Raw genomic sequence first — 115,343 nt, forward strand, 5'->3', positions numbered from 1 at the left:
GATCTGGTCGTAAACCATACTTCCGATGAACACAACTGGTTTATTGAAAGCAGGAAATCCAAAGATAATCCTTACAGGGATTACTATATCTGGAGAGAGCCGGTGAATGGAAAAGAACCGAATAACTGGGGAAGTGCGTTCGGAGGACCTGCATGGGAGTATGATCCTCAGACAGAGATGTATTATCTTCACCTGTTTTCAAGAAAACAGCCGGATCTGAACTGGGAAAATGAAAAGGTTCGTCAGGAAGTTTACGATATGATGAATTTCTGGTGTGAAAAAGGAATCGACGGTTTCCGAATGGACGTGATCAGCATGATCTCCAAGGATCAGTCATATCCGGATGGAGAAATGAATGGAGGATTATACGGTGATTTTGGTCCTTACTGCGTCCATGGCCCGAGGATCCATGAGTTTCTTCAGGAAATGAACAGAGAGGTTTTATCCCGATACGATGTGATGACAGTTGGAGAAACCTCCGGTGTGACTATCGAAGAGGCACAGAAATATGCAGGTGAGGACAGGAATGAGCTGAACATGGTGTTTCAGTTTGAGCATGTAGAGGATCAGGGATCAGACCATGGTAAATGGACTACCGAGAAATACGATTTCCAGGAATTTAAAAAGGTTATGATCAAATGGCAGGAAGAGCTTGCGGGAAAAGCATGGAACAGTCTGTTTCTTGGAAATCATGACCAGCCAAGAAGTGTTTCCAGATTTGGAAATGATAATCCGGCATACAGGGAAACTTCAGCCAAGATGCTGGCAACCTGTCTTCATATGATGCAGGGAACTCCTTATGTTTATCAGGGAGAAGAGCTTGGAATGACCAATGCTTATTTTACAGAGCTTAAGGATTATCGTGATATCGAGAGTATTCAGTATTTCCATGAATATACAGAAGCAGGTATTTATACACCGGAATATATGATGAAGTGCCTGATGCTGAGAGGACGTGACAATGCCAGAACACCAATGCAGTGGGAGGATTCTCATCAGGCCGGCTTTACGGAGGGAACGCCATGGATCAGGGTAAACTCTAATTATAAGGAGATCAATGCGAAGCAGCAGCTTTCAGATCCGAATTCTATTTTCCATTATTATCAGAAGCTGATCCGTTTAAGAAAAGAAAAACCAGTGATCGTTTACGGTGTTTTTGAGGCACTTTACAGAGATCATGATCAGATTTTTGCATATACCAGAACTCTTGAGGGAGAGAAGCTTCTCACAGTCTGCAATTTCAGTGAGCATGTGGCAGAAATGGAAATTCCGGAAGAATTTCAGAAAAATGCAGAATGTCTGATCACAAATCTTGGAAGAAAGGATTTTGGAAAGAAAGTGGTCCTGAAACCTTATGAGGCATTTGTTCTTTACAGAAATCTGTAACAGGAGAGGGAAAAATGATAAAAAAATATGTATATGGAGAGCCCTTTGAGACTGAGGCACTGACAGAAAACATTGAGACAGCAGAAGGAAAGCCAGGATATGGAGAAATCTGTGCAGAAGATGGATTTTCTTTTACTTATATCATGGATGAAGAGGATATCGTCTACGGATTGGGAGAATCCAACCGCGGTATCAATAAGAGAGGATTCATTTACACCAGTAACTGTACCGATGATCCGGAGCATACAGAGGATAAATATTCCCTGTACGGTGCACATAATCTTATCATTGTGTCCGGAAAAGAAACCTTTGGAATGTTTTTTGACTATCCGGCAGCGATCACCTTTGACATTGGCTATACCAGAATGGATACCATGAAGGTAACCTGCGAAAATGCAGACCTGAAGCTTTATGTGATCGAAGGGGAGAGTCCCTATGATATTGTAAAGCAGTTCCGTCATGTGATCGGAAGAAGCTATATCCCGCCGAAATTTGCCTTTGGATTTGGCCAGAGCAGATGGGGCTATACTACAAAAGAGGATTTCCGGAAGGTTGCAGCTGGATATCGTGAAAATCATATTCCTATTGATATGATCTATATGGATATTGATTATATGCAGTCTTATAAGGACTTTACATTAAGTGAAGAGAATTTTCAGGATTTTCCGGAATTCGTAAAGGAACTGAAGGATCAGGATATCCGTCTGATTCCGATCATCGATGCCGGCGTCAAGGTAGAGCCGGGATACGATGTTTATGAGGAGGGTGTCAAAAACCGCTACTTCTGCCAGAGAGAGGATGGCAGTGATTTTGTAGCTGCTGTATGGCCGGGGGATACTCATTTTCCGGATGTATTGAACAAAGATGCCAGAAAATGGTTCGGTGACAAATACCGTTTCCTGATCGAGAAGGGAATCGACGGTTTCTGGAACGATATGAATGAGCCGGCGATCTTCTATTCCACAGAGGGAATGAAAGAGGTCAAAGAGCTTGCAGGAGAATTTGCAAAAGATACGGAAGGAAAGATCCATATCTGGAAGATGCAGAGTGCACTTCGCAATGTTGCAAACAATCCGGAAGATTATCGGAGATTTTACCATAATGTGGATGGCAGAAAGATCCGCCATGACAAAGTACATAACCTGTTTGGCTACAATATGACCAGAGCAGCAGGGGAGGCTTTTGAACGGATCGATCCGGAAAAACGTTTTCTGATGTTCTCCAGATCATCCTATATTGGTATGCATCGTTATGGTGGGATCTGGACCGGCGATAATAAATCCTGGTGGGCTCATATCCTTTTGAACCTGAAGATGATGCCATCTCTGAATATGTGTGGTTTCCTGTATGCAGGAGCAGATCTGGGTGGATTTGGCGCTGATACAACAAGAGAACTGCTGCTTCGTTTCCTGGCACTTGGAGTATTCACACCGCTGATGCGTGATCATACAGCGATCGGTACCAGAGAGCAGGAATGCTACCAGTTTGAAAATGTGGAAGATTTCCGTCATGTGATCGGTGTAAGATATCGTCTTATTCCGTATCTTTACAGTGAATATATGAAGGCGGCTCTGAACGATGATATGTATTTCCGGCCGTTGGGCTTTGTTTATCCGGAGGATAAGATTGCTGTACATGTGGAAGACCAGCTGCTTCTTGGAAATGAGATCATGATCGCTCCGGTTTATGAACAGAACGCAAGAGGCCGTTATGTATATCTTCCAGAGGAGATGAAGTTTGTGAAATTCCTTCCGGATGGAACCATTGCAGAGGAGATCCTTGAAAAGGGTGTTCATTATGTAGAGGTGGCACTGAATGAGATTCCGTTGTTTATCCGGAAGGGAAAATGTATTCCGGTTGCAGAAGCAGCGGAATGTGTGGCAGCTCTGGATACAAAAAATATGCAGCTTCTCGGATATGAAGGTGCGGAGTATACCTTATATGAGGACGATGGGGTCCATAAGGATTACGACAGAGAAGAAAATTACCGTGTTCTGAAAAAATAAAGTCAGCAAAATGAAATATAAATTTCTGTGTTACATCATTTACGTTAAACAGTATAAAGAATACAGGATGTGAACAGTTGATAAACAGAAAAGCCGTAAGTATATGTGAAAGTTTCTTAAACATATATCTTACGGCTTTTGCTATTGCTGCTTTACATAAAATGTTTTATGTAAAGTAATTCGCATTCTGTTTAAATAACACTTCAGAAAGATTTGTTTATGCTTCTTCCTCAATCTGGATAACATTTTTCAGTACAGAGCAGCATGCCATGTCACCGATAACATTGACACAGGTGGCGCCCATATCACAGAGGGTATTGATGCTGATATAAACACCAAGAACTCCGGCAGGAAGTCCGGCCATAGTTGCCAGTGCTGCGAAAGATGCGATAGCACCACCGGGAACACCTGGAGTACCAACGGAAAGCAGTACGTTTGCAAGAAGGATAATGATCATAAGAGGAATACTTACATGGATCCCGCAGGCGTTTGCAAAGAACATGATCATAAAGGACATCAGGATAGATACAGCATCCATATTAACGGTAGCACCAAGAGGAATGGCGATGCTGGTGATCTGGTTGGATACGCCCATTTCTTCTTCCATACACTGCTTGCTTAATGGAATGGTTGCGGAGCTTGAGCAGGTTCCGAAGGCGTTCAGTGCTGCTGGCAGGATCGCTTTCAGGAATTTCAGCGGACTTTGTTTGCCGATCAGCTTTACAGAGAGACCGTACACTACAATAGCGAAGCCAAAGAATGCCACATACAGAATGACAAGCTGTGTTGCAAGGGAAATGATCGTTTCAGTTCCGTTGGCTTCCACAACCGGTACGATGGTACAGAAAACACCGATGGGTGTAAAGTACATGACGGTTGTGATGATTTTCAGGCATACTTCATTGACGGAATCAATCAGATTCAGGAATGGAGTTCCTTTTTCACCGACTGCAATCAGTGTGAAACCGATGATCAGGGCAAACACCAGAACCTGGAGCATGTTTCCGTCAGCAAATGCGGCGATTGGGTTGGAAGGGATCAGGTTTTTCAGGGTGTCAAGGATACTGCTCATTTCTGTAGCCTGGATATCTGCTGTTGCCATCTCAAATTTGACTCCCTTTCCGAGATGGATCAGTCTCGGGATGATCAGTCCGCACAGGCTGGCAAGTGCCGTTGTGCAGAGAAAATAGATCATGGATGCTGCAGTGATCTTGCCGGTAGTACGTGCGTTTCCGATGGAACAGATTCCAATGACAATGGAACAGAAGACCATGGGAAAGATCATCATGTTCAGGGCGTTCATGTAGATACTTCCGATCAGACTGGTCACAGTGAGGACAGGTTCAAACCGTCCGGCTAGGAAAAGTCCTGTGAGGATACCCAGGATCAGTCCTGTAAAGATCGCACCGGTAATATGCTTCCGGTACCAGGAATAAAAAGATTTCATTTATGCGTTCCCTCCTAAGATAAATATGTATGGTATGTATAATATAGGAAAATACATGCAGGAAATTATATCATGTGAAAAAAGAAGCGTCAACTAAACCAGGCCAGGATTGCAGGTTCATGTATATTTTGATGGAAAAGGGCTGTTTTTGGATTTTTGTTTGACAAATACATCATAAGTAGTTAAAATTAATAGCAGTGTGTGAAAGCATTAAAGTATTAATACTGAGTAATTTGTCAGGAGGAATAAAAAAATGGCTGCACCTTATAACCATAGAGCCATCGAAGCGAAATGGCGCACAAACTGGGAGAAAAAGCCGGTAAATGTCAATGATGGCAAGAAACCGAAATACTACTGTCTGGATATGTTCCCGTATCCGTCCGGAAACGGTCTTCATGTAGGACACTGGAGAGGCTATGTGATCTCTGATGTATGGAGCCGCTATAAAATGCTCCAGGGTTATTACCTGATCCATCCGATGGGATGGGACGCTTTTGGTCTCCCGGCTGAGAACTATGCCATCAAGATGGGTGTTCATCCGGCAGTATCTACAGCAGCAAACATCAAAAATATCAAACGTCAGATCAACGATATCGCAGCGATCTATGACTGGGATATGGAGGTTAACACAACAGATCCGGAATTCTATAAATGGACACAGTGGATCTTTGTAAAAATGTTCAAAGAGGGGCTTGCATATGAGAAGGAGTTCCCGATCAACTGGTGCCCTTCCTGTAAGACAGGTCTTGCAAATGAAGAGGTTGTAAACGGATGCTGCGAGCGTTGTGGCACTCCGGTTACCAAAAAGAACCTCCGTCAGTGGATGCTCCGCATCACAAAATATGCAGACAGACTTTTAAGTGATCTGGATAAACTGGACTGGCCGGAGAAGGTTAAAAAGATGCAGACAGACTGGATCGGCAAATCCTACGGCGCAGAGGTCGATTTCCCGGTTGAGGGAAGAGAAGAGAAGATCACGGTCTATACAACAAGACCGGATACTCTTCATGGAGCAACATTCATGGTACTTGCACCGGAGCATGCTCTTGCAAAATCTCTTGCAACAGACGAGACAAGAGAGGCTGTAGAGAAATATATCTTTGATGCTTCCATGAAATCCAATGTAGACCGTCTTCAGGATAAAGAGAAGACCGGTGTGTTCACAGGTACTTATGCGATCAATCCGCTGAACGGCGAGAAGCTTCCAATCTGGCTTTCTGACTATGTACTTGCTGATTATGGTACAGGTGCTATCATGTGTGTACCTGCTCATGATGACCGTGACTTTGAGTTCGCAAAGAAATTCGATATTCCGATCATCCAGGTTATCGCAAAAGATGGTAAAGAAATTCAGAATATGACAGAAGCTTACACAGAGGCTTCCGGAACCATGATCAACTCCGGTGAGTGGAACGGAATGGAATCTTCCGTACTGAAGAAGGAAGCACCGCATATCATCGAGAAGCTGGGTATCGGACGTAAGACTGTCAACTACAAACTGAGAGACTGGGTATTTTCCCGCCAGCGTTACTGGGGTGAGCCGATCCCGATCGTACACTGCCCGAAATGCGGTGCGGTACCGGTACCGGAGGATCAGCTTCCGTTAAGACTTCCGGAGGTAGAAAGCTACCAGCCGACAGGAACCGGAGAGTCACCGCTTGCAGCTATTGACGAGTGGGTAAATACCACATGCCCATGCTGTGGTGCTCCTGCAAAACGTGAGACAAACACCATGCCTCAGTGGGCAGGATCTTCCTGGTATTTCCTCCGTTATGTAGATAATAAGAATAATAAAGAACTGGTTTCCAAAGAGAAAGCTGATAAATATCTGCCGGTAGATATGTATATCGGTGGTGTAGAGCATGCTGTTCTTCATCTTCTGTACTCCAGATTCTACACCAAGTTCCTGTATGATATCGGAGCTATTGATTTCGATGAGCCGTTTGTCAAGCTGTTCAACCAGGGTATGATCACAGGTAAAAACGGAATCAAGATGAGTAAATCCAAAGGAAATGTTATTTCACCGGATGATCTTGTAAATGATTACGGATGTGATTCCTTACGTATGTATGAGCTGTTCGTAGGACCGCCGGAACTGGATGCAGAATGGGATGACAGAGGAATCGATGGTGTATCCAGATTCCTGAAACGTTTCTGGAATCTGGCTCTTGACAGCATTGAGAAAGATATCCCGGCTACCAAAGAGATGGAGAAGACCCGTCATAAGATGGTATACGATATCACCAGCAGACTTGAGGCCTTCAGCCTGAATACCGTAGTGTCCGGATTTATGGAATACACAAACAAGCTGATCGCTATCGCAAAGCAGAACGACGGCGCTGTTGACAAAGAAACCATCGAGACAGTTACCATTCTTCTTGCGCCATTTGTTCCTCATATTGCAGAGGAGATCTGGGAGAAGCTTGGTCATGAGGATTCCGTTTTCCATGCACAGTGGCCGGCTCACGATGAGGAGCTTATGAAGGATGATGAGATCGAGGTTCCGGTTCAGATCAACGGCAAGACCAAGGCTGTTATCAGTATTCCGGCAGAAATCTCCAAAGAAGATGCGATTGCCGAAGGAAAGAAGGCAGTTGCAGATAAGATTTCCGGAAATATCATCAAAGAGATTTACGTACCGAAGAAGATCATCAATATCGTAGTAAAGTAATAAGATAAATCAAAAACACCCGAAGCAGGGCGGAAGATATTTCTGCCTTTGCCAGGGTGTTTTTTATATGGATAAACATCGTGAAGTAAGTATGCACAAAAATAACTAATGTTATTTAGAATAAATGCCAATAATATTTAGGCATTTTAACAGATTTGCCTAGTTTTTGGTCATGCCAATTATATTGTCTATTGTTATTCAAATGGAAAAAACGTACAGTAACACCATGAGTCAGGCAAAGATAGTAAGAAAGCTTTGGTACTCGAAATGCAGTGTGACGGAATGAAGATGTCCGTTTAGCTAGATTGCATATTTACATTGAGAGAAATAAGGAGAGATAGTATGAGCGCAATGAACACACTTAAGAAATTCGGACTTGAACAGGCATTCAATTATGTTTATAAAGATCCGGATAAGAATTTTATCAAGATCATGGACTGGGCAGATAAATTTTCCGGTGGTGGATTTCCTACACAGAGAGCAATGATCCGCGCAGCCATTTCTAATCCGGAACATCCGTATTATCCGTTTATTCATAGATTGGTAACTGATATTGATCCGCATGTTATGAAAACTCTGGTTGCAAACTTCTTTATCAATGCAAATCTTGCAGGCTGGAAGAAACAGGATGAATGCCGTGAGAAATATGGCTGTAATATCCCGTGGGCAATCCTTCTTGACCCAACAAGTGCATGTAACCTGCACTGTACAGGATGCTGGGCAGCAGAGTATGGAAACAAGCTGAACCTCACCTACGATGAGATCGATGACATCATCCGCCAGGGTAAGGAGCTTGGCGTTTATATGTATATTTACACAGGCGGAGAGCCACTTGTAAGAAAAAAGGATCTGATCCGTCTTTGCGAGAAACATAATGACTGTATCTTCCTTTCCTTCACAAATGCAACACTGATCGATGAGGATTTTGCAAATGATATGCTTCGGGTAGGAAACTTTGTTCCTGCAATTTCACTGGAAGGATTTGAGACTGCAACAGATGGCAGAAGAGGAAATGGTGTATACCAGAAGGTTATCAAGGCCATCAATCTTCTCAGAGAGAAGAAGCTTGTATTTGGTATCTCTGCATGTTATACGAGTGCAAATTTCGAGTCTATCACATCAGAGGCATTTTACGACAGCCTGATCGATCTTGGAGCGTACTTTATCTGGTATTTCCATTATATGCCGGTTGGAAATGATGCAGCACCGGAGCTGCTTCCTACTCCTGCACAGAGAAGAGAAACCTATGAGCGTATCCGTAAATACCGTGCAACAAAGCCGTTGTTTGCCATGGATTTCCAGAATGATGCAGAGTTTGTGGGAGGATGTATTGCAGGCGGCCGTCGCTATCTGCATATCAATGCAAACGGCGATATCGATCCATGTGTGTTTATCCATTATTCTGATTCCAATATCCGCGAGAAAACACTTCTGGAAGCACTGCAGTCTCCGATGATGATGGCATATCATGACGGACAGCCGTTTAATGACAATATGTACCGTCCATGCCCGATGCTTGAAAATCCGCAGAAGCTGAGAGAAATGGTAGAAAAATCCGGAGCACATTCCACAGATCTTCAGTCACCGGAGAGTGCAGAGCATCTCTGTGCGAAATGTGACCGGTATGCTGAAAACTGGAAGCCGGTAGCAGAGGAAATGTGGAAGGAAGACCAGGAGAGAAAGGCAGCGAAGAAAGGCTGCTGATCCTGAAACTTAAAAAAGCAGAACTTATGAAAGAGCACGGTACCGGAAACAGGTGCCGGTGCTCTTTTTTTGAAAACGGAGGGATCAGACCATGAAAAAAATGATTGATAACATCAGAAAATATCTGCCGGCGGTGCTCCTTCTTGTGCTTCTCCTTTTCTGTATCCGTTATAGAGAGGATCTGTCTGTGGAAAGGATCTTAAGCTATACACCGGAGGAACCTGTTAAGGCTGCATTACTTATGCTTGGGCTTTATGCAGTGAAAAGTGTCTCTTTTATATTTCCAATTGCGATCCTGCAGCTTGCTGTAGGGCATCTGTTTTCTACAGGAACAGCACTTCTGGTGAACTTTCTGGGAAGAGCAGTCACATTGGCACTTCCATATTGGATGGGACGCTTCTCAGGTGCATCCATGGTGGAAAGTCTTACAGCTAAATATCCGAAACTGAAAACAGTAGTAGATTACCAGAACGGAAATTGCCTGTATATTTCATTTTTTATGCGGACATTGAACTTTTTACCGGGAGATGCTGTGAGTCTGTTTCTCGGAGCTGAAAAGATTCCATTTGGAACCTATATGGCAGGTGGCGTGCTTGGAACGCTGCCGGGAGTTATTCTCGCTACAATATTTGGAGCAAATATCAAAAATCCGAAGTCTCCGGCATTCTGGCTCTCCGCAGTGCTTCTTGTGATGATCAGTGTATTCTCGATCCTGATACACAGGCATATTTCACGGAAGAAAAAATAACAGGGCTTTCTCTTCCTGCTTTTACTGAGAGGAAAAATGTAGTATAATGCAGACAGTAAAGAAAAGAAGGGAAGGAACATGGGGATCGATCATAACAAAAGATTAAAGGAACATTTATATTATTACAGTGCAAGAATCAGCCGGGATATCTCAAATCTGATCAAGTGGCTGGTTTTTGCTGTCATTACAGGATATATCGTAGGTGCTGCCAGCACACTGTTTTCTTTTACGTTGAAGGCAGTGACCAGTTACCGGAAGGCGCATGAATGGATTTTTCTTTTGCTGCCATTATCCGGACTTGTCATTGTATTTTTGTATGAGAAGCTTGGAAAAGAGGATGGAGGGACCAATCAGGTTCTTTCTACCGTGCGTTCCAGAGATGATGTGCCAATCCTTTCTGCGCCTCTGATCTTTATCACAACGGCGCTGACTCATCTTGCCGGTGGTTCTGCGGGACGTGAGGGAGCAGCGATCCAGCTTGGAGGAAGTATTGCCAACCAGCTTGGAAGATGGATCCATCTGGACGAGGAGGACCGTCATGTAATTGTTATGTGCGGCATGAGCGCGGCGTTTTCCGCATTGTTTGGAACACCGATGGCAGCGGCAGTTTTTGCGCTGGAAGTGGTCAGTGTGGGCGTGATGTATTATGCAGCACTGATGCCGTGTATGATCGCGTCATTGATTGCTTCCGGATTTGCAGCCGGAATGGGAGTCACACCTGAAAGTTTTCATGTGACGGATATTCCGGCACTGACTGTGGAAACTGGCCTGAAAATGGGAGTGATCGCTCTGGGCTGTGCAATTGTCAGCATTATGTTCTGTATTGCGCTGAATGGTGCAGCAGGACTTTATGGCAGATGGTTTAAGAATAAATATGTCAGGGTTGCAGTGGGCGCCTGCCTGGTCATTGTTGTCACCTTTATTCTGAGAACAGATGAATATATGGGCGCTGGTGCGGAGCTTATTGAAAAAGCGGTGGAAAACGGACAGGCGGATACTTTCGCCTTTTTCTGGAAAATGCTGCTTACAGCACTGACTATGCGCGCAGGATTCCGCGGGGGAGAGATCGTACCTTCTTTCTGCATTGGAGCTACCTTTGGCTGTGTGATGGGTAATCTTATGGGAATTTCTCCGTCGATCTGTGCAGCCTGCGGAATGGCAGCAGTTTTCTGCGGTGTGACCAACTGTCCGATCACTTCGATCCTGATCGCTTTTGAAATGTTTGGCTTTAAGGGAGTATCCTTCTATCTGATCGCAGTATCTATCAGCTATGCAGCATCGGGATATTATGGCCTTTACAAGGATCAGACCATTGTGTACTCCAAATATAAAGCAAAATATGTGAACCGACATACCAGATTCTGATATAGAACGAAATGTGAAGGGGTGTGTATACTGGCATAATATCTTATGGAATACCGCATGGACATGGCTGGAAAATATCTGGACATCTGCGGAAATCTGATGTAATATATTAAACGTTAGTATTTACAGAAAGGCAGATTTTAAGGTATGGAAGAGAAGATTCTTGATTTTATCATGGAGTATGCACAGGAGAATGAGGGAGTCCCGTTTCAGGTGATCGAGGAGAATTTTAATATCGTTATGGATGATAAGCTGAAAGATATCATCAGTGATGCGATCTGGGACAGAGACAATGTTTCTGATGTGATCATGGAAAGTGAGCGTTATGTGATCACCTGTTTTGAAGATTAATACAGGACTATCTGTGACCGTTACGGTAATGGAATTAAGAAATCTGATATGAGGAGAATGCATATAGGGCATTCTCCTTTTTTCGTCAATCTGTCAAAAGAATCCAAAAGAATCTAAAAGAATCTAAAAGAATTGAAGTTCCCTAAAAAGAATGATATCCTAAAGAAAAACAGATGGGGTGGTTGAAATGAACAGCAAATATGAGATCAGCACAAAAGAAAACCGGGAATTTCTGAAAGCATCCTGTGAGGAGCTTTTGAATTTCGGGCATCGGTTTCCTTCACCGAATGGAGGTTCCTATTATCTGGGGGACGACGGAACACCATGGAAGGACAGAAACCGGGAAACCTGGATCACCTGTCGTATGGCGCATGTATACAGTCTGGGTCTGATGCTTGGCCATGAGGGAAGCGAAGAGCTTGCGGATGCGGCATTGAAAGGTCTGAAGGGAGAGCTTCACGATGAAAAAAACGGTGGCTGGTATGCAGGTGTAACACCGGAAGGAGATATTGTGCCCAATAAACAGTGTTATGCCCATGCATTTGTGATCCTGGCTGCATCTTCCGCACTGACAGCCGGAAGGCCCGGGGCGAAAGAGCTCCTTGAAGAGGCATTGGCTGTTTATGACCGACATTTCTGGAATGAAGAGGAGGGGCTGGCCTGCGATACCTGGAATACGGAATTTACCGTGCTGGATGATTACCGGGGATTAAATGCCAATATGCATACGGTAGAGGCTTTTCTGGCAGCAGGAGATGTCACCGGGGATAAAAAATATCACATTCGTGCAGGCAGGATCATTGATCATGTGATCCAGTGGGCAGAAGATAACTCCTGGAGGATCCCGGAACATTTTACGAAGGAATGGGTGGCAGATCTTGACTGCAACCGTGACCGTCCGGATGATCCGTTCAAGCCATACGGCGCAACACCGGGACATGGAATCGAATGGGCAAGGCTGATCACACAGTGGACGCTTGCAAACTGTGGAGAAGAGAAAGAAAAACTGGAAAAATATCTTCAGGCAGCAGAGAAACTTTACACAACAGCAATAAAAGACGGCTGGAACGCAGATGGTGCACCGGGAATTGTATACACGACAGATTGGAATGGCAAACCGGTGGTACATGACCGTATGCACTGGACTCTTGCGGAAGCGATCAATACCTCTGCAGTTCTTTATCAGGTGACCGGTAAGCAGAAATATGCGAAAGATTATGCTGCGTTTATGAAGTACCTGGATGAAGTGGTCATGGATCACGAAAACGGCTCCTGGTTTCATCAGCTGGATGAGCAGAATCATCTGAAAGGAACCGTATGGCCCGGAAAATCCGATCTGTACCATGCACTGCAGTCTACACTGATCCCATATCATAAAGCAGATACGTCTATTGCACCGGCAGTGAAGAAAAAACTGGAGATCTGAACAAAATCGTTTTGCGATTTTTGTTCGTGAGCATGTAACGAAGCGGAGTGCGAATGTTCAATAAAAAAACTTCCTGTGTTTACAGAAAAATTTCTCAGGACAGATACTTGCAGAGATACAGGTATCCGGTCTTGAAGAAATAAGAAAACACAGGAAGGTTTTTTGTTGAATAGTTATTACTCCGTAACCTCTTTCAGATCCGAAATATCCGGAGAAGCCATGAGAGAATAATTGGTGTAATAAACAACGAAACCGGGTTTCGCACCGGCAGGTTTTTTCACATGCTTTTTCTGGATATAATCGATTTCTACCTTGGGAGCAGAGTGTCCTTTGGAGTACCAGGCTGCCAGGCGGCCTGCTTCTTCGAAGGTACGGTCCGGAAGTTCACCGTCTTTGGTGCGGACGATCACATGGGAACCAGCCATTTTCTTTGCATGGAACCACCAGTCATTTCCGGTTGCGAACTTGAAAGTCAGCTCATCATTCTGGAAATTGTTTTTTCCCACATAGATATCAAAACCGTCACTGGATATGTAGTGGAGCGGTTTGGATTTCGGCTGGGCTTTCTGGCCTTTTTTGTTTGTGTAGTGACGTTTGATATAGCCGTACTCAGTGAGCTCTTCCTTGATCTGGGAAAGGTCACTTTCAGATCTGGCGATATCCAGAGCATTGGAGATAGATTCCAGATGAGAGATCTCACTTTCCGTATCTGTGATCTGTTCTGTGACGGCTTCCTCTGTACGCTTTAGCTTTCCGTATTTATCAAAATATTTCTTGGAATTCTGTGCCGGAGTCAGTGTCGGGTCAAGAGGGATAGTGATCTCCTCATTGGTGTAATAGTTCAGTGCCGTAAAGGATCTGCAGCCTTCCTCAAGCCCGTATCCGTAGGTGTTGATCAGTTCACCGTAGACCTTGAATTTATCTTTTTTTGCAGTATCATTCAGCTGCTTTTTCTGGATGTTGTATTTTTTTCGGTTACGTTCCAGAGCGGTCTGTACTACACGGCGAAGATCGGAGGATTTCTGGTGGATACGTGTCAGCAGACTTTTGGTAGCGTAATAGGTCTCCAGCATAACAGAGACACTGTCAAAGATTTCGCTGCGGTATTCACTGCCAAACTGTTGATAAGGAAAGACACCGTATTCCACAGGCTCCTCTCCGCGGTAGACAATATTTGGGGTGAACGCTCTGTTCCGAATCTGTTCCATAAGGCGGAGAAAGGTATGATAAAGATGGGTGCAGGCTGCCTCATCCAGAGACTGCGATGCATCGCTTCCGTCAATGGATGCACGGTAGCAGATCTCCTCAGCCATTACCGGGCTCATACCTGTAAGTGAAGTGTAAAGCGCCTTGGAAATATTCACAGGCTTTTTACAGATGTGCTGTGTGAACTCCTCCTCGGAAACAGTCAGCGGATTTTCTTTATCCCTAGTATTGGGAATGAAATATTCTCTTCCGGGAAGAACCTCACGGACAGAGCTCATATGGGAAGAGACATGCTTGATGCTGTCCAGGATCATGCCTTTTTCGTCACAGAAGATGATGTTGCTGTGCTTGCCCATCAGCTCCATGATCAGACGCTTTCTGCAGGGATCCCCCAGCTCATTAAGATGCTCCAGCTCAAATTCCACCACACGCTCCATTCCAGGCTGCTTCACATCAAGGATACGGGCGCTTCCGATGTGCTTTCTGAGAAGCATGCAGAAGTTCGGTGCAGTTAAAGGACTGATACGGTTCTTATCTGTAAAATAGATCAGAGGAAGGGATGCGCTTGCACTTAAGAGAAGACGTTTCTGTCCATTTGCGCCCTTTCCTGTGATCAAAAGTTCATCGTTTTCCGGCTGGGCGATCTTGTTGATACGTCCGCCTTTTAAATTATCATCGATTTCTGCCACGAGAGCAGAAACTGTAATTCCGTCAAATGCCATGATTTTACCTCCATTTCAACATCAATCATTATAACAGTAAAAAAAGAGTTTGACTAGGGTTTTGGAATGAACTATAATAAATCCGTATGCAATCAGTTACTGTATTTATCAGCAGCTGATAAACTTAAGAGGCAGTATTGGAGGATAACATGATAAAAAGTATGACCGGCTTTGGCAGGGCAGAAGCAGTTTCCAGAGAGCGTAAGGTTTCTGTTGAACTGAAATCCGTCAATCACAGATATCTGGATCTGAACATCAAAATGCCGAAAAGACTCAGCTATTTTGAGGGAGAGATCCGAAATGTGATGAAGACTTATATCCGCCGCGGTAAAGTCGATGTGTTCATCACCTATGAAGACTATACAATGGGCGGAATGGCTCTGAAATACAATGCAGAGCTGGCAAAGGAATATCTGGGCTATCTGAACCAGATGAGTGAGGAACTGGGGATCGAAAATGATATCCGTGTTTCCACACTTTCCAGATATCCGGATGTGTTTACAATGGAAGAGCAGGCTCCGGATGAGGAAGAGCTCTGGAATTTTCTGGAGGGTCCGCTTCATGAGGCCTGCCGGAAATTTGTGGAGACCCGCCAGCGTGAGGGTGCTAATCTGAAACAGGATCTTCTTGGGAAGCTGGACGGACTGGAAGCAAAGGTCGATGTAGTGGAAAAACGTTCTCCGGAAGTAGTGAAGGCTTATCGGGAGAAACTGGAAGCCAAGATGCACGAGCTACTTGAAGATAACCAGATCGATGATTCCAGGATCGCCGCAGAGGTGATACTTTTTTCAGATAAGATCTGCAATGATGAGGAGACGGTACGTCTTCGAAGCCACATCCACGGAATGAGAAAGATCCTGGATGAGAACGAGGGCGTGGGACGTAAGATGGATTTCATGGCACAGGAGATGAACCGTGAGGCGAACACTATCCTGTCTAAATCCAATGATCTTATTGTATCCAACGCGGCCATCGATCTGAAGACAGAGATCGAGAAGATCCGTGAGCAGATCCAGAATATCGAGTAACCGGGCAGGAAACAGGCTGTACACAGGCAGAAAGGGAGAGCGTAAATGGCGAAACTTATTAATGTAGGCTTTGGAAATGTTGTCAATTCACGCAAGATCGTGGCTGTGGTAAGTCCGGATGCCGCTCCTGTAAAGCGCATGATACAGAGTGTCAAGGGGACCCGAACTCTGATCGATGCCACACAGGGAAGAAAAACAAAAGCAGTGATTGTTACTTCCGATGATTATCTTGTCCTTTCCGCTCTGCAGCCGGAAACTATTGCCAGGAGATTTTCGGAAGCATATGGAGAGGAAATGAGGGAGGAAGGAAATGAGTAAGGGAATTTTAGTTGTTGTTTCGGGCTTTTCCGGTTCCGGAAAAGGTACTGTCATGAAACGGCTGATGGAAAAATATGACAATTATGCATTATCTGTTTCTGTTACTACCAGAAATCCAAGACCGGGTGAGAAGGACGGAGAGGCTTATTTCTTCCGCACAAAAGAAGAATTTGAACAGCTGATCCGGGAAGACGGACTGATCGAGTATGCACAGTATGTGGAGAATTATTATGGCACACCCCGCAAATATGTAGAGGAGCAGCTTTCCGCAGGGAAAGATGTGATCCTTGAGATCGAGATCCAGGGTGCCATGAAGATCCGTGAGAAGTTTCCGGATACACTGCTGGTATTTGTATGTCCGCCATCTATGGAGGAGCTTAAGAACCGTCTGGTAGGTCGCGGAACAGAGACTCTGGATGTGATCAACGGGCGTCTCAGAAGAGCGGTTGAAGAATCCAGAGGAATGGATAAATATGATTATCTCCTGATCAATGATGATCTGGAGGAATGTGTTGATACACTTCATGAGACCATCCGGTGTGAGCGCATGCGTACATCCAGGAATCATGATTTTGTATCCAGGATCCAGAAAGAAGCGGAAGCTTTTTTATAAATACCAATTAACAAGTTAAATACGGCCCTGCCGTTACAGAAGGGAGAAAAGATATGATACATCCATCTTATTCAGAATTAATTGAGGCTATCAACACAAACAACGAGGACGACGATGAGGCTCTCGTGCTGAACAGCCGTTATTCTCTTGTACTTGCAGCAAGCAAACGTGCCCGCCAGCTGATCGCAGGAGCAGAGCCGCTTGTACCGGGTGCAGCAGGAAAGAAACCGCTTTCCGTTGCCATTGATGAGCTTTACAAGGGCAAAGTAAAGATCCTTCCCGGACAGGAGGAAGAGGAAGAGCTGGAGGCTCTTGAAGCTGAGAAGGAGGCTCTTGAGGCAGCAGAGGGCGAGACCGCAGAAGGCACTGAGACTGCAGAAGCAGCTCAGACAGAAGCGGAGTAATTTTATGAAAATATTATTCATCTCTCTTGGCTGTGACAAGAACCTGGCGGATTCTGAGGAAATGCTGGGACTTCTTACAGCCGGAGGTCATGAGATCACAGACGATGAAACACAGGCAGATGCAATCGTGATCAATACCTGCTGTTTTATCAAGGATGCCAAGGAAGAGAGTGTGGAAACCATTCTTGAAATGGCAGAATACAAAAAAACAGGAAGCTGCCATGCTCTGATCGTTACCGGCTGTATGGCACAGCGATACCAGAAAGAGATCATTGAGGAGGTTCCGGAGGTCGATGCTGTTCTTGGAACTACATCCTACGGCGACATCGTAAAGGCTCTGGAGGAAGCAGTAGCCGGAAATCATTTCGAAGAATTCCGTGATATTGATTATCTGCCGGATACAGGAAGCAAACGTGTCCTTACAACAGGTGGACATTTCGGCTACCTGAAGATCGCGGAAGGCTGCGACAAGCACTGTACCTACTGCATCATCCCGAAGCTCAGAGGTAAATTTCGAAGCGTCCCAATGGAGCGCCTCATTGCCCAGGCAGAGGATATGGCTGAACAGGGAGTGAAAGAGCTGATCCTGGTAGCACAGGAGACCACCGTTTATGGAAAGGATCTTTACGGCAAAAAATCTCTTCACATTCTTTTAAAGAAGCTCTGTGAGATCAGAGGTATCCGTTGGATCCGCATCCTTTACTGTTATCCGGAGGAGATTTACGATGAACTGATCGAAACCATTCGTGATGAGAAGAAGATCTGTCATTATCTGGATATTCCGATCCAGCACGCATCGGACCGAATTCTTAAAAGAATGGGCCGCCGTACTTCCAAACAGGAACTGATCGATATTGTCGGAAAGCTCCGTAAGGAGATTCCGGATATCGTACTGCGTACAACTCTGATCACCGGATTTCCGGGTGAGACGGAGGAAGACCATGAAGAACTGAAGGAGTTCGTAGATGAGATGGAATTTGACCGTCTCGGTGTCTTCACTTACTCTCCGGAGGAGAATACCCCGGCAGCAGAGATGGCAGACCAGGTTCCGGAAGAAGTGAAGGAAGAACGCAGAGACGAGCTGATGGAGCTTCAGCAGGAGATTTCTTATGACAGAGGCCAGGACCGTATCGGACAGGAACTTCTTGTTATGATCGAAGGAAAAGTTGCAGATGAAAGTGCCTATATCGGACGTACCTACGGGGATGCACCGAAGGTTGACGGATACATTTTCGTTCAGACAGGCGAACTGCTTATGACAGGTGATTTTGCAAAGGTACGTGTGACAGGTGCGCTTGAGTATGATTTGATAGGAGTGCTGAGCGATGAATACACCGAATAAACTTACAGTTGCAAGAATGATACTTGTACCATTTCTTGTAGTTTTCTTACTGACAGGCTGGGGAGGAGAAGCAAACCGTTGGATCTGTCTTGCGATTTTTGTCGCAGCAAGTGTGACAGACTGGTTTGACGGTCATCTTGCCAGAAAATATAACCTGATAACCAATTTTGGAAAATTTATGGATCCGCTGGCAGACAAGCTTTTGGTATGCTCTGCCATGATCTGCATGATCGAGGTTGACAAGCTTCCGGCATGGGTTGTGATCATTATCATCGGACGGGAATTTATCATCAGTGGTTTCCGTCTGATCGCAGCGGAGAACGGAATTGTCATTGCCGCAAACTACTGGGGAAAATTCAAAACCGTTTCCCAGATGATCATGATCATACTTCTGATGCTGGATTTCGGAGGTGTTTTTGCAGTGCTGACACAGATATTTATCTGGCTGTCCGTTGCACTGACCATTATCTCCCTGCTGACTTATATCATGCAGAACAGAAAGGTCCTTTCCATGCAGGAGTAGGGATCAGAGTATACGAAAGGAGTTTCTTTTCATGATCACAGAACTGATATCCGTAGGAACCGAGATCCTTCTAGGAAATATCGTAAATACCAACAGCGCCTATCTTTCTGAAAAATGCGCCCTGCTTGGGTTAAGTGTTTACTATCAGGATGTAGTAGGTGATAATGAAGGCCGTATGCGTGACGTGATCCGTACTGCACTGGATCGTTCCGATGTTGTGATCCTCACAGGAGGTCTTGGACCAACAGAGGATGATATCACCAAGGAAGTAACTGCGGATCTGATGGGAATGCCTCTTAAGGAAGATTCCCACTCAAGGAAACTGATCGATAAATATTTGAAGGAATATGAGAAAAACAATCCTCAGAGACGTATCACGAAGAACAACTATAAACAGGCCATGGTTCCTGAGGGAGCCATTGTTCTTGACAATCATAACGGAACTGCTCCGGGATTGATCCTTGAGAAAAAAGGAAAAACCGCGATCCTTCTTCCGGGTCCTCCCAATGAGCTGAAGCCCATGTTCGAGGAGTATGTTGTCCCGTATCTGCAGAAAAACCAACCGGAGATCATTGTGTCCCAGATGGTAAAGATCAGCGGGATCGGTGAGAGTCAGGTAGCAGAGGAAATCCAGGATCTGATCGAAAGCCAGACCAATCCTACCATTGCACCTTATGCAAAAACCGGTGAAGTGCATCTTCGTGTGACAGCAAGCGCAGAGAATGAAAAGGCCTGCAGAAAGCTGATCAAACCGGTTGTCAAGGAGCTAAAGAAGCGTTTTGGAGAGAATGTTTTCGCCACAGATGAGAGCAAGACACTGGAGGAAGCGGTGATCGATCTTCTGAAAGAGAAAGATCTGAAGCTTTCCCTGGCGGAATCGCTTACCGGCGGTATGATCGCCCAGCGCATTGTCAATGTATCTGGTGCGTCTGAGGTGTTTGGCTATGGCTTTGTGACTTACAGTAACAAGGCCAAGCATAAATGTCTGGGAGTGAAGAAGCGTACTCTGAAGGAGCAGGGGGCAGTTTCCGCCAAATGTGCCAGAGAAATGGCAAAGGGCGCCTGCAAAGCATCCGGAGCAGACATCAGTATTTCCGTGACGGGTCTGGCAGGACCGGGAGGCGGAACAAAGGAAACTCCGGTTGGTACTGTATTTATGGGCTGCTGCTATAAGGGCAAGGCTATTGCCAAAGAGTTCCACTTTACAGGAAACCGCATACGGATCCGCGAGCAGACTACAGCGCATGCACTGGCGATGTTACGTGACTGTATCATTATGAGCAGATAGCGAATGCCTTGATCTGCCTGCTATTACGGATCAACCATGATATTTTTTATATAACAGGACTGATTTTTAAACAGATGAAACTTTTGATTTCAAGTATCTGTATCAAAAATCAGTCCTGTTTTATTTTTGTTTCCTGACAATAAGCCCCGGTATGGGCGATGAAAGAATATAAACGATTATATTTACAAGGATACTATCATAAGTGCTAGTGTTTTTATAAGGGATTTCCTCTAAAATATGATTAAAGCAATATATGACGTAAATATACGTTTTACCGGAAAGGGGGAAATCAGAATGAAAAAGAAAAAAAATCTGTTGTGTTTTGTGCTGCTGATCAGCCTTATTTTTACGATGGCATTTGGAAGTGTGACGGTCAGCGCCGCACCAAAACTGAACAGAACAAAAGTAACTCTTTTAAAAGGTGAGAAGACAACACTTAAGGTTACCGGAACCAGGCGGAAGGTTGCCTGGAGATCTTCCAAAAAGAGCGTTGCGACCGTAAACAGCAAAGGTCAGGTGGTTGCCAAAAATAAAGGTTCCGCAACGATCTATGCAAAGGTAAGCAAAAAAACATATAAATGTGTTGTAAAGGTAGAAACACCGAAGCTCAGCAGGACATCGCTGACATTAACAGAAAAGAAATCCAGTGCCATTAAATTGACAGGAACAACTGTGAAGGTGAAATATTCTTCTTCCAATCCGAAGATCGCACGTGTGGATTCCAAAGGAAAGATCACCGCAGTGAGAAAAGGAACAGCAGTGATCACAGCGAAGGCAAATACGAAGAAATTCAATTGTAAGGTTACAGTAAAAGCAGCGCAGAAACCGAAGCCGAAGCCGACACCTACACCGGTGCCGAAACCATCTTTAAGTGCCACCACCTTAAATATGAATAAAGGTGATGTGAGACAGCTTCAGGTAAAGAATTATAAAGAGATTCTTGTATGGACCAGTGATGATACATCTGTTGCAACTGTAGACAGTAAAGGCAAAGTAACGGCAGTGAATGTGGGAACAACAAAGATCCAGGTCCGGGATAAGAGTACCTGGCGAGGTAGCTGTACTGTCCACGTGACACAGACAGTAAAGAAACAGGTGGAGCCGGTTCTTACAAAAGGAACTAAATCTGCAAAAAAAGAGATCACCAATGATAAAGGACAGAAGGAAGTCATTAATGTAACGATAAATACCTATACTTACACCTTTACCACGATCCCGACCAATGCAGAGGAGCTGAAACAGTATGATATCACAACGGCAGACGGACGCTATAAGACCATGGCTCTTCTGATCCTTGCATATCGTACCTGGACACCGACCAATCCGACGGACTGCGAGGAGATGATTTCTTATCTCAACAATAAAGAGATGACTCAGTATTACAAAAACTTTTTGAGAGATCGTATGAAAGCGGATAACGGATATAAATATCTTGGTAATTCTTACCTGAACGGAGCAACTCCAGCCAACAATTATACTCCGTCTAAACCGATTTCCATTACGTTAAGACAGGACACACTTCCGGGTAAGGGAAATTCCATCAGTGAAGATATCCCGTATTTTGAACCGACCCAGACCACTCCTGCGATCTACAGATCATTTACTGATTTTGCAGGTAGCGACAGTTCCAGATGGATCTGTACATATAAGCACTCCAAAACCGGAAAATGGTATATCTGGGATCAGTCCTGGCATGATCTTCTTACCAGGATCAAACAGCCGGCAGGAAACTATGAATATTGATCGAATGTGAATGTACCGCTATTCAATCCCATTCTAAAAAAGGAACCGACAGCGTAAAAACTGTCGGTTCCTTTTTGGCATACATAATAGAATATCTCATCGGTGCAGCGCAAACTTTTCAATGGCGCGTGCTACACCGTCTTCGTCATTGGAAGCAGTAATATAATCGGCTGCTTCTTTTACCTGGGGCTGTGCATTGGCCATGGCTACGCCAAAACCGACTTCCCGGAGAAGATGGACATCGTTGTCACCGTCTCCGCATGCCATAATGGATTCCCTTGGGATTCCCAGCATTTCGCCAAGAGCAACAAGAACGGTTCCTTTGTTGACACCGGCGGCGTTGATCTCAATATTGTAGCTTAAGGAGCCTACAAGCTCCAGCTCCTTAAGTTCACTTAATTCCTTCCAGGCGGCGGCACGTTCCTCCATGTCTGCAAAAAGCGCCTGGACTTTATCCATGCTTCTGTTTTCTTTTGTAATGACATCCTGGATGTCCGGAACCGCGATACGGGTAGTACGGACATAATTCCACATATTAGGGTCGTGATGGTATTTTCCTACATTATCAAGCTTGGCAGCGTCTGCATATCCCTGGCCGTCAAAATAGATCTCACTTAAAGTATCATATTTTTCAAAGATACGGAGAGCTTTTTTGGCACTTTCCATGGGAAGAAGCTGCTCGATAAGAAGTTTATTATGGTCTGTATCAAGGACTCTGGCTCCGTTGGAGGTGAGAGCATAGTGAATTCCCGGAAAATTTCTCAGTTCCGCGGGAATGCCGGTATATGGCCGGCCGGTAGCCATCAGAACAAGGATACCTGCATCAATAGCTTTCCTGAGAACGCGCCTGGTATTTTCTGTGAGTTCTTTTTTTGTATTCAGAAGAGTTCCGTCCAGATCAAGACCGATCATTTTTATCTGCTGCATATTTAAGATTTCCTTTCCCGGTTAAGGTCACATATACAGAAAAACCGTCCCGAAAAAACATTTTCCGGGACGGTACCTATCTGTTTATCAGATATCAAGAAGATCACTGTAAACTTTCAGTGCTCCGTCTGTATCATGAGCGAGAACACGTTTTGCAAGAACCTTACCAAGCTGTACACCCTCCTGGTCAAAGCTGTTCAGGTTCCATACAAAGCCCTGGAACATGATCTTGTTCTCAAAGTGTGCAAGAAGCGCACCCAGAGACTTCGGTGTAAGTTCCTCACCAATAATGATACTGGAAGGACGTCCGCCCTTGAAGTTTTTGTTCAGGTTCTCATCTTCTTTTCCACATGCAAAAGCAACGATCTGTGCTGCAACGTTTGCACAGAGCTTCTGCTGGCTTGTGCTGTTCTCGATATCAACATCAACACCAAGCTGGCTCTTCTTAAAGCCGATGAACTGAAGCGGAACAATATTGGTTCCCTGATGCAGAAGCTGGTAGAAGGAGTGCTGTCCGTTGGTTCCTGGCTCACCAAAGATCACCGGTCCGGTCACATAATCCACCGGCTCACCAAAGCGGTTTACAGATTTACCGTTAGACTCCATATCACACTGCTGAAGATGAGCAGGGAAGCGGCTTAATGCCTGTGAGTATGGTAAAACTGCAGTAGAAGGATATCCCTGTACATTTCTCTCGTAAACGCCGATCAGGGCATCCAGCATATCCGGGTTCTCAAGAATGTTCTTATTTGTTGCAAGCTTATCCTCCTCGGCAGCTCCGTCAAGGATGTCTGCGAATACTTCCGGTCCGAATGCAAGGGAAAGGATCGCTCCGCCTACGCCGGAAACGGAAGAGTAACGTCCGCCGATATAGTCGTCCATGAAAATAGCGGTAAGGTACTCATCACTCTTTGCAAGAGGAGAGGTCTCACTGGTTACAGCAAGCATATGTCTGGACGGGTTCAGGCCCGCTTTTGTAAGGGCGTCTTTTACGAATGCCTCATTTGTCAGAGTTTCAAGTGTTGTACCGGATTTGGATACAACGATGAAAAGAGAGTGAGCAAGATCTACAGATGCAAGAACAGCAGCTGCATCATCCGGGTCAACGTTGCTGATGAATTTTGCTTCCATCTTGAAGGTGTTGTTTGCCTTTGCCCAGTTCTCAAGTGCGATATATAATGCACGCGGTCCCAGGTCACTTCCGCCGATACCGATCTGTACAACCGTAGTGAATTTCTCACCGGCTTCATTTGTGATCTCGCCTGCATGTACTTTGTTTGCAAAATCTGCAGCTTTCTTCTGCTGAGCTACATAGAATTCTCGCTTGTCCACACCGTCAACAACAACAGGCTCGCCAAGCTGTGTACGTGCAAGATGATGAAGGACCATACGTTTCTCGCCTGTGTTGATCACTGCGCCGTTATATAATTCCTGGAATTTTTCGATCAGTTCTGCCTCATCAGCCAGTTTGGAAAGTGCGTCAAGAACGGTCTCGTCCACTTCCTTAGCTGCGTAATTGTAAGCCAGACCTGCTGCCATCGGTACGCTGTACTTCTTTACACGTTCTGCACCCTGCTCGCCGGACATTGCTTCTGCAATGTTCACGTGATCTTTCAGACCGTTAAGTTTGCTGTAAGAAGCAAGAGTGTCCAGATTTTTCCATGTTGCCATAATCATATTCCTCCTTTAATGACTGTGATCAGAGATATCACCATAAATCCTTCGGATATCTTTTTCACAATTGTCTACAGCCAATTATACTGAAAAAAGCTCTGGATTTCAACGGAAGGAACGATTTAATTGGTGAAAATCTTGTTAAATAAGGTAAAAAATATCAGAGATAACAGGATCGTGACGGAAATATGAAGAAGTTTCCGTCAGCAGCAGGACAGGAATGGGGAAATATGATATGATAGAAAACAGATCACCCGGAGAAAAAAGCCGGGAATATAATAAGTGATGAAGGGAATTGTTTTATGGAGGAAATGAAGAAAAAAGGAAATGTGATCGCACTGCTGCCTATCGGTGTTTTTCTGGTCCTGTATCTGGGACTGGGGATTTTGTTTGAGTATGTGATGAAGATCCCTATGGGATTTTATAATGTACCGATCGTTGTGGCTTTTCTGTCTGCGATCCTGGTGGCATGTGTTCAGAACAGAACGATCAGCTTTGACAGAAAGCTGGAGCTTATGGCAAAAGGAGTAGGAGATAAAAATATCATCACCATGCTTCTGATCTTTCTGACCGCAGGCTCTTTTGTGGGTGTTGTGGGGCGCAGCAGTGCAGAAAGTGTGGCCTACTGTATGCTTTCTCTGATACCGGCACGTTTTTCCGTTGCGGTATTGTTTGTAGTTGCCTGCTTCGTATCTGTGGCTATGGGAACTTCCGTTGGGACGATCACGCTTCTTACCCCTATTGCGGTAGCGGTTTCCAAAGCTTCCGGTTTTGATATGGCATTTTGTGTGGCATCGGTGATGGGAGGAGCCATGTTTGGTGACAACCTTTCTTTTATTTCTGATACCACGATCGCAGCCTGCAACGGTCAGGGCTGTCAGATGAAAGATAAATTCCGGGAAAATTTCTGGATCGCATTTCCGGCAGCTGTTGTTACACTGATCCTGATCCTTATCCTGTCTTTTCAGACAGAGATCCAGGGAAGAGTGGTACAGGATTATCATCTTATACAGATCTTTCCATATGTTCTGGTGCTGATCGGCGGGATCATCGGCATCAATGTATTTGTGGTACTTCTGATCGGAATTATCTCCGGCGCATTTATCATGCTTCTTGGAGGACATATCACACCGGTGGAGCTTCTGACCAATATCGGATCCGGTGTTTCCGGAATGTTCGAGACCTGTATGGTGGCTATCCTTGTAGCAGCCATGTGTGCGCTGATCCGGGAGCATGGAGGCTTTGAAGCACTACTTTCCGGAATACAGAGAGTTTTTAAAGGGAAAAAAGGCGGACTTCTTGGTATGGGACTTCTGGTTGGAACTATGGATATCGCAACAGCCAATAATACGGTGGCAATTGTTATGGCCAACCCCATTGCAAAGGAAATGGCGCTGGAATATAAGATCACTTCCAGAAAGACAGCTTCTATCCTGGATACATTTTCCTGTATTTTCCAGGGGGTGATCCCATATGGAGCCCAGATGCTGGTTGCCATTTCTGCGGCAAAGGAACTGGGATTTGAGCTTTCTGCTTTTCAGATCATGCCGAAACTGTTTTACCCCATGCTTCTGCTAGTGAGTTCTCTGATCGCGATCTTTGGTATAAAAGGCGGGGATGATAAATGAATCAGGAAGAGATGATCCGGGATGTCCGGAAAAGACTGTTTGAAATGCAGGATACAGGATATCGGGATTTTCATGCAAGGCTGGTTCCGACTGTGGAGAAAGAAAAGATCATCGGTATCCGGACACCGATACTCCGGAAATTTGCAAAAGAATTTGGAAAAACAGAAAGATCCGAAATGTTCCTGAAGGTTCTTCCTCATCAGTATTATGAGGAAAATAATCTCCATGGCCTGCTGATCGAGCAGATCAGAGATTATGATAAATGTCTGGGAGAACTGGAGTGTTTTCTTCCGCATATTGATAACTGGGCGACCTGTGATCTGCTGGCGCTCCATATGATGAAAAAACACCGTGATATATTTATCCGGGAGATTTATCGCTGGATGGAGTCGGATAAGCCGTATATCATCCGGTTCGGGATCAGTATGCTGATGCGCCATTATCTGGACGAAGGATTTAAACCGGAATATGCTGAGAAAGTGGCATCCATCCGCTCGGAAGAATATTATGTAAATATGATGCGAGCCTGGTATTTTGCTACAGCGCTGGCAAAACAGTATGAGAAGATCCTTCCATTCCTGGAAGAGCAGAGAATGGATATCTGGACTCATAACAAGACGATCCAGAAATCCATTGAAAGCTACCGGATCACACAAGAGCAGAAGGATTATCTCAGGACACTGCGGATAAAGAAATAAACAGCAGGTAAGGGTTGGAATATGAAGGCAATATCGATCTATGCACTTACAAGAAATCAGAATATGGAATGTGTCCAGAAGCTGGAACGCCAGCTTTCCGGCAGAGATTTTTTTCTCAGGATCAAAGAGTGGGAACTGGAAAGTATGAAAGCACTGGTGAAGCAACTGGAACTGCATATGGAGGAAGTGTATAAGCTGCGCTTTTTCTATTCGTTTCAGATCCCGAAGCTTGGAAAGGAGTTCGATCTTCTTCAGATCAAAGATGACCAGATCGTGAATATTGAACTGAAAAGCGGCATTGTGTCGGACGAGGCTATCCGGAGACAGCTGATCCAGAACCGGTATTATCTGTCTGTTTTTGGAAAACCGATCCTGTCGTATACCTATATCAGCAGTGAAGATCATCTGGTGAGACTGACCAATCATGATCACATTGTGGAGGGGGACTGGAAACAGCTATGTATTGCATTGGGGAAAGAAAGCCCGGACTATGAGGGAGATATCGCGGATCTGTTTCAGGCAGAGCTTTATCTGATCTCTCCGCTGACAGAACCGGAGCGTTTTCTCAAAAAAGAGTATTTCCTTACTTCCCAGCAGAGAGATATTGAACGGCAGATTCTGAAGAGAATACGTGGAGAAAGAGGAGGATATTTCTGGTTCAGCGGACTTCCAGGAACCGGAAAAACATTGTTGCTTTATGATATTGCGATGAAGTTGTCCGTGCGCCAGAGAGTCTGTATCATTCACTGTGGAGAGGCGGGAAAAGAATGGAAGATTCTTCATGAACGTCTGCGGCGGATAGATTTTCTGGCAGATACTCAGCTGGACGGAACGACGGATCTTGGCTGTTACAGCAGCATTCTGGTAGATGAAGCACATCTTCTGTCCCTGGAAAAATTATCGGTTCTGCTTACATGGAGTGAGCACAGGCCGGTGATCTTTTCCAGTGATTCCGAGGATGTGATCTCACCGGAAGAGATGGATCGTAGCATTGTGGAAAGCCTGGGAAATCTGCCGGAGATCCAGAAATTCCATCTGACAAACCGGATCCGTACCAATGCGGAACTTTCCTCTTTTATCCAGAACATGATGCACCTGCCGGAAAAAAGAAGCCCCAGATGGTATCCGCATATTGCAGTGGTGTATGCCAATAATGACCGCGAGGTGGAAAATTTTCTGAATGATTTTGCGGGACAGGGATATCAGCAGCGGATGCCAGAGGGTTCTGGACAGCTTGGTATCCAGGCAGTGAGAGATGCGGAGAAGATCGTTGTATTGCTGGATGAACAGTATTATTACGACGAAAAAGGATATTTAAGATCCAGGTGCTCCGCGGAAAAATATTCCAGTGTACGAAAACTTTTTCATCTTTTGAATCAGGCGAAAGAGAGCCTGGCTCTGGTGGTGAGAGAGAATATGGCGTTATATGAAGTGATGATGGAGATTTTGCAGATGCACAGAAACAGATAAAAACAAAAGATTAAAGACAATGGAGAGGAAGACAGAGAGATGGAAGTTTTGGAGATTGTTTTGCCTGTACTGGCGATGATCATTCTTGGAATCCTGTGCAGAAAATGGAAACTTTTAGATCAGAGTGGTGTCAATAACATGAAAACACTGGTAACAAATATTATGCTTCCTGTGGCAATTTTTCATGCACTGGCAACAGCAGAGTACAGTGGAAAGATCGGAATTCTGGTTCTGATCATGTTTGTGATGCTCTTGATTTCATTTGGGGCAGGATTCTGGATGAAAAGATTTATGGACGAGCCATATAAGAAATATCTTCCGTTTCTGGTCTGTATCTATGAAGGTGGAATGATGGCTTACCCGTTGTATACAAGTCTTTGTGGCAGCGAAAATCTTTCACAGATTGCAGTGCTGGATATTGCGGGACTTCTTTTTGGATTCAGTGTGTATATGGGAATGCTGGGACAGACGGAAAACGGGGAAAAGATCAATGCAAAAAGCCTGTTTTACAGTGCATTGCGAACCCCTGCTTTTATAGGAACGGTTCTTGGAATTATTGCAGGACTGACACGAATGATCACCCGGCTTCTGGACAGTCCTTTTGGCAATTGTTATCTCAGTGTGGAGAATATTCTGACAACGGCCATTACGCCGATTATTCTTATTGTAGTTGGGTACAGTATGGAACTTGCGCCGGAACTTATCAGCCCCTGCCTCAAAACCATATTGCTGAGAGTCCTTTTGCAGGCAGTGATGATTGCGGGAGTTCTCATGGCAGTAAAATATTTGGTAGGAGGTTCCAGGCTTCTGAACCTGGCGGTTATTACATATATGTCCTCGCCTGCTACATTCAGTATGCAGACTTTTCTGAGAAAGAAAGAGAGCAGTGCCTATGCATCCACAACAAATTCTCTGTATTGTGTGGTCTCAATCCTGGTTTATATCACACTGGCAGTGGCAGGATGATGGAACTGAAAGAAGGGATCAAATGACGACAACGACATTATGTTATATAGAAAACGATGATAAATTCCTGATGCTTCACAGAGTAAAAAAACAGGATGATATGAATGAGGGCAAATGGATCGGCGTTGGCGGGCATGTGGAAAGTCAGGAAACTCCGGAAGAATGCCTTGTTCGTGAGGTGAAAGAGGAAACAGGGCTGACACTTACCTCCTATAAGTTCCGTGGCCTGGTGACATTTATAAACAGTGAATGCGAATCAGAACTTATGTGTGTGTTCACGGCCGATGAATATGCAGGAGAACTGATTGAATGTGATGAGGGAGAACTTTGCTGGGTTGACAAAGCCATGGTGCCGAATCTTCCGGCATGGGAGGGGGATCAGGTATTTCTTGATCTGCTCCTTTCAGGAGAAAAACGCTTTTTTTCTGTAAAATTGCAGTATGAAGGTGACAGACTTGTAGAGAAGAAAATTCATTTGTATTAATAGTAGATTGTTTCATAGCTGGAGGGGAAATCATGTTTAATAAAATGATTGCACAGCAAACCGCAAAAAAAGAAAAACTTCTTGATAATTTTCTGAAAAAACATGAAGCGGAATATCCGTTTCCGGAAGATGTGGAACTCATTTGTGACATTGACTATATGGGAGATGGAAAGCCCTGTCATTTCATGGATATTTACCGTCCCCGAAATTATGAAGGAAAACTTCCAGTCATGTTTAACCTGCACGGAGGCGGTTTTCTCCTTGGAAAAAAAGAAGAGGGATTTTTCTTCCCTCCTATATTTACGGGAAACACTGGAAAAAGAGTTCGTTTTATCCATATATAAATGAGACGTGCTCTGATGCAGACAACCGAATTATTAAGACAAAAGATGCTCTCTGTTTTTCCGGTTCCGGTCAGTTCTTATTGCATTATTGATAGTTTTCCGCTTGCAGTTTGCAAATTCGGACGTGCACGATACTGCAAAACATTTCGCAGCCAGGGTGCTGATTACGGAAAGTGCCCTTCTAAAAAGGAAACTTACTTCGGCTATAAAGTGCATGCCCTGGTCACGTTAGAAGGTTACATTACTGCATTTGAGATTACGCCGGCATCCACAGATGACCGTGAAGGATTACGAGATCTGGTGGATAATTGTTCAAATATTACAATTTTAGCAGATAAAGGATATGTTGGCGAAAAACTCATGCAGGAAATGCAGGAACAAACGATCTGTCTTTTTGCACTCAAGCGTTCCAACAGTAAAGAAAACTGGCCAAAATCGGTGCGTCAACTGATCTTCAAATTGAGAAGACGGGTAGAAACTGTCTTTTCACAGTTAAGCGGTCAGTTAAATGCTGAAAGAGTACTTGCCAAAAGCTTTCAGGGCTTATGCACCCGTTTGGTTAATAAAGTATTAGCATACAACCTCTGCATTGCATTAAACAGTATTTTCGGTGAAACCTGCGAACTTGGAAAAATCAAAGAACTGATATTCTAAAAAATTTGTTTATCAAAAAACAGGGATTTTTTGCGGCTTTTACAAGTTTTTAAACATTTTATTTGAAATAGCACAATAGGTTAAATTATAATATCTGAAATACTGGTTGGTCTGTATTGTAAAAAACAGATAGATATTTGTGTATAATGAAATAAATATGGAAGATGGGCAGGTCTGCTTTTGGGCTTACCTATTTATAAAATACAAATTCCAAATGTCAAGATCAACGCTGTTGAAGCATATATATGAAGTTCTGAATCCAAAGGCAATTATCAAACAGGCTTCCATATTAGGAAAGCTTTATACAGATTCTCAAAGGCACGATTTGATGGAAAACGTTCATGATATCCGAACACCAATGAATGCGCTTCTGGGATATAATGAGCTGATGAAAAAGATCGTAAATCTTGGAGATACCGATAAATTTTCTCTTCCTCAGTTGCTTGAGTTGTGAAGTCTGAATGAGAAAGCGGAAATGAAGTCTAAAAAGACTCCGCCTAACAGAGCTAAGAATGATAACGCTACTGTTTTTACTTCAGTGTAGAGAGTTGGAACACTTTCATTGCTATTTGTGCCGTCTGCCGAAGGCGGCGGAATGGAGATTAAAATGAATTTAAATGAATTTTTGAAAGAAGAAGCCTTTTCAAAATATAATGTTGGAATAGAAAAAATTAAAGATGATTTTATTGAATCCGGATATGAAAAATTTTTGTGGAGGCAAACACTGAAAGAGTGGGATGATGCAAAAAAGACAATATTAGAAGAGAATTCGTATAAATATGTTGTTAATAAATATGTACAGAGCTTTTTAGAGCAGTTTAATAATATTGATGATTCAGATGTTGCTTTTATTTATCCAGAGTCATATACACCTAATTATTTTATGATACAAGCATTAATAAAAAAAGAAGCTAAAAAGGATTATGTAATAGAAAATTTATTACCGGATGATGATACAATTAATCATTTGGCTATTTTTTGTCGCGATAAAAAAGAAACAATAGAATTAATGAATCACTTAGTTTATTCAGCAGTATTGGGAGAGAACTTCGGTGGATATAAATTGCTGGGAGTTCATTTATGCTATTATTTGGAATGCTGTGGAAATGATTCTTACGCATATACTATGAGAGTTCCTAATAGTTTAATGCATTATCAGGGTTATGTTACAAGAAAGGACACAAATCCATATATAATATATGCTACTCGAAAGAATATAGAAGGATTAGTGCAAAAGGGCTTTTTTAGATCAGAATTTGAATTGTATTTGAATTTAAAAAATACATTAATGCCTTTTTTACAAGCTATGTATCTTAAGGCACAGAATGCAGGGGATAAGAATTATGACTGGAAAACAGCAAAGAGCATTTTAAAGGGAGAATTAATTGAAAATGGAATCATAATATCTAAATGGAAACATGAACAATCTCTTTTTTTATTAGTAAAGAAAACTTATTCAGATGCTATATTTCAATATAGACCGGAATGGCTTTCTCCCCAAAGTTTGGATATTTATATTCCCAAATTAAATGTTGGAATAGAATATCAGGGAATACAACATTATACGGATGTAGATTTTTTTGGAGGAAAGAAAGCATTGGAGCATAGAAAAGTTCTCGATGAGAAAAAACGCAAAATATGTCAAGATAAGGGGGTCATTTTGGTTGAATGGAAATACAACTTTAACATTACAAACAAAAATTTACAGACTTTATTGCGGGATGCCTTGAGATCAGTATAAAAATGTATGAGTCTAATGTATTGACCGAAGCCGCAGAATAAAGCAATACATGATATTATAGAGTAGAATAAAGAAGATATCTATTCCAAGTAGCCTTTATAACAATTATAAAGAGAGTTCCTTGTAACTATCAGGAAATCTGATAGTTAGTTCTTCAGCAGAAAGTATATGTTTAATAATAGTACCGGAGTTACAGCCAGATTTGATTTGCGTTTGTTGGCAACTTTTTACGATAAGAAAGAATAACAATTACTTAATTAAGTACAACGATTAGAAATCAACAGTGTAACCTATGATAAAAACATTAGTGGTTGATGATGCAGGACTTAAAGAAAATATATTTTTTGATAATAAAATAAAAGGCAGGAAAAAGTATGATTACAGGAAGTTTTATAATGATATCAGAGGGCGAAATTAAAGAGCGTCGAAAAAAGAGAGAAACTGAATTGCGAAAGATGGTCTATGAAGAATATGAAAATTTTAAGATATATATTAGCTTTTACGAATTGCCGGAAATTAAAAAAATAACTTTTATGAATATGCGTGGATGTGATGCGGCAGTATCTCCAATTTTCAGTAGTGAACTTGAAATAAGGATTAATGAAAAATATTTAAAGGCCAAATGTCCTATGGAGTATTTAAAAGTTATTTTATTTCATGAATTCACGCATATTTGGGATCGAATAGTAAAATATGCAGATTTACGAGCAGCGAAACTGACAGAGTATCATGCAGTGCAAGTTGCATTTGCAAAAAATCTCAACCAAAAGCGTATTGATAAATGGGATAAGTTTTCTGAGAATCAATTTGTTTCGTATAATGATAAACGTGTATCTGCAAAAGAATATCTGCAAGTTTGGTGTGACCATTATTCCTATGACATGGAGTACCATTATTATAATGAATCAGATGACCGTACAAACCAGTTTATGTATGATTTGTGTCAATGGATGGGGTATAGTATTATATTTGAAAAATATTGTATTGAATGGAATGGAACACGTAAAATTAAAGGATTTATCCCAAAAGATATGGAAGATTTAATCGAGCAATTTTATATAAGCCTTAGAGATGATTTTGGAAAGGAACAAATCGTTAGTAACTATAATCAAATAAAGAACAAATTTAATGAACTGAATCATATTCAGTTTATTGGAAATGAAAATTACTTTCTGATAGAAAGAACTAAGGGGATAAGTGCGGAGAAAAGTTTCAAAGAACATTGCATAGCGATAGAAAAAATATATAATGATATGAAAAAAAAGCATTCCCCACAATTTTTAACAAACCAACCATATTTAAATAAAAGTTTTGTTTTGCAATATTTTAGAAAAATGTATCAAGATATGCTTTCTGTTATTGATACGCCGTTTCTTTTCAAAAAATATATGGAGCATTATTCTTTGATATGCCTGGATGATATTACAAAAATGAAAAGTTTCTTGGAATCAGAAATCAGACCAATATTTGAATCAAAAAGTTATTTTGAGATTGTTATAAAAAAAATAGAATTGCTGAATGAAGTTGAGATATGTACAGCCCCAAATGGGAAATCCTACTATAGGATTTTTAATGTTCAGAATTTTATTGAAAGCATAGGATTTACGCCGGCGTTTCTGGCAGCGTTACTTATGGGAATTGCTGATGCAGGATATGAAATAAAATTTTCAAATGTAATGATAATTTCTAAAGTTGTTTAAAAATTATACGCAAAAATAATAGAATAAGGGTATGGGGCATATCAATAAGTTCTCTACTCTTTTATTGTATTTAGAGAACATTAACACAAAAGCACTTGTTTGTATATCGTTTGCTTGGCTTGTTTACAATTGATAAGAATTGAGTGAATTCCAAGCCCAGAGCCGCTTTGTGGGGAGTAAGTCGGCTTTGCATTTGTGAGATTTCTTGTATTCTACATAATTGCCAATCATTTTCCTAATAGTTGGATAGTATGGACTTGCTGACCGGAATATTCATTCATCTATTCTTATCGAGGTAGAACTACTGGCAACGTATTACAGAATCATACGAAAGAAATGACTACTGAGGAGTTAGATATGGATTGCAAAAGATACATGATCTGTTTATGGTAAAATGTAAAATATCTTTACGATAAGGAAATAACACACAAAGGAAAAAACAAGAAATGCAAGAACACACAAGAACTCCCGTATTTCAGGAAAAAAATGGCACCTGGAGACATCTCACTAAAACTGTGAATTCCCTCATCTGCACTATTGAATATGGCAGCAGTGCCGGTTTTTCATCAAAGGAAGACGCCCTAGAGAGTTACCAGCAGTCCATGGATGCTTACCAGGATCAAATATCCAGGTTAAAAAAATCCCGGAACATGCCGTTTACTTTTTCGGAATACCTGAATTACTGGCTCAGAGATGTCTATACACCGATTTTTAACAGTTCCAGTGCCCAGTTGCGTAATCGATGGGTGATAGAACTGATCATACTGCCGCATCTTCACAAAGATATCCTCCTTGACTGCATCAGTACCGGTTATATTAATAAAGTTCTGGGAGACTGTCAAAAAGTCTGTACCAATGGAGGATATTACGCTTACCGGCTTCTTCATACGGCTCTGCGTTTCGCTTACTATAATTCCTATATTCCGGATATTAACTTTCAGGAGATCAGACATTATCCGGAGCCTGTGAGAAATGTAACGTTTTATTCCAACGAACAGCTTCGCAGATTTCTGGACGTAGCTTCACATTCCAGCAGTTATCTGGAGATTCAGCTGGCACTTTTCTGTGGCTTGAAAAAAGGAGAAATTCTTGGGCTTAGATATTCAGATTTCCATAAAAAAGAATGTACAGTAAAAATACAGCGTATATATACCATACAGCGTAATACAGAAGATGGCTATCAGTTCAAAAAGCTTTCCGGAACCAGACAAAACCGTACCTTAAAAATCCCTTCTTTTATTTTCCAGGAACTTGCCATACGCAGAAAAAAGAACCTTTCTATCCTGGAAAAATATCCATCCGAAACCAAATATAAATCCAGCATCTGTCTTGGCCCGGCTGCAAAGACAAAATCCGACAACACACTTGGGGTTTCTTTAAAACAGATCGCAATAGAAGCCGGCCTCCCTGTAGTCTGTATGGGTGACCTCCGCTATATGTTTGCCCGTTTTCTTATGGAACAGGGATTCTCCCTGGAGACAATTTCTGCCATTCTCGGTCATACAAAACTAAATACGACTTTGGCATTTTGTAGTATATTCCCATGTGAGGAACCCGAAATAGGCATAGTCATCGGAAACACCTTGGATCCTGTTTTTGAATCCGGAACAGAGCGGTGAGAAGGAGAAATCTATTTATGCAAAAGAAAAAATATCCATTGTTTCCAGCCGTAAAAGAACCCTTTTTCTATGGAAATATTATTTCTGGACGATCACTGGGAGATGTGGTTTACCTGGCATCCAGGAAAAAATACTGTTTCCGTCTTCAACTGGTTTTTGAATCCGGTGATGTTAGGACGGTACAGAGAACCTCATCTGACAAGCAGACGGCCCGTATGGAAAGGGATCTTGCACTGATGCACATTGCCAGGGGAACTTTCATCCCTTTTTCTTATACAGTCAGGGAATTCTACGAATACTGGTTTTATCATCATATGATCGGAGAAAAACGAATTTCCTATAATACCTATACTTCTTATCGCAGCATCTTGAATAATCATATCCTTCCCGTGATCGGACACCAAAAACTTGATTGTCTGCAGAGAAAAGACCTGATCCGGGCATTACGGAAGATTCCTTCAAGAAATGTACAGCGTACCGCCATCGGAATGATATCAGGGTCTCTGCGCTATGCACAGGAACGGAGTTATTTTCCAGTAAACATATACAGCGGTCTCAATTATGAATTAAAGAAATCCGGTCTTTTTCAAAAAGAAACGAAAACAGAAGCAAACGTATATACAGTAGAACAGGATGCGCATCTTTTACATCTCTGCCGGAAACAGGAACCACAGATCTATCTTCCTATGCTTCTTGCCGTTACTGCCGGTCTCAGAGTATCGGAGGCGATCGGACTGAAATATGAAGATATTGATTTTCTTAATAAAAAACTTACCGTGACACGTCAGCTCGGAAGAAGTCTGTATCCGGAAAACTCTCATATAGAGCGGCCAGCATTGTCGCAGGAAATCCAGCTGAAAACAGCGAGGAGCCACCGGCAGGTAGAACTGGCAGACTTTGTCCTTGACGAGATTCTGCTGGAACGGCAGCGGTATGAAAAACGCAAAGCAGAAGATCCAGGCTTTCAGAATCTGGGATATATCTGCTGCCAGAAAGATGGACGCTGCTATAATCGCAGATTTTATACAGATGCTTATAATCGGATTCTGCAACAATGTGAATTTCCAAGACTTGAATGGAGAAAATTCCGTAATACCTATGCGACAATTCTGTCTGATTATCAGGTCCATATCAAAACAATTTCTCAGTGTCTGGGACATTACAGCCCGGATTTCACCAAGAAAGTTTACGTGTTTGTAAAAGAGCCGGACGTTTATGACATTTCTCACGCAATCGGGGAATATGTTTCTACGAACCGTCTTCTACCTGTTCCCCGTAGCTGGAAAGAAACAGATGTCTACCTGCTCCCAGGAGATTCCGTCTACAGGGAATATTTTTTGAATAATTTTTATTCCATTTAAAACATCACTGGTAATATAAATTTCATAGTGGAAAGTTCTCCCTGCGGTTCCGCAATCTGCTGACACAGGGTCAGCATCCGGCTGGGGTTTGTATAACCAAAGAGCTCCATGATCCTTTTAATATGCTTTTCTTCTTTTATAAGACTGGCAAGATACATATAGCGAAGATCTCCCATTGTGATACCAGGCAGGCCTGCAGCCTGCGTAATCTTTTTCAATCTGGTGTTTAATGCTGGAAGTGTCTTTGTCTTTCCGTATGGTCCAAGACAAAGAACATCTTTTTCAGCCAGGCCTGGATATTTTTTATGGATGCGCTCATTCTGAGATTTTCTGCATTTAATTTCATCAAAAAGGAAATCTGGCACAGGTAGGGTGCGGTAGTTACTTTCACCACGGAGCTTTCTGTTACTGTATTTTTCTTGTCCTGCTTTTGATTCATAATGCTCATTGGTACTATAATTTCTGATATGCATCCCAGTTACGGTAACAGTACCTGCTCTCAGATCAAAACTGTCATACTTAAGGTTCAGGATTTCCCCGGCTTTCAGTCCGCAGTAAAGTGCCAGGGCAAATTCAAGATAATGGGAAGCCGTATCATTTTTTGCAGCTGACAGGAAACAGGAAAGCTGTTCCGGCGTATAAAGGATCAATTCTTTCTCAATTGCAGAATAATTTTTCAAATCCAGGAAAAGCCACAGATTTCCAATTTTGTTTCCAAGCCCATTTGTTATGAGAATACGGAGAAAACGGTGTAAAGAAGCTGCCGTATTTTCGCTTTTTATGCTCACACGTTCCAAAAGTGCATTCAGGAATATCGCATATGTCTTTTCCACGGGCAGCCCCATAGCTGGAAGATTCGGCTCAATAACACTAAAAATCATCTAGCGGTAGTAAGCATCTGTACTGCTGCTGGTTGAAGTGGGAAGGTAATTGTTGTAGTACCAGTATTCCAGGTAATCTTCCAAAGTGATGCCTTCTTTCTTTTCGGTTGTTTCTTTCATGTCTTTTTTCTTTTCTGTCATCAGCCATTACAGGCCGTTTTTTGGTCAGTTATAAGCGGATTTAATTTCTGCTTTTAACTCTTACATTACTGATATGTATGATTTGCATTCTATTATCCCTCCATTTTTATCAATTTTTGACAAAATGAAAAAATTTTTTACTTAGAATATTCCGAAATGAAAAAAGACAAATTTTAGCACTTTGGAAAAAGCAAACGATTTCCCTTGAATTTATGAAATGACCTGTATTATAATAAGATAATTAACGGCATATGCTAAAATAAAAACATAAGTGACCATGTGCCATTTTTTGAGTCAAAACGGCCTGGAAAATGCATACTATTTTTCAAGTTTATTCAGAAAAAAGGATACGGTATGCCACCATCAGGAAAATCTCTGTTTTGGCAGAAAGTAACAATTGTTGAAAGGAAAAGAATGAGAAAATTAGCACTTAGTGATGAAATTTTAATGAAGGTTGACAAAGCTGCCCGTTATATCGGCGGTGAAGTCAACTCCGTAATGAAAGATAAAAATGCAGTAGATATCCGTTTCGCAATGTGCTTCCCGGATGTCTACGAGATCGGAATGTCAAACCTGGGCATGATGATCCTCTATAACATGTTCAACCAGCGCGAGGACGTATGGTGTGAGCGGCTCTTTTCCCCATGGCCGGATCTGGATAAGGTGATGAGGGAGGAGAAGATCCCGTTGTTTGCACTGGAATCCCAGGAGCCTATCCGGGATTTTGATTTTCTTGGAATTACGATCGGGTACGAGATGTGTTATACCAACATCCTCCAGGTACTGGATCTCAGTGGTATCCCGCTGAAAAGTGCAGACCGTGGTGAGGATTTTCCTATTGTGATCGGTGGCGGTGCCTGTGCGTATAATCCGGAGCCGCTGGCACCTTTTTTTGATATGTTTTATATCGGAGAAGGTGAAACGGTTTATGATGCACTTTTTGATGCGTACAAGGCAAATAAAAAGGCTGGTGGCAGCAGGAAGGATTTTCTTCTGGCAGCAGCTAAGATCCCTGGAATTTATGTTCCATCTCTTTATGAAGTTACCTATAAAGAAGACGGCACGATCGCATCCTTTGCACCGACGGCGGATGGTGTTCCTGAGAAGGTCCAGAAACAGCTGATCATTGATATGGAAAAGGAATATCGTGCTGTGGAGGCACCGGTCGTTCCTCACATTAAGGCAACACAGGATCGTGTAACTCTTGAGATCCAGAGAGGATGCATTCGAGGCTGTCGTTTCTGCCAGGCAGGTATGATCTATCGTCCGACCCGTGAACGTGATGTGGAAACTCTGAAAGAATCGGCGCGTATTATGCTGAAAAATACAGGTCATGAGGAGATTTCCCTCAGTTCTTTAAGTTCCAGTGACTATTCCCAGCTGAAAGAACTGGTGAATTTCCTGATCGAGGAATTCCACGGAAAAGCAATCAACATTTCCCTGCCATCTCTTCGAATTGATGCTTTTGCGCTGGATGTTATGAGTAAAGTGCAGGATGTAAAGAAAAGCAGCCTGACTTTTGCTCCGGAGGCCGGTTCTCAGCGACTTCGTGACGTTATCAACAAAGGTCTGACAGAGGAAGTGATCCTTCATGGTGCGGGCGAAGCATTCAAGGGTGGCTGGAATCAGGTGAAGCTTTACTTTATGCTCGGTCTTCCCACAGAAACAGAAGACGATATGAAGGGAATTGCTCATCTGGCACAGAAGATCGCAGAGACCTATTATGAGGTAGTTCCGAAAGAACAGCGTAAAGGTAAGGTACAGATCAACGTCAGCACATCTTTCTTTGTGCCGAAGCCGTTTACCCCATTTCAGTGGGCACCAATGTATACAGAGCAGGATTTTGTGGAAAAAGCCAAGGTGGTTAAAAATGAAGTCCGCGCCCAGCTGAATCAGAGAAGTATCCGTTATAACTGGCATGAACCGGATGTAACAGCTCTGGAAGGATTTCTCGCACGCGGGGACAGACGATGCGCGGATGTGATCCTGAAGGCTTATGAAAAAGGTGCCCTTTACGATGCCTGGACAGAAAATTTTGATTATGATATCTGGAAGGAAGCTATGGCTGAATGCGGAGTGGATATGACATTCTACACACTTCGTGAAAGAAGCCTGGATGAGATCCTTCCATGGGATTTCATTGATACCGGTGTCAGCCGCAGATTCCTGGAGCGTGAATGGCAGCGTGCAAAAGAGGGTGTTGTGACGGAAAACTGCCGTCAGAAATGTTCCGCATGTGGAGCTATGAAATTTAAAGGAGGTGTCTGCCTTGAAGGTAAGAATTAAATTCAGCAAAGAGGGTCCTATGAAGTTTGTGGGACATCTGGATACCATGCGTTATTTCCAGAAAGCGCTTCGTCGTGCAGAGCTCCCGGTAGCGTTTTCCGGTGGATACAGCCCGCATATGATCATGTCTTTTGCGGTTCCACTTGGAGTGGGGATGGAGAGTCTCGGAGATTATTTTGACCTGGAAATGGCAGAAGATATGCCTACTGCAGAGATCGCAGCCCGTCTGGAGGAACAGATGGCAGAGGGGATGCATATCGTTAGCGTCCGCAAGGTAGAGGATGGAAAAGCGGGTAAAGCGATGGCACTGGTGGCAGCAGCAGATTATCTTGTGGAGTTCCGTCCGGGCAAAGAGCCTTCTATTGACTGGAAAAGCCGTGTGAAAGAATTTCTGGCACAGCCGGAGATCAAAGTGACCAAGCAGACCAAGCGCAGCGAAAAGGAGATCGATCTTCGTCCGAATATCTATAAAATGGAAGTAAGAGAGAATGGGTTCTTTTATATGCTGGCATCTGCAAGCTCTAATTATACGAAGCCGGAGATGGTAACAAACACATTTTTCCACTGGATTGGAGAAGAACTTCCGGAATTTGCCTTCACAGTGAAACGTCTGGAAATGTATGCCGATAAAGGAGAAAATGCAAGCCCACGTTTTGTGACTCTGGAATCATTAGGTGAGGAAATTGAGTAAACTGATCATAACAAGAATGGAGATCCATAGTGTGCCCTGTACAGTAGCGGCCCTTTCGGAGGAGGAACGGATCGTTGAGATCCGACTGGAATCCGATCAGGAAAAATCTATTCTTGGAAATATATATACCGGACAGGTCGAAAATATCGCATCCAATATCCAGGCGGCTTTTGTGCAGATCGAGCCTGGAAAGAGATGCTACTATTCTCTTGCAGAGGCACAGAGAGCTGTTTTTTCCGCAGGAAGAAAAGGAAACGGACCATTGCGGCCTGGAGATGAGCTCCTGGTACAGGTGAGCAGGGATGCCATGAAGGGAAAACTTCCGGCACTGACATCCAATCTGAATTTTACGGGAAGATATCTTGTTCTCACTACAGGAGATAAAAAGTTTGGTCTGTCTTCCAAGCTGGCACTGGAAGATCGCCATCGCCTCAGCGGATGGCTGAAAGAGGAAGCAGAGCGTCCGGATAAGGAATTCGGTATCATTGTCCGGACCAATGCCGCAGACGCTTCCAAAGAAGAGATTCTGAAGGAACTGGAGTGGCTGAAGGGCCGCTACCATAAAGCCGTAGTTCAGGGACGGAACCGTACCTGTTTCAGTCTTGTACTGGAGACAGAACCATTTTATGTGGCTGCTGTAAGGGATGCTTATGGTCGTGACTTGGATGAGATCATTACCGATGTGCCGAAAATCAGAGAAATGATCCTGGGATATCTGGAAGAGATCAGCCCGGAGCTTAAAGAAAAGCTTCGTTTTTATCAGGACAAACTTCTTCCGCTTTATAAGCTGTATCGCGTGGAAACCGCACTGGATGCGATCCAGAAAGAAAAAGTATGGCTGAACAGCGGCGGATTTCTGGTGATCCAGCAGACGGAGGCCTTTGTATCCATTGATGTAAACAGTGGAAAATATACCGGAAAGAAGAAAATGGAAGAAACCTTCCGCAAGATCAATCTGGAAGCGGCTGCGGAGATCGGTCGGCAGTTACGGCTGCGTAATCTTTCAGGTATTATCCTGATCGATTTTATCAACATGGAAAATCCGGATCACAGAGATGAACTCTTTCATGTTTTACAGAAGCTTCTCAGAAAGGATCCGATAAAGAGCAGGGCCATTGATATCACACCATTGCATATCCTGGAAATGACCAGAAAGAAAGTAAGACGTCCGGTGATCGAGGACATTCGGGAGCTTACAAAAAAATAATAAAAATATCAAAAAAACTATTGACATAACAGTATGTCACTGTTATGATAATCGAGTATGCCGCACAAAGAGGTTAAAGAGCTTCAGTTTCAGAACAGAAGCCACCGAATTTGGCGAGTAAATAATTAGGAGGTGCCACAGATGTACGCAATTATTGCAACAGGTGGTAAACAGTACAAGGTTGCCGAGGGTGACGTAATTAAAGTTGAAAAGCTCGGTGTAGAAGCTGGTGAAACCGTAACATTTGACAACGTGATCGCAGTCAGCAATGACGGATTAAAGGTTGGCGAGGATGTAAAAGATGCCAGTGTTACCGCTTCTGTAGTTGAAAACGGTAAGAATCGCAAGGTCATCGTTTACAAATACAAACGCAAAACTGGATATCACAAGAAAAACGGACACAGACAGCAGTACACCAAAGTTAAGATCGAAAAGATTAACGGTTAATCTGGTGTCATCATGATTACAATTAAAGTCAGAAAGAAAAACGGATCTTACGAAGAATTTATTTCGAAGGGACATGCCGGTTATGCAGAAGCTGGACAGGATATTGTTTGTGCTGCGGTATCTGCACTGATCATTACCACGGTGAATTCTCTTGAAAAATTCACAGATGATAAATTTGATGTGCAGGAAAAGGATGGATTTGTTTCCATTCATTTCAGAAATGATCTTTCTGAACGGGGGATGCTCCTTATGGATTCCTTACTTCTCGGTCTGACGGAAATTGCTGGTAGTTATAACAATCGATATTTGACAGTAAAAGTCAAGGAGGTGTAACAACAATGATGAAGATGAACCTTCAGTTATTCGCACATAAAAAGGGAGTTGGTTCTACAAAGAACGGTCGTGATTCCGAGTCTAAGAGATTAGGTGCGAAAAGAGCAGACGGACAGTTTGTAAAAGCCGGAAACATTCTTTACAGACAGCGCGGAACCAAGATTCACCCAGGTGAAAACGTAGGCTGCGGTAAAGACTATACTTTATTTGCACTTACAGACGGAGTCGTAAGATTCACAAGAAAAGGTCGCGATAAGAAACAGGTTTCTATCGTTCCTGTAGACGCAGAGTAATGAAATAGGTAAAAGGCTTCAAATCGATCCGGTTTGGAGCCTTTTTTTGGAATAGAGGTGTAATATGTTTGCAGATAGAGCAAGGATCATTATCCGCTCCGGTAAAGGCGGCGACGGACATGTAAGCTTCCGACGTGAGCTGTATGTACCTAATGGCGGGCCGGATGGCGGCGATGGTGGCCGTGGCGGTGATGTGATTTTTGAGATCGACGAGGGCCAGAATACTCTCGGAGACTACAGACACAGAAGAAAATATAAAGCTGAGGATGGCCAGGAAGGCGGTAAAAAACGCTGCCATGGTGCAGACGGTAAGGATGTGGTCCTGAAGGTTCCGGAAGGTACGGTGATCATGGATGCGGAATCCGGCAAGGTCATCGCGGATATGTCCGGTGAGAATCGCAGACAGGTCGTATTAAAAGGCGGTCGTGGTGGAAAAGGCAATCAGCACTATGCAACAGCTACCATGCAGGTACCGAAATATGCCCAGCCTGGACAGCCGGCTCAGGAACTTGAGGTTCTCCTTGAGCTTAAAGTGATCGCAGATGTTGGTCTGGTAGGATTTCCGAATGTTGGTAAATCTACTTTCCTTTCCCGTGTGACAAATGCACAGCCGAAGATCGCCAACTATCATTTTACAACATTGAGCCCTAATCTTGGCGTTGTAGATACAGATAACGGCGGCTTTGTTATCGCTGATATCCCGGGACTGATCGAGGGTGCATCAGAAGGTGTGGGACTTGGACATGAATTCCTCCGTCATATTGAGCGTACACGAGTTATCATCCACATTGTAGATGCCGCTTCCGTAGAAGGTCGTGATCCAGTGGAGGATATCCACAAGATCAATAAAGAACTGGAGGCCTACAATCCGGAAATTGCAGCAAGACCGCAGGTGATCGCAGCCAACAAGATTGACTGTATTTTTGATGATGGCGAAGAAAGCCCTATTGATCAACTGAAAGCAGAATTTGAGCCACAGGGTATTTCGGTTTATCCAATCTCAGCCGTTACCGGGCAGGGTGTCAGAGAACTCCTTTTCCATGTGAAAGAGCTTCTGGATAAGAGCCCGATGAAACCGGTAGTGTTTGAACAGGAATTCTTCCCGGAAGATGTTCTTGTAAATGAAAATCTTCCGTTTACTGTGGAGCGCAGCGAGGAAGATCCGGAAGTATTCCTTGTGGAAGGTCCTAAGATTGAAAAAATGCTTGGCTATACAAATCTGGATTCTGAGAAGGGATTTGCCTTCTTCCAGAAATTCCTGAAAGAGGGCGGTATCCTGGAGGAACTGGAAAAAGCCGGTATCCAGGAAGGCGATACGGTTCGTATGTATGGCTTTGATTTTGATTATTATAAATAAGAGGTATGACAATGACAAGTAAGCAGAGAGCATATTTAAAAGGCCTTGCCATGACAATGGATCCGATCCTTCAGCTTGGCAAGGGTGGTCTTACTCCTGAAAATACCGCTGCTGTTGAGGAAGCTCTTGCAGCAAGAGAGCTGATCAAGATCAGCGTTCTTCAGAACTGTCTGGAGGATCCACGTGAAATGGCACAGGTTCTTGCAGAGAGAACAAGATCTCAGGTAGTACAGGTGATCGGTAAAAAGATCGTTCTCTACAGAGAAGGTAAAAAGGACAAGAAAAAAATCATTCTTCCGTAATCTCGGGAGGTTATAAATGAGCAAAGCAACAAAAAAAATAGGAATCATGGGTGGTACTTTTGATCCCATTCATATGGGGCATTTGATCCTGGGAGAAAAAGCCTATGAACAGCTTGAGCTTGATAAAGTTTTGTTCATGCCCTGCGGAAATCCACCTCATAAACGGAACCGTAAGGGCAGAGCGACTGATGAACAGCGTGCGGAAATGGTCCGTCTTGCCATAGAGGATAATCCTCACTTTGAGCTGTCTCTGATCGAGATGCATGAGGAAGGCTATACGTATACTTACCGGACTCTGGAACAGCTGAATAAAGCGAATCCGGACACAGAGTATTATTTTATCATCGGTGCAGATTCGCTTTTTAATTTTGATACCTGGATGGAACCGGAACGCATTTGTCAGGAAGCAGTACTGGTAGTGGCAACCAGAGATCATACTCCATTGAAGGAACTTGATCAGCAGATGCAACTTCTGTCACAGAAGTATAACGGGAATTTTATTCGACTGGATACCATGAATATTGATGTTTCCAGTGAGCTGCTCCGTTCCTGGCATGAAAGCGGGCAGAGTCTCCGCTATTATGTTCCCAAGCCTGTGATTTCCTATATTGAGAAAAACGATATCTATAAAGGAAATGATTCAGATGGGAAAATATGATTTTATCAAGATAAAAAAGAAACTTTCCAAATATCTGGATGAGGCCAGATTTGAGCATACAATGGGGGTTATGTACACTTGTGCTGCGCTTGCCATGGTTTATGATTATGATCTGGAGGATGCACAGGCTGCAGGACTTCTTCATGACAGTGCAAAGTGTATTCCTAATAAAAAGAAACTGAAGCTGTGCAGCCAGCATGATATTCCGGTATCAGATTTTGAAAAGGATCATCCGTTTCTTCTTCATGCCAAACTGGGGGCTTATGTGGCCAGCAGTAAATATGATATTAAAGACGAAGAGATCCTGACAGCGATCACTTATCATACAACAGGAAGACCGGGAATGAGCCTTCTTGAGAAGATCGTATATATTTCAGACTATATTGAACCAATGCGTGACAAAGCTCCGAATCTTGCGAAGGTGCGAAAGATTGCTTTTGAAGATCTGGATGAGTGTATGTATGAGATTTTAAAGGATACACTGGAATATCTGGAGGAAAATCCCAAGGAAATCGACAGTACGACTAGGGATGCTTATGTTTATTATAAAGAACTCCATGACAGAAAAATGCAGGATGCAGCCAACAGACAGGAGGATTAAAATTCTATGAGTATCGAAAAAGAGATGGTCCGGATCGCCTGCAAGGCACTGGATGATAAAAAAGCAAAGGATATCAAGATTATTGATATCCATGAGGTTTCCGTGATCGCAGATTATTTTGTGATTGCAAGTGCTTCCAACCAGAATCAGGTACAGGCAATGGTTGACAATGCAGATGAAATGCTTGGCCGTGCCGGATATGAAGCAAAACAGATCGAGGGAACCAGAAACTCCAGCTGGGTCCTCATGGATTACGGTGATATGATCATCCATATCTTTGATGAGGAAAACAGACTTTTCTACGATCTTGAGAGGATTTGGAGAGACGGCAAGATTCTTGATGCGGAAGAATTTCTTGGTGAGAATGAGTAAAATTTGTTATATTAGTTTACTGTAAAAATATTATGTGAACTAAATAAGAAGAAATCAAAAAGCAGAAGTTTTCTGTTGAAAAAGAAAAGAGAGATATCTTTGTGGGGCTGTACAGCTACCTTAAAGATATCTCTCTTTTTAAATCACATTACATTGGGTGGGATCTGTTGTTTATATTTTCATGAAAAGAAACGAAATACACCAAATACTTTGCCGAGGATCTGCAGATTACCGGTGATGATGATCGGTTCCATATTGTCGTTCTCCGGCTGAAGTCGATAATAACCATTTTCTTTGTAGAAAGTCTTAACTGTTGCAGAATCATCGATCAGAGCAACTACCATGTCGCCGTTTTCTGCTGTTGCCTGCTGCTTTACAAGAACCTGATCTCCATCAAAAATACCTGCATTGATCATACTGTCGCCTTTGACAGTCAGCATGAAACTTTGTTCATTGGGCATATATTCAGCCGGGATCGGAAAGTAAGCATCGATATTTTCCACTGCCAGGATCGGCTGTCCGGCAGCAACAGTGCCTACAAGAGGAACATTGACAACCTCGCGGCGGACCAGATTGAAATTATCATCAATGATCTCGATCGCACGGGGCTTGGTGGCATCTCTGCGGATATATCCGTTTTTTTCCAGAGCTTCCAGATGGGAGTGAACGGAAGATGTGGATTTCAGGTTTACTGCTTCACAGATTTCACGGACGGAGGGCGGAAAACCTCTGTTAAGGATCTCATTTTTCATATAATCCAGTATTTCCTGCTGCTTTTTACTGATTCTGCCATATGTCATGTGTACTTACCTCCCTGGGTTGATTTTATCTGCTGTCGACCATAATATGACAGCATCACGAAATTATATTTTGAATAGTATAACATACTTTTGAAAAAATGGCAAACGGATATTCGGAAAGTATGTTCGCACGTTTTAAAGCTTGTATTCATTTAAATAAAATGTTACAATAAAACGAACTTTAAGAGATGAACGATGTAAAGGAGGCATTCATTTGCCGGATAATAAAGTACATTCCGGAAAAACTCCGGGATTCTTAGCAAAGCTTCGTAAAATTTTTGGTCTGAACATTGGAACTGTAATGTTCGGAGCAATTTTTATCTATATGATCTTTAGTGTGATTCTTTATCTTACAGCTTCTCATATGGAATCTTATCAGGTTCCCTCCGGTCCGTTATCCATGAATGAGACATACACAGGGCTGGCGATCATGACAGAGAACGTAGTGCAGGCAGATGCGGGCGGTTACGTTACATATTACGCAAGGGAAGGTACCAAGATCAATGCCAACGGTGCTGTCTACAGCCTGAACAGTTCAAGATCTGCAGACAATGTAACCTCTCTGAGCAGAGAGGAACTGGCGGATATACGCAGTAATATGCAAAGCTTTTCCAAAGGATTTGATCCCAGCAAATTCAACAGTGCCTATAGTTTTAAATATCAGCTCAATGGAAGCATCCTTCAGTATGCTTCAGACAGTTCGGGAGCTTCTTCTGCAAGCACGACGTCTGAAGATGGAGAGGAAGCCACAGTTACAACTATAGTTTCCAGTGATCCAAATATCCGCCGTGCGCAGACAGACGGGATCATCCTGTATTCTACAGATGGCTACGAAACCAAAACCGTTGATAATGTCACAGCTGCTGATTTTGATCAGAATTCCTATCAGGAAACGGATCTGAAAACAGATGGACAGATAAAGGCCGGAGATGATATTTATACGATCATTACAGATGAACTCTGGAGTCTTTTGATCCCTTTAAGTGAGAAGCAGGCTGCTAATCTGAAGGAGCGTACATCGATCCGCGTCAAGTTCCTGAAAGATGATCTGACGCAGACAGGAGACTTTTCAATCATGGAGATCGATGGGGCTAAATACGGTAAGATTGATTTTAATAAGGGACTGATCCGATATGCGTCAGACCGGTTTCTGGAAATAGAACTTGTCACGAACAATGTGACAGGTTTAAAGATCCCGTTATCTTCTATCGTAACGAAGGAGTTTTATGCAATACCTTCCAAATATCTTACGACGGATGATGAAACACAGCAATCCGGATTTATGCTTTCCGGCAGAAATAAAAAAGGCGACAGTACGACAACCTTTGTCAGTGCCGGTATTTATGGCCGTGATGAGATCACAGACAAAGAAACACAGGAAACAAGCTATATTTATTACGTAGACAAGAATAAATTTAAAGAAGGCGATGCTCTTGTTGAGCCGGATAGTGGAGAGAAGTTTATCATCGGAGATACAGAAGTTCTGGAGGGAGTTTTCTGTGTCAATCAGGGATATGCGGTATTCCGCCGGATCGAGATCCTGGATGAAAATGAGGAATATGCGGTTGTATCAAAGGAAACCTATAATGGGCTTGTCCGATATGACCGTATTGTGAAAAATGCAGATAAAGTAAGTGAACAGGATATACTTTACTAATTAAAGGAGGATTTATATCATGGTAGCGGAAAATTTGGCACAGGTGCAGAAAAATATTAATGAATCCTGCAATAAAATTAACAGAGATCCGAATGAAGTCACACTGATCGCAGTAAGCAAAACCAAACCGGTGGAGATGCTGAAGGAGGCTTATGATGCCGGAGCACGTGTCTTTGGAGAGAACAAAGTGCAGGAGATCGTGGATAAATATGATCAGATGCCTTCAGATGTCAAATGGCATATGATCGGACATCTTCAGCGTAATAAAGTAAAATATATTGTGGATAAAGTTGCAATGATCCATTCTGTAGATTCGCTTCGCCTGGCCGAGACGATTGAAAAAGAAGCAGCGAAAAAAGCGGTTATTGTTCCGATCCTTATAGAAGTAAATGTAGCGCAGGAAGAAAGTAAATTTGGTCTGAAACCGGAAGAAGTTTTACCGCTTATAGAACAGATCGCAGATTTTTCACACATTCGGATAAAGGGGCTCATGACAATTGCTCCCTATGTTGATAATGCAGAGGAAAATCGCGAAATTTTCCGTGAACTTAAGAAATTAAGTGTTGACATTGCTGCTAAAAACATTAATAATGTTACTATGAGTGTTCTGAGTATGGGAATGACCGGAGATTACATGGTTGCCGTGCAGGAGGGCGCTACGATGGTGCGTGTAGGCACTGGTATTTTTGGTGCAAGAAATTACGCATTATAAGACTAATAAGATTGGAGATTTAAAATGGGCGTTTTAGACAAGTTTTTAGATGCCATCAAACTGAACGACGATTATGACGATGACGAATTGTTAGATGATAGCCTTCTTGAGGATGAGGACGATTATGATGACGATTTCCTCGATGAAGATGATGATATGGAAGAGAAACCAAAGAAGAAATTTTTTGAGAAATTTTCCAAGAAAAAAAATGACGAGGAAGAGGATTTTCTGGAGGATGAGCCGGAAGATGAAACGGTTAAGGCACCTGTTGCTAAGTCATCTGCAAAGACAGCTGCAGCCAAGGCCCCGGCAAGGCAGGAACGTATTTCCAGACCGGCACCTTCTTCCAAGATTACCCCAATGCGTACAAGCAAGCGTTCTTCCCAGGCTGCAAATATGGAAGTTTGTGTGATCAAGCCTACAACCATGGAGGAAGCAAGAGAAATTGCGGATACACTGGTCGATAATTCTACCGTGATCCTGAATCTTGAAGGAATCGATGTGGAGCTTGCACAGAGGATCATCGATTTTACTTCCGGTGCATGTTATTCACTTGGAGGAAGCCTTCAGCAGGTATCCAGCTATATTTTTGTACTTGGACCATATAATGTAGATATTACAGGTGATCTTCAGAATATCCTTGGCGGTTCTGTGCCGTCTGTTAGAGTGGGTTATTAACCTCATGGATAAAGAAGAACTTTTTGTTAAGAGAATCCGTGAACTGGCAAATCTGGCCTATCAGAGAGATATTACCACATTTACGGATTTTCTTAATTTAAATGAACGGAATATTTTAAACAGTCAGAATTTTCATAAGCTGGGTGTTACAGCGGAAGGTTTTGGCGGATATGAGAATGCAGAGCGTCAGATGGTAGCCTTTCACCCTGATGCTCTTGCTTTTACATGGGATTATCCCATTGATTGTATCCGGCTTGAGCCAAAAGCAGTGAAATTTTCAGAAGATCTGACACATCGGGATTATTTGGGAGCGATCCTGAATCTTGGCGTTGACAGGAGTGTTGTTGGGGATATTCTTATAGAAGATCATACTGCGAGTTTTTTCTGTCTGCGTCAGATGACAGATTTTTTTCTGGAGAATCTGTGTCGTGTAAGACATACCACAGTTGTGGCGTCGAAGATAGAAGATCCGGGTGATCTTCCGAGGCCGGAACTGAAACCAGTTAGTGGAACCTGTGCGTCCGTACGCCTGGATTCTCTGATCGCATTGGCTTTTGGGACTTCCAGAAGCAGTATTGTGCATTGTATTGAAGAAGGGCTTGTTTTTGTAAATGGAAAACTGATCACATCCAATGGTTATGAGCCCAAAGAGGGAGACATCATATCCGTTCGGAAAAAGGGACGTTTTATTTATGATGGAGTATCCCGTCAGACAAAAAAAGGACGTCTTGGGGTACGGATTCTGCTTTATATCTGAACAGCTAGGAGGAAAACGCAATGACAGCATCAAAATTACTTGTAAAACGAGAAGGTGATTTTCATTATCCCATCTGTTTTGAAGAAGATTTTTCTAATCTGGCACAGGTTATGAAGGAAGAAGGACTTGTTGACAGAAAAATCTGCATTGTAACAGATTCTAATGTGGGACCACTGTATGAAGAATCTGTAAAACAGGTTTTAAGTGAGGTAAGTTCCGATATTTCTGTGTTCACCTTTGAGGCAGGAGAAAAAAACAAAAACCTTAATACCGTTTCGGCATTGTATCAGGCCCTGATCCAAAATGGTCTTGACCGAAAAAGTCTGCTTGTTGCATTAGGCGGTGGTGTGGTAGGAGACCTTACCGGATTTGGCGCGGCAACTTATCTCAGGGGGATTGACTTCATTCAGGTACCGACAACACTGCTTGCACAGGTAGACAGCAGCGTTGGCGGAAAAACCGGCGTAGATTTTCAGCAGTACAAAAACATGGTAGGAGCTTTTCACCAGCCACGTCTTGTATATATGAATCTAAGCACTCTTTCTTCGCTTCCGGCAGAACAGTTTGCCTGCGGAATGGGTGAGATTTTAAAAACAGGATTGATCTGTGATGGAGATTTTTTCCGCTATGTATGCTGTGAGCAGAAAGGGATCAAAAAGCTGGATATGGAACAGATTGCCAGAATGGTACGCAGATGCTGTGAGATCAAAGCAGGCGTTGTGGAGCGTGATCCTAAGGAACAGGGAGAGCGTGCGCTTCTTAACCTGGGACATACTGTGGGGCATGCAGTAGAAAAACTTAAGAATTTCACCCTGCTCCACGGACAGTGTGTGGGAGTCGGACTGGTGGCAGCGGCATATCTTTCCATGAAACGAGGACTTCTGACCAAAGAGGAATATCAGGAAATCTGCCAGGGATGTTCGGATTACGATCTTCCGGTGCATGTAGATGGTCTTATCCCGGAAGAAGTTCTTTCCGCAACAAAGAAAGACAAAAAAATGGAACAGGGACATATCAGGTTTATCCTGATGGATGGTATCGGAAAAAGCTTTATCGACAAAACAGTTACCGATGAAGAAATGCTTTCCTGTATTCAGGAGATAACTCTATGATCAGTCGTGTTAACCATCATCAGAAAATGTCTTTTAGTAAGTGTATGTCGGGGGACATTTTTTTGCTGATCTTACTCGTGGCTGCGGATCAGGGAGCAAAATGGCTGTCATATCTGTATCTGAAAGGACAACCATCGGTTTCGCTGATTCCTGGCGTACTTGAACTTCATTATCTCTATCCGGAAAACAGGGGAATTGCGTTTGGAATGTTTCAGGGAAGTGTACTCTTTTTTGCCATTGTGAGTGTACTGTTTCTGGGAGTGATCCTCTATGCATGGATCCGTATTCCGAAAGAGCGGTTTTATCTGCCGTTGCTCACCATTGCTACAGTACTTGCAGCTGGTGCACTGGGAAATTTTATCGATCGTTTTTTCAGAGGGTATGTGATCGATTTTATCTATTTCTCCCTGATCGATTTTCCGGTATTTAATCTTGCGGATGTTTATGTGGTTGTAAGTGGAATTTTTCTGATCCTGTTTGTATGCACGAAATACAGAGATGATGATTTTGCGTTTCTGAATATCAAACAGTGATCCGGGCAGAGATATAATGCATTTATCTGTTCTTGTAGGAGATATAAATGGAAATATATGATTATACAGTAGAAAAAGAAGAATCAGGTATACGAATCGACCGCTATCTTGCTGAGAAAGACAGCGGTCTTTCCAGGTCTTTCCTTCAGAAACTTCTGAAAGAAGGACAGATTACCGTGGGAGAGAAGGCTGCCAAATCTAATTATAAGGTCCGTGAAAATGACAGGATCCATCTGGAGATCCCGGATTCCAGTGAGCCGGATATCGTTCCGGAGGATATTCCGTTGGATATTCTTTACGAGGATGAAGATGTACTGATCGTTAATAAGCCCAAAGGGATGGTTGTACATCCTGCAGCCGGGCATTATCAGGGAACACTGGTCAATGCTGTTATGGCACATTGTGGTGACAGCCTTTCCGGTATTAACGGAGTGATGCGGCCTGGAATTGTCCACAGAATTGATAAGGATACCACCGGGGCACTGTTGGTATGCAAAAATGATATTGCTCACCGGGATCTGGCAGAACAGCTGAAATGTCACAGTATCCGCAGACGCTACCGGGCAGTTGTGCAGGGAAATCTGAAAGAGGATGAGGGAACCATAGAGGGACCTATTGGACGACATCCGACAGATCGTAAAAAAATGGCCATCAATCATAAAAATGGTAAAGATGCAATAACACATTACAAAGTGCTGGAACGTTTTGGCGAGGCCACGTATGTGGAATGTCGTCTTGAAACAGGTCGTACCCACCAGATCCGTGTGCACATGGCCAGTATCGGACATCCGCTTCTTGGGGACACGGTGTATGGTTCATCCAGAAATCCCTATCATCTGGAGGGACAGGCACTTCATGCAATGATCCTTGGATTTGTTCATCCACGTACCGGGGAATATATGGAATTTACAGCCCCACTTCCGGAATATTTTGTTAAATTGCTGACAAAATTGCGAAAATAGCTGGAAAACTTGTGGAATATAGTGTATAATAACTATATTAAAGAGGAAGCGGAGTTAATATTTGCAAATTCGCTGAATCTGAGCAGAAAGGATGTGGCTGTTATGAGTAACAATACAACAAGTTCTATTATTACTATCGGTCGTAAATATGGCAGCGCCGGAAGACAGATCGGCCAGGAAGTTGCTAAATATTTTGGAATCAAATGCTATGATAAAGAGCTGCTGGAGCACGCAGCCAATGACAGTGGGATCTGCAAGGAGCTGTTTGAGCATCATGATGAGAAGCCAACAAACAGTTTTCTTTATTCTCTTGTAATGGATACTTATTCATTTGGGTATTCCTCAGCCGGATTTACAGACATGCCTATGAACCATAAGATTTTTCTTGCACAGTTTGAGGCAATCAAGAAGCTGGCTTCAGAAGGTCCCTGTGTAATGGTCGGCAGATGTGCGGATTATGCACTTGCAGATAATCCGGATTGTTTCAGTGTATTTGTTCATGCAAACCTTGACTGGCGTATCAACCGTATTGCTCAGAAATACAATAAAAATGCCAAAGAGGCCAAGGACATGATCAACAAAACAGACAAAAGCCGTTCCAGCTACTATAATTATTATACCAACAAGAAATGGGGATCTGCGGACAGCTATAATCTTTGTCTGGATAGCAGCAAGCTTGGCATTGATGGAACTGCGAAGGCAATTATCGAAGCCATTCACATTTATGACAGCCTGAAAAAATAAACATCAGATTTTTAGGCACCCTGCCATTTTATGGCGGGGTGTTTTCTGTATCAGCGCGATACCCTGAAGTCGGAATTTATCTTTGCAGGTTATTATTGGAAAATAATGTTTATGTTTTTTTTAGACACAAACCAGAGATGCTATGTTATAATCACTTGGTGGAGGAAATTACTATGAAAATTCGTTGGAACCATCGCTATGTGCAGTTAGGTGTGACTGCATTTCTGGTTATTGCTGCCAGTATTTTATTTTATTACGGGATTTTCCATATGAAATCTCTGATCACCGGAATTAAAACATTTTTCGGTATTATGGCGCCGATCATTTACGGAGCTGCCATAGCATATCTGCTAACCCCCATTGTTAATTTTTTGGAGCGGAAGATCATTTTTCCGATTTTTGAAAAAAGGAATAAAACACTTCAGAAAAAGGGGAGGAAAGTAGTACGCTGGATCTGTGTGATCCTTTCTGTATTTCTTATGTTTCTGGTCATTTATGCCCTTGTCATGATGATCCTTCCTCAATTGATTCGAAGCATCATGAATATTATCTACAGTTTTCCTCATTATGTAAGTGTAGTGGAAAACTGGTTAAATTCCGTCGTGGAAAAGGGATGGAAATTGAATCCGGATATGATCAGCCAGATCAATCAGTATTCCAGCAGATTACAGGAGTATCTGACAAATACGATCCTTCCCCAGATGCAGTTTATGATGAAAAATATATCCGCAAGCTTTCTGGATCTTCTTGTTTTTCTGAAGAATTTCCTTATTGGAGCGATCGTATCTCTTTATATACTGGCGGATAAAGAGGGATTTGTTGCCAAGGCAAAAATGGCTGTTTATGCAGTTCTTCCAACCAAATGGGCAACCTTTCTTGTTCATTCCATGCGTTTTACGCATAAAACCTTTGGTGGATTTATCAGCGGAAAGATCCTGGATTCCGCAATTATCGGTGTATTATGTTATGTTGGAACATCGATCATCGGAACCCCATATGCGATTCTGGTCAGTGTGATCGTTGGAGTTACAAATGTTATTCCGTTTTTCGGGCCATATTTGGGAGCAGTTCCGTGTTTTCTTCTTATTTTGCTGGTAGATCCCATTCAGAGCTTGTATTTCCTGATCTTTATTCTGATCCTTCAGCAGTTTGACGGAAATATCCTTGGACCAAAGATCCTGGGTGAGTCGACCGGACTGTCCAGCTTTATGGTTATTGTTGCAATCATGGTCGGTGGTGGTTTATTTGGAGTTCCGGGAATGATCGTTGGAGTTCCGGTATTTGCTGTGCTGAATGCTGCCGTATGGAAGCTGATCGGACGTAGTCTTGATGAAAAAGATATGTCTGCAGATGCTGAGTTTTATAGAGATATTGATTGTGTAGACCCCGTTTCCGGAAAGGTCCTGCCAATGCCGGTGAAAAAATCCGTATCAAAAGCACAGGAAGTTACAGTAAAAGCGGAAAAAAACAGAATCTGGTCCGGGGCTTGGGATGAAATTAAACGAATGTTTACATTTTTAGTTAAATTTATTCAGGCGAAATATATAGGCTTTCGATTGAAGCAGAAAAACAGACGGAGACGGAGGAAGAACAGGTTATGAAATTTGTAATTCAGCGTGTAAATCATGCAGAAGTCAAAGTAGACGGAGAAATTGTCGGAAAAATCGGAAAAGGGTTTCTTGTTCTGATCGGCGTTGGCCGTGAGGACACCAAAGAGGATGCAGACTGGTATCTGAAAAAGCTTCTGGGACTTCGTATTTTTGAGGATGAAAATGGAAAGACCAATTTGTCTCTGTCAGATGTAAACGGGGAATTGCTTTTGGTTTCACAGTTTACCTTATATGCAAACTGCCGTAAGGGAAACCGTCCAAGCTTTATAGAAGCCGGTGCACCGGATGAAGCAAATAAATTATATGAATATATTATTTCGGAAGCCGGTAAACAGGTTCCGGTTGTGGAACACGGAATTTTTGGTGCAGATATGAAAGTATCTTTGGAAAATGACGGGCCGTTTACCGTTATTTTTGATGAAAACCTCAGAGGGTAACGACAAATAATAATAAAAAGTGCTTCCATAAGGAGGCACTTTATTTACTTGAAAATTTATCAAAAACAGGCAATTTTGCAGGAAGTAGCTGTTTATGCTACCCATCTATTTGAAAAACTCGGGTTTGTCGTATAGATATAGATGAGTGTAAAACCACTTCTTTTAACAGGTGTTTCAGGTATTTCCTGCAAATTTATATATTAAGGAGTTTTTATGGATAACAAAATTACTTACCACGAACAAAATGACATTGACAATACTTTAAAACTCCGTGAGGTTTTAAAAACGCTTCCGCCATTTTGCAGGGATTATTTCCGGGCTATTGATGCAACGACTACAACCAAGACCAGAATTTCCTATGCATATGACATTCGTATATTTTTCCAGTTTTTACTGGAGCAAAATCCAATGTTCAAAGACAAAACCATGTCGGATTTCACAGTTGATGTTCTGGATCAGGTCAAGGCTGTTGATCTTGAGGAATATGAAGAATTTCTCAAAGTTTATAAATCCGCGGACTCTTCCAAAACGGAAACAAATGGTGAACGTGGCGTCAAACGTAAAATTTCTGCTTTAAGAAGTTTTTATGCTTACTATTATAAACATGAAATGATCACCACCAACCCGTCTGTTCTGATCGATGTGCCCAAGATCCATGATAAGAATATTATTCGTCTGGATACAGATGAGGTTGCCATGCTGCTGGATTATATTGAGCATTGCGGAGATACGCTGACCGGGCAGAAACGGATGTACCATGAAAAAACGAAGGACAGAGATCTTGCTATTGTTACTCTCCTTCTTGGTACCGGGATCCGAGTATCGGAATGTGTCGGACTGGATGTTGAGGATGTAGACTTCAAAAACAATGGAATCAAAGTTACCCGAAAAGGCGGAAATGAAATGGTTGTATACTTTGGTCCTGAAGTAGAAAAAGCATTGAAGAAATATCTGGAAGTCAGGGAGAATATTACGCCTCTGGCAGGCCATGAGCACGCTCTCTTCTATTCTACCCAACGCCGCCGGATCGGTGTTCAGGCTATCGAGAATCTGGTTAAAAAATATGCCAGGGAGATCACAACTACAAAAAAGATCACCCCGCATAAGCTTCGCAGCACCTATGGTACTGCCCTGTACCAGGAAACCGGTGATATTTACCTTGTAGCGGATGTTTTGGGTCATAAGGATGTCAATACTACTAAGAAGCATTATGCGGCTCTGGATGATGCCAGACGGCGTCAGGCGGCCAAGGCAGTACGTCTTCGCGAGGACTGATGAATAATGGGACTGAGGAGCAACTGATTCGTTTGGCATACAGTGCATATAAATATAGAGGTAGTTGGTTCACATAATATAAATTATGTAAATCAACTGCCTCTACATATTTAATCAGATCAAGAAAATCTCAAATTCCCTGTAGGGTTCAAAAAAACTTTAAGCAGTGGTTGTGGACATCTGTATTATATCTATGACCCAAAATCAAAATCCGTACTTAACTTATTTGTCAAAATCTGTCTCGAATACACCCTCCGGAGTACGCATGGTAAGAACACCCAGATTAAATTCACTGTCCATAATTGAGATATGATATTCAAAGATCACATCATCATCAAATTTGGAAAGCAGCACATAGCTTCCATTCTCTTTCCCATCGATCTGATCACAGATGTCGTCGTAAACGTCCTCTCCGGAAATCTTTCGCGGGTATCCGCTTGCTTTGATCTTCTCTTCGATCGCTTTATATAATTCTTCCATACTTTATCCCATATCCTTTCTGATATTAATTTGCTGATAAACCAGATATGTTTTTATCATACCAGATTTATCAGCAAAAATCAGCAAATATTTGGTTGTTTCTGATAAAGTTTCAGATAGGAGTACAGTTATATAATATAAAACTGTGTAGCCGAAGAATTTATTTTTTCTCGTAAAGGAATTCTTCCGGCAGAGTTACTTTGAAATCTTTTGCAAGAGCACGGAAGTCATTCGGTGTGATGGTCTGCAGTTTCTGAGGAGCCATGGATAAGATCTTAACCAGGATCTCTGCGGATTTTTCAACGGTATGAAGAAGTCCGAAGGTCAGATCAAAATCCTCGCCTGAGCAGAACATACCATGATGCGCCCAGATAACCACATCATATTTTTTCATCAGTTCAGCGGTTTTGACAGCGATATCTCTTCCGCCTGGAACCATCCATCCGATAACTCCCACACCATTCGGAAATACTACCGGACACTCTGTTGCAGATTCCCAGAGTTCACGGGTGAATACTTTGTCATCCAGAGGAAGAACAAAGGTAAGTGCAATGGTATTGGTAGTATGTGCATGATAAATAACACGATGTCTTCCGTTGGTAAGTTTTTTCTTTACTTCATGGTTCATCAGATGAGTTGGAAGCTCACTGGTCGGACGACCGCCTTCCACAAGACCCCAGCGGATACGGTAGTTGGTTCCTGTTTCGTCAAGCTCGATGATCGCAAGACATACTTCCGGGTCAACGATGATATTACGGAAGTATTTTCCACTTCCTGTTACCAGGAAAAACTCTCCGGCCAGTCCCGGAACCTCAACACCGATAGGGGTCCATTCTCCGGGGGCGTTCAGTCGTGGACGGATCATCTCTACTTCTTCTGCTTTCAGACGATAGCTTAAGTTTCCGCCGTTTCTCTCGTGCCATCCCTGCTGATATCCATCGTCTGCCATTTTGATAAAGCCCTGTACGAATTTAGATTCAAGAATTTTCATAATATATTCCCTCCGTGTTTAAATGTGGTTTGTTGTTGTGTTTGCGATTGCTTTAATATGCCTTCTTGTTGTTTGTGACTTCATTATATGCCCGATTGTGTGGATTTGTAAAGGGCTTTTTTGAAAAAATATAAATAAATCCACATATAAAATACGAAAAATCTTGTAAACATTCAATAAACCACATGAAAATAAACACAAAACAACAAAAAACACAATTGGTCAATAGTAATGACATGTACATTGAATGTGGTTTGTTGTTGCTTTGTGATGTGGGATTTATAGTATGGTAGATAAACTTGGAACGCCGAAGAATTGTAAGAAAAGAAAAAACAGGAACATTTCCGTATTCTGTACCTTTGATACTCACCCGAAAATATTCCTGCTGGTTTAAAGAAGATTTTTATTTAATTTTTGCTGAAGCATACTGAGATAAGAAGTCTGTACAGTGTCCGACATGTGATATCCCAATATGGCAAGCAGATCTTCCATTTTGGATAAAATTTCTTTCCGCTCACTTTCCTGCTCTGCGATCACCTCAAGCTCCAGAAAGTCTCCAAGCCCCTCTACATGATCCAGACAGGCGGTAAATCTGCCACATTTCATATACTTTCGCATTTTCATGACCGACGCTACCGGAGAAAAATCCAGATGGATGAGAATATTTTTAAGCACTTCTGCATCGGATACTTCTGTTTCCAGTTCCATTCGGGACATGGAGATTTTATCCAGTTTGGGCCCCTTAAAATTAATCTGAGTCTTAGAAATACCGGATCTGCAGTCTGTGCTTGTTCGGATACGCAGTGCTTCATCACGTTTTTTTACATCATGATAGACACTGTTAAAATAGGTATCTTCTTCCTGGATCTGTGCTGTCTCCTGAAATCCCTGCTCTGTCAGAAATTTCAGGGTTTCCTTAAGATTCTTTAATGGAAGCTTGATCTCAATTTCAAACTGGGCCATGTGATTACTTTAGAATTTCTGCTTTTTTGTTCAGAAGTGCTTCGCAGGCTGCACATGCTGGGCAGTCACAGTATTTTGCACCGGAAGCTTTGATCTCCTCAGCATGAGCCAGGATCTTTTTTGCGTCATCTGCGCCAAATACCTGTGCGCCCATGTCAGAACCTGCAAAAGAGATCAGTCCGTCGATGGGCATGATATCTGCTTCCAGCTCTTTTACGTAAGCAGTTGCCGCATCTGCTTCTTTCTCAGTTCCTGCCGCATCCAGATAATTCTGTGCCGCTTCTTTTACTTCTTTGCATGCAGATGATGCCTGAAGAAGATCCTGTGTTAATTCTTTAATTGTTTTTGCCATGATAATTTCTCCCTTCTGATCATAGCACTCCCAGAAATTACTGCATCAAGTTCAGCTGTGCAGAACATGAATGGTTGGAAGTGCTATAATAACAGATAAAATCTGCCTGTTATGTATTGATAACAATATCATACCACAACCCTGGATTATTTGCAGAAAATATTGAGACGTTTTTTATAAAGGCATGCAGGAACATCCGATTCCCAGTCCGTCCGGGCCAATATGGCAGGAAAGTCCAAGGGAAAGATCATCACACATCACATCCATTCCCGGAAAGCTTTCCCGGATCTGTGAGATCCAGTCTGCGGTAACTTCCGCAGTGCTGCTGGAGGCAGCCATAAGATATACTTTTCCGGCATCATATTCTTTTTTGAAAGTTGTTTCCAATTCTCTGTGCATAGCATCGATCATGGCTTTTCTTGATTTTTTCATGCCTCTGCATTTCTGGAAAACATCCAGTTTACCGGTTCCAAATTTCATAACCGGTTTGATATTGAGAAGATTTGCGGCCAGTGCTGTGGTGGTATTGATACGGCCTCCCTTTTTCAGATATTCCAGTGTGCTTAATCCGACATAGATCACGGTTTTTTCGCGGGATGCTTCCAGAATATCCTTGATCTGCGGTGCTGTATATCCATCTTCCACCAGGTCTATCGCATCCAGAATGGAACGGTGAAGGGGTGTGGAAACACGCCCGTTATCTACCACAAACACTTTGTTTTCGTATTTTGGTTCCTGAGACAAGGCGGCAGCAGTCATGCAGGAACCGCTTAAACTACTGCTCAACGGAATGTAGAGGATCTGATCATAAGATAAAAGCATTTCGTCCCACATTTCCATAACTTCCTGTGGGGAAGGCTGTGAAGTTGAAACATCTGCTCCTTCACGCAGCTTCTCATAAAATCCTGTTCTGGAAAAATCCAGGTCTTCATGAAACAGTTCTCCATTCAGATAAAAAGGCATGGGAAGGACATGAATATCCAGTCCCTCTGCTTCTTGTTTTAAAATGCCACTGTGGCTGTCAGCCATGATTCCAATTTTTTTCATTTTCCATTTATCTCCTGCGTAATTTATGAATGTGTTTCGCAACGCGGTTCTTTTTTGTAAAGAGCTACACTTTCCCGGAAGCGTTTTTTGTTCAGCTCCCGCATCTGGGAAACCTCGTTTTTCTTTACGAAACCATGACTTTCCATAAAGGTTCTTTGATCCAGCTGGTCCATATATATGGAATAATCCGTATCCTTCTCTGTTGAAATCTGTTTGAGAAGCCCGGTACCGATTCCGTTTCTGCGGTAATCTTTGCTTACATAAAGAAAGAGGATATTTCCGGGAGTCGGTTTCTCCGGGGAAACAGTCAATTGTTTTTTCATATCCTGAAGTTTGTTAAAATGCTCCAGATTCTTCCGGCCTTCCTTAGTAAACTTCAGGCGCAGGAAATGATAGCCTTTTTTCAAACGGAAAACCGGGGCAAAATGGCCATGAAGTTCTTTACCGGTAATGAGCACCCCAACTACCTGATCACGGTAGGTTGCCACGGTAACGCTATCTCTGTATATCATATAGGTGTAAAAGAAAAGTCTGGTCAGACGTTTTTCGGTATGTGTTTCCTCAAACTCCCAGCGGTCTTTATAATTTCTTCGGATAAATTCCCGGATCATTGAAAAATCTTCCTTTTCTGCTTTCCGGTAGGCAGGTGCTTTTTTTAATAACATAGTCCATATCTCCTGTATTTTTTCATAAATAACTATCCTATACTTTAAAAGATGATCTGCAACTTAACATCAACTGTTTCTCAACAATTGTTGAAGTTTATGAAAAAGTTTATATAAATAAAAAACAACGGAAGAACCTCATGAAAAATAAGGTGTCCGCTGTTTTTGGGTTTTATGGATATGTGTAAAATATTTGTTTTACAGTATAACAGTAAAACGACAGCCGCTTCCGGGAATATTTTCCACGGAAACAGTTCCCTTACACAGGTTCAGGATCTGTTTTACAAGGGCAAGTCCAAGACCGTTTCCCTCCTGTTTATGGGAACTGTCGCCCTGGTAAAATTTGTCAAAGATATGTTTCATGGAGTATTCACTGATCTGGGGGCCTTCGTTTTCTATGGAAAAACGGATCTTTTCTCCTTCCGGCATCATCCGGATATAGATCGTACCACCACAGGGACTGAATTTGATAGCATTGGAAAGCAGATTGTCCCATACATGACAGATGAGATTTTCGTTTCCAAGATACTCCACATCCATCATGTCCACATCAAATTCAATTTCTTTTTCTGACCATTTCGGTTCCATCATAACAATGGATTGTCGGATCTGCTCATCCAGACGGTACCAGTTCTGACGGGTCTGGATCGACTGGTGTTCGATTTTGGACAGTAGCAGGATATTTCCTGCCAGGTGGGAAAGCCTTCTGGTGTTAAAGAGGATTTTGCTGATGTACTGCTCCTGCTCTTCTGATATAGGTATGTCACCATCCTGCAGCAGAGTTGCATAACCCTCAATGGCACTGATGGGAGTTTTGAATTCGTGGGAAACATTGGAAACAAAGTCTGTCTGCAGAATCTCCGTTGCTTCCAGTTCCTGGACCATCAGGTTGAAATTAGAATAAATATCCCGGATTTCCTTCATTTGCTTTTCCGTTTCCAGTCGGACGGAAAAATCACCTTCAGCAACCTGTTGCATGGCTTTTTTCAGCTTTAGTACAGGACCGAAATACCGGATACTGAGGAAGTTGTTAAGGACACCCCCTGCGGTCACGCTGGCCAGGATGATCCATACGATGTTCGGAACGTCTGAAATATGCAGCACATCCATAACAAGCCAGGATATCAGAGATACACAGGCGAGCTCCGACATGATCATAAAGATAAAACGTAAACGAATGCTTAAATTTATGAAGGGTTTCTTTTTCATGCCTTTATCACCTTATATCCAACTCCACGGATCGTCATGATCTTAAAATCCGGATTATCGCGAAAGCGTTCCCGAAGCCTTCCAATGTGGACATCTACTGTGTGGGCATCGCTTGCGGAATCATATCCCCAGATATCATCCATAAGCTGTTGCCGGGTAAAGATTTTTCCCGGAAAAGAAACCATCTTATATAAGAGCATGAATTCTTTCTGAGGAAGTACCATACTTTCCGAGGAGGTGGAGACCGTCAGGGAATCGCACTCCAAAATGGTATCTCCGATTCGCTGTTTCCGCTCATTGATCATCTGTGCTCTGCGGAGAAGTGCACCTACCCGCAAAACCAGTTCATTGATATTGACCGGTTTCACCATATAATCATCGGTACCGGACAGAAATCCCATACGCATATCATCAAAAGCATCTTTGGCAGTGACCATAAGTACAGGAATGGAATCTCCGGCATCTCTGAGTGAGCGGACCAGTTCATAGCCATCCATGTTGGGCATCATTATGTCCGAAATAATCAGATCGTAATAATCTTTTTCCAGGGCATCCAGCGCTTCCTGCCCGTCAGAGACCCCTTTTACTGTATAACCGTTTTTTAAGAGGACATGCCGGAAAAGCTGGCGGAGTTCCAGGTCATCTTCCGCAATGAGAATTTTAAACATTTTTACATCCCTATTCCTTGATCTTTTCAATGTCCATGTTTTCAAGCAGGATACAGCTTAAAACAATGGATATGATAAATACAACAGCAACTACATTTTGCGCAAAAACGGACTGTATGATCGACGGGAAAATATCCCAGACCCCGCTCTCACTTGCTGTGGTGAATCCGATTCCGACAGCAAGTGAAAGAGATAGGCGGCAGCAGTCCGATGTGAAACAAACTACTATTATAAGAAAAATTACGGAATAATCATAACATAGATTCGTTGTGGAAACCAGACGGATTTTGATGAATAAATGTAATAATAGATGAATTAGGTCATATTATGAATATTTATACACGAAAAAAAGAAATACCCTCTTGCATTTTCGGAACTTTTACTGTAGAATTATTAACCAGGTAAACACAAATGTATGCCATACCCGAACACTGATTACAAAGATGTAACCAATCTTAACTGTATCAGTGTTTTTTAATATACAATGGGGAAACGAGGAAAAAGATTATGGAAAAAAAGCATGAAATGATGAGTCTGGAGGACTCCGAACAGCTGAAAGGCAGAATGAAATTCTTTGAAAAGGAACTGGTAGAGAATCATCACATCGATCCCAACCTTTATGTGGAATACGATGTAAAAAGAGGACTTCGTGATTCCGCAGGTAAAGGTGTTCTCACAGGTCTTACTGAGATTTCCGATGTTACCGGCTATAAGCTGGTCAATGGCAGACGTATTCCTGCAGACGGTGCATTGTATTACCGGGGAATCGATGTGCAGGATATCGTAAACGGACTGAAGGACAGACGTTTTGGTTTTGAGGAGACGATCTATCTTCTGATTTTCGGTAAGCTTCCCAGCAAGGAAGAGCTTTCCAGATTTCTTGAGCTTCTTTCTGACATGGAGGATCTGGGAGGACGTTTTGTCCGTGACGTTGTCATGAAGGGAACCAATGCCAATATTATGAATGCTATGGAGCGCTGCGTACTTGCTCTCTATACATATGATGATAACCCGGAAGATATTTCTGTGGAGAATGTACTCCGCCAGTCTCTGGAACTGATCGCTAAGCTTCCTGAAATCGCGGTTTACTCCTATCACGCATACCGTCATTTCCGTAAAGACGAGACACTTTTTATCCGCAATCCGCAGAAGGGGCTTTCACTTGCCGAGAATATCCTTCTGATGCTTCGTCCGGACGGCAATTATACAGAGCTTGAGGCTAAGGTCCTTGATATCGCACTTGTACTTCATGCAGAGCACGGCGGTGGTAATAACTCTACTTTTACCACACATGTAGTAACATCTTCCGGAACAGACAGCTACTCTTCTACCTCTGCATCCATCGGTTCACTGAAGGGACCGCGTCATGGTGGCGCCAACCTGAAGGTCCAGAACATGTTTACAGATCTGAAGGCCAATGTAAAGGACTGGGAAAGTGATGAGGAGATCACAGCATATCTGCAGAAAATACTGAATAAAGAAGCATTTGATCATGCAGGTCTGATCTATGGTATGGGACATGCAGTTTATACACTCTCCGATCCGCGAGAAGTGATCCTGAAACGTTTTGCACAGGCTCTTGCAGAGGAAAAAGGAATGATAGATGAATTTAAGCTCTATGATAAGGTTGAGGGTATTGCCGGAAAACTGGTCATGGAACACAGAAAGCTGTTCAAAAATGTTTGCGCAAATGTTGACTTCTACAGTGGCTTCGTTTACTCAATGCTTGGTATTCCGGAAGAACTTTTTACTCCGATCTTTGCCATCGCACGTATGCCTGGCTGGAGTGCACATCGTCTGGAAGAGCTGATCAGTGCCAATAAGATCATCCGTCCTGCTTATAAGTATGTGGGGCATCATGCAGATTTTGTACCTTTTGATGAGAGATAATAAACAGAATGATAAAAGCAGTGGGGATTTCTGACCTATTTAAGTTGGAAATCTCTGCTGTTTTTTTGTTCTCCTAAATTACAGAAAAACAGGATCATAACTATACATAATATATATTATGTAAAATAAATATCTGTTTTCACAAAAAAACAAGGCTCACCGCATAAGATATGATCGGATTGCCTTGTTTTTTATGGAATCTTACTTTATTATTCTTTTCCTATCGGAAGCTCTTCAGCCAGTTTACAAGAGAATCATGCCAGATGTTGTCGTATACGGTCTTTTTCATTTGGTCATCTACGGGTCCGTTTCCTGCCATTTTTGCAAGGATAGCAGCCTGAAGTTCGCCTACTGTCATTTCTTCTGGTGTTTTGTGCGGATTTGGCGCAGTGACCGTTTCCGTTTCCTGTGGATTGGAGGATTCTGCTTCAGGAGTTGACGGAACATCCGCTGGGTTTGCTGTATTGTCAGAAGCTTTATCTGTATTTTCAGCGTTTGAAACTTCTTTTTCCGGGGCAGCTTCTGTTACAGTGTTGTTTTCAGCCGCCTGCTCCTCTTCTGCCCCAGATGCAGCGTTTTCATTCTCTTTTGCTGCGGCAGTTTCCGGAACATTAGTCTGAACCGGCTTATATTCCGGCATATCTCCTGCAGGAAGCCAGATCTCACCGCTGTTTGCTGCAACACGGACACGGATCCGTCCGCCCTGTGCGGAAACCTTCTGACCTGTGAGGGCACCTACGTATTCCGGAGCACTTCCTGTTGGAAGGTTCATCTCTGAATCACTGTCATCATTATTCACAGTAACGATCACTCGTATGCCTTCCAGATCTCTTGCAAAGGCAAACTGACGGTTTGTAAGAGCCAGTTCTGCGTAGGAACCGTAGCTTAATGCAGGAGTTCCCTGGCGGACCTTTCCGAGGGCTGCGATCAGTGCAGTACATGGGTTCTTTGTTGCAGCATCCGCATAATCGTTAAGATCAAGTGCCGGACGTAAGCTGGCATCGGAAAATTTTTCTTTTTTTCCGTCAATACCGAATTCTGAGCCGTAATAAATGCTTGGAACGCCAGGTAAAGTATAAAGAAGTACATGTACAGGAGCAAAATGTGCTTTGTTCTGCAATTTGGTATGAATTCGCTCTACGTCATGGTTGTCCACGAAATTGTAGAGGTCCAGATCTCCCATATTCTGAAGATATTTTACTGTATGAGCAATTTCAAAATAGTTGTGGTCATTATGTCCGCTGTAAAGTGCCTTGTGAAGGGCATAGTTGGTTACACTGTGAAGAGTCTGTCCGTTTACCCAGCGGCTGTAATCTCCGTGAATGACCTCTCCCATAAGCCAGAAGTCTTTCTTAACCTCATCTGCGGTATGACGTAGAATACGCATGAAATCAAAATCCAGAACATCAGCGGCATCCAGGCGGATTCCATCAATATCAAATTCGGAAACCCAGAAACGGATCACATCACAGATATAGTTCTGTACTTCCGGATTGCGCTGGTTCAGCTTTACAAGAAGATTGTATCCACCCCAGTTTTCATAGGAAAAACCGTCATTATATTCGGTATTTCCGCCGAAATTTACATTGCAGTACCAGTTAACGTAAGGGGAATGCTCACGGTTTTTCTGGATATCCTTAAAAGCGAAGAAATCACGGCCTGTATGGTTAAATACACCATCAAAGATCACGCGGATGCCTTTTTCATGGCAGGCTTTTACAAAATTGGTGAGATCTTTATTAGTTCCAAGACGGGAATCCAGTTTTTTGTAATCGGTTGTCTCATAGCCATGTCCGACACTTTCAAAAAGCGGCCCTATATATAAGGCAGTACATCCGATCTCTTTGATGTGGTCAATCCACGGCAGCAGTGTGTTCAGTCGATGTACAGGAGTTCCGTAATCATTTTCTTTTGGAGCGCCTGTAAGTCCAAGTGGATAAATATGGTAGAAGATTGCTTCGTTGTACCAGCTCATAATATTACACCTCTGTTCTAAAAATTTGCAATTTCCTGATAATTAGAGAAATTACACAAATATCTTCTCTATAATACCAGATTCCTATAATATAATCCAGAATAAATCAGCCAGTTTTTCAGCGAAAAATCCGGCATATTGCTAATTGCCGGATCTTACCTGATGGACATATGTTTATTCGTCAAATTCTGCAGTAACTATAAAGCCGCGTGGCGTATGCTCAATGCTTTTGATGATCCCCTCTTTGGATCTGATGCGGTCTGCGTTTCTGTAGCAGCCAGACATGGCTACTGCAGGCTCAATGATATAGCTGTAGTTTGTGGCAGAGAGAAATTCGGAGATCTTTACTTTATCTCCCACCTGTATCAGCCCCTGTCTTTCCATTTTAAATTTTTCTTCTCGCATAAACATGCCTTCTTTCTGTATAAATACGCAATGTGAATATATCTGTAAATACAATTAATTACATGTTTAAGATCTTTAAGAACCGGATGGGATCCGTACCAGAAGCTTCTGTCCGTCTTTTTCTACTGCTGTAAGAACGGGAATATGTTTTTTTCGCAGAGCATGAACGATGGGATACAGGGAAAACATGGCATTATCTGCAAAAACTGCTTCCGGTTTGTAGCGGAGGATTTCTTTAATCCTGTCTTTTATAAAGCTTTTCCATTCTGTCTTTTCCATGGAGAGTTCTCCGTAGATTCCGTTCAGAGTCAGCTCCGGTAATTGGGGAACCGGCAGATGTACGATCCTGGCAGAAGAAAGATCCGGAAGCTTTTGAAGCAGCATGTCTGTTTCTTTATTTCCGCCAAGGCTTACGATCACAGCTTCTTCATGGAAGGCGGCAAGACTGCTCCTGCAGGCAAGAACAGAATCCTCAAGGGTTCCGCAGGTCATGAGAAATCCTCCTTTATGACAAAAGGCTGCACTTTTAAGACCGGTTACCAAAGATAACTCTTCGCCTTCCAGGCCAAGCCAGGAAGAAGGAAAACTGCATTTGTAATTCATGGAATATTCTTTTTTCTGTGGCTGGATACAGTAACCGCCCCGGTTGGACGGAAAGATCACAAAAGCAATGTTGGTTTCCGAAAGGCGTTTTTGGCAGGGAATAAATTCCGGAAGTATAAGGATATTGGTATTTTCTGCCGGGGTATCGCCCGAAGCGAGGGAAGCAGCATGTTCTGTAAGAACTTCTTCCACCCGTCTGTCTGCACGTTCATTTCCAAGGTAACGCTCGAATTTATTTTCCAGGATCATGCCTGCCACACTGACTGCCTGGAAAAAGGCTTCGTCATTACTGCTTTTGGAATCCCATCCCGGATTAAAATTGCCGATCAGTGTGGCAAGTTCATTTTTTTCACCGGTATTATCATTGATATCCAGAGGCTGGACAAAGGATTCATCGAATTTTAGTGCCAGCTCCTCACCTAGGATTTCCGGTCCAAGCTTTTCCCAGAGAAGGCCGAAGGCCGCATATGGGACGCCATTATCGCGGATACGGCTGTCTTTCTGATGATGATCATACTGTCCTCTGCCAATATCAAAAACAAGACCTTCATAGTTTTCAGGAACCTGGTTTCCACGTGTGATGGTGATCTCGGGATTCAGATATAAAAGCAGAGCGGCAGAAAAAACATCGTCTGCGTGAAATTTCCCGCTGTGGGTGAATGCGGATGCATTTTTTTGTTTGATTTTTTCCAGTAAATGATTCATATGAAACGCTCCTGTGTGTTTATTCTGCTCTTCAGTATACCACAGAAATGAAGAATAAACAAAGTTTCCTACAGTTAAAAAGGGATCCGTCCTGAGGACAGATCCCTTTAAAAATTTACGTTCTTTTATGCTTTATGTACAAAATAGGACGTTCATATTCAATTTTATTATAATGCGCAGATAATTTTATCCTGATATGCTTCCGGAACTTCTTCTTTATCCAGAGACATACTGATAATAAAGGAAACTTTGAAGGTCTCACCGATGGCACTTAACTGATCCAGTGTTTCGGTTGCATCCTTTCCTTCAAGCTTGGCTGTTGTAAGGAAGCTGTCCAGATATACCTGCTCCAGATCATGATCCTGAGAGAGGATACCACAGATAAATCCTACAAACTCGTCCGCATTTTTAACCGGAAATCCGGAAACATCGATAAGGCGGACCTTGTTGTTCAGCTCATACATGTGCTTGGTGCTCTTGTCTAAGTAAACAATACTGCCGTTGGCGTCCTTAACAGCTCCGTTTACTTTGTCTAATAGTACTTTTGTTTTTCCTTTGCCTTTCTTTCCTACGATCAGTTCAACCATCCTGTTTTCCTCCTTAGACACATATAATAATTTTGAATAAAATTGCTATTGATATGTTTCAAATTATAGTGCATTGTGAATAAAATTGCAAGGGCTTTTTGAAAAAAACTGGTAATTTTAATCAAGCTTTACTGCTCTCTTTCATTTTCCATTTGTGCTTTTGCTTTCCTTCCGATCCGGGCAGTGCTGTTCATGATACTGGCCCGGGTAACCTTGTCGTTTCCGTACTTCAGACGGATGGAATCCAGTGCTGCATCCAGTTTCTGCTGGCGTTCCTTCTTGTGAGTATCCTCAAAAAAGGACAGTTGTTCAAAGGAATCATCCGTAAGACCGGTCAATGATACTCCCAAGAGCCGGAGTGGCTGTCTCATCCAGGACTCCTGAAAGAGGTTTTGGGCATTTCTGTAAATCTCTTCTGTGATATCGGTGGCATTTGGCAGTTTAGTCTGATGAGATTTGTTTCGAAAATCCAGGGTACGGAAGGTTACAGAAATGCAGGTGCATTTTTTCTTTTTGCGGCGCATGCGGGCGGCCAGAATATCGCATTGTTCCAGCAGGATCGGAAGTGCCTGCTCCAGTGAGACCAGATCATCGTTAAATGTAGTTTCCAGACTGAATCCTTTTGCTTCATCAGGTTTTGCTTTCACAGGGGAGTCATCCAATCCACAGGCATATTGATATAACTGCTGTCCTGCTTTTTCGCCGAGAAGTGCCTGTATCTTTGCTTTTTTTTCATGAGCCAGATCTCCGATGGTTCTGATCCCTGCGTCCTGCAGTTTTTTTTCAGAGGATCTGCCAAGAAAAAGAAGCTCTCTCACTGGAAGAGGCCACATTTTTACAGGGATTTCTTCCGGAAATAAAGTATGCACCTTATCTGGCTTTTCGAAATCAGAGGCCATTTTTGCAAGAAGTTTATTGGTGGAGATGCCGATATTTACGGTAAATCCGAGTTCTGCACGGATCTTATCCTTCAGCTCATGGGCAGTTGCCACCGGATCCGGGTAAATATAGGAGGTTCCGGTCATATCCAGAAAAACCTCATCAATGGAAAAGGATTCCATTACCGGTGCATAGGATCCACAGATTTTTTTGAAGGCTCTGGAACATTTATCGTATAATTCAAAGTCAGATGGAACGGCCACAAGATTCGGACATTTGCGAAAAGCCATAGCCATAGGCTCTCCTGTCTGGATTCCGTATTTTTTTGCAGGAATGGACTTGGCGACAACGATGCCGGTACGTTTACTGGGGTCTCCGCCAATACAGGAAGGGATGTCTCTCAGATCCGGAAGTCCCATCTTTACTCTTTTTGCTGCTTCCCAGGAAAGAAAAGCACTGTTTACATCAACATGAAAAATCAATCGTTCCATATAGGGTTCTTCTTTCAATTGTATAAAGTGTGTCTGTTATATCTATTTACAGATTTTTGCAGACAGCTGATCAAAAAGGTTCCGATATTCCTCTTCTACCTGTGAAAAAGGGTATTGCCGGTATTGGATCGGAACATGGACAACCGGTTTTGGAGTGTCCGGTGTTTCATTCAGAAGATATTTCAGGTCATACCAGAGCAGGTCATTGTCGATCTCCTTCAGCTTCTGCTCTTCTATGGCAGAAAGTCCGGATCCCAGATATTTCTGATAGATAATATTTAAAAGAGCTTCCTCCTGTTTCCGATACGCAGGAAGACTTTTCTTAAATGGTCTTGGAACATCGGACATATAACATTCGCTGGCATCGTGAAGAAGGGACGCCAGTATAAGACGGCCGGAATAGCCACGTGCTTCGGCTTCTTTGGCACAGAGGATGCAGTGCTGCCCTACAGAGAAAAAAGTCCTTACATGACCATTTCCGCGGCATAGAAGAGAAAGTGCGTGTGCAATGTCCTCAATGCAGATCAGCTCTTCGTCCGGATGTGTCGGATCAAAATGTTTTCCAGTGTATGTGGTAATGCAGTCGCCCATAAAATGTTACGCCTTTCTTTAAGCTTATGAATAAATATGATTATTTATTATAAACACCCAGAGAAAGTGTGTCTATATGATCGCGAAATAAATTTCGGGAACTGTTACAGAAAAACAAAAGAAATACATGGCTGTTTTACAAATATGAGTGATTCTGTGCTATAATACAAAAAAACGACAGGGAGATCATCAGCGATGAAACATATGGAAGAAATGAAGATTGCCGGATTAGCCATGGCATTATGTATCGTGATGCTGGGAATCTATATCGTCGTCCCAAAGGATGGAACGGTTTCTCATCTTACTGCTATTCCGGATAATAATGCGGCGGAGCCTGTTACAGATTCTACATCAGAGGGAACCGCTGATGCGGATTTTCCAATCTATACAGAGGACAGCTACAGCAGTGAGCCCGAGAGTTCTGACGATACTGGGGACGGAGATTCCTATACGGAAGAGCCGACTTATGATCCAGGTGATAATTCTTACGACGGCAATACGGATAGTGAAGCCAATGGAGCAGATACCTCGGATACTTCAGATACATCTTCAGATGGAACCGGTGAAGACGCAGGCAATTATGAAGATCCGGACAGTGGCTCCGGTGAAGTGGTCGATGACAATGATTACAGTGGTACTTCGGATACGGATCTTGATAGCAGTGAGACCGAAGATACCGGCAGTGATGGCACCAATGATACAGTAGAAATTAACTGAATGAATAAAAAAGCAGATCTGCGAAATAAAATTTCAAACAGATCTGCTTTTTTGTTTTTTGTATGGAATCCTGTCAGTTGATGTTCTGGAGCAAGGATGTCATTTCCTGATAAAGAACATCCTTTGAGGACGCACCCATGACGATGGAAATAAATGGCTTCCCATAAGCATTCTGGCTTAAAAGTGCCAGACAGTTACCGGCTTTATCGGTTGTTCCTGTTTTTCCTCCAAGGATAGTGACATCCTTAGGAGTTGCTGCCTCTCCGGTAAGATAATGATCTGTAGCGGGTAAGGTAGCACTTGCATCGGAACCATCGGAATGCTTATAGCTAACTGTATAAGATGCCATTTGTGTGATGTCTGTAAACTCCGGATAATTCAAGGCTTCTTTCAGCATCAGATAAATGTCATAAGGCGTTGTATAATGATTTTCGTCCTGAAGACCATGGGGATTGGTAAAGTGAGTTCCTGTACAGCCAAGTTCTGCAGCAAAGCTGTTCATCATCTCTACAAATTTATCTGTTGATCCACCTATATGTTCCGCAATGGCAGATGCTGCATCATTGGCAGAATAAACAAGAAGACAATGAAGAAGCTGATCCATGGTAACCTGATCTCCCGCCTGGAAACCAGCTACCTGAGAACCGGATTCCAGGGTAACATTCTCCTGTGAGATCGTTACTGTATCGTCCATGTTTCCATATTTCAGTGCAAGCATAGCTGTCATGATCTTTGTGATGCTGGCAGGATAAACCTTGTTGTAGGCACCTTTTGCATAGAGTACCTTTTTATCACTGAGATTCAGAAGCACACCGGACTGGCTGTCATCCAGACTGACAGAATCCAGAGCAACATCTTTTGTAACAACACAGAGATCATGGGCGAAACCTGCCGCGCGCTGCTCTTCTTTGGAAGTCAGAGTATTATCAAACTCGGAGAATGTATTGAAAGAATTTGCAGGAGTGGAAAAATCTCCGCCCTTCAGCATGTAAACACCAAAACCGCCAGCTGTGCATAGTACGATCAGCAGAAGAAGGAGAAAAATGGTGTTGCGAATCCTTTTGCGACGCATCCGTTTCATCCGGGTATTTTGAGCTTTACGTCTGGCAGAAACAGTTCCGTCAGACGGCGTGGAAGTTCTTTTTGTCCCCTTGGAAGCTGTATGTGCAGCCCGGGAAGCCTGACCTCTGGAAGGATTGCCAGAACGTACATGATTTTTTACAGGTTCTTTACGTGTCATAAGTATTCCTCTTTCCGAAAGTAGGTATCTGATTTCTGACCTTTTTTCTGTAATTCTTTATTATATGCACTGCTCTGCAGTCCTACATTGAGAACAAGTCCCATACCCATAAACAGACTGATCAGAGAAGTAAGACCATAGCTTACAAAAGGAAGCGGAGTACCTGTGTTTGGTGCAAGGCCGGTAGCAACACAGATGTTGATGAAGCTCTGTATGGAAACGATGCTTCCAACACCGCAGCATATGATCTTACCGGCAAGATCCTTGGCCCGCAGGCTCATACGGATACATTCAAAGGTGATCAGAAACAGCAGCAGTACGATCAGAGTACAGCCGATAAATCCGTACTGCTCTCCAGCCACCGCAAAAATAAAGTCGGTCTGATTCTCAGAAACAAAGTTTCCATCATTTACGGATGTAACACTGGTGTCATTACTGAAAGCACGTCCCACAAGCTCTCCGGAGGCGATGGCTGTTTTTGAGTTGTTCTGCTGTTCAATATCATCTGCGTATTCTTCGTTCTCTGGATACAGGAATGACATGATACGGTTTCTCTGGTAATCCTGTATCAGTTTCTGATCCGGCTGCACGATAATGGACAGAAAGATGATGGCCAGAGGAATCGCGATCAAGGCTACACCTCCGATGATCTTATAACTAAGTCCTGCGATGTAGATCAGAATACAGAACAGGACTGTTACGGTGATGGTGTTTTTCATATCCGGCTGTACATAGATCAGCATCAGTGGGATGACCAGAAGGACAGCTGATTGTATCAGAGTCTTTAAGGTATTCAGATCTTCCTCATGATCCATAAAAAATTTGGCAAAAAACAGGATAATGATGATCTTTGAAAGCTCGGTAGGCTGGAAACGGATAAAACCTAAATCCACCCATCTGGCAGCACCATTGGCGCTGGATCCGAAGAACCGGACAGCCAGAAGCATAACGATATTAAATCCATACATGATCCATTGAAAATTCAGCAGCCAGGAATAATCCATCAGTGAAAGGATCAGCATAAAGACCACACCGATGATCACACCCAGAAGCTGACGTGTGCGAAGGTAGTCGGCAGCTGTTCCTACAAGCTGAATTCCAATAAAGCTGATCGCCAGGAGAAAGATCACCAGTCGAAAATTGTAAAACCGCAGCTTATACTGTTTAATCATAAATTATGCATCTCTTTTCTTAAGTACGGGTATGACTGCATGCAGAACAGGTGGTTCCTGTGTGATCTGTATGGTCACCCCTGGTTCATCAATTACAACGTATTTTTTTACGGCATGTATCAGATCGTTCCGTAAAAGCTTCATCATCTGTGGAGAACAGTCTATGCGTTCCGATACAAGAAGAAGCTTCATCCTGTCGCGTGCATAGCCTGCAGAGTGGTTTTTCCCGGAGAAAAATCCCATAATCATTCCTCCCGTGATGAAAAATGTCAGACAGCAAAGCGTCTGTTATTTTCGAAAAATGCTGCCAAGACGGTGGAATACACCATTTTTTCGACGCACAGTAACATAAGGGACCTCTTCGCCCATAAGCCTCCGGCAGATATTGCGATACTCTTCTTCTGCCTGGGAATTTTTTCCGGATAAAGGTTCTCCCTGATTTGTGGAGATCACGATCTGTTCATCATCCAGGATCGCACCGATCAGATCTACAGCCAGGATTTCCAACACATCTTCTACGGACATCATATCACCTCTGGCGATCATTTCCGGTCGAAGCCGGTTGATGATCAGGCGGATATCACGGAGCCCTCCGGACTCCAGCAACCCGATGATACGGTCTGCATCCCGGATCGCGGAAACTTCCGGTGTGGTCACGACCAGTGCACGGTCCGCTCCGGCTACTGCATTTTTGAATCCCTGTTCAATTCCTGCCGGACAATCCAGAAGGACATAATCGAATTCTTCCCGGAGATCATCGGTAAGCTTGATCATCTGTTCCGGAGATACGGCAGTTTTGTCCTTGGTCTGGGCAGACGGAAGAAGATACAGTTCTGAATGCCGACGATCCCGGATCAGTGCCTGTTTCAGGCGGCAGCTCCCATTGATCACATCAACCAGATTATAAACAATACGGTTCTCCAGTCCCATGACAACATCCAGATTTCGGAGTCCGATATCGGTATCTACAACTGCAACCTTTTTTCCCATGGCAGCCAGTCCGGTCCCGATATTTGCCACGGTGGTGGTTTTTCCAACACCGCCTTTTCCAGATGTAATGACAATGACTTCACTCATGTTTTTTGATTCCTCCTATAAAATGTTCCACACTTCTGGTATCCTCATAAAGTTTGTTTAGTCATTCGATACATTACTGGTATCGCTTGCTGCATAGCCAGTGAGAATGGTGCTTTCATCTGCAAGTCCGAAAATGTATTTAAAGATATCATTAGCTGCAAGGCAGGCATTACCGGATGCATATCCGTTTGCGATTCGTACAGATATTGCGTACTTGGGATCAGAAACAGGCGCATATCCGATAAAAAGTGCATTGTTCGGATGATAATAGTCAATCTCGGCAGTACCGGTTTTTCCTGCTACTTCAACTCCAAGTCTGTTAAACTGATCATGAGTCTGCACTACACGATACATACCGTCATGGATGGCATCCCAGATATTGCTGGAAAGATCCAACTGTCCAGCTGTTTTGGAAGGATATTCCTTTATAAGTTTTCCTTTGGAATCCGTCACACGGTCCAGAAGGGAAAGCTTGTAGATCGTACCGGAAGTGGCGATCGTTGACGCATAGCGTGCAAGCTGGCTGGTCGTAAACGTATTGGTACCCTGTCCAATATAGGAAGGAACCGCGTTTTTGTCAGAAACCTGCGGAGAAGCCTCGGAAATTTCAATGCCGGTTTTCTGATCCAATCCCATGAGGGAAGCATATTTCTGAAGCATTCCAAGACTTCTGGCTTCAGAAAAATTACCTTCGGAATCTTTACCAAGTTCGAAACCGATCGTAGTGAAAAATACGTTACAGGACTGCTCAATGGCCTCACGGATATCAAGAGAACCGTGGCCCTGTTTATTCCAGCAGTTGATCGGAGGTGTTACAAGGTCAAAGCTTCCTGTACATTCAATATATGTGCCATCATCTATTACACCCTCGGACATGCCGGCAACAGTAGATAAGATCTTTAAGGTAGATCCTGGAGCCGTCTTCTGCTGTGTTGCCTTGTTGAAGAACGGGCTGGAAAGATCTGTGGAAAGCTTTGCATAATAATCGGTGTCCATATTGTTGGTCAGACGATTATTATCATATCCCGGATAGGAAACACATGCGAGAACATTTCCGGTTGTAGTATCTGTGATCACCGCAGATGCAGAGCACGGAGCCAACGCAAGCTGGGCCGGTGTGATCTCAAGATTTGCGATCTTGCGATACATGAAGGTGTAGGCATCAAGACCACCGGAGGCCATTGTCTGATACAGTTCGTCTTCTTTTGAAAGAACGCCCTGTTCATAGAGAACAAGACACAGATCTTCTCCACTGATGGTGTCTTCCTGAAGCATATATTTATACAGAAGCTTTGAAAAGCCTGTATCTGTCTTCAGGTAATCAATGATATAGGCGGTAAGAGCCTGATAGATCTCTTCAGAATCCAGATATTCTCCGGAGGTTGAGATCTGGGAAATATCGATCCAGTTCTGACTGGCAGCATAGTTCAGATAATCCTTCAGACTGATACTCTGGTCATTTTTCCAGGCTTTGTATGTTTCATCTGCGGTATCAATGGAATCACTTTTCAGTACCTTCAGGGTATTGGTAAGAAGATCATCACAGATATAGGTAAGATATTCCTGCATCTGCGTATCTTCATCCTTATAGGCTGGAGGATTGTCACCTGTCAGCCTGTTACTTATTGTATCAAAAACCTGTTGCTGTTTTTGCTGAAATTTGGCGTATAAATTTTTTTCTGTATCGGAAGCATCTGCATCGCTGAATTTATTGATATCGATCACACTGTTTGCGATCAGTGCATTGTATACATCATAGATTGGGATGGTGATCTTACTTGCATCTTTCTCTGCTTCATAATCAAAGCTTTTATTTGGTGTCAGTTTAGAGAGGACAATACCGGCAACACGCTGTTCCAGGATCTGGTAAATACTCTTCTGCCAGTCGGAATCAATGGTCAGATAAACATCGTTTCCGGCCACAGGATCAACAGTTTTGGAATTGTCAATATCAAGGACTTTACCAAGATTATCAACTGTGACCGTTTCTTCTCCATCTTTTCCCTGAAGTTCAAGCTCCATATACTGTTCGATCCCGGCTTTTCCAACAACCGCATCATTGGAATAATCAGGATTATCCTTACGAAGGGTTTCCAGTTCTTCAGAAGAGGCCTGGCCTGTGTAACCGAGGATCGGCGCCATACTCTCATCGTCCACATATTTTCTGGTGGAATCTTCTACAATGTCAATACCCTGGAGAGCGGCCTGATTTTCTTTTATGGCTGCCACAGATTTTTCACTGACATTTGTTGCAATGGTCACCGGCATATATTTCTTGAAACTGTTGGTGTTCAGCTGATAGCGCATGATAGCAATTTCGAGGATTTCCTGTTTGGTAAGCTCTTCCGGAAGAGAATGTGCGGCAAGTTCTTCCGGGGTGTAGGCATCTTTTCCGTAAAGAACGATAGAAAATCCGTTGCTTCCGGTAAGATGATCCATGATCTGGGCTGCGGTTGCGTTTTTCTGTTCATCACTGAGATCATCAATCTGTGCTTCTCCGTAAATATCCGCACGGAAACGGTTAAGAGTAAATCCTTCATCTACATCAAAAGCATAGTCGCCATGATCATTGACGGTAATATGAAAATTATCAGATAAGCTGTCCCCGTTTTTGGAAAGGATCTGTAATACCTGGTAGGCGATACCGTTCAGAGTCAGATTCTTTTCTCTGGTGCTGTTGTATGTACCGCTATCTTCGAATGTGACAGAATATGCAAGTACATTGGAGGCGACAACTGTGCCGTTACGGTCATAAATATTACCACGGGTGCTTTTGATCACGCGTGTTTTGGTGGTACGTGTCTGAAATTTACTGATGTAATCCTCTCCCTGTATGATCTGCAGACTGAAAAGCTGCCGGACCAGGACAGATGACAGAAAAATAAATACGATCACAAGAACTGTAGTACGTTTCAGACGGATTTTTTTGATGATTTTTTTTATTTTAATTCCCAAATAGACTCACTTTCTTTCCTTACAGTATCCATTAAGTGGTAGTTGATCCAGTAAAATACCCGGTATACGATGATGGTGAGAAAAACCGTATATACAATCTCGGGGATAATGATCCTGTATATGTAGGTCCAGAATCCAAGACGGCCTCTGAGCAGAAACTGGAGGCCATACACAGCCAGATTATAAAGAAGATCTGTTCCTGCTACAAGAAAAAGCGGAACTTTCAGATCATCATCATAAAAACTGCGGAATGCATAGCCGCTGATAAAACCTATATACATATAGATCAGTGCATAAAATCCAAACAATGATCCATAAAAGAGATCGACAAAAAGCCCGGAAAAAAATCCAGTCCACAGACCGACTTTTCTTCCACGCATAAGTCCCATGGATACACACAGGATCAAAAGCAGATTTGGAGTGATGGATCCAATGGAAATACGGTCCATTACTGTGCACTGAAGGAGAAAACAGACAATGATAGTGATAAATAATATAATCCTATTTTTCATTGGACGCATCCTCCGATTTGTCTATCGCGTCCTGTTTATTGGTGGTGATCACAAATACATCTTTCAGATGACCGAAATCAACCGGTGTAACGATCGTACCTGTTTTTGTCAGGTTATTGGGATCCTGCTGGATCTCACTGACATAACCAATAAACAGTCCTTCCACATATTTTTCACTGATGTTCGAGGTGACAATACGTTCTCCGACTGTTACCTTGTTATCCTGATCGTAAAGCTGCTCAAAGCTTAATTTGCCTTCATCGATCAGTTTCAGATCTCCAGTGACAACGCAGTTGTCGGAAGTACTGACTGCCATGGCACTGACATTGCTGCTGTCATCGATGATGGAACGGACAGTAGCCCAGGAAGGTCCCACTTCTGTAACGATACCCACAAGACCCTTTCCGGCGATCACGTTGTTATCAACCCGGATCCCGTTATTACTGCCTTTGTTGATCATAAAGGTATCATACCAGTTTCCGGGATCTTTGGAGATTATCCTTGCGGCAACCTTGGGATAGTCGGTATATTCCTGATCAAGATCGTAAAGTTCCTTCAGGCGTGTGAGCTCTGTCTGGTCCTGAATCAGGATGTTATTCTGTTCCGTAAGACTGTTGATCTGACTTTTCAGCTCTTCGTTTTCCTGAAGCACGTCCTGTTTATCACGAAGATTGTTTTTTACATTTCCAAATATATCGCTGACACCGGCGATCCCCTTTTCAAAGGGAACGATAAGAAAACCGGCTGCTTCCTGAAGTGGTGCGGAAGAGGTTCCGGAGGCTGCTGTAGCTACGATGCAGCTTCCACAGAAAAATGTCATGATTACCAGAAGATGTTTACTTTTTAAATTAAAATGAAAACGCACTTTTTTTCGGATGTTTTTCATTATATATGCCCCTTTACAGTTTTTTCTGCTTTACCGGCTGGGCCCATTTGCGCAGGTTTCTGTCGCGGATGATCTTTTCCAGGCCGTATGCTGCAGAAGTTTCATACAGATCAGAAAGATTAAAAGCAAATCCTGTATAGCTAGCCAGATAGTTATCTATATAAGGAAGCCGTGTACTGCCGCCGGTCAGATAAATGCCCTCTTTTGCGATATGATAAGCGATCTGTGGCGGGGTACGTTCCAGAAAAGATTTCATTTCTGCTGCGATCTGGTTCACACAGTTGGCGATCCCTTCATTGACAACGTAGGCAGAAATAACTTCTTCTCGTGGAAGTCCAGAAATACTGTCGATCCCGACTACTTTTCGGGCTTCTTTTTTCTGATCATTCAGTCTTCCCATAACTACTTTCAGACGTTTTGCAGTTCGTGTTCCAATCTGAAGATTATAATGTTTTCGGATCTCGCTGCAGATAGATTCGTTCATCTGTCTGCCTCCGATGGGGATCTTACGGCTGATGATGATCTTGCCGTCGGTTATGATGGAAAACTCTGTACTCTGTGCACCGATGTTTACGATCATGCTGCCCTGATTCTTTTCAGGGTCGATTCCCATGGCAATGGCATCTGCAATAGGGGACTCCACCATAAAAACACGGTTTTTCCGCAGCCAGTGACCATTGACCAGATGATAGTATGCCCTCTTTTCGATAGCAGTCATATCAAGTGGTACGGAGAAATACATGTCTGCTCCGAGACCGGATGTATGATCGATTTTTTTTATCATGCTGTAAAGGACGATCTCCTGCAATTCCAGATTTGCCAGCATACCGAAAGCCATAGGAGAATTTACGGAAATATCTGCAGGTGATTTTTCAAACATTTCATAAGCTTCGTTCCCTATGGCAAGGATCCGGCGTCCTCTGTAGGCTACCATGTTCTTTTCTATGTAACTTTTGTTTCTGAAAAATGAATAGACTTTTACAGAGCTGCTTCCAAGGTCTACTCCGTAATTATTTCTAAAAAGCATAAATCTGTCCCTTCACTTAAGTATATTCATCAAAAATCCCTTTTTCGCGGAAACTGACATACCTGTGATCACCGATGATGATATGATCCAGAAGATGGATGCCGAGGAGTTCACCACAATGATAGATCCGTTCCGTAACATCCAGATCAGCCTGGCTGGGGGAGGGATCGCCTCCTGGATGATTGTGGACCAGGATCAGGTTCACCGCCCGATACTTTACAGCTTCTACAAAGACTTCTCTTGGTGTGATCAGTGTGGCATTGACTGTACCGCGGCTTAAAAGCTGTTCCCCCGACAAATGGTTATGTCCGTCCAGCATCATGCAGTAAAGCAATTCCTGCTCTTCATGCCGGAGCCGCTCCATATAATATTTCGCAATGGTTACCGGATGGTGAAAAGACAATTCCGGTTTTGCAGCTGCGGTTGCCATACGCTTGGAAAGTTCCCCGATACATTTCAGCTGTATGGCTTTTACCTTACCGATCCCATGGATCTTCATCAGTTCCTGCATGGAAATATGAAACAGTCCAAGCAGGCCACTGTATCCGGTCTGTTTCGATAAATTTAGGATTTTATCTGCCAGAGTCAGGGAACTGGATCCCTGTACGCCACAGCGCAGGATCACGGCAAGAAGCTCTCGATCGCTTAAGGACTGTTCTCCTTCCCGCAGACATTTTTCATACGGACGCTGATAATCTGGCATTTCCATTATAGTATCTTTCATATGATTTCCCTTTTCGCTCTCGAAGAAGGGGATGCAAAATTGCAGAAGTTATTTTAGCATAAAAAAGCAGGGATGTACACTCTATCCCGGAAATTTCCACTTTTTTCACATTTTGTTTACAGGCAGGGCATAAACAGAAGCGACTGCTTCTGCCACCTTGATCCCGTCCATCGCTGCGGATGTAATGCCTCCGGCGTAACCGGCGCCCTCTCCGCAGGGGTAGATCCCTTCTATATTGGAAGTGAGCTTTTTCGGTTCCCGAACGATCCGTACAGGAGAAGAGGTACGGCTTTCTACTCCTTCCAGCAATGCATCCGGTCGGTCAAAACCGGAAAGCTTTTTTCCAAAAGCATGGATTCCTGCTTCAATGGAATCGCCGATCTCTTTCGGGAAAATACTGCGGACATCGGTAAGTGTATAAGCTCCTTTGATACAGGGAATCACATCTCCAAGCCTGGTACTTTTCTGATGGGTACAGTAATCTTTGAAAAGCTGTACCGGAATTTTTCCTTTTCCGGCTTCCCAGGCAGCGCGCTCCAGTTTTCGCTGCAGAGCGATTCCGCCGAGAACTCCCTCTTCAGGAAAATCAGAAGGGTTTACCGTAACGATGATAGCACTGTTGGCATTATGGCTGTCACGTGCCTGATAGCTCATACCATTCACTGCAAGCATACCTTCTTCAGAAGATGCATTTACAACATATCCGCCGGGACACATACAGAAAGAATAAACGCCACGTCCGTTTTCCAGTGTATGGGTAACCTTGTAGCTGGATGCACCCAGACGGTCGTTTTCCGGTTCCCCGTAAAGATCCTGGTTGATCATGGTCTGCGGATGTTCCACACGTACCCCCACTGCAAAAGATTTCGGCTCCATGTTAATATTGTGTTTTTCCAGCATGGCAAACGTATCTCTGGCGCTGTGGCCGGGAGCAAGAATGCAGATTTCTGTCGGTATTTCCTCTTTTGCATTGACAATGACTGCAGTAAGCTTCCGGTCACGGATCATCAGATCAGTTACTGTGGAACGAAAACGGAATTCCCCGCCCATTTCTTCAATCTGATGACGCATAAACTGAACGATACCTACAAGCTGATCTGTGCCAAGATGAGGCTTTTGCTGGTAAAGGATCTCAGAGGGAGCTCCTGCCTCCACAAATCGGGAAAGAACTTCCTTTCCTCTTCCAAAAGTATCTTTTACCAGAGTATTCAGCTTTCCATCGGAAAAAGTCCCTGCACCGCCCTCTCCGAACTGTACATTGGAATCCGGATCCAAGATGCCGTTTTTCCAGAAATTTTCCACGGTTTCCTGGCGTTTGTCTGCTTCTTCTCCCCGTTCCAGTACCAGTGGACAGTACCCGGCTTTGGCCAGGTACCAGGCACAGAATAATCCTGCAGGTCCGCTTCCGATCACTACAGGACGATGGGAAAGAGTTTCAGAGCCAGATGAGGGAAAATGATATTTTTTCTCAGAGGTTAACATAATATTTTTATCGTGAACTTTTTTGAGAACACGGGATTCGTTATCCAGTTTAATATCTACAGTGTAGACAAATTTTTTGTCCTCTTTGTGCCGGGCATCCAGAGATTGTTTTCGGATCTCATAGGTGAACGGCTGATTTCCAAGACGAAGCATTTTTGCTATTTTTCGGTGAAGCTGCTCTTCTGTATGAGTGATGGGAAGCTTCAGCTGTGTGATCCGGATCATTTTTCTTCCTCCTTTGCTGCCCAGATACCGGCGGCAGCTCCGCTTGACCACGCCCACTGCAGGTTATAACCTCCGCAGGTACCGTCAATGTCAAGGAGCTCTCCGGCAAAATAAAGACCTTTATGAAGTCTGGACTCCATGGTTTTGCTGTGAACTTCAGACGTATCCACTCCACCGGAACAAACCTGTGCCTGTTCAAAGGAAAGGCCGTTTTTTACCGGGAGACGAAAATCGGTGATCCCGCGGATAAGATCCTTCTGTGCACATAAAACACGGATCAGTTTTTCAGGAAAAAGTCCGATGAGAAGTTCTTTTTCTGTTTTGTAAGGGCAGGCTGCTTTTCTGTGCTCCAGGTATTCTTCCAGCTCTTTCCGGTTCAGTTCCGGAAAAAAATTTATGGAAAGCTCCACATTTTTGTTTTCATGGACGGCACGGATAGCATAGCGGGAAATCTGGAATACCGGGATCCCGGATACACCGTAATCGGTAAGCTGCAGTTCTCCCTGCTGGGAGACTGTCGGTGTGCCGTCTATATAAAGTGTTATCTTCCCTTCTGTCCGTACACCACTCCAGCCGGAAAAAGAATTTCCCTTACATTTCAGAGCTGTCAGTGCGGGAAGGGGTTCGATCAGATGATGTCCGAGACTTTTTGCAATTTCATATCCGCTTTCGCAGGAACCTGCAACGGAAGACGCACGGGAACCATTTGCAAGGATCACGGCATCACCACTGTAGGTCCATCCGTCCGTATGGATCTTCCACTGTCCATCTGCAAAAGACACGCCGGTAACGGTCTGATTGGTTTTCAGCTTTACCTTCAGGCTGCGTGCCTTCATGACAAGAACATCTACCACACTCTGTGCCTGGTTGCTTCGGGGATAGATCCATCCGCTGCGGTCTGTGGTACAGATTCCCAGTTCCTGAAAGAATTTCAGAGTTTTTTCCACAGGAAACTGTGCCAGGGCATCTTTGACAAATTCCGGATGGGATCCCCGGTAAGCGTTTTCATCCTGCTTCAGATTTGTCATATTACAGCGTCCATTTCCTGTAGCACAGATTTTTCTTCCGGGACGGTCATTCTGTTCCAGAACCGTAACCGCTGCTCCGTTTATGGCAGCCTGAATAGCCGCCATAAGGCCGGAAGCACCTGCTCCTACGACAAAGACCTGCTTTTTTAAGTCCTGTCCTTCGGATTTTTTCATAATTTCACAAGTTCCTTATCAACCATATACTGAAGAGATTTCAGGATTCCAAGTTTAGCATGCTCCCAGGTAAGACCACCCTGGAAATAAACAGCATAAGGTGGTTTCATAGGACCATCGGCAGAAAGCTCGATGGAAGAACCCTGGATGAAAGCACCTGCAGCCATGATGACCTGACTGTCATACCCTGGCATATCCCACGGTTCCGGTGTCACAAAACTGTCTACCGGTGCTGCAGCCTGGATACCCTGGCAGAATGCTACAAGACCTTCCGGTGTTCCAAGGGTGACTGCCTGGATGATATCCTGACGTGGTTCTGTGCTGTTCGGTACCACCGGGAAACCAAGTTTTTCGTAAATGTTTGCTGCAAAAACGGCGCCTTTTAAAGCTCCTTTGGTAACCATCGGTGCAAGGAAAAATCCCTGGTACAGAGAACGGTTTACACCAAGGGTTGCCCCCACTTCCATGCCCAGTCCCGGGCAGGTCATACGGTAGGAAGCGTTTTCCACACAGTCTTTTCTTCCGGCGATATATCCGCCGATAGGGGCAAGACCGCCGCCTGGATTTTTGATCAGGGAACCCACCATGATATCTGCACCTACATCACTTGGCTCTATGGTATCTACGAACTCACCGTAGCAGTTATCTACCATGCAGATCACATCCGGTTTGATCTTCTTTACAAAAGCGATCAGCTCACCGATCTGTTTTACAGAGAAGGAAGGACGAGTCTGATAGCCTTTGGAACGCTGAATGGTTACCAGTTTTGTTTTTTCATTGACTGCCTTTTTGATATTTTCATAATCAAAGGTACCATCCTCAAGAAGGTCTACCTGACGGTATTTTACACCATATTCTGTAAGAGAACCGTTGGACGGACGGATCCCGATGACTTCTTCCAGAGTATCATATGGTTTGCCTACAGGGGAAAGAAGCTCATCGCCCGGGCGTAAGTTTCCAAACAGTGCAATGGCAAGTGCGTGGGTTCCGCAGGTGATCTGCGGGCGGACCAGGCAGGCTTCTGTGTGGAATGTATCCGCATAGACCTGCTCCAGGGTCTCGCGTCCAAGGTCATTGTAGCCATAACCGGAGGAAGCTCCGAAACATGCCTCACTGACACGGTTTTTCTGCATGGCATGGATAACCTTCATCTGGTTATACTCTGCAGTTTTATCAAATTTTTCAAAACGTTCTTTCAGGGAATCTTCTACAGTTTTACCGAAATCGTAAACTGCGGAAGAGATTCCAAGCTGTGCATATAATTCTTTCATGATCATTTTTCCTTTTTTATTTTATTTGGCAGGAGGGATTCCCTTTTCCCTGCATACAGAAAGCATGTAGGAAAGGATCCTGCTGTCATCGTAATCAAAGTTATCTTTATCTACCCAGGTTACTTCGTCTTCTCTGCGGAACCAGGTAAGCTGACGTTTGGCAAAGTGTCTGGTGTCACGTTTCAGGACCCTTACAGCTTCCTCATAAGAATAGTTTCCGTCCATCCAGTCCAGGATTTCCTTATAGCCAAGCCCCTGCATGGAAACCATTCCCCTGTGGCAGCCCATCTCCCGAAGCTTTTTAACTTCTTCTGTCAGACCGTTTTTCAGCATTTCGTCCACTCTTGTGTCAATGCGTTCATAGAGAAGTGGGCGTGGTGCGTTCAGGACGAAATAAGCCAGTGCATAGGGACTGGTATGCTCCTTCTGTTCTTCATTATGTTCGGAGATCCTGGTACCGTTCTGTTTATAAAATTCCAGGGCACGTATCACCCGCTTGACATTGTTCTCATGGATATCTTCGGCTGACTTGGGATCGACCTTGGCAAGCATGTCATGGAGAAATGCAGGCCCCTTCTGCTCTGCCAGCTCTTCCAGCTCCCTGCGGTAATGTTCATCCTGGTCGGAGCTGGTAAAATCAATATCTCTGGTCACAGACTGAATATAAAATCCTGTGCCGCCTACCAGGATCGGAATCCGGCCTTTGTCATAAATTTTGTCCATGGCATCTTTTGCCATCTGCTGAAAAAGGACAATGTTAAAATCTTCTGTTGGCTCCAGTACATCCACCAGATGATGTGGGACGCCATCCATTTCTTCCGGCGTGATCTTGGCGGAACCGATATCCATATGGCGGTAAACCTGCATGGAATCCGCGGAAATGATCTCTCCGTTTACTGCTTTTGCAAGGGCAATGGAAAGTTTTGTTTTTCCCACGGCAGTAGGGCCGGTAAGGACGATAAGAGGTTTTTTCATATATTTCCTCCGTTTATAATAGGTATCTTAAACGATACGTTTGAATTTTTTTTCAATCTCTGTCTTACTCATGGCAATGATGGTTGGCCTTCCGTGAGGACAGTTATATGGATTTTCCAGTGTCAGAAGTTCATCGATCAGCTTGTCGGCTTCCTGGGAGGACATGGAATGATTGCCTTTTACAGCAGCTTTGCAGGCCATGGTCGCAAGTCTTGCGGTAAAAAGTTCAAAGGCATCTTTGGAACCGTCTGCGTTAAGATGGTCCAGCATTTCCAGAAACAGTTCTTCCTCTGTCATCCCCAGAAGACTGGATGGAACCGCACTGATGCTGTACTCTCTTCCGCCAAAAGGCTCGATCTCAAAACCAAAATCCCGGAAATACTTTTCGTTTGCTTTCAGAAGGTTTTCTTCCTCAAGGCTGAGTGAAACGATCAGCGGCGGGCTTACATACTGGGACTGGATGTTCTGAGACTGAAACAGCTTTACGAACCGCTCATAATATACTTTTTCATGGGCCGCATGCTGATCAATGATATAAAAATTATCCTCAAACTGTACCAGCCAGTAGGTATCAAACAGCTGTCCGATCAGTCTGTGGCGGCTTCTGGATTCAGGAGCAAGAAGCCGTTCTTCGAACAGTTCCAGCTGTTTTGGCGGTTCCTGTTCCAGGGATTTGATCGGCTCGCTGTTTATCTCAGGAGATGTCGATTCGGCAGGTTTTTCAGATATCACTTCTGGATCAGCTGTTTCTACAGCGGAAGTCTCTTTTTTTCCGTCCTTCAGTGTGCCGGAAAACATTTCCTCTTCTTCTTTTGTAAAGGGCTGAGATCTATATACGGGATTTTCCCGCAGAGAACCCATATGCCTGTATTTATCTGTAAAAGAATCTGAAGAACTGTGAGCTGTTTCAGCTGAGCCATAGGAGGCTGTACTATTTGTCAACTTATTATAAGGTATCGATGAAACCGGCGATGTACGTACTTCAGAAACTGTCGGTGCAATATGGGAAGCTATATTCGCCGTCCGGTTCTGGTGTCCGTACATCTCCTGCCGTCTTTTTACCTCGAAAGGTTCCGGAACATTTCCTGGCTTCATCTGCTCGTTGTGAGATGTCGGTTCGTCTTTTCCCACAGATACCTGCGGGATTAGTTCTCTGTGAGTCAGTACCTTACGAACAGTTTCATAGATAGCCGTATAAACTTCGGTTTCTCTGGCAAAACGCACTTCTCTTTTTGCCGGATGTACATTAACGTCCAGGTCATTACCATCCATTTCGATCCGAAGTGAGACAAATGGAAATTTATGCTGCATGACCAGTCCTTTATACCCATCCTCAATAGCCTTGGTAATGATCTTGTTTTTTACATACCGGCCATTGATATAATAATTCTCAAAAGTGCGGTTTCCTCTGGAAATCTCCGGTTTTCCCACAAAGCCTTCGATCTTCATAAAATCATTTTCATAGGAGACTTCCAGAAGTGCTTTGGCGATCTCCCGTCCGTAAACGCTGTAGATCACATCCTTTACGCTGTAATTTCCGGAACTGGAAAGTTTCACCTGACGATTCTGGATATATTTAAAGGAAATTTCCGGATGGGAAAGCGCCAGCTGTTCCATCAGCGTATTGATGTAACCGGCTTCTGTCATGTCGGATTTCAGAAATTTGCTTCTTGCAGGTGTGTTGTAAAAAAGGTTCCGGATCAGGAAGGTGGTTCCCTCCGGTGCGCCCATCTCCTCCAAAGACTGTTCTTTTCCACCTTCGATCACATAGCGGGTACCGCTGATGGCAGAAGGAGTTTTTGTGATCAGTTCTACCTGGGAAACTGCGGCAATACTGGAAAGAGCCTCGCCACGAAAGCCCAGGGAGGCAATATGTGTCAGGTCTTCCACTTTTTCAATCTTGCTTGTAGCATGACGTAGAAAAGCAAGGGGAACCTGTTCTGCTTCCATTCCGGAGCCGTTATCTGTGATACGGATCAGCTTTTTTCCACCATCTGTGATCTCTACTGTGATGGCGGTAGCTCCTGCGTCAATAGCATTTTCCACAAGTTCTTTTACAACAGAAGAAGGCCGCTCCACAACTTCACCTGCTGCAATCTTATCAATGGTATTCTGGTCTAAAACTGCAATTTTTCTCAAGGTATCACCACCGGTTCTTTATTTTGTTCTGCAGATTATAGAGAATATTCAGGGCCTCCATTGGAGTCAGGTTGCCAATCTCCAGGCCTTTGATCTCTTCGATGATATCATTATCCTGCACCGTGTCAAACAGTGACATCTGTGCCATATCTACCTGATCATAGGTGATTTTCTGCTTTTTCTTTGGAGCGGTCAGATCTTTTACAGCTGCGGTGATATCTGCATCACTGAGCTCCTCTACCAGTTCCTTGGCACGCTGGATCACGGAATCCGGAACTCCGGCAAGCTTGGCTACCTGGATACCATAGCTTTTATCTGCTCCGCCTTTTACGATCTTACGCAGGAATACGATATCGTCGCCTTTTTCCTTGACAGCGATACAGTAGTTGTTGACACCGGAAAGCTTGCCTTCCAGTTCGGTAAGCTCATGATAATGGGTCGCAAATAAGGTCTTGGCGCCGCAGAGTTTGGTGTTGCTGATGTGTTCGATCACTGCCCAGGCAATGGAAAGGCCGTCAAAGGTACTGGTTCCACGTCCGATCTCATCCAGGATCAGAAGACTTCGGGAAGTGGCATTACGAAGAATGTTGGCAACCTCTGTCATCTCCACCATAAAGGTACTCTGTCCGCTTGCAAGGTCATCGGATGCTCCCACACGGGTGAAGATCCGGTCAACCACACCGATATTCGCACTGTCCGCAGGAACAAAGCTTCCGATCTGTGCCATCAGTACGATCAGGGCTGTCTGGCGCATGTATGTGGATTTTCCGGCCATGTTCGGTCCTGTGATAATGGAGATACGTTTTTTGTGGTTGTCAAGATACGTATCATTTGGAATGAACATATCGTTTTCGATCATTTGTTCCACAACCGGGTGGCGTCCATTTCGGATATCAATGAGGCCGGTCTCATTGATCTTGGGCCGGACGAAATTATTCCTCTGGGCAACCAGTGCAAGAGAAGCGAAAACATCCAGTGCAGCCACTGCTTTTGCAGTGCGCTGGATACGGACAACTTCCGCTCCAACCTGATCACGGATACTGGAAAACAGTTCAAATTCCAGCGCATAAAGCTTATCCTCAGCTCCAAGGATCAGATCTTCCAGATCTTTCAGTTCCTGAGTGATATAACGCTCTGCATTGGTAAGGGTCTGTTTGCGGATATAATCCTCCGGCACAAGATCTTTGAAAGTATTGGTAACTTCCAGAGAATAACCAAATACACGATTGTACTTGATCTTCAGGCTTTTGATACCGGTACGTTCCCTCTCTCTTGCCTCCAGCTCAGAAAGCCATTTCTTTCCATCTGTCCGGGAACGGCGGAATTTATCTACATCTTCATTATATCCTTCCCGGATAATGCCACCGTCTTTCTGGGCAAGAGGCGGATCATCGGTGATAGAGTTCCGGATCAGCGAGGTAATGTCTGTCAGAGGATCCATATCTTCGTTGATCTTAGTAAGCAGTGGAGATTTGAATTCTGCCAGGACCTGTTTTATATAAGGAAGCATTTCCAGAGAAGAGGCAAAAGAAACCAGATCTCTTGGGTTGGCAGATTTGTAGCTGATACGGCTTATCAGACGTTCCAGATCGTAGATCGGATTTAAGTATTCCCGGATCTCATCACGATCCATAGGTTTTGCGTTCAGTTCTTCCAGGGCACCAAGTCTCTTTTCGATTTCCTCTGCATCGATCAGAGGCTGCTCCACATAAGAACGAAGGGTTCTTGCACCCATGGCAGTTTTGGTTTTATCCAGAACCCAGAGAAGAGAACCTCTTTTCTGCTTTTCGCGCATGGTTTCCACAAGCTCCAGGTTACGACGGCTGGAGCTGTCGATGAGCATATATTTTTCAGCAGAGTAAGGGCGGATGCTTGCCATATGGGAAAGTGCTGTTTTCTGTGTTTCCTTCAGATACAGGAACAGTGCACCGGAAGCAATGATCCCGCTATCATAATCTCCGATCCCGAGACCTTCCAGATTTCCGACGTGAAAATGCTCTTTCAGGGTTTTCTGGCACAGCTGGTCGTCAAAGTACCAGGGATCCAGAGCAAATACACAGATCCCAAGACGCCCCTTCAGATCCGCTACATCCACACCGCTTAAAAGAAAGGCGTCGTTGCAGATGATCTCGGCAGGTGTGAATTTATTGATCTCATCCAGAAGCTTCTGTGGTTTATCCAGTTCTGTGAGAAAACAGTCACCGGTTGTGATATCTGCAATTGCACAGCCAAAATGATCTCCAATGGAGACAATGGACATCAGATAATTGTTTTTTGACTCGTCCAGTGACATGGTATCCAGAGTAGTTCCCGGTGTGACAATGCGGACAACCTCTCGTTTAACAAGACCCTTGGCTTTTTTCGGATCTTCTACCTGTTCGCAGATGGCAACCTTATAGCCCTTTTCGATCAGCCGGTTGATATAAGTTTCCGCAGCATGAAAAGGAACGCCACACATGGGCGCTCTCTCTTCCAGTCCGCAGTCTTTTCCTGTAAGTGTGATCTCCAGTTCCTTGGATGCAGTCAGCGCATCATCAAAGAACATTTCATAAAAATCGCCCAGACGGTAAAAAAGGATACAGTCGCTGTATTCTTCTTTGGTCTTTACGTATTCTTTCATCATCGGTGATAATGTACTGGTATCAGCCGGAAACCCAGTGTTTATGCGGGTTGCGGATGCCTCATATTCTTTTTTGACCCACTTTTGACCCATTTTTTTTTCTTCTTCAGTGTTTCTTGCTTTTTCCAAATATTTAAACCTCTTCCTAAATTGTCATTTTATCAGTAAAATTAGCTTTCTTTTCCATACTTTTCTTCATAATTTCTTATCGTGGTTGCTTTAAGATTTCGAACCTTATAAAGTTCCATCCATTTCTCATACCATTTTGAAACGGACATACTCGAATCAAAGCCTGGAATACCTGGGAGAACTTCCGCCAAATACATGTTTCTTTGCTTTTTCACCTGCTGAAGATTTGTTCCATAGATAGAAAAAGGCGGTTGCCAGATTCCTTAATTGTGATTCTGGCTTCTTACCGCCCATCTTTTCTTTGTCGGATTCCCTTACCTATTTCTTTTCCTCTTAGATTTTTTCCATAACATTACCATCCTTTTTCTAATAACAATAGATGATCATGCATGGCACTGGACTTAATTTTAACACAACCCCAAAAACCTTTCAAGACTGCCAATCTATCCATTTCTGAAATTTTTTCTTATCAATCAGGGTTCTTCGCCCAATTCGTACCATGAAGGTATTATTCTTCATAAGAGTTCTCATGGTTTTCTCTGAAAGACCTGTGCGTTCACAGGCTTCCTTGACTGATATAAGAATCTTATCGTTATCTGCTGCTTGTATTTTTTATGTATCATATATATTACAGCCAATATCTGAAGGCAGATGATATTGGCTGTTCCTCTCTTCGATAAAATTATTCTTTTGTCATCTGATTTTAATTTCTATTTTTCCTTCCACTGGGCTATATAAATCCAGAGGATCTTCATCACTTTCATAAACACGTCCTACGCCTTCTCCGTAAGTATCTTCTGTTCCAGTTTCATATTTTTTATATGTTGTTCTGTTTTTTTCTTCTTTATTTACATATAATTCTAATGTCACCGTTTTAGCATCTGGAGAAATTCCTTTATATTTTGTATTATTTCTGCTTTCTTCAAACACAGTCTCTGTGTCTCCATAATTTGTCATTCTATAAAGCCCCTGATTTCCTTTATCGTCGGTTCCTAGTAAATAATAATCTTCATATTCTTTATTATCCAAATTTCCATAAATTGTACTTGCCAAATCGTTTAAGCTCATTTTTGAAATCGTCAGATTTTGATTTGGAGATATCTTTATTTTTTTATTCACATTTACATTTATTGTATTCTTCTCCAGTTCTTCCCAATTTGATGAAAATTCAAAAATATAGTCATCCGTATCTTCTGTATCTGCAGTATCCATTTCTGTTGGATCAAATAACCATACTTTCATTTTTATATCTGCTGTATTATCTTTAATAGTTGTATCTTCCAACCTATAATGACAAACCTGACCATCTGTTCCGTTCTCCTTTTTCTCCAGAGCATATGTTCCATCTAACTGTGCCGCTTTTCCATTTATCTCCACTTCTGTTAGTAGAATAGTCTCCTTTTCTTTTGAAGCATTTATATTATCAGATATTGCCACCCATAAATTCTCCTTATCAGCAGCAATTTCATCTAACGTAATAGAAACTCCATTTTTAGTAATCGTTTTTCCAACACTATCTATATATGATTCTACATTTTCATTAATCCCCAATGCAGTTTGAATCCACGAAGTAATCTGTTCCCAGGCCGCCTTTATCTCATGCGGATGTCCCAAGCCTCCTATCAATAATGCTATTACAACTCCTGCTGCTGCAATTTTTGCTAATTTTAATTTCAAATTAACATTTCGCTTTTCCCATGGCAAGGAAGCTTCATAAACAAATTTTTCATCTATTTCTCCCATCAGATCCAAAAAATTGTTTTCTTTTTTCATATGATTTCTTTCACCTCTTCCCATAATTTGTTTCTGCTTCGAAAAAGGCTGGATTTAATTTTAGTCTCAGAGCATCCATGTCTTTTTGCAATGTCTTTAATATTATCCATATACCAATATCGCCTGACAAAAATATCCCTGTCCCCTGCTTTTAAATCACTTAAAAATTTTTCTAAAATATTCAAAATTTCCTTTTTCTTTATATCCTCTTCCACATAATCCTTTATTGTACTTTCCAGTTTTTCCACTTCACCACAAATATCCATCATATGTGTATCTGCTCTTTTTGAAGCATTTTTCTTTCTGAAATTATCCAATGCCAAATTTCTGGTTATTTTTCCAAGAAATGCAGATAATTTTGTTGGCGTTTTGGGCGGAATCTTATTCCACGTTATCAGCCACGTATCATTTACGCATTCTTCTGAATCTTCTGTGTTATATAAAATATTCCATGCAATCTTAAAGCAAAATTTTTCGTACTTTACTTCTACCTGGCGAATTGCATCTTCTGATCTTTTTAAAAATAAATTTATAATATGTATATCTTCCATATCACATTTCTCCCTTGTATATTAGTGCTTTTATGCAGATAGGCTATTTGCAGTGTGCCATATTAATGTTGTCTATTATATATAACGTATTTTTTTCTGTTTGGTTGCACTTTTTTTATAAATTTTTTTGTTACCATAATTCCATTATCACTATAACATATTATCTAATCATTCTTCTCTCCCTGGTCAACTATTAATATCGTAATCTGCTTCTGCAAATAAAGCTACATGCCAAAAATGAAAAAAAGGAGCTGCCATTCAATGTGCATTCATGAACGGCAGCTCCTGTTTAAATCATTTTTATTTAACAACTACTTTTACTTTTTTGCAACTATTTCCAGATTTCACTGTGATATAGGCTGTTCCCTTTTTCTTTCCAGTGATCACACCACTGGAACTTACCGTTGCGATCTTCTTATTTGAAGAACTGTAGGTAACTTTCTCCTGGGAAGTGATCGGGCTGATGACCGGTTTCAGCGTAAGTTTTTTATTTCTTGCAACGGTCACGCTTGATTTCATTCCGGTGATCTTTGTTGTTCTTACCGTTGTTTTTTGCACAGTAACGGAAATGACCTGTTTCTTGCCGCTGGCCAGTGTAATGGTCACTTTGATTATTATTTGAATTCCAGCCCTCAGCCTTTTCATTGACAGAGGGCTAATTTTGGCTTAGCAATTATTGAGCATCCCTTAACTGATCTACAATGCTGCATTTCGCTGCGTTATCATACATCATGCAGGGAATCAGCCACCCCAGCAGAAGAAATACTGGAATTGTCAGCAGGACAGGCAGAATGGTAAACCGATACTCAAAGAACCAGAACATACTGCCCAGCATTTTCCCCGCAAGAGGTCCCACCGCCAGCGACAGAATAAAGGCCGCCGCTACGGAAGACATTGCGTAAAACAATCCCTCGTAGATCAGCATGGTTTTGAGCTGCCGGTTTGTCATTCCTACAGCCTGAAGCACAGCAAATTCACGGCGGCGGGAAAGAATACCGGTCATCATGGCGTTGAAGAAATTTAAGAGTCCCACCAGCCCGATGATAGCACAGAGGATACCACCGATCAGAAGGAACATCTGCCGGAATTGAGCAAACTCAGAGCGAGCCGTGGCCTTGCTTTCATACATCAAGGGCGAAAACTCACCGGCAGTGAGCTTCGATAGATATTGCTCTGCTTCGGCCTCGTCAACTTCGTCCGCTGTGTCGAACAGGTAGAGCATCGGAATGGCTGCACCACCGCTGTCCCTCTGTGCGGTATCCACAGACAAAACCGCCTCATATCCAATACCATCATAACGATAACTCATGGAAAACGGAAGCTCTACCAAGGCGCAGACCGTGTACTCTACATCTCTGGCTCCACACAGTTTTTCCTGAAGGTACTCCTCCGGTGTATCTTCGGTGCAGAGTTCCCCGGTGCGGCTGTCGATATATTTCACATCGTCCGCATAGGTAGCTGTGATCGTGTCTCCCACCTTGGGGTAGTATTCAGGATTGGGCAGATTACCGTAGTCATCTAAGGAAACCGCAATGGCAATAGCGTTATTGTTTGGCTCCAGCATAGGAGAAATATCTCCGTCGAATACTTGCAGCTTGTCAAACAGGCTGTTATCCAAAGCCTCAATTCTGGTCTTTCCCATCACCATATTGCCCCGGTGCTCCATGCGGCTCATATGGCTGTCCACCTGCTCAGCACTTTCGAACAATGCATAGTCCTGCCGCAGAGCATCCTCCGTCATCCACAGATATGCGGGTTTTCGCACAGCATATCCCGTGCCGGAAAGACTGGCCTTTGTGTTTGCTGCGATCTCTCCGATCTGTTCTGGCGTGATGAATTCATCTGCCGGGTTGTAGCGGAAATAGTCGGGCGTGCTGACGATAAAATCGGCGCAGGTCATGCTGGACACATACTTCTCCATGCTGAAGCCTCCCACAAAGGCACACAGCGCATTGAACAGTGTCACCGACAGTGCCAGAGACAACACCACCAGCACCGTCTTTTTCTTATTTCGTCCCAGATTGGCAAAGGCCATCTGATGGAGCTTGGCCCCCCGGGTGCTGCGCTGTTTTTTCTTAGTCTGCATTGCATCTGTATATTTGATAGCCTCCACTGGAGAGACCTTGGCTGCCATTTTTCCAGGCTTGGAACAGGACAAGAGCACCGTCAACAGGGCAAACAGCATGGAACCAAGGAAGATCACAGGCGAAGTGCTGATGGTGGTGATGCCTGCATCCAACTTGGTGGAGCGCAAGACAATAGGCATCAGAACAGCACCGATGCCGTAGCCCAGTAGCAGCCCCGCCGGAATGCCGATCAGACAAAGCAGAAGTGCCTGCTGGCGAATGATGCGTTTGAGCTGCCGGGGCGTTGTGCCAATGGTTTTCAGAAGTCCGTAAAACCGGATATCCCCTGCAACAGAGATCTGAAAAATGTTATAGATGATAAGATACCCCGTGAAAATCACCAGCAACAAAAAAGCTGCTATGGCAATTATCAGCTCTGGATCGAGCTGCGACTCCAGCTGAGATGAGGTATATCCCCAATTGACGCCGATTCGGACGCTGTTGGGATCAGTATAGCTGTCCCATGTGTAACCAAGATCGGTATCCACCTGCTCCATCTGCCCTTGAATGTTTGTGCCGGAAGCCAGCATGACATTCAAATCGGTGCGGAAAGGCTGTAACCCTGTTTTCACTGCCTGCGCTTCGATGTCATCTGCGTAATCACGGCTGATGTTGATGTAGTGAACAGGCATTAGTTCATCATAGTCCCAATAGCCTACTAGCGTAAAGGTATCTGTTACAGTAGAACCGGTTTGATCTTTGTCCATGATGGAATAGGAAACCGTGACCTCGGCACCCAGTTCCGGTGTCACACCAAGCAGCTGCAACGCTGTCGTATCCATAGCCACCTCTTTGCCGCTTTCGGGCATCCGTCCGATAGTAGGGGTGGCATAGCTCCATTTAGTGCAGTTGGCATCCATGTAGCTGATCTCTGCCGGTATTTTGGCAAAGACCCCCTCCGCAGTGATACCGATTACCTTCCGTACCCCCGTAGCCTTCACCTTTGGGTGGGCAGCGATACGTTCCGCCTGCTCGGGGGAAACATCCTTAAAGGTGCCATGCGCATAGCCGCCTACCTGCCGAAACTGGTAGGTTTCATAACTGGCGTTCAATGACAGGACAATGGTGAACATGGAAGTAAATAACAGCGTGGTCAGCGCAATAGCAAAAATTGCAATCAGATTGCGGCGACGGTTCGCATAAAGAGATTTTAAGCTGAGCTTTCGAATACATTTTCTGTTTTTGACATTCATCGTAGCCACCTCCCGTTAGTTCTCGGAGACGATCCGACCATCTTCGATACGGATAATGCGGTCTGCCATCTGCGCAATTTCTTCGTTGTGAGTGATCATTACGATTGTCTGGGCGAATTTTTGACTTGTGACTTTCAAAAGACTCAATACATCCTGGCTGGTTTTGGAATCCAGATTACCTGTCGGTTCATCTGCCAGAATGATAGCGGGCGCTGCCGCCAAAGCACGGGCGATTGCCACACGCTGCTGCTGACCGCCTGAGAGCTGATTTGGCAGCGCATCCAAGCGGTCGCTCAGTCCAAGCGTCTGCACGATCTGCTGCACAAAATTCTTGTTTACCTTTCCACCATCCAGTTCAATTGGTAGAATGATATTTTCATATACATTCAGCACCGGAACAAGATTGTAGCTCTGAAATACAAAGCCGATTTTCCTGCGGCGGAAGATGGTCAGCGCTTCCTCCTTCAGGGAGAAAATATCCTGTCCGTCCACCATGACCGTACCGCTTGTAGGGCGATCCAGCCCGCCCAGCATGTGCAGCAACGTGGATTTTCCCTATCCTGTCAAGTAATATCCAAAAAAAATATTGAATTTACACAAAAAGAAAGACTGCCTATTTCAGCAATCTTTCATAATAGTTTGAGTTAATCAGAATTACTCGTCTTTTAAAACAATTTTCTTCTCCACTCGATATTTAACCCCATCTTGAAAAACATAATTGTATTCCAGCTTCTGAATATCAAACCAGTCCGTAAAATATGTCAATTTAGGATAAGTATCCCATAAATATTCATCTATATAATCATATCCATCAGAACTGTACTCCATGTTTGGCCCACAAAAAAATACATAACTTTTTCCTCTCCCTACACTGCTATTAAAACATATTCCGTCATATCCTAGGCTTCTTATATATTCTGCTATAACCTGAGTTGCTACATATTCATAGGAATGATCTTCTTTTTTATCATCCACTGGAGAGGTTATCTCTTTAATAAATGCATCAAGAAAATTATTTATCCAACGTAAATCATGATCATATTCTTCGCTGAATATACTTTTGGTAGTAACAAAAGCAACTTGAGAAAAATCAATAATTGTCAATTCTTCTTTTAATACATATTCAGCAACCATTACTGTTGCATCTTTATATCGACATTCTTTATATGCCGTTTCTCTATCTGATGCAACATATAGATATGAAATACCTGCTGGACTCATTCTATTTGTTGTTGCATATTTAGGGGGTGCAGGAGCCATTTCTTTGTAAACCCCTGCATAATCCAGATCATGTAATTTCTCATCGTTCAATTTCCTTGCTCGATAATAAATCGTTCCTGCTTTTATAACAGTATCATATTCTAAAATATATGGTACTAATTCTTTTAAATAATCTCTTCTCTGGCAATCCTTATCTATATCAAAGAATCTATTATAGTATTTTGTAATATACTTGAAAAATTCCCATGTATAATACATTTTTGTTGCCTCAAGGCCATATAAATCATCTTTAAGTACCAAATTACAATTATCTATATCTTCAAATACATCTGATTCCCCTTGCTTTTTTTCTTCAAAACTTAACCCTGAATCTGAAAATATATCTTCCAATATAGTCGTATCTATAACAGCCTCGTTTAAAACATTTTCTTCTTCTACTAAAATATCTCTGATTGAATAAGGAGCTACACTCCTTCCTGTCCGATTGCAATATTGTTTCTCTTCTGAGTCCCAATACGCCCCTGTACCATTTTCTATATCTTCATACGCTTTTTTTAAACACTCTCGGATATAGGCTCCTATTTCTCCTGTAGAAATAATGTTTACTCCATTGGAATTACAATAATCACATTTTCCTACATTCCTCTCCGATAAGATATATTCTTTTAAATACTTATTAGAAAAACATTTTTCACAGCAATACCTCATATCGTTCCCCCGATATTCTTATAAATTTTATTTATATCTTATCAAATATTACTAATCATCACAATCTTATTTATTTCTACTATCCTTGTTCTCAATCTACCGCTGTTTCTGTTGCATTTGAAAGACAAATTTTCCTTTAATATCCTGTCCCTGCATTTCCATCTTTTTTATAAAGATGTGCTGCTGGCTGTCAGTTTCATATTGAATTGCCACACCAAGACCCTTCTTCATAAATGCGGCAACTCCCATATCTACAAAAACCTCCTGCCCTTCTTTCTTCTGAAAACTGATTTTAGGAAAAACCCCTGATAATTTTTCCATAACATACCGTTCCATTTTTTCCAAGCTCTCAAATGGCATAGCCTGTATCCTTTGTAATATCTCCTGCAAACGTTCCTCTCTCATAACACATTTGCAATGATCTACACCAAACACCATAGCAAGGCTGTATCCACAATCCCAGGATACATGTATCTGTCCGCCATCATCTACAAACTGTACAGTTCCTAAATCACCGGGGCTCAGTTTTACATACGGATCAGCTTCCATATCTTCCAACTCTACCCGACACCCCGGTGGGTACATATTTCTTAACACAATTCTTTCCGCATTACTTATCACTGTTTTCTTCCTTTCTCCAATCCGGCTACCGTCCCAAAGACTTCTCTGGAACATTTCCCTCCAACAAATACTCTCTTTCTTTATTCCATTCCAGCACCTTTTCCATAGCAGCTTCCAATTGGTCTTCTGTCGGTTCTCTTGTATAGGTTCTATATTCCTGAAAATATTCTTCCAAGGTGTTCTGCTGTATCTCCAGTTCCTCTTTATCATAGCAATCCGGCTCTTCCAGATCCTTCAACTCCTGCAAGATTTCCCAGCATTCCAAAACACTGTCTATCTCCCGCATTTCAAGCAGATAAGATAAAAATGTTTCCTCTGGCATAATACTGAAATAGCACCGGTCAAACCATTGCTCAATATACATGCGTTCATCAGAACCATTGGTATGTGTACCACAAATCAAATCTGCAACAAAGTTTTCAAACAGTTCACCGATTGACAGCCCAACTTTTCCAGACTTCCTACAGAGTTCTTCTACTTCGTCTTGATATAACCTGATAGAAATGGTCCGCTGCAGGCTTTTTTCATAGGGCTCTATATCCTCCCCTGCCTCACAAAAATGCAGATGGGTATCCATATAAATGTCTTCCATATCGCAAAATCTCCGGCTCATTGCTACATAGTCTTTATTTTTCAAATCCCACTCCAGCCGGTAATGATGTTCTCTTGCGTGTTCTTCTAAGTCTTTTCTTATGATGTTTCTGGTCGCTTCCGGCAGTTCTGCAATAAAAATGCTTGTATCCGGAACCGCCAATACTCTTTCTTTTACCACATTTGTCCTCCCTGTTTGTAAGCATTCCTTGCCACTGGCTGATTCCCCAGTACATCCATATAGAGGATAATTCCCTGCGGGTCCAGATGTACGGTAATAAATTTCTGTATTTCCTGTAACAGATCATGATCAGAAAACCCAGCCTGACAGCCTATAAAATTCCTGATTTTTTCTACAATATCCTGTTTCCGGAACTCTTGCAATACCAGAATCGGAATCGTGTGCTGACCTCCCATAGCATCATAGGGCAACGCTTTCCGCAATTCTTCCAAGAGATACCTGTAATAATCAACTACCACCTGGTCTGTTTTCCACGCTTTTTCCTTACAATCCCGGAGTAAAAAATCATACTCTTTTTTTGCCTGTTCCATTTCTTTCAGAATTTCTACTGCTTCCACAGAACAATATCCTTTCTCTTCTATCAGTTCCATCAATTCTTCCATAGAATATGTTTCAAGATACATGGCTCTTCCCCCATCTTCTTTGCCAAATTTTCTCCTAATACAAAGAAGAGGAAGACACCGTAGCGTTTTCCTCCTCTTTTATGAAATCTTCTTCTCTACTGGAATCCAAGACAATAAGCTCTCCCGGTTCTTTCTTATCCTATTGCTTCCAGAAATTCGTCCCTGTATTTCCATACAATTTCAATATGTTCCGGATCATAAAAATTTATGACTTCAATCAGCTCATGCAGAACTTCATAAGACAGCTCTTCCAATCCCTTATATTTTACAAAAAGTTGCAGTCCCTCTGATTTCTCCTTTTGTTTTTTCTCCTCCCCTTTTAAAATTCTTGCTTCTATCTCCTGTATCTTTTGCTGATAAACTGCTGTCTTCTCCATACAGGTTTGTTTTCGTGCCAGGTAATCTTTCAAAGAAATCTGTTCTTCTGCATATTGTTCATACAGTTCCATTTTCTCCTGTTTACGAAGCGCCAGCTTCTTTTCATATTGCTTTTTCCGATATCGGAGTTTCGGAATATTCAAAGTCTGATTGGCTTTCTTTAACTGCTTTATGGTATCCTCTGCAAGGGCTACCTGCTGTCTTATCATAATTAGCACCAGTTCTTCCAACTCTTTCTGCTTATATTTCTTTGGATAACAGGAAGCATTGGGGGCTGTCGTAACACTTTTACAATAAATCGGCTTTTCTTTGTATTCTGTCCGTATCCGCATTTTCCGACCACAATGTCCGCAACGGATCAAACCTGAAAAAATATTCTCAGAAGACGGTGTCCGCCCATAATATTTTCTGTCCTTCTGTACCATGTCCTGGATCTTCTGAAGCTCCTGCTCCGTTACAATCGCTTCGTGTCCTCCTTTTACGCAAATCCAATCCTCTCTTGAAATATATCGGTACTCTCTTTTTGACGGAACCCTGGTTTCTGTTTTCCCTCTTACCGTCAGTCCTGCATAAACCGGATTAAACAAAATCAGCTTTACTAAATTTCCGTCCCAGAATTTCACAGATTTCTTTGCTTCCGGCGCCCAGCCTTTCCTTTGAAGGTATACGGTAGGTGTTTCAACTTCTTTTTTATTCAGGTCCCTGGCAATGTCTGCATAGGTCTTTCCTTCCAACCTTTGGTCGAAAATCCCCCTTACAACGGAAGCTGCCTCCATATCCAGATGAAGTTTTGTATGAACACCGTCATGGAAGCAATATCCGTATGTTGGGATTGAACCATGATATTGTCCCATTTCAGCCTGTTTCCTCATAACTTTTTTGATATTGTTGGAACAAATCTGGGGATAAATCCCATTGATCAGGTTCTTAAATTTAATCTCCGTATCCTTTCTTTCGGAAGGTTTCTGGCTGCTGTCATAAAAATCATTGATTGAAATGAAACGCACCCCAAGGAACGGAAATATTTTTTCGATATAGTTTTGTGTTTCTATGGTATCCCTTCCCAGGCGGCTCAAATCTTTGACAATGATACAGATCCGTTTTCTCCTGGTAATCAGCCCCATCATGCGCTTAAATTCCGGGCGGTCAAACGTTGTACCGCTGTAACCGTCATCTACAAAGAAGAAAAACTTTGCCCCTGCAAACTCCGGCTGGTTTTCTACAAAGTGCTGAATTAAAAGCCTTTGATTTTTAATGCTGTTGCTTTCCTCCATTTTTTCTTTATCATCTCTGGAAAGACGCAGATAAGCAAAAACAAAATCACACTGCATACGGAAGACCTCCTTCCATATTGTCTAGTTCTTTTTCCAGCTCCTTTTCAAATAAATCCCCAAACCAGAACACGATTTCCACATAGTCTTTGGAATATACCGTAATCTTTTCAATAAAGCGGTCCGCAATTCCTTTCTCTATCTTCTGAAATCTTTGGTACTTTAGAAGTTCCTCTGTCCAATCCATTCTTGCCTTCACCTGATCTAACAGGTGCTGTCCACGAAGCTGTATCTGCTTCATATTCTGCCTGGCTGCTTGCTGTTCTTCCTGATAGATTGATTTAATCTCCTGATATTCCTTGCAGTCCAACAGCCCGGTAGCATAATGCTCAAACAAGGTTTCCAGTTTTCTTCCATATTTCTCATACTTCTGTCTGGCATTTTTTATTTTTTCTGCTACCTCCTGCTCCAGCTTTTGATAAAACTCTGCACCATAGGTTTTCTTACTTTCTACAGCAAGCTGGATCTGGTAGCGGAGTGCTGCCTTGACTGCCTGATTGATGTAGATTTCATTCACCGTCCGGAAACATTCCGTATGATCTGTAAGGGAAAAGGAAGGGCATTTATAAACCATATATTTGTGTTTCTCATTACCTCCGCTCCTGCTTCTTCCAAGACGTCTTCCGCAATGCCCGCAGAAAATCCTTCCCTTAAAAGGGCCATCTGCCCCCTGTTTTTCTTTTGGGTTTGCAGCCCAGTTATCCAACGTATCTTTCCAGCGTTCCTTTGCAATTTCCTGTGCTTTCTCATAAATCGCCCGTTCCACAACTGCTTCCCAGGCATTTTCACACACTTCCCACTGCTCTTTTGGTATCATCTGAAGGGGAATATTCTGCGCAAGCATCTGTTTTGTTTTCCCATAAACAGCAGCACCTATATAAACGGGGTTCTGTAAAATCTTCCTGATACCGTCTGATCTCCATAACCGCCTTTTTTCCGGCTCCTTTCCCTGTTTCCTTTTCTGGTAGCTGTCCTCCGGTCCTAATACCTTTTTACCATTCAGTTCCCTTGCTATATCATAGCTTGACATTTCTTCAAACACATACCAGTAAAAAATCTGCCGGATTATTTCTGCTTCCTCTGGTTCCGGCACCAGCTTCTTACTGTTTTCCTCTGCTCTTTGGTATCCATAAGGAGGTCTGGAACCCCAAAACTCTCCCCGTTCCCTGGACAGCCGGTGCGCCTGTACCAGTTTCTCTGAAACTTCCCTGGCATAATAATCATTCATAAAGTGTTTCAAAATATTGGTGGTCCTGTTTTCTACACAAGCTGGGTTTGCGCTGTCATATTCGTCCATAACGGAAATAAACCGGATATTTAAGGTTGGGAAAATCACATCAATCAAATCTACAGCATCTAAGGCGTCCCTTCCAAACCGGGCAAAATCCTTTACAATGATGCAGTCAACCTTTTTATTTGCCACATCTTCCATCAACTCTTCAAATGCGTCCCTTTGGAACGTTGTACCTGTCACACCATTATCCGCATAGACTTTTACCACCAGCATTTCCGGGTGTTTCTTTGCGTAGTCTTCACAGATCTGTTTTTGGATATAAATGGAATCTCTTCTGCCATGCCCTCCGTCCTTTTCGGAAAGCCTTACATAAATATAGGTTCTCAGATACTTAACTTCCGGCTTACTGTTTTGTCTTTTCTGTCCTCTTTTGCTTACCTTAGGCACTTGCTTCCGCCCCCTTTCCTTTCAGGAAGGCTTCCACACGCTGATCCGGCTTTGCCCTGTTTACTGTTTCCAGCAGTCCCAATACCTTTTCAAATTCATCTTCAAACCAAAAATGAATGATAATGCGCTTCTGCTCATATACCTCAATCCGTTTGACCAGATTTACCAGCATTAAGCGGTCCACTTCCGTCCGGTCCCGGTATTCCAGAAAATATTCCAGCCACTCCTGCTGTTTTTCAAGGGTTTCCTGCAAGTTTCGGATTTCCCTTTGCTGGCACTCCATTGCCTGCCGGATTTCCTCTAAAGACTGGTCATACTTTGCTTTGAAGGTTTCAAATTCTGTCCGGTCCAGGATTTCTTCTGCAAAACTGTCATACAGTTTTACTTTAATGTTTAAAATTCTCTGGCTCTCCTTTTCCAGCATCTCCAGTTTTTTGTCTTCTTCCAAAAGCCGCTGTCTTGGGATTGAGGCAGTTTTTACATACGCCAGTATCTCCTTCAACTCCACCAGAACAGAAATATAATGCAGGATTGCTTCTGTCACAGCCCCTACCAGTTTTTTCTCACTGATACTATGGGAACTGCACTGCTTTTCATAAAGGGACGTCGAACATACATAATAGTGGTGGACTTTATCTGGGCTTTTCAGTACCATGCTTTCTTTACAGTCCCCACATTTTACCAGGCCTGAAAGAAGCGCCAGCCCCTTTGCACCCCTCATGGTATCCATTTTCATCAGGTTACCTACCACTTCATATTGGTGTCTGTTGATAACCGGCTCAAAGGCATTTTCATACCGTATCCACTCAGCTTCCTCTTTGTGGATCACAACCTTTACTTTATGGTTTGGCGTTGTGGTTTTTCCCTGTATCAACACTCCGGTGTAGCGTTCATCAAGAAGGATACGGCGCACCATAGTTGGCATCCAGATCGGTTTTTCCGTCAGACGGAACCCTGTCTTTAATTTCTGTTTTAAATATACCTGCTTATACCGAAGGGGCGTCAAGATCCCACGCCGGTTTAATTCTTCGGATATATCCGTTAGGCTGCAGCCCTGCATTTTCATGTGGTAAATATCCCGTACAACCGAAGCTGCCACTTCGTCCATAACTAGCTTATGTTTATCCTCTTCGGATTTCAGATAACCATAAAAAGCAAAAGGCGCTACACACTGCCCGGCTGTCATTTTGACATACAAATGAGAACGCACACTTTTGGAAGTATCCGCAGGATAAAGGTCATTGATTAAACTTTTAAATCTCAGGGTAAGGAAATCACGATTTGGCGTGAGGCTGTCATAATTGTCATTGACAAGGATCAGGCGCACACCCATTTTCGGCAGGATACGTTCCACATACTGTAAAACACCGGAAAAGTCCCTTCCATAACGGGAAAGGTCTTTGACAATAATACAGTCTGCTTCCCCCTCTTCCAGCATACGCAGCATTTCCTGAAAACCGGGGCGGTTAAAGTTTGTGCCGGTATATCCATCATCTACACATTCTTTTACCACCTGAATTTCAGGGTGGCTCTTTAAGAAGCTATGGATTAGTATCCTCTGGTTTGATATGCTGTCGCTTTCCCTGTTATCACCATCTTCGTCAGAAAGGCGTAGGTAAACAACCGCACGATAGATTTTTTTAAGTATTTGATTCTTCATTGTATTCGCTCCTATCATTTAGATTCGTCAGCCGATTCCCTAAATGATAGAGGCTACTGGGTCCTTGCCATCATCCTACCATAGTCCAGAAGGTTTGTCCACCCTGTAATCTGCCAACAATCCGCTTTCTTCCCTATCCCTGTCGTAGCTTTACCATTTCATCTGCACAAGGCTTTGCATGGCTTCCTCTATGGTACGGTTGGTAGAAGCAAACCCAATCTTTATGGTGATCCCTTTATATTTCAGAAAATAAGGGTTCTTTCCGGACTCCAGGATTTCCCGGACCTTCTCCGGTTTGCTTTTTTTTACATCAATCTTCAGTTTCTCTACATCTTGTATCTCTTTCGGGTCAATGTCCTCAAACGTCATTTCCCGCATCTTCAGCAGTTCTTCCCGCGAGAACATTATATCCCTTCCCTGGTACAGCAACTGCACAGATACGCATCTAAGTCCTGCTCAAATTGTTCCTGTTTCTCCCAGGTGTGCATTAAATATTGTTTCAGTCTGGCATAATCTAAAATCCCATAACCGATACAGTCTATCTGCACCTGGAAAGCCTGGAGCAGTTCCATAGTCTGTAAAATTTCCTCCGGACAATAGGATAACCTGCTAAGCCCGGATACCACAATCACGTCAATCATGCCTTTTCCTGCAAGCACTGCCAGCCTCTGCCAGTTTTCTTTTTCTATGGAATTACCACACCCTACACCTTCCAGGATCGTAACTACATGGTATGTCTGCTGTTCACAGTAATGCAGGCTTTTTTCTTTTTCATAATACAAAAGCCCGGCACAGGGAATGGGAATATCCAGATACACTGCTGCACGCTGGGGAATATTCCTATTTTCTATCTCTTCTTTTCCTTTGCAGATCCATGTAGGAAACAGCATTCCTCCATGAAAGATCTCTTTATCTTCTGAAAACAGTTTCTGTAACCTCTCTCTCTTCATTGCTCTGCCTCCTCTTTCTTTTGCTCCTGTTTTCATTCCAGGACTATGAGGAAACCTGTTGTTTCCCCATAGCCCTAAAATGAACCTGTTTCACACACCATACCGGCAGGGCTTTCCCTGCCAGCATGATTTTTTTATTTTCTCACCCCGGTGTGAACGGGAGCATGTAGAACCGGCCCGGCTGGCCGCCTGACACCCTGCAGCCCCCTTTCCCGCTGCAGCATGTCCCAGACGCTACCCTGGTTGCAGTGTTTTTATGCAAAGGTATCATTATCATCCGGCTTTCAGGCTGCCTGCCACCAACAGCCTATGTCTGGGCGCTGCTCACACTTTTCCTTCATCTTCTACGATTCCTTGTTTGATCCGCTTCTTTTCTGCCTTACCTGCTGCCACTGCGGACAAATGTATCTTCGCACAGCTCATGACCCTGCATCACACAAAATAGAATGTGCCGAAATGTTTTGTGTCCTTTAAGATATTTCTATATTTTAGCGTCAGAAATGACACGTTTGTTTCAAAAAAATATCACCATACCGATATTCAGTTTTCAAGGTTCTCTCCGGCTGAAAACATCAGCCTGCCAAAAGACACCATAACCCTGATGTGTTTTGGCAGACTGTTTTCTGTCTGCATTTCTCTTTATTTCTTTAACCGGATAATCATATCTGCCCAGAATTCTGTGTATGCCTGCCGCATTAACTCCAGAAGCCGGGCTTCGGTAATTCCTGTAATTACATTTTCTTCTTTCTTTTCCGGTTTTGGTTCCTGTACTTCCAGTGCTTCTTCCCGTATTTTCATCGTAAGCATGGATAAGGAAGGGGAATTGGCACAGTTAATAAAACCGATATAATGGTTCACCACATCATAATCACCTCTGCAGCTTCGGACAATATCAAACGCATGACGGATTGCCCGTTCTACCCTCTGTCCTGTCGTGCCATGTTGCTGGGCCACCTTAAAATACAGATATGTCGTTTTAATCTTGCTGTCTTCTTCCAGAAGCAAAACACCGTCTACGATATAACCAAATCCTTTTACATTGGCAGGCATTCCCATTTTAAATAATACTGCTTCCACCTTTTCTCTTGATAACATTTCCCTTTTCCTCCTCTATCTGTATTCTCACTTCCTGCTGTCTTGCTGATATTTCTTTAGCCCTTTCTTAATTCCCTCTATGGAATAAATCAAAAGGCTAGTTTCCCTTTCATCACAATCCTGTACCAGATACCAGATTTTTTCTTTCAGCATCATATCTTTTTTCGCTGTCCCCATGTGTATAAAGTGTTCTTTTATGGGAATATCCATAGCTTCCAACAGCCGGATATAGGTTTTCATACCCATAGCTCTGGCATGTGTTTCGATTTTGGCCAGATGGGATACAGAAATATCCGCTTTCTCTGCAAGCTGCTCCTGAGTCAGTCCCCTGGATTCCCGCAAGGCTTTTATAGCATCTGCTACAATATAAAGTTCATTCTGCATTCTTTTATCTCCTCGTTGATTACACGCTCTATTATAATTACAAATCCTTTCCCTGGTAATGGACTATGGAGGCAAGATTTTCCAGTTTCATTACCATTTCTTTCCTTTTTTGGTTTTAGAGATTTATTATATCTGAACGAGTTGAAAACGATTTTTGCACCATTTACGAAAAAGCACTGCATTATCTCTTCATTTAGACATAAAAAAGGAGAGAACGTCACATATCGACTCCTCTCCAATAGCTTCTATTCATCTAAGATATTTGCCAATACATAGGCTTACTTGTTTTTTTCTTTCCAGGAACCTCCGTATCTCTTTCACACTATCTAATATGGGAATGGACGGGGCAGACGGGCTGCATACTGGATCTTGACTGGACATTTCCAGTGCGTTAATAAATGCTTCTGCCTTTTTGGGGTCTTCAATCACAAGCTCTGTAAGGATACTTGATGTAGCCATATAGAAAGAACCTCTTTTCTATCTTAAAAAATTCTTTCGTAAGAAGATCCTGCAGTATTTTCTATACGCCAAGACCTGTACTCTCCATTTTTATTTATGTAATAAAGTTTGATCCAGCATGTTTTTAATTTCATCTGGAAGACCGTCTATCGTTGCATTTTCATCTAAAAACAGTAAATTTGTATATTTTTTCGCATCATTCGGCGCTGAAAAAATATGAGTTACTGTATATGCTGTTCTACTTTTAGAAAAGCAATCTTCATCTCGCAGCGATTCTACTACAAAGCAATCGCCCTTTTGCTGCCCCTTATCATCATACTCTTTATTTAAGCATAGAGTAAAATTAAGATCTGTTGTGCCAAACTTATAAGTTCTCGTGTCTGTAACAATCTCTTCCAGCATAAATCCTTCTGAGCCAGCCAGCATTGCAATCTGTCCGATATGCTTAATCTTACGCTTACACAATGAAAAAGGGTGCTGCGGTGTAAAAAATATCTGCGAAGCCTGAAGCATCTTTTTTGCTGCATAACTATAAAACTTTTTTGCTGAAAGGTTCGTGGCCACACCTGTCAAGTGCCTAAAATTGGCAGCTTTATAAAGCACCTCAATATATCTGCCTTCAAATACATATAGAAATCTTTTACCTACTAAATGCTTCCTATACAGATCAGCAGCCACTTTAATCTCCTGTACAATTTTCTCTCTATCCTGTTGTTTTCCCATCTATCTTTTCCCAATCATCACTATAGTATAAAAAAACAGCACTGGACAACTTTTTTGTTATCCAGCGCCCATAATCTTAAAAAGCGGTTTTATGCTGGCTGTCAGCCGCGACATCCTTCCGAATGTCTAAAATGTCGCCGGTATCATTGAGTCCCCGGCGCGGACTCACCGTATCTCCCTGGTGTGGGCGTAATACCCTTCCGAGTATCAAATAGTCCCAGTAATTACCCTGCCCGGGCACAGTACAGCTTTTACGTGCCGCTACACGAAACCTTTTGGCTTAATTATATTATATGCGATACCCTAAGAAATATCAATAGTTTCCACAAAAAATTGATTGGTTGTATCTTATTATAACCCGTTACTTACCGTTTCAATAAACGCTCCCTAGAAGCTGTATCCAATACTATTTTATGAAAATCCAGCATTGCGTGCTCTTGCATCAGTTTCTCACCAAGTTTCACAAGAGGATTGGTTTCCCATTCCGAATCAATTCCTGTTTGATGATAGTATCTTGCATAAGCAAATCCCTCAGCTACCGCATCTGAATTTTCAAATATTCCCACTATTGCATCTGTAAACTGTACAATGATTGAGCTCCCAAAAATCCCCTGCAATTCTTCCGCATTCGCATCATCATATTTCTCTACATCAAAAGACAAAGAGAAATCATACGTATTCTCTTTTCCGTCTTCTGTTTCATAAGAAATTGTTCCAAAAATATCTCCCTTGCCAGACGGAAGTTCGATTGACTCTGAAAGCTCTAATTCATATTCAATGTTATTGAACACTGTCGTTGCTTCAAACATTTGTGATATACAGGCACCTTCTTTTTCATAAATATCTTTCTGTAAAAAGGAAATAGGATTATACTCCATATTTTCCCATATCTGTTTTCCCTCCACTGTCCGTTTACACAAGGAATCTAAAAGCAACATCATTGTTTCCTGATCTATTTCTTCATATACGTTCATAGTCAGCCTCCTTTTTCTTTGGATAGTCCACAAAAGCTCTGTAAGAGTTTATCTCAATTTCTAGTTACAACGTGATATTTAGTCAAAGGACGTATGTACGCACTTTCTTATAGTTGTCAATATTATATGGCGTATCTCCCAAAAATTCAATCAGAATATAAAAACTTTTACTCACACTATCCTGCCTTTACATCTTTTTTAGTCTATACCCTACATTGATCAATGTTTCTATAATATCATGCCCCATCTTTTTTCGTATCTTCCATACTACGTGTTCCACTGTTTTGTACGGAATCTGATCATCATAATAATTACTCTCCCAGACCGAACAATAGATATTCTTCTTTGGGATAACCCAATTTGGTCTTTGGGCTAAAAGATACAGAACTTCAAATTCTCGCGGTGACAAATTTATCTCTCTTTTTTTATAAAACACATTATAGGACATAGGATCTAATTGCAATTCCCCATTTCCCAATATCACATCTGACTTATATTCTGGAAAAACATTTCTCATTTTTCTTCCTCTATTACACTATTGTTTTCTATAATAACTTCAATTAACTTTCAACAAAGTTTTCATATCTCCCACAGCTTGAATATTTAGCACTTCTACGCCAGGGTCAATTTTTCTAATCAAATTTGTCAATGTTGATCCCGGACCTACTTCAATAAACAAATCTACCCCTTGTCTTATCATTTCTTTTATACTCTGTTGCCATTTCACAGAAGAAACAATTTGCTCAGAAAGTAACGATTTAATATCACAACTATAATTAATATATTTTGCATTAACATTTGATACATAGGGAATGATAAAATTATTAATTTGTACATCTTTCAAACTAATTTCAAGTTTCTTTTTAGCCGTTTCTAATAATGGCGAATGAAATGGTCCACTAACATTTAACGGTAAAACCATCTTTGCTCCTTTTTTTTGAAATATTTCATACGATGCTTCCACTACAGCCTTTTCCCCTGTTACGACTATCTGTCCGGGACAATTATAATTAGCAATGTATATATTACCATTCATCTGATTACAAATTGCCACCACCTCTCTTTCAGAAAGGCCAATAACCGCAGCCATTGCACCGCCTGTCGGGAAAGCCTCTTGCATATATTTTCCTCTTTTTTTGACTAATAAAAATAAGTCTTTTATATCAATCACATTTGATGCTGCCAATGCAGTATACTCACCTAAGCTTAACCCAGCATTAACATTTGAAGTGACACCCATTCCATATACACATTCTAAAATTGCTAATGACGTAGTAAAAATTGCAATTTGTGTATATTTTGTTTCATGAATTCTACTGTCAGAACTATCAAAACAGATTTTTTTTACATCTATATTACAAATTTCAGATGCATAATCATAAATTTGTTTTGCTTTTTCATATTGATTATAAAAATCTTTTCCCATACCAGAATATTGTGCACCTTGTCCCGGAAAAACAAATGCAATATTTTTTGCCATAACGAACCTCCTATACTCTTATGTATAAAAACTCTCGTATTGCTTCATCTACAATACAAGAGTTTTTATTATTCCATATTTACCAATCCCTCTTATCAATAGTACTTATTGCAAAATATGTTCCGAATTAAAATAATCTGTGATCTTTTGTAAAATGGGATTTACTTTTTTTGAAATGTCGGAATAAATTTTTTCTACTTCATTTTGATAATTATCACATACGTCAAATTCTTCAATATATGTAAATTTTGTTCCCTGATTATCTTTTTCTAAAACATAGATAACAACTAAATATTTAAATGGTCCCATTGGTTCTTTACGCTGTGTAATAATTACATTTTTTTCTGGTATAAATACCCTTTCAGATTCCCAATACCCAACATTCTTTACTTCTATACCATATCTGATGATTCTTGGTTTTTTAAAAATAATTTTTGTACATACATTTGCAGACGAATTCATTTCTTGAATAAAGCTATACTCAGACATTCTTTTAAATATCTCTTTTGTTGTACCTTTTAAAATTATCTCCTTTTTTATTACAGGCACTCTCCATAACCTCTTTTCTATAACATGCCAATTTCTATACTATTCTTTAAATTCACGAAGGAGCATAGCACTATTAATTCCCCCTCTCCCCCTTGCAATTTGTAATACTGTATTGATATTTCTATGCAAAGCTTTATTAGGTGTATAATTCAAATCACAATTTGAATCCTGATCCTCATAATTTATTGTGGGAGGTACTGTGTTATTTTTGATTGCCAAACAATTAATAATTGCATCTAATGCCCCAGCAGCCCCAAAAGTGTTTCCAAACATTGATTTAGGACAGCTTAAAAATACTGTACCAATTTCTTTTCCCCAAATTTCCTTTAATACATTTGTTTCAATGACATCATCTTCCCATAGAGCAGCACCATCTAAATTAATATAATCAATTTCATCATACGATATATTTGCTTTTCTAATGCAAGATTCTATTACCTCTTTATATTTTTTTCCATTTTTATTTTTTTCTTTATGATGAACCCCATCACAATTATTACTAAAGGAAAGAATTTCACCGTATATTGGCGCATTGCGCTTTAATGCGTGTTCTAATTCCTCAATTACTAAGGTACCTGCCCCCTCCCCAAGAATCATTCCATTTCTTTTTAAATCATATGGACAATAACAAGCATCTCGTTTTTTTGATAAAACATCACTACTTGAAAACAGTGACATTCCGTATGGAAATACTCCAGCCTCTGTGCCGCAAACCAAACAAGTATCTAAACGATTCAACATAATCGATTGATATGCATACCCCAGTGCAACATCAGAACTTATTCTATCTGCTACAAAAGTTTTACTATAACCTTTTAATTTGTAAAAAATTGAGATTTGTCCTTGTGGTGCAGTATAGAACCATGAAATAGACTGATAGGGACTTACACACTGCCAACCTTCTCTATATAAATTATACAATTCTTTCTCACCAAACCCAACTCCTCCAAGACAATTGCCTGCAAAAACCCCCATTCTGGTTCTATCAACCAT

General features: G+C 42.7%; 108 protein-coding genes and 3 pseudogenes (2 of these 111 cut by a window edge). 52 read left to right on the plus strand and 59 right to left on the minus strand.

What is annotated here, in order from left to right; genetic code table 11:
- A protein-coding gene (locus tag DW694_RS05795) for an alpha-glucosidase (protein ID WP_114001585.1) crosses the window boundary here: on the plus strand, positions 1–1,386 show its 3' portion. The gene continues 291 nt to the left of window position 1, outside the view; 1,386 of the gene's 1,677 nt are visible here — the last part of the coding sequence; its start codon lies beyond the left edge, outside the window; it ends in the stop codon at positions 1,384–1,386.
- A 14-nt stretch (positions 1,387–1,400) separates the two neighbouring features.
- Entirely contained in the window at positions 1,401–3,392 is a 1,992-nt protein-coding gene (locus DW694_RS05800; RefSeq protein ID WP_118752681.1) for a TIM-barrel domain-containing protein, read from the plus strand.
- Positions 3,393–3,609: 217 nt separating this feature from the next.
- Here the strand turns inward: DW694_RS05800 and DW694_RS05805 are convergent, their stop codons facing one another.
- Entirely contained in the window at positions 3,610–4,839 is a 1,230-nt protein-coding gene (locus DW694_RS05805) for a dicarboxylate/amino acid:cation symporter (RefSeq protein WP_118752682.1), read from the minus strand.
- 253 nt (positions 4,840–5,092) lie between these two features.
- Here DW694_RS05805 and leuS point away from each other — a divergent pair, with 253 nt between their 5' ends.
- The 6 genes from leuS to DW694_RS05835 all read left to right on the plus strand — a co-directional run bounded on the left by leuS (position 5,093) and on the right by DW694_RS05835 (position 13,104).
- Positions 5,093–7,510 (plus strand): leucine--tRNA ligase, encoded by a 2,418-nt coding sequence (leuS, locus tag DW694_RS05810; RefSeq protein ID WP_022426495.1) that lies wholly within the window; start codon positions 5,093–5,095, stop codon positions 7,508–7,510.
- A 342-nt stretch (positions 7,511–7,852) separates the two neighbouring features.
- A complete protein-coding gene (locus DW694_RS05815) occupies positions 7,853–9,214 on the plus strand; it encodes a radical SAM protein (RefSeq protein WP_021652633.1) in 1,362 nt (453 codons plus the stop codon).
- Positions 9,215–9,305: 91 nt separating this feature from the next.
- On the plus strand, positions 9,306–9,962 hold the full coding sequence (locus DW694_RS05820; RefSeq protein ID WP_015525198.1) for a VTT domain-containing protein: 657 nt from the start codon (positions 9,306–9,308) through the stop codon (positions 9,960–9,962).
- Positions 9,963–10,040: 78 nt separating this feature from the next.
- On the plus strand, positions 10,041–11,327 hold the full coding sequence (locus DW694_RS05825) for a chloride channel protein (RefSeq protein ID WP_118752683.1): 1,287 nt from the start codon (positions 10,041–10,043) through the stop codon (positions 11,325–11,327).
- 147 nt (positions 11,328–11,474) lie between these two features.
- Positions 11,475–11,678, plus strand: coding sequence for a hypothetical protein (locus tag DW694_RS05830; protein ID WP_015525195.1), 204 nt, complete (start codon positions 11,475–11,477; stop codon positions 11,676–11,678).
- Positions 11,679–11,865: 187 nt separating this feature from the next.
- Positions 11,866–13,104, plus strand: coding sequence for an AGE family epimerase/isomerase (locus tag DW694_RS05835; protein ID WP_118752684.1), 1,239 nt, complete (start codon positions 11,866–11,868; stop codon positions 13,102–13,104).
- Between the two features lie 176 nt (positions 13,105–13,280).
- On the opposite strand, the gene DW694_RS05840 is transcribed toward DW694_RS05835, so the two are convergent.
- The gene (locus DW694_RS05840) at positions 13,281–15,032 is read right to left on the minus strand and encodes an NFACT RNA binding domain-containing protein (RefSeq protein ID WP_118752685.1); all 1,752 of its coding nucleotides are present in this window, start codon (positions 15,030–15,032) and stop codon (positions 13,281–13,283) included.
- Between the two features lie 149 nt (positions 15,033–15,181).
- On the opposite strand from DW694_RS05840, the gene DW694_RS05845 reads away from it, so the two are divergent.
- From DW694_RS05845 to DW694_RS05880, 8 genes are all read left to right on the plus strand, one after another.
- Positions 15,182–16,060: a YicC/YloC family endoribonuclease gene (locus DW694_RS05845; protein ID WP_015525190.1), complete on the plus strand. Its 879-nt coding sequence runs from the start codon at positions 15,182–15,184 to the stop codon at positions 16,058–16,060.
- 45 nt (positions 16,061–16,105) lie between these two features.
- Entirely contained in the window at positions 16,106–16,378 is a 273-nt protein-coding gene (locus DW694_RS05850) for a DUF370 domain-containing protein (RefSeq protein WP_015525189.1), read from the plus strand.
- On the plus strand, positions 16,371–16,991 hold the full coding sequence (gene gmk, locus DW694_RS05855; protein ID WP_015525188.1) for a guanylate kinase: 621 nt from the start codon (positions 16,371–16,373) through the stop codon (positions 16,989–16,991). Before DW694_RS05850 ends, gmk begins: the two co-directional genes overlap by 8 nt.
- Before the next feature lie 53 nt (positions 16,992–17,044).
- Positions 17,045–17,395 carry a DNA-directed RNA polymerase subunit omega gene (rpoZ, locus tag DW694_RS05860; protein WP_015525187.1) on the plus strand — a complete coding sequence of 117 codons (351 nt, stop codon included), beginning with the start codon at positions 17,045–17,047 and terminating at the stop codon, positions 17,393–17,395.
- A gap of 4 nt (positions 17,396–17,399) precedes the next feature.
- Positions 17,400–18,737 (plus strand): 30S ribosomal protein S12 methylthiotransferase RimO, encoded by a 1,338-nt coding sequence (gene rimO, locus DW694_RS05865; RefSeq protein ID WP_021978070.1) that lies wholly within the window; start codon positions 17,400–17,402, stop codon positions 18,735–18,737.
- Positions 18,721–19,260: a CDP-diacylglycerol--glycerol-3-phosphate 3-phosphatidyltransferase gene (gene pgsA / locus DW694_RS05870; protein ID WP_015525184.1), complete on the plus strand. Its 540-nt coding sequence runs from the start codon at positions 18,721–18,723 to the stop codon at positions 19,258–19,260. The genes rimO and pgsA overlap by 17 nt, the downstream gene beginning before the upstream one ends.
- Before the next feature lie 31 nt (positions 19,261–19,291).
- A complete protein-coding gene (locus DW694_RS05875; RefSeq protein ID WP_118752686.1) occupies positions 19,292–20,548 on the plus strand; it encodes a competence/damage-inducible protein A in 1,257 nt (418 codons plus the stop codon).
- 294 nt (positions 20,549–20,842) lie between these two features.
- Positions 20,843–22,291 carry an Ig-like domain-containing protein gene (locus DW694_RS05880; protein ID WP_059085883.1) on the plus strand — a complete coding sequence of 483 codons (1,449 nt, stop codon included), beginning with the start codon at positions 20,843–20,845 and terminating at the stop codon, positions 22,289–22,291.
- A 96-nt stretch (positions 22,292–22,387) separates the two neighbouring features.
- On the opposite strand, the gene DW694_RS05885 is transcribed toward DW694_RS05880, so the two are convergent.
- On the minus strand, positions 22,388–23,218 hold the full coding sequence (locus DW694_RS05885) for a Cof-type HAD-IIB family hydrolase (protein WP_118752687.1): 831 nt from the start codon (positions 23,216–23,218) through the stop codon (positions 22,388–22,390).
- Between the two features lie 87 nt (positions 23,219–23,305).
- A complete protein-coding gene (locus DW694_RS05890) occupies positions 23,306–24,889 on the minus strand; it encodes a glucose-6-phosphate isomerase (RefSeq protein WP_118752688.1) in 1,584 nt (527 codons plus the stop codon).
- 314 nt (positions 24,890–25,203) lie between these two features.
- Between DW694_RS05890 and DW694_RS05895 the strand changes: the two genes are divergently transcribed.
- The 12 genes and pseudogenes from DW694_RS05895 to DW694_RS05950 all read left to right on the plus strand — a co-directional run bounded on the left by DW694_RS05895 (position 25,204) and on the right by DW694_RS05950 (position 37,557).
- On the plus strand, positions 25,204–26,520 hold the full coding sequence (locus DW694_RS05895; protein WP_330364189.1) for a Na+/H+ antiporter NhaC family protein: 1,317 nt from the start codon (positions 25,204–25,206) through the stop codon (positions 26,518–26,520).
- Positions 26,517–27,218: a DNA alkylation repair protein gene (locus DW694_RS05900; RefSeq protein WP_118752689.1), complete on the plus strand. Its 702-nt coding sequence runs from the start codon at positions 26,517–26,519 to the stop codon at positions 27,216–27,218. The genes DW694_RS05895 and DW694_RS05900 overlap by 4 nt, the downstream gene beginning before the upstream one ends.
- Before the next feature lie 21 nt (positions 27,219–27,239).
- A complete protein-coding gene (locus DW694_RS05905; protein WP_118752690.1) occupies positions 27,240–28,688 on the plus strand; it encodes a DNA/RNA helicase domain-containing protein in 1,449 nt (482 codons plus the stop codon).
- A 39-nt stretch (positions 28,689–28,727) separates the two neighbouring features.
- Positions 28,728–29,654, plus strand: a complete 927-nt coding sequence (locus tag DW694_RS05910) for an AEC family transporter (RefSeq protein WP_118752691.1) — start codon at positions 28,728–28,730, stop codon at positions 29,652–29,654.
- A 22-nt stretch (positions 29,655–29,676) separates the two neighbouring features.
- Positions 29,677–30,138: an 8-oxo-dGTP diphosphatase gene (locus tag DW694_RS05915; RefSeq protein ID WP_021652616.1), complete on the plus strand. Its 462-nt coding sequence runs from the start codon at positions 29,677–29,679 to the stop codon at positions 30,136–30,138.
- Positions 30,139–30,170: 32 nt separating this feature from the next.
- A complete protein-coding gene (locus DW694_RS05920; protein ID WP_021652615.1) occupies positions 30,171–30,482 on the plus strand; it encodes a carboxylesterase family protein in 312 nt (103 codons plus the stop codon).
- Between the two features lie 3 nt (positions 30,483–30,485).
- A pseudogene (locus DW694_RS05925) lies at positions 30,486–31,136 on the plus strand (IS982 family transposase); the annotation flags it as partial.
- Between the two features lie 157 nt (positions 31,137–31,293).
- Positions 31,294–31,590: a hypothetical protein gene (locus DW694_RS05930; RefSeq protein WP_021652613.1), complete on the plus strand. Its 297-nt coding sequence runs from the start codon at positions 31,294–31,296 to the stop codon at positions 31,588–31,590.
- Between the two features lie 153 nt (positions 31,591–31,743).
- Positions 31,744–32,877, plus strand: a complete 1,134-nt coding sequence (locus tag DW694_RS05935) for a hypothetical protein (protein WP_118752692.1) — start codon at positions 31,744–31,746, stop codon at positions 32,875–32,877.
- 374 nt (positions 32,878–33,251) lie between these two features.
- Entirely contained in the window at positions 33,252–34,577 is a 1,326-nt protein-coding gene (locus DW694_RS05940) for a hypothetical protein (protein ID WP_129974506.1), read from the plus strand.
- A gap of 446 nt (positions 34,578–35,023) precedes the next feature.
- Positions 35,024–36,196, plus strand: a complete 1,173-nt coding sequence (locus DW694_RS05945) for a site-specific integrase (RefSeq protein WP_110104103.1) — start codon at positions 35,024–35,026, stop codon at positions 36,194–36,196.
- Between the two features lie 17 nt (positions 36,197–36,213).
- On the plus strand, positions 36,214–37,557 hold the full coding sequence (locus tag DW694_RS05950) for a site-specific integrase (protein WP_021652076.1): 1,344 nt from the start codon (positions 36,214–36,216) through the stop codon (positions 37,555–37,557).
- Here the strand turns inward: DW694_RS05950 and DW694_RS05955 are convergent.
- Positions 37,554–38,390, minus strand: a complete 837-nt coding sequence (locus tag DW694_RS05955) for a tyrosine-type recombinase/integrase (RefSeq protein WP_158526512.1) — start codon at positions 38,388–38,390, stop codon at positions 37,554–37,556. The two genes, DW694_RS05950 and DW694_RS05955, sit on opposite strands and share 4 nt — an antisense overlap.
- A gap of 603 nt (positions 38,391–38,993) precedes the next feature.
- On the opposite strand from DW694_RS05955, the gene DW694_RS05960 reads away from it, so the two are divergent.
- The 11 genes from DW694_RS05960 (at position 38,994) to rsfS (ending at position 47,126) form a co-directional block, all read left to right on the plus strand.
- Positions 38,994–40,865, plus strand: a complete 1,872-nt coding sequence (locus tag DW694_RS05960; RefSeq protein WP_044961848.1) for a TIGR03960 family B12-binding radical SAM protein — start codon at positions 38,994–38,996, stop codon at positions 40,863–40,865.
- The gene (locus tag DW694_RS05965) at positions 40,840–41,556 is read left to right on the plus strand and encodes a TIGR03936 family radical SAM-associated protein (RefSeq protein ID WP_334292737.1); all 717 of its coding nucleotides are present in this window, start codon (positions 40,840–40,842) and stop codon (positions 41,554–41,556) included. The genes DW694_RS05960 and DW694_RS05965 overlap by 26 nt, the downstream gene beginning before the upstream one ends.
- A complete protein-coding gene (locus DW694_RS05970) occupies positions 41,549–42,763 on the plus strand; it encodes a ribonuclease E/G (RefSeq protein ID WP_330583964.1) in 1,215 nt (404 codons plus the stop codon). Before DW694_RS05965 ends, DW694_RS05970 begins: the two co-directional genes overlap by 8 nt.
- A 141-nt stretch (positions 42,764–42,904) precedes the next feature.
- Positions 42,905–43,210 (plus strand): 50S ribosomal protein L21, encoded by a 306-nt coding sequence (rplU, locus tag DW694_RS05975; RefSeq protein ID WP_015525170.1) that lies wholly within the window; start codon positions 42,905–42,907, stop codon positions 43,208–43,210.
- 12 nt (positions 43,211–43,222) lie between these two features.
- Complete coding sequence (locus tag DW694_RS05980; protein WP_015525169.1) at positions 43,223–43,543, plus strand: ribosomal-processing cysteine protease Prp; 321 nt, start codon at positions 43,223–43,225, stop codon at positions 43,541–43,543.
- Positions 43,544–43,548: 5 nt separating this feature from the next.
- Positions 43,549–43,836: a 50S ribosomal protein L27 gene (rpmA, locus tag DW694_RS05985; protein ID WP_015525168.1), complete on the plus strand. Its 288-nt coding sequence runs from the start codon at positions 43,549–43,551 to the stop codon at positions 43,834–43,836.
- A gap of 64 nt (positions 43,837–43,900) precedes the next feature.
- Positions 43,901–45,193 (plus strand): GTPase ObgE, encoded by a 1,293-nt coding sequence (gene obgE, locus DW694_RS05990; protein WP_021652070.1) that lies wholly within the window; start codon positions 43,901–43,903, stop codon positions 45,191–45,193.
- 11 nt (positions 45,194–45,204) lie between these two features.
- The gene (gene yhbY / locus DW694_RS05995) at positions 45,205–45,495 is read left to right on the plus strand and encodes a ribosome assembly RNA-binding protein YhbY (protein ID WP_021978046.1); all 291 of its coding nucleotides are present in this window, start codon (positions 45,205–45,207) and stop codon (positions 45,493–45,495) included.
- Positions 45,496–45,511: 16 nt separating this feature from the next.
- Entirely contained in the window at positions 45,512–46,153 is a 642-nt protein-coding gene (nadD, locus tag DW694_RS06000; RefSeq protein WP_021652068.1) for a nicotinate-nucleotide adenylyltransferase, read from the plus strand.
- Positions 46,140–46,754 (plus strand): bis(5'-nucleosyl)-tetraphosphatase (symmetrical) YqeK, encoded by a 615-nt coding sequence (gene yqeK / locus DW694_RS06005; RefSeq protein WP_015525164.1) that lies wholly within the window; start codon positions 46,140–46,142, stop codon positions 46,752–46,754. The genes nadD and yqeK overlap by 14 nt, the downstream gene beginning before the upstream one ends.
- Before the next feature lie 6 nt (positions 46,755–46,760).
- A complete protein-coding gene (gene rsfS, locus DW694_RS06010; RefSeq protein WP_015525163.1) occupies positions 46,761–47,126 on the plus strand; it encodes a ribosome silencing factor in 366 nt (121 codons plus the stop codon).
- A 179-nt stretch (positions 47,127–47,305) separates the two neighbouring features.
- On the opposite strand, the gene lexA is transcribed toward rsfS, so the two are convergent.
- Complete coding sequence (lexA, locus tag DW694_RS06015) at positions 47,306–47,926, minus strand: transcriptional repressor LexA (protein WP_015525162.1); 621 nt, start codon at positions 47,924–47,926, stop codon at positions 47,306–47,308.
- A 214-nt stretch (positions 47,927–48,140) separates the two neighbouring features.
- Here lexA and DW694_RS06020 point away from each other — a divergent pair, with 214 nt between their 5' ends.
- The 11 genes from DW694_RS06020 to DW694_RS06070 all read left to right on the plus strand — a co-directional run bounded on the left by DW694_RS06020 (position 48,141) and on the right by DW694_RS06070 (position 58,403).
- A complete protein-coding gene (locus DW694_RS06020) occupies positions 48,141–49,583 on the plus strand; it encodes an HlyD family efflux transporter periplasmic adaptor subunit (RefSeq protein ID WP_118752694.1) in 1,443 nt (480 codons plus the stop codon).
- Between the two features lie 19 nt (positions 49,584–49,602).
- Complete coding sequence (locus DW694_RS06025; RefSeq protein WP_015525161.1) at positions 49,603–50,295, plus strand: YggS family pyridoxal phosphate-dependent enzyme; 693 nt, start codon at positions 49,603–49,605, stop codon at positions 50,293–50,295.
- A gap of 24 nt (positions 50,296–50,319) precedes the next feature.
- Entirely contained in the window at positions 50,320–50,973 is a 654-nt protein-coding gene (locus DW694_RS06030) for a cell division protein SepF (protein WP_021652063.1), read from the plus strand.
- Between the two features lie 4 nt (positions 50,974–50,977).
- Positions 50,978–51,730 carry a YlmH/Sll1252 family protein gene (locus tag DW694_RS06035; RefSeq protein WP_021652062.1) on the plus strand — a complete coding sequence of 251 codons (753 nt, stop codon included), beginning with the start codon at positions 50,978–50,980 and terminating at the stop codon, positions 51,728–51,730.
- Positions 51,731–51,750: 20 nt separating this feature from the next.
- Entirely contained in the window at positions 51,751–52,842 is a 1,092-nt protein-coding gene (aroB, locus tag DW694_RS06040) for a 3-dehydroquinate synthase (RefSeq protein ID WP_092069990.1), read from the plus strand.
- Positions 52,843–52,904: 62 nt separating this feature from the next.
- On the plus strand, positions 52,905–53,375 hold the full coding sequence (gene lspA, locus DW694_RS06045) for a signal peptidase II (protein ID WP_242872557.1): 471 nt from the start codon (positions 52,905–52,907) through the stop codon (positions 53,373–53,375).
- A 47-nt stretch (positions 53,376–53,422) separates the two neighbouring features.
- Positions 53,423–54,337 carry an RluA family pseudouridine synthase gene (locus tag DW694_RS06050; RefSeq protein WP_015525156.1) on the plus strand — a complete coding sequence of 305 codons (915 nt, stop codon included), beginning with the start codon at positions 53,423–53,425 and terminating at the stop codon, positions 54,335–54,337.
- A gap of 102 nt (positions 54,338–54,439) precedes the next feature.
- Positions 54,440–55,081 (plus strand): cytidylate kinase-like family protein, encoded by a 642-nt coding sequence (locus DW694_RS06055; RefSeq protein ID WP_022427272.1) that lies wholly within the window; start codon positions 54,440–54,442, stop codon positions 55,079–55,081.
- 173 nt (positions 55,082–55,254) lie between these two features.
- Positions 55,255–56,682, plus strand: coding sequence for an AI-2E family transporter (locus tag DW694_RS06060; protein WP_092069996.1), 1,428 nt, complete (start codon positions 55,255–55,257; stop codon positions 56,680–56,682).
- Complete coding sequence (gene dtd / locus DW694_RS06065) at positions 56,679–57,128, plus strand: D-aminoacyl-tRNA deacylase (protein WP_118752695.1); 450 nt, start codon at positions 56,679–56,681, stop codon at positions 57,126–57,128. The genes DW694_RS06060 and dtd overlap by 4 nt, the downstream gene beginning before the upstream one ends.
- Positions 57,129–57,341: 213 nt before the next feature.
- Positions 57,342–58,403, plus strand: coding sequence for a tyrosine-type recombinase/integrase (locus DW694_RS06070; RefSeq protein ID WP_022427274.1), 1,062 nt, complete (start codon positions 57,342–57,344; stop codon positions 58,401–58,403).
- A 222-nt stretch (positions 58,404–58,625) separates the two neighbouring features.
- Here the strand turns inward: DW694_RS06070 and DW694_RS06075 are convergent, their stop codons facing one another.
- The 8 genes from DW694_RS06075 to DW694_RS06110 form a co-directional block, all read right to left on the minus strand.
- Positions 58,626–58,883, minus strand: coding sequence for a hypothetical protein (locus tag DW694_RS06075; protein WP_015525151.1), 258 nt, complete (start codon positions 58,881–58,883; stop codon positions 58,626–58,628).
- Between the two features lie 160 nt (positions 58,884–59,043).
- Positions 59,044–59,874, minus strand: a complete 831-nt coding sequence (gene rhaD / locus DW694_RS06080; protein WP_118752696.1) for a rhamnulose-1-phosphate aldolase — start codon at positions 59,872–59,874, stop codon at positions 59,044–59,046.
- 390 nt (positions 59,875–60,264) lie between these two features.
- Positions 60,265–60,837 (minus strand): class IV adenylate cyclase, encoded by a 573-nt coding sequence (gene cyaB / locus DW694_RS06085; protein WP_118752697.1) that lies wholly within the window; start codon positions 60,835–60,837, stop codon positions 60,265–60,267.
- Positions 60,838–60,841: 4 nt separating this feature from the next.
- Positions 60,842–61,189 carry a molecular chaperone Hsp90 gene (locus DW694_RS06090; protein WP_118752698.1) on the minus strand — a complete coding sequence of 116 codons (348 nt, stop codon included), beginning with the start codon at positions 61,187–61,189 and terminating at the stop codon, positions 60,842–60,844.
- 174 nt (positions 61,190–61,363) lie between these two features.
- Positions 61,364–62,236, minus strand: a complete 873-nt coding sequence (locus DW694_RS06095) for a DegV family protein (RefSeq protein ID WP_118752699.1) — start codon at positions 62,234–62,236, stop codon at positions 61,364–61,366.
- 23 nt (positions 62,237–62,259) lie between these two features.
- Complete coding sequence (locus DW694_RS06100) at positions 62,260–62,901, minus strand: GNAT family N-acetyltransferase (protein WP_118752700.1); 642 nt, start codon at positions 62,899–62,901, stop codon at positions 62,260–62,262.
- Positions 62,902–63,099: 198 nt separating this feature from the next.
- Complete coding sequence (locus tag DW694_RS06105) at positions 63,100–64,110, minus strand: HAMP domain-containing sensor histidine kinase (protein WP_118752701.1); 1,011 nt, start codon at positions 64,108–64,110, stop codon at positions 63,100–63,102.
- Positions 64,107–64,778 carry a response regulator transcription factor gene (locus DW694_RS06110; protein ID WP_118752702.1) on the minus strand — a complete coding sequence of 224 codons (672 nt, stop codon included), beginning with the start codon at positions 64,776–64,778 and terminating at the stop codon, positions 64,107–64,109. The genes DW694_RS06105 and DW694_RS06110 overlap by 4 nt, the downstream gene beginning before the upstream one ends.
- Before the next feature lie 564 nt (positions 64,779–65,342).
- Between DW694_RS06110 and DW694_RS06120 the strand changes: the two genes are divergently transcribed.
- Complete coding sequence (locus DW694_RS06120) at positions 65,343–66,668, plus strand: citrate/2-methylcitrate synthase (RefSeq protein WP_353615803.1); 1,326 nt, start codon at positions 65,343–65,345, stop codon at positions 66,666–66,668.
- A gap of 220 nt (positions 66,669–66,888) precedes the next feature.
- On the opposite strand, the gene DW694_RS06125 is transcribed toward DW694_RS06120, so the two are convergent.
- From DW694_RS06125 to DW694_RS06150, 6 genes are all read right to left on the minus strand, one after another.
- Entirely contained in the window at positions 66,889–68,643 is a 1,755-nt protein-coding gene (locus tag DW694_RS06125) for an alpha-amylase family glycosyl hydrolase (protein ID WP_118752704.1), read from the minus strand.
- Between the two features lie 174 nt (positions 68,644–68,817).
- Positions 68,818–69,048, minus strand: coding sequence for a hypothetical protein (locus DW694_RS06130; protein WP_015525138.1), 231 nt, complete (start codon positions 69,046–69,048; stop codon positions 68,818–68,820).
- Positions 69,049–69,123: 75 nt separating this feature from the next.
- The gene (locus DW694_RS06135) at positions 69,124–70,356 is read right to left on the minus strand and encodes an MYG1 family protein (protein WP_114001617.1); all 1,233 of its coding nucleotides are present in this window, start codon (positions 70,354–70,356) and stop codon (positions 69,124–69,126) included.
- A 167-nt stretch (positions 70,357–70,523) separates the two neighbouring features.
- The gene (locus DW694_RS06140; RefSeq protein WP_021652042.1) at positions 70,524–70,943 is read right to left on the minus strand and encodes a hypothetical protein; all 420 of its coding nucleotides are present in this window, start codon (positions 70,941–70,943) and stop codon (positions 70,524–70,526) included.
- A 128-nt stretch (positions 70,944–71,071) separates the two neighbouring features.
- A complete protein-coding gene (locus tag DW694_RS06145; protein ID WP_118752705.1) occupies positions 71,072–72,313 on the minus strand; it encodes a DNA polymerase IV in 1,242 nt (413 codons plus the stop codon).
- Between the two features lie 42 nt (positions 72,314–72,355).
- Positions 72,356–72,904 (minus strand): hypothetical protein, encoded by a 549-nt coding sequence (locus DW694_RS06150; RefSeq protein ID WP_021652040.1) that lies wholly within the window; start codon positions 72,902–72,904, stop codon positions 72,356–72,358.
- A 195-nt stretch (positions 72,905–73,099) separates the two neighbouring features.
- Here DW694_RS06150 and DW694_RS06155 point away from each other — a divergent pair, with 195 nt between their 5' ends.
- A complete protein-coding gene (locus DW694_RS06155) occupies positions 73,100–73,621 on the plus strand; it encodes a hypothetical protein (RefSeq protein ID WP_118752706.1) in 522 nt (173 codons plus the stop codon).
- Between the two features lie 73 nt (positions 73,622–73,694).
- Here DW694_RS06155 and DW694_RS06160 read toward each other — a convergent pair whose 3' ends face one another.
- From DW694_RS06160 to DW694_RS06355, 39 genes and pseudogenes are all read right to left on the minus strand, one after another.
- Positions 73,695–74,861 carry a serine hydrolase gene (locus DW694_RS06160; RefSeq protein WP_118752707.1) on the minus strand — a complete coding sequence of 389 codons (1,167 nt, stop codon included), beginning with the start codon at positions 74,859–74,861 and terminating at the stop codon, positions 73,695–73,697.
- On the minus strand, positions 74,858–76,033 hold the full coding sequence (locus tag DW694_RS06165) for an FtsW/RodA/SpoVE family cell cycle protein (protein WP_015525128.1): 1,176 nt from the start codon (positions 76,031–76,033) through the stop codon (positions 74,858–74,860). Before DW694_RS06165 ends, DW694_RS06160 begins: the two co-directional genes overlap by 4 nt.
- A gap of 3 nt (positions 76,034–76,036) precedes the next feature.
- A complete protein-coding gene (minE, locus tag DW694_RS06170) occupies positions 76,037–76,276 on the minus strand; it encodes a cell division topological specificity factor MinE (RefSeq protein ID WP_015525127.1) in 240 nt (79 codons plus the stop codon).
- A 45-nt stretch (positions 76,277–76,321) separates the two neighbouring features.
- A complete protein-coding gene (gene minD, locus DW694_RS06175) occupies positions 76,322–77,110 on the minus strand; it encodes a septum site-determining protein MinD (protein WP_118752708.1) in 789 nt (262 codons plus the stop codon).
- 57 nt (positions 77,111–77,167) lie between these two features.
- Complete coding sequence (locus DW694_RS06180) at positions 77,168–80,065, minus strand: penicillin-binding transpeptidase domain-containing protein (RefSeq protein WP_118752709.1); 2,898 nt, start codon at positions 80,063–80,065, stop codon at positions 77,168–77,170.
- Positions 80,050–80,577, minus strand: a complete 528-nt coding sequence (gene mreD, locus DW694_RS06185) for a rod shape-determining protein MreD (protein ID WP_021652034.1) — start codon at positions 80,575–80,577, stop codon at positions 80,050–80,052. The genes DW694_RS06180 and mreD overlap by 16 nt, the downstream gene beginning before the upstream one ends.
- Entirely contained in the window at positions 80,567–81,463 is an 897-nt protein-coding gene (gene mreC, locus DW694_RS06190) for a rod shape-determining protein MreC (RefSeq protein ID WP_022427290.1), read from the minus strand. The genes mreD and mreC overlap by 11 nt, the downstream gene beginning before the upstream one ends.
- Positions 81,464–81,476: 13 nt before the next feature.
- Positions 81,477–82,490, minus strand: coding sequence for a rod shape-determining protein (locus DW694_RS06195; RefSeq protein WP_021652032.1), 1,014 nt, complete (start codon positions 82,488–82,490; stop codon positions 81,477–81,479).
- A 16-nt stretch (positions 82,491–82,506) separates the two neighbouring features.
- Positions 82,507–83,214 carry a DNA repair protein RadC gene (gene radC / locus DW694_RS06200; protein WP_022427291.1) on the minus strand — a complete coding sequence of 236 codons (708 nt, stop codon included), beginning with the start codon at positions 83,212–83,214 and terminating at the stop codon, positions 82,507–82,509.
- A gap of 105 nt (positions 83,215–83,319) precedes the next feature.
- A complete protein-coding gene (locus DW694_RS06205) occupies positions 83,320–84,921 on the minus strand; it encodes an FAD-dependent protein (RefSeq protein WP_118752710.1) in 1,602 nt (533 codons plus the stop codon).
- A complete protein-coding gene (locus DW694_RS06210; RefSeq protein WP_118752711.1) occupies positions 84,918–86,123 on the minus strand; it encodes an NAD(P)/FAD-dependent oxidoreductase in 1,206 nt (401 codons plus the stop codon). The genes DW694_RS06205 and DW694_RS06210 overlap by 4 nt, the downstream gene beginning before the upstream one ends.
- A complete protein-coding gene (locus tag DW694_RS06215; protein WP_353615801.1) occupies positions 86,120–87,400 on the minus strand; it encodes a methionine gamma-lyase family protein in 1,281 nt (426 codons plus the stop codon). Before DW694_RS06215 ends, DW694_RS06210 begins: the two co-directional genes overlap by 4 nt.
- Positions 87,401–87,415: 15 nt before the next feature.
- A complete protein-coding gene (gene miaA / locus DW694_RS06220; RefSeq protein ID WP_118752712.1) occupies positions 87,416–88,369 on the minus strand; it encodes a tRNA (adenosine(37)-N6)-dimethylallyltransferase MiaA in 954 nt (317 codons plus the stop codon).
- Positions 88,370–88,396: 27 nt separating this feature from the next.
- Complete coding sequence (gene mutL, locus DW694_RS06225) at positions 88,397–90,508, minus strand: DNA mismatch repair endonuclease MutL (RefSeq protein ID WP_118752713.1); 2,112 nt, start codon at positions 90,506–90,508, stop codon at positions 88,397–88,399.
- Between the two features lie 4 nt (positions 90,509–90,512).
- A complete protein-coding gene (mutS, locus tag DW694_RS06230; protein WP_118063913.1) occupies positions 90,513–93,131 on the minus strand; it encodes a DNA mismatch repair protein MutS in 2,619 nt (872 codons plus the stop codon).
- 555 nt (positions 93,132–93,686) lie between these two features.
- On the minus strand, positions 93,687–93,866 hold the full coding sequence (locus DW694_RS17415; protein WP_118069997.1) for a helix-turn-helix domain-containing protein: 180 nt from the start codon (positions 93,864–93,866) through the stop codon (positions 93,687–93,689).
- An 84-nt stretch (positions 93,867–93,950) separates the two neighbouring features.
- Positions 93,951–95,054: a DUF4179 domain-containing protein gene (locus DW694_RS06240; RefSeq protein WP_118069995.1), complete on the minus strand. Its 1,104-nt coding sequence runs from the start codon at positions 95,052–95,054 to the stop codon at positions 93,951–93,953.
- Positions 95,027–95,581: a sigma-70 family RNA polymerase sigma factor gene (locus DW694_RS06245; protein WP_118070529.1), complete on the minus strand. Its 555-nt coding sequence runs from the start codon at positions 95,579–95,581 to the stop codon at positions 95,027–95,029. The genes DW694_RS06240 and DW694_RS06245 overlap by 28 nt, the downstream gene beginning before the upstream one ends.
- 300 nt (positions 95,582–95,881) lie before the next feature.
- Positions 95,882–96,187: an Ig-like domain-containing protein gene (locus DW694_RS17175; RefSeq protein ID WP_242997103.1), complete on the minus strand. Its 306-nt coding sequence runs from the start codon at positions 96,185–96,187 to the stop codon at positions 95,882–95,884.
- A gap of 67 nt (positions 96,188–96,254) precedes the next feature.
- A complete protein-coding gene (locus tag DW694_RS06255; protein ID WP_118069993.1) occupies positions 96,255–98,900 on the minus strand; it encodes an ABC transporter permease in 2,646 nt (881 codons plus the stop codon).
- 15 nt (positions 98,901–98,915) lie between these two features.
- Positions 98,916–99,464 (minus strand): annotated as a pseudogene (locus DW694_RS06260) (ATP-binding cassette domain-containing protein); the annotation flags it as partial.
- Positions 99,465–99,554: 90 nt separating this feature from the next.
- Complete coding sequence (locus tag DW694_RS06265) at positions 99,555–100,829, minus strand: RES domain-containing protein (RefSeq protein WP_055172460.1); 1,275 nt, start codon at positions 100,827–100,829, stop codon at positions 99,555–99,557.
- Positions 100,830–101,234: 405 nt separating this feature from the next.
- Positions 101,235–101,504, minus strand: a pseudogene (locus DW694_RS17180) (DUF4314 domain-containing protein); the annotation flags it as partial.
- Positions 101,476–102,222, minus strand: a complete 747-nt coding sequence (locus DW694_RS06275; RefSeq protein WP_118752714.1) for a hypothetical protein — start codon at positions 102,220–102,222, stop codon at positions 101,476–101,478. The pseudogene DW694_RS17180 and the gene DW694_RS06275, both read right to left, overlap by 29 nt.
- Positions 102,216–102,686, minus strand: coding sequence for a hypothetical protein (locus tag DW694_RS06280; protein ID WP_117467675.1), 471 nt, complete (start codon positions 102,684–102,686; stop codon positions 102,216–102,218). Before DW694_RS06280 ends, DW694_RS06275 begins: the two co-directional genes overlap by 7 nt.
- 134 nt (positions 102,687–102,820) lie before the next feature.
- Positions 102,821–104,395 (minus strand): recombinase family protein, encoded by a 1,575-nt coding sequence (locus tag DW694_RS06285; protein ID WP_118752715.1) that lies wholly within the window; start codon positions 104,393–104,395, stop codon positions 102,821–102,823.
- Complete coding sequence (locus DW694_RS06290; RefSeq protein ID WP_117689896.1) at positions 104,385–106,076, minus strand: recombinase family protein; 1,692 nt, start codon at positions 106,074–106,076, stop codon at positions 104,385–104,387. Before DW694_RS06290 ends, DW694_RS06285 begins: the two co-directional genes overlap by 11 nt.
- Complete coding sequence (locus DW694_RS06295) at positions 106,069–107,736, minus strand: recombinase family protein (protein ID WP_182465479.1); 1,668 nt, start codon at positions 107,734–107,736, stop codon at positions 106,069–106,071. The genes DW694_RS06290 and DW694_RS06295 overlap by 8 nt, the downstream gene beginning before the upstream one ends.
- Before the next feature lie 150 nt (positions 107,737–107,886).
- Complete coding sequence (locus DW694_RS06300) at positions 107,887–108,141, minus strand: DUF6870 family protein (protein WP_055172445.1); 255 nt, start codon at positions 108,139–108,141, stop codon at positions 107,887–107,889.
- Positions 108,141–108,686: a recombinase family protein gene (locus tag DW694_RS06305; protein WP_182439023.1), complete on the minus strand. Its 546-nt coding sequence runs from the start codon at positions 108,684–108,686 to the stop codon at positions 108,141–108,143. The genes DW694_RS06300 and DW694_RS06305 overlap by 1 nt, the downstream gene beginning before the upstream one ends.
- Positions 108,687–109,325: 639 nt before the next feature.
- On the minus strand, positions 109,326–109,781 hold the full coding sequence (locus DW694_RS06310; RefSeq protein ID WP_117843860.1) for a sporulation initiation factor Spo0A C-terminal domain-containing protein: 456 nt from the start codon (positions 109,779–109,781) through the stop codon (positions 109,326–109,328).
- Positions 109,782–109,808: 27 nt separating this feature from the next.
- Positions 109,809–110,165 (minus strand): helix-turn-helix transcriptional regulator, encoded by a 357-nt coding sequence (locus DW694_RS06315; RefSeq protein ID WP_117467681.1) that lies wholly within the window; start codon positions 110,163–110,165, stop codon positions 109,809–109,811.
- Between the two features lie 249 nt (positions 110,166–110,414).
- A complete protein-coding gene (locus DW694_RS06325) occupies positions 110,415–110,624 on the minus strand; it encodes a hypothetical protein (RefSeq protein ID WP_117467683.1) in 210 nt (69 codons plus the stop codon).
- Positions 110,625–110,714: 90 nt separating this feature from the next.
- Positions 110,715–111,347, minus strand: coding sequence for a PBECR4 domain-containing protein (locus DW694_RS06330; RefSeq protein ID WP_055056046.1), 633 nt, complete (start codon positions 111,345–111,347; stop codon positions 110,715–110,717).
- 365 nt (positions 111,348–111,712) lie between these two features.
- A complete protein-coding gene (locus tag DW694_RS06335; RefSeq protein WP_117467684.1) occupies positions 111,713–112,321 on the minus strand; it encodes a hypothetical protein in 609 nt (202 codons plus the stop codon).
- Positions 112,322–112,508: 187 nt separating this feature from the next.
- Positions 112,509–112,838, minus strand: coding sequence for a winged helix-turn-helix domain-containing protein (locus DW694_RS06340; RefSeq protein WP_117983069.1), 330 nt, complete (start codon positions 112,836–112,838; stop codon positions 112,509–112,511).
- A gap of 39 nt (positions 112,839–112,877) precedes the next feature.
- A complete protein-coding gene (gene fabD, locus DW694_RS06345) occupies positions 112,878–113,801 on the minus strand; it encodes an ACP S-malonyltransferase (RefSeq protein WP_118752717.1) in 924 nt (307 codons plus the stop codon).
- Positions 113,802–113,906: 105 nt separating this feature from the next.
- On the minus strand, positions 113,907–114,350 hold the full coding sequence (locus DW694_RS06350) for a hypothetical protein (RefSeq protein ID WP_072448109.1): 444 nt from the start codon (positions 114,348–114,350) through the stop codon (positions 113,907–113,909).
- Between the two features lie 39 nt (positions 114,351–114,389).
- Positions 114,390–115,343, minus strand: the 3' portion of a protein-coding gene (locus DW694_RS06355) for a beta-ketoacyl-[acyl-carrier-protein] synthase family protein (RefSeq protein ID WP_117983719.1). It continues 285 nt past the right edge of the window; only the last 954 of its 1,239 coding nucleotides appear in the window; its start codon lies off the right edge, out of view; the stop codon is at positions 114,390–114,392.

Origin of the sequence: Ruminococcus sp. AM26-12LB, from assembly GCF_003480785.1 — a bacterium.
Lineage (GTDB): Bacteria > Bacillota > Clostridia > Lachnospirales > Lachnospiraceae > Blautia_A > Blautia_A fusiformis.

Excerpts from the sequence above, each read along its gene's own strand:
- DW694_RS05800 (WP_118752681.1), top strand. The coding sequence starts at position 1,401 with ATGATAAAAAAATATGTATATGGAGAGCCCTTTGAGACTGAGGCACTG.
- DW694_RS05805 (WP_118752682.1), bottom strand. The coding sequence starts at position 4,839 with ATGAAATCTTTTTATTCCTGGTACCGGAAGCATATTACCGGTGCGATC.
- leuS (WP_022426495.1), top strand. The coding sequence starts at position 5,093 with ATGGCTGCACCTTATAACCATAGAGCCATCGAAGCGAAATGGCGCACA.
- DW694_RS05815 (WP_021652633.1), top strand. The coding sequence starts at position 7,853 with ATGAGCGCAATGAACACACTTAAGAAATTCGGACTTGAACAGGCATTC.
- DW694_RS05820 (WP_015525198.1), top strand. The coding sequence starts at position 9,306 with ATGAAAAAAATGATTGATAACATCAGAAAATATCTGCCGGCGGTGCTC.
- DW694_RS05825 (WP_118752683.1), top strand. The coding sequence starts at position 10,041 with ATGGGGATCGATCATAACAAAAGATTAAAGGAACATTTATATTATTAC.
- DW694_RS05830 (WP_015525195.1), top strand. The coding sequence starts at position 11,475 with ATGGAAGAGAAGATTCTTGATTTTATCATGGAGTATGCACAGGAGAAT.
- DW694_RS05835 (WP_118752684.1), top strand. The coding sequence starts at position 11,866 with ATGAACAGCAAATATGAGATCAGCACAAAAGAAAACCGGGAATTTCTG.
- DW694_RS05840 (WP_118752685.1), bottom strand. The coding sequence starts at position 15,032 with ATGGCATTTGACGGAATTACAGTTTCTGCTCTCGTGGCAGAAATCGAT.
- DW694_RS05845 (WP_015525190.1), top strand. The coding sequence starts at position 15,182 with ATGATAAAAAGTATGACCGGCTTTGGCAGGGCAGAAGCAGTTTCCAGA.
- DW694_RS05850 (WP_015525189.1), top strand. The coding sequence starts at position 16,106 with ATGGCGAAACTTATTAATGTAGGCTTTGGAAATGTTGTCAATTCACGC.
- gmk (WP_015525188.1), top strand. The coding sequence starts at position 16,371 with ATGAGTAAGGGAATTTTAGTTGTTGTTTCGGGCTTTTCCGGTTCCGGA.
- rpoZ (WP_015525187.1), top strand. The coding sequence starts at position 17,045 with ATGATACATCCATCTTATTCAGAATTAATTGAGGCTATCAACACAAAC.
- rimO (WP_021978070.1), top strand. The coding sequence starts at position 17,400 with ATGAAAATATTATTCATCTCTCTTGGCTGTGACAAGAACCTGGCGGAT.
- pgsA (WP_015525184.1), top strand. The coding sequence starts at position 18,721 with ATGAATACACCGAATAAACTTACAGTTGCAAGAATGATACTTGTACCA.
- DW694_RS05875 (WP_118752686.1), top strand. The coding sequence starts at position 19,292 with ATGATCACAGAACTGATATCCGTAGGAACCGAGATCCTTCTAGGAAAT.
- DW694_RS05880 (WP_059085883.1), top strand. The coding sequence starts at position 20,843 with ATGAAAAAGAAAAAAAATCTGTTGTGTTTTGTGCTGCTGATCAGCCTT.
- DW694_RS05885 (WP_118752687.1), bottom strand. The coding sequence starts at position 23,218 with ATGCAGCAGATAAAAATGATCGGTCTTGATCTGGACGGAACTCTTCTG.
- DW694_RS05890 (WP_118752688.1), bottom strand. The coding sequence starts at position 24,889 with ATGGCAACATGGAAAAATCTGGACACTCTTGCTTCTTACAGCAAACTT.
- DW694_RS05895 (WP_330364189.1), top strand. The coding sequence starts at position 25,204 with ATGAAGAAAAAAGGAAATGTGATCGCACTGCTGCCTATCGGTGTTTTT.
- DW694_RS05900 (WP_118752689.1), top strand. The coding sequence starts at position 26,517 with ATGAATCAGGAAGAGATGATCCGGGATGTCCGGAAAAGACTGTTTGAA.
- DW694_RS05905 (WP_118752690.1), top strand. The coding sequence starts at position 27,240 with ATGAAGGCAATATCGATCTATGCACTTACAAGAAATCAGAATATGGAA.
- DW694_RS05910 (WP_118752691.1), top strand. The coding sequence starts at position 28,728 with ATGGAAGTTTTGGAGATTGTTTTGCCTGTACTGGCGATGATCATTCTT.
- DW694_RS05915 (WP_021652616.1), top strand. The coding sequence starts at position 29,677 with ATGACGACAACGACATTATGTTATATAGAAAACGATGATAAATTCCTG.
- DW694_RS05920 (WP_021652615.1), top strand. The coding sequence starts at position 30,171 with ATGTTTAATAAAATGATTGCACAGCAAACCGCAAAAAAAGAAAAACTT.
- DW694_RS05930 (WP_021652613.1), top strand. The coding sequence starts at position 31,294 with ATGGAAGATGGGCAGGTCTGCTTTTGGGCTTACCTATTTATAAAATAC.
- DW694_RS05935 (WP_118752692.1), top strand. The coding sequence starts at position 31,744 with ATGAATTTAAATGAATTTTTGAAAGAAGAAGCCTTTTCAAAATATAAT.
- DW694_RS05940 (WP_129974506.1), top strand. The coding sequence starts at position 33,252 with ATGATTACAGGAAGTTTTATAATGATATCAGAGGGCGAAATTAAAGAG.
- DW694_RS05945 (WP_110104103.1), top strand. The coding sequence starts at position 35,024 with ATGCAAGAACACACAAGAACTCCCGTATTTCAGGAAAAAAATGGCACC.
- DW694_RS05950 (WP_021652076.1), top strand. The coding sequence starts at position 36,214 with ATGCAAAAGAAAAAATATCCATTGTTTCCAGCCGTAAAAGAACCCTTT.
- DW694_RS05960 (WP_044961848.1), top strand. The coding sequence starts at position 38,994 with ATGAGAAAATTAGCACTTAGTGATGAAATTTTAATGAAGGTTGACAAA.
- rplU (WP_015525170.1), top strand. The coding sequence starts at position 42,905 with ATGTACGCAATTATTGCAACAGGTGGTAAACAGTACAAGGTTGCCGAG.
- DW694_RS05980 (WP_015525169.1), top strand. The coding sequence starts at position 43,223 with ATGATTACAATTAAAGTCAGAAAGAAAAACGGATCTTACGAAGAATTT.
- rpmA (WP_015525168.1), top strand. The coding sequence starts at position 43,549 with ATGATGAAGATGAACCTTCAGTTATTCGCACATAAAAAGGGAGTTGGT.
- obgE (WP_021652070.1), top strand. The coding sequence starts at position 43,901 with ATGTTTGCAGATAGAGCAAGGATCATTATCCGCTCCGGTAAAGGCGGC.
- yhbY (WP_021978046.1), top strand. The coding sequence starts at position 45,205 with ATGACAAGTAAGCAGAGAGCATATTTAAAAGGCCTTGCCATGACAATG.
- nadD (WP_021652068.1), top strand. The coding sequence starts at position 45,512 with ATGAGCAAAGCAACAAAAAAAATAGGAATCATGGGTGGTACTTTTGAT.
- yqeK (WP_015525164.1), top strand. The coding sequence starts at position 46,140 with ATGGGAAAATATGATTTTATCAAGATAAAAAAGAAACTTTCCAAATAT.
- rsfS (WP_015525163.1), top strand. The coding sequence starts at position 46,761 with ATGAGTATCGAAAAAGAGATGGTCCGGATCGCCTGCAAGGCACTGGAT.
- lexA (WP_015525162.1), bottom strand. The coding sequence starts at position 47,926 with ATGACATATGGCAGAATCAGTAAAAAGCAGCAGGAAATACTGGATTAT.
- DW694_RS06025 (WP_015525161.1), top strand. The coding sequence starts at position 49,603 with ATGGTAGCGGAAAATTTGGCACAGGTGCAGAAAAATATTAATGAATCC.
- DW694_RS06030 (WP_021652063.1), top strand. The coding sequence starts at position 50,320 with ATGGGCGTTTTAGACAAGTTTTTAGATGCCATCAAACTGAACGACGAT.
- DW694_RS06035 (WP_021652062.1), top strand. The coding sequence starts at position 50,978 with ATGGATAAAGAAGAACTTTTTGTTAAGAGAATCCGTGAACTGGCAAAT.
- aroB (WP_092069990.1), top strand. The coding sequence starts at position 51,751 with ATGACAGCATCAAAATTACTTGTAAAACGAGAAGGTGATTTTCATTAT.
- DW694_RS06050 (WP_015525156.1), top strand. The coding sequence starts at position 53,423 with ATGGAAATATATGATTATACAGTAGAAAAAGAAGAATCAGGTATACGA.
- DW694_RS06055 (WP_022427272.1), top strand. The coding sequence starts at position 54,440 with ATGAGTAACAATACAACAAGTTCTATTATTACTATCGGTCGTAAATAT.
- DW694_RS06060 (WP_092069996.1), top strand. The coding sequence starts at position 55,255 with ATGAAAATTCGTTGGAACCATCGCTATGTGCAGTTAGGTGTGACTGCA.
- dtd (WP_118752695.1), top strand. The coding sequence starts at position 56,679 with ATGAAATTTGTAATTCAGCGTGTAAATCATGCAGAAGTCAAAGTAGAC.
- DW694_RS06070 (WP_022427274.1), top strand. The coding sequence starts at position 57,342 with ATGGATAACAAAATTACTTACCACGAACAAAATGACATTGACAATACT.
- DW694_RS06075 (WP_015525151.1), bottom strand. The coding sequence starts at position 58,883 with ATGGAAGAATTATATAAAGCGATCGAAGAGAAGATCAAAGCAAGCGGA.
- rhaD (WP_118752696.1), bottom strand. The coding sequence starts at position 59,874 with ATGAAAATTCTTGAATCTAAATTCGTACAGGGCTTTATCAAAATGGCA.
- cyaB (WP_118752697.1), bottom strand. The coding sequence starts at position 60,837 with ATGGCCCAGTTTGAAATTGAGATCAAGCTTCCATTAAAGAATCTTAAG.
- DW694_RS06090 (WP_118752698.1), bottom strand. The coding sequence starts at position 61,189 with ATGGCAAAAACAATTAAAGAATTAACACAGGATCTTCTTCAGGCATCA.
- DW694_RS06095 (WP_118752699.1), bottom strand. The coding sequence starts at position 62,236 with ATGAAAAAAATTGGAATCATGGCTGACAGCCACAGTGGCATTTTAAAA.
- DW694_RS06100 (WP_118752700.1), bottom strand. The coding sequence starts at position 62,901 with ATGTTATTAAAAAAAGCACCTGCCTACCGGAAAGCAGAAAAGGAAGAT.
- DW694_RS06105 (WP_118752701.1), bottom strand. The coding sequence starts at position 64,110 with ATGAAAAAGAAACCCTTCATAAATTTAAGCATTCGTTTACGTTTTATC.
- DW694_RS06110 (WP_118752702.1), bottom strand. The coding sequence starts at position 64,778 with ATGTTTAAAATTCTCATTGCGGAAGATGACCTGGAACTCCGCCAGCTT.
- DW694_RS06120 (WP_353615803.1), top strand. The coding sequence starts at position 65,343 with ATGAAATTCTTTGAAAAGGAACTGGTAGAGAATCATCACATCGATCCC.
- DW694_RS06125 (WP_118752704.1), bottom strand. The coding sequence starts at position 68,643 with ATGAGCTGGTACAACGAAGCAATCTTCTACCATATTTATCCACTTGGA.
- DW694_RS06130 (WP_015525138.1), bottom strand. The coding sequence starts at position 69,048 with ATGCGAGAAGAAAAATTTAAAATGGAAAGACAGGGGCTGATACAGGTG.
- DW694_RS06135 (WP_114001617.1), bottom strand. The coding sequence starts at position 70,356 with ATGAATCATTTACTGGAAAAAATCAAACAAAAAAATGCATCCGCATTC.
- DW694_RS06140 (WP_021652042.1), bottom strand. The coding sequence starts at position 70,943 with ATGGTTGAACTGATCGTAGGAAAGAAAGGCAAAGGAAAAACAAAAGTA.
- DW694_RS06145 (WP_118752705.1), bottom strand. The coding sequence starts at position 72,313 with ATGGAACGATTGATTTTTCATGTTGATGTAAACAGTGCTTTTCTTTCC.
- DW694_RS06150 (WP_021652040.1), bottom strand. The coding sequence starts at position 72,904 with ATGGGCGACTGCATTACCACATACACTGGAAAACATTTTGATCCGACA.
- DW694_RS06155 (WP_118752706.1), top strand. The coding sequence starts at position 73,100 with ATGAAACATATGGAAGAAATGAAGATTGCCGGATTAGCCATGGCATTA.
- DW694_RS06160 (WP_118752707.1), bottom strand. The coding sequence starts at position 74,861 with ATGACACGTAAAGAACCTGTAAAAAATCATGTACGTTCTGGCAATCCT.
- DW694_RS06165 (WP_015525128.1), bottom strand. The coding sequence starts at position 76,033 with ATGATTAAACAGTATAAGCTGCGGTTTTACAATTTTCGACTGGTGATC.
- minE (WP_015525127.1), bottom strand. The coding sequence starts at position 76,276 with ATGGGATTTTTCTCCGGGAAAAACCACTCTGCAGGCTATGCACGCGAC.
- minD (WP_118752708.1), bottom strand. The coding sequence starts at position 77,110 with ATGAGTGAAGTCATTGTCATTACATCTGGAAAAGGCGGTGTTGGAAAA.
- mreD (WP_021652034.1), bottom strand. The coding sequence starts at position 80,577 with ATGAAAAATAGGATTATATTATTTATCACTATCATTGTCTGTTTTCTC.
- mreC (WP_022427290.1), bottom strand. The coding sequence starts at position 81,463 with ATGAAAAACATCCGAAAAAAAGTGCGTTTTCATTTTAATTTAAAAAGT.
- DW694_RS06195 (WP_021652032.1), bottom strand. The coding sequence starts at position 82,490 with ATGCTTTTTAGAAATAATTACGGAGTAGACCTTGGAAGCAGCTCTGTA.
- radC (WP_022427291.1), bottom strand. The coding sequence starts at position 83,214 with ATGAAAGATACTATAATGGAAATGCCAGATTATCAGCGTCCGTATGAA.
- DW694_RS06205 (WP_118752710.1), bottom strand. The coding sequence starts at position 84,921 with ATGATCCGGATCACACAGCTGAAGCTTCCCATCACTCATACAGAAGAG.
- DW694_RS06210 (WP_118752711.1), bottom strand. The coding sequence starts at position 86,123 with ATGAAAAAATCCGAAGGACAGGACTTAAAAAAGCAGGTCTTTGTCGTA.
- DW694_RS06215 (WP_353615801.1), bottom strand. The coding sequence starts at position 87,400 with ATGATCATGAAAGAATTATATGCACAGCTTGGAATCTCTTCCGCAGTT.
- miaA (WP_118752712.1), bottom strand. The coding sequence starts at position 88,369 with ATGAAAAAACCTCTTATCGTCCTTACCGGCCCTACTGCCGTGGGAAAA.
- mutS (WP_118063913.1), bottom strand. The coding sequence starts at position 93,131 with ATGATGAAAGAATACGTAAAGACCAAAGAAGAATACAGCGACTGTATC.
- DW694_RS06240 (WP_118069995.1), bottom strand. The coding sequence starts at position 95,054 with ATGGGAAGAGGTGAAAGAAATCATATGAAAAAAGAAAACAATTTTTTG.
- DW694_RS06245 (WP_118070529.1), bottom strand. The coding sequence starts at position 95,581 with ATGGAAGATATACATATTATAAATTTATTTTTAAAAAGATCAGAAGAT.
- DW694_RS06255 (WP_118069993.1), bottom strand. The coding sequence starts at position 98,900 with ATGAATGTCAAAAACAGAAAATGTATTCGAAAGCTCAGCTTAAAATCT.
- DW694_RS06265 (WP_055172460.1), bottom strand. The coding sequence starts at position 100,829 with ATGAGGTATTGCTGTGAAAAATGTTTTTCTAATAAGTATTTAAAAGAA.
- DW694_RS06280 (WP_117467675.1), bottom strand. The coding sequence starts at position 102,686 with ATGTATCTTGAAACATATTCTATGGAAGAATTGATGGAACTGATAGAA.
- DW694_RS06285 (WP_118752715.1), bottom strand. The coding sequence starts at position 104,395 with ATGCAGTGTGATTTTGTTTTTGCTTATCTGCGTCTTTCCAGAGATGAT.
- DW694_RS06295 (WP_182465479.1), bottom strand. The coding sequence starts at position 107,736 with ATGAAGAATCAAATACTTAAAAAAATCTATCGTGCGGTTGTTTACCTA.
- DW694_RS06300 (WP_055172445.1), bottom strand. The coding sequence starts at position 108,141 with ATGTTCTCGCGGGAAGAACTGCTGAAGATGCGGGAAATGACGTTTGAG.
- DW694_RS06305 (WP_182439023.1), bottom strand. The coding sequence starts at position 108,686 with ATGAAGAGAGAGAGGTTACAGAAACTGTTTTCAGAAGATAAAGAGATC.
- DW694_RS06310 (WP_117843860.1), bottom strand. The coding sequence starts at position 109,781 with ATGTTATCAAGAGAAAAGGTGGAAGCAGTATTATTTAAAATGGGAATG.
- DW694_RS06315 (WP_117467681.1), bottom strand. The coding sequence starts at position 110,165 with ATGCAGAATGAACTTTATATTGTAGCAGATGCTATAAAAGCCTTGCGG.
- DW694_RS06325 (WP_117467683.1), bottom strand. The coding sequence starts at position 110,624 with ATGGCTACATCAAGTATCCTTACAGAGCTTGTGATTGAAGACCCCAAA.
- DW694_RS06330 (WP_055056046.1), bottom strand. The coding sequence starts at position 111,347 with ATGGGAAAACAACAGGATAGAGAGAAAATTGTACAGGAGATTAAAGTG.
- DW694_RS06335 (WP_117467684.1), bottom strand. The coding sequence starts at position 112,321 with ATGAACGTATATGAAGAAATAGATCAGGAAACAATGATGTTGCTTTTA.
- DW694_RS06340 (WP_117983069.1), bottom strand. The coding sequence starts at position 112,838 with ATGAGAAATGTTTTTCCAGAATATAAGTCAGATGTGATATTGGGAAAT.
- fabD (WP_118752717.1), bottom strand. The coding sequence starts at position 113,801 with ATGGCAAAAAATATTGCATTTGTTTTTCCGGGACAAGGTGCACAATAT.